The following is a 110,156-nucleotide window of genomic DNA, read 5'->3' as shown; positions in this document are numbered from 1 at the left end:
TTGACCGTGCAGGAAAACGTGCAGGTGCCGATGCGCGAATATCTCGATCTGCCGAAGAAACTGATGGACGAGCTGGCCTTGCTCAAGATCGAACTGGTCGGCCTGCCGCCGGACGCCGCGCAAAAATTTCCCTCGGAGCTTTCGGGCGGCATGATCAAGCGCGCCGCCCTGGCGCGGGCGCTGGCGCTCGACCCCGATATCGTCTTCCTCGACGAGCCGACTTCCGGCCTCGACCCGATCAGCGCGTCCGAATTCGACGAACTAGTGGTCAAGCTGCGCGATACGATGGATTTGACGGTCTATATGGTGACGCACGATCTCGACACGCTGTTTACCGCTTGCGACCGCGTGGCGGTGCTCGGCAACAAGAAAATCCTGGTCGAAGGCACGATCGGCGACATGCTGAAAAGCGAAGAACCGTGGGTCAAATCCTATTTCCGCGGAAAACGGGCTCGGCAACTTGATCTTGCCGCGCGCGCATAGACATAAGTGGGGCAATGGAAACCAGAGCCAACTACGTAATTGTCGGCATTTTCACCCTGGCTGCAATCCTGGCGGCGTTCGGGTTCGTCTATTGGACCGCCCAGATCGGTGATCGCGGCGAGACGGCGGAGCTGCGCGTGCGCATTCAGGGTTCGGCCTCCGGCCTCGGCCCCGGCAGTCTGGTGCTGTTCAACGGCGTCAAGGTCGGGGTGGTCAAGCGCGTCTATTTCGACCGCAATGACCCCAATGCCGCCATTGCTACGACCGAGATCGACCAGACAACGCCGCTCACCAAATCGACGCAGGCCGATATCGGCATCGCCAGCCTTGCCGGCCAGGTCAACATCGAATTGAAGGGCGCCGATCCAAAGGAACCAAATCTCCTGGAAGAGGCGGCAAAGGAAGGCAGGACCGCCGAGATCGTCGCCAATCCATCGGCGGTCACCAACCTGCTGCAGACTGCGCAGAATATCTTCACCCGTGCCGACAAGGTGCTTTCCGAACTCGAAGGTTTCACCAGGGATGTGCGCGGGCCGCTGACCCAGACCGTCAAGAACGCCCAGACATTTTCCGATGCGCTGGCCAGGAATGCCGACGGCATCGACAAGTTCCTGACCGCCGTCAGCGCGCTGTCGGATGAGCTGAAGGGTGTTTCCGGCAAGCTCGACGGCACGCTGAAGGCTGCCGAAGGCCTGCTCAATGCCGTCGACAAGGACAAGATCAAGAGCATCGTCGCCAATGTGGACGCCGTCACCGCCAATCTGAAGGAGACCAGCGGACAGCTCGACGGCGTGATCAAGAACGTCGATACCGCGGTCGGCTCGGTCAACGATTTCGCCACGCGCACGCAAGGCACGCTGGCCAAGGTCGACAATGTGCTCGACGGCATCGATCCGGCACAAGTGCGCGTGGCGCTCGCCAACATTCAGAAGGCCAGCGAAAATGCCAACAAGGCCGCCGCCGACATCGCCAAGGTGACCGACAAGTTCGCCGACCGGGCCGACGACATCGACGAGACGATCAAGGACGCCAAACAGCTTGCGTCGCGCCTCAACGATGCCTCGGTGCGCGTCGACGGCATCCTGAAAAGGGTCGATACGCTGCTCGGTTCGGGCCAAGCCGACGGCGTCATGGCCGATGCCAGGGACACGCTGAAGTCGTTCAAGCAGGTCGCCGACACGCTGAACGCCCGGCTTGGCACGATCACCGACAACATCGCGCGCTTCTCGGGCCAGGGCCTGTCGAATGTCGAGGCGCTGGTCCAGGACAGCCGGCGTTCGATCAGTCGCATCGAAGAGGCGGTGACCGATCTCAGCCGCAACCCGCAGCGCATCCTGTCGGGCGGCGACGGTGAGGTCCGGCAGTTCGATGGCAGGGCACGGCGTTGACTTCCGTGCACGCCCGCAGCAATTACATGGACCGCGGATGCGGATTCATCATACGATCCGGGGACAGTGGGGATCACGCGTGACGTTCGGGTTGGGTGGGTATAAATCGGCGGCCGTTTTGCTTGGCCTGACGCTGGCTGGTTGCGCGGCGTTGGGAGGCAAGCCGGCGCCACTCGATACGTTCGAGCTGTCCGCCCCGTCGATCGACGCCCATGGCCACAGCCGCCGCCAGATCCTGATCGCCCAGCCCTCCGCGCTCAAGGCGCTGGACAGCCAGAACATCGTCATCAAGCCGTCAGATCGCTCGATCCAGTATCTCAAGGGCGCGCAATGGGCCGACCGGCTGCCGCTGATCGTGCAGGCGAGGCTCGCCGAAACCTTCCAGCGCTCCGGAAGCTTTGCCGGCGTCGGCAAGCCGGGCGAGGGGCTGGCGATCGACTACCAGGTGATCGTCGAGATCCGCTCCTTCGAAGTCCGCGTCAATGGTGGCGAGCATGCCGAGGTCAATCTCTTCGTGCGCATCCTGAACGACCGCAACGGCGAGGTGCGCGCCTCGAAGAGCTTCACCGCATCCGCTCCCGTCTCGGGCAGCGGCAATCCGGCCTATGTCAGCGCGCTCGACAGCGCCTTCGGCGAGGCGGCGAAGGATATCGTGAGCTGGACGGACTCGGTGATCTGAGCGAACCCGGCGAGGCGCTTGAGACCCAGGAACCTTAGCCGCCTGCCAGACGGTTGGTGACCAGTTCTGCCTTCATCCAGTGGGTTTCACTCTGGACATGTCCTGCCCGTACATATTTGCCCATGCGAATGGGCATGTCTGCCTCAGCAAATGCTTCGGCAACCCTAGCCACAAAGCCTTCTTGCTTGGCCTTATCCAGGGACGCAGCCAGATTATCGAAGAGGTTGGGGCTGAAAGGCCCACGATAGAGCGTGGGAACAGGAGTGATGCCCAGTTCCTCAAACCGGGCCAGGGTCAAATCCCACGGTTGAATCTCGGTCCCGATGATCCATGCAAAGCCAAGAAAAAATGACGGCAGCGCATCATACGCAGCCGAATGTCGGGCATAGAGGTTCTCGCCGACAATCCGTTCATCGTCAGCAAGTTGCGGTGAAACATTTGCTGCAAATGCCTTCAGCCAGTCTCGGGATGGATGATGGACTGCGCGCGTGAGAGCCATCGCGATGAAGGGTTGTGTTCTCTCCATCCATCTTCTCGGTGACCACAAGATCAGCCACCCTTAGTCCTTCAAGCGACGCCATGACCTTGTCGTCGCTGGTGGCTCCGACCGATATCGGCAGATGAAAGGTGCGACCGTATTTCCTCATGCTGGAGGCATAGCTTGCAGCCCATCGCGCCAGCAAGGGCAGCCTGAGTTCTTTGCGCTCGTCATTGTTCGATCCATGACAAACGAAAAAGGCGGGAAATTTCCCGCCTTTTTCATTTTGATGCAGCAATCGTAGCTAGTGCAAACGGCCGCTCGCATGGGCCAGCATGGTGTAGACCTTGCCGGTGTCCGACGTCAGGTAGGTCTGCGCCATGATGTTGTCGCGGTCGTTGCGCGAGACGTCCTTGAGCAGCTTCTCGAAATCGTCGCAGTAGCGGTCGACAGCGGCGCGGAACTCCGCCTCTGCCTGATATTTGCGGCGGATTTCATCGAAGGTTTGCTGGCCCTTGAGCGTGTAGAGGCGGCGCGTGAACACGTCACGCTCGCCGCGCCGGTAGCGGTTCCACAGCTCGATAGAGGCGTCGTGGTCGATCGCCCGGGCGATATCGACCGAGAGCGAGTTGAGCGACTCCATGACATGCAGCGGCGAGCGCTGGGCGGGAGTTGCGCGCGGTGCTTCCGCGGGCGCTGCCGGCCTGGCGACTTCCTCCTCGCGCGATGCCCCGGTCAGGAGATCGCGCACCCACCCGCCTTGCGGCGTGCGGGCGTTGGCGTCGCGCTGGCGCGGTGCTTCGGCAGGGCGTTCGATATCGAGCGTGCCACGCAGGCCGCCGAGCGGCGCCTGCGGAGCAGGGCGCTCCGGCTGTGGCGCCGGCGGCGGGCGGCGTACCGGCTCGGCCGGGCGCTGCACTGGCGCCTGCGGCGCCGGGCGCAGGGCGCGCGGTTCGGCATTGTCGCCGCCGCGTCCCGATTTCGCAACGATGTCCGAAAGTTCCTTGAGCGCGTTGATCTGCTCGGCAACGGCACGGCGGATCGCCGAGGTCGATTCCTTGGCCTCTTCCGGCATCTCGATGACGCCCTTCTTGAGCTCGGCGCGGGTGAGGTCGAGCTCGCTCTTGATCGAGCTTGCGGTGCGCCGCATCTCCTCGGTCGCATCGGCGAACCGGCTGGTTGCCGAATCGACCACTTCCGTTATGGCGATGCGGATCTTGTCGGCTGATGCCAGCGTCTTGCCTTCGGCATTCTGCATCGTCTGGCCGACAAGGTTTTCGAACGAACGCATCACCTTCTCGAGGTCTTCCGACTTCTTGACCAGGCCGACGGCGAGATCTTCGAGCGACGATTGCCGCTCAAGCGTGTGCTCCAGATTGCTCTGCGCCGAGCTCAACAGATCCGAAGCCGAGGACAGCAAGCGGCTGTGCTCGTCGAACTTGGTGGCGATCGAGGCCACTTCGCGCAGGGTCGACGACGACAGTTCGGTAAGCCGCGTCGTGTTCGAATCGACCAGGCGTGCCGAGCTGGCGAAGGTCTGCGCGGCCTTTTCGGTGGTTGCCGCGAAGCTTTGCGTGCTGCCGCTCAGACGTTCGTCAACCTGGCCGAGGTTGATCGCCGCCTGTTCGATCAGCTCACCAAGCTGCGAGCTGGAGACGCTCATGCGGCCGATGAGGTCGGCGACGCTATCGGCGAGCGACGAGCGCGCGCCTTCGACGGCCGACAGCGTTTCGGCGGTGCGGCTGGCGAGCGCGTTGACGAGGGCGGCATTTTCGCTGCGCAGCTTCTCGGTCGCGCGTTCGGTGACCTCTTCCATGCTCTTTTGCAGTTCCGAGCCGCCCTGGGCGAAGCGCTCGACCAGCGGCCGCGCGGTTTCGTCCAGGATCTTCGCCATCTCGGCCGAACGCGCCGCCAGCATCGTGTTGAGCTCGCGGGTATTGGTGCCGATTGTCTTGGCAGCGTCGTTGGTGCTTTGGCCGATGTGCTGGCCGACCGCGGTAAAAGTCTCCGCAATCGTGTTGGCGCGCGAGATCAGCTGAGCTTCTGCGCTGGAAACCTGCTCGTTGAGCTTCTGGCCCATCGTCTCCGTCGTATAAAGAAGGCGGTTCTCGACGTTGGCGACCTGTTCCTCGACGCGCGAAGCTGCGGACGCAACGCTCGCGGCCAGCCGCTCATCGGCGCCGGCAAGAGCCTGCTCCATCTCGCGGGCGTGGACGGCAAGTTCCTGGCCGGTCTGGCGTGCACGTTCGGCAACACGCTGCTCGGTGCTGGCGAAGGCGCCGACGATGTTGTCGGCATGCTCGCCGATCGTCGAAGTGGAGTCGGCGATGCGCGACACCAGGCGGTGATCGGCCTCGTCGAAGATGCGGCTGATCTCGGTGGCGCGGGCTGACAGCGCGTCCGAACCCTCGGCGATGCGCGAGATCAGCTGTTGGTCGGCGGCGTCGAAGATGCGGCCAAGGTCCGAGGCGCGGGCGGCCAGCGCTTCGGCGGATTCGCCGATGCGCATGCTCAGCCGCTGGTCGGCACCCTCGAAGTTACGCAGGATGTCGCCGGCGCGGTCGGCCAGCGACTGCGCCGTCTCGACCGCGCGGGCGACCAGCTTCTGGTCGGCGGCGTCGAACGTGCCGGCGATCTCGCCGGCGCGGGCAGCCAGCCGTCCGGCCGTTTCTTCGGCGCGGGCGAGCAGCGAGTTCGACGTCTCGTCGTGCCGGGCAAGCAGCACGCTCGTTGTGTCTTCGGCGCGAGCAAGCAAGGCATTCGTCGTATCCTCGGCGCGAGCAATCAGGGCGCTCGACGTGTCCTCGGCACGGGCGTGCAGACGGCGATCCGCGTCCTCGAAGGTGCGGGCGATGTCCTCGGCCCGGGCCAAAAGGGCGGCCGAGGTCTGCTCGGCACGCTCGGCGATCTTGCGGTCCGCGTCACTGAAGGCAGCACCGGCCTGTTCGTGCAGCGCGCTGGTGACTTCCATCACCTTCTCGCGGAGCGCGCCGGCAACGAAGACGGCGCTCTTTTCGAGCACGCTGCGGACATTGTCGACACCCACCGACAACGCGCGCTCCATGGTTCCGGCGCGCTCTTCGATGATGCCGGTCTGCTTGCTGAAGGCCTGCTCGATCTTCTCGACATCGGCAGCGATTGCCGCCGAGATATCGGTGCTTCTGCCGGCAATCTGGTCGATATGGCCCGACAGCGAGCGGTCGACATCCTTACGAATGTCGGCGAGCTTTGCCAGATCGTCTTCCAGCGCCTGGGTCAACATGTTGCGGCCTTCGGCCAGCTTGCCGACATGGCCGGCGATGATGTCGTCAACCTCACCGCGGCTTGCCGACAGCTTCTGCAGGTCGGCTTCCAGCGCACGTTTCAGGATGTCTCGCCCCTCGGCCAGCTTCTCGACCTGGCCTGCGACCAGTCCGTCGATGCTCGACCGGCTCTCGGCCAGCTTGGCGAGGTCGTCCTCGAGAGCCTTCGACAGCGTCGCGCGATCCCGGACGAGCTTGTCGCTGTGACCCTCGATCAGGCTGTTGACATTTTCCAAATCCGCTTCCAGCACCCGTGCGAACTCGCCACGGTTTTCGCTCAGCTTCTGCGACTGGTCGGCAATGGCGCTCCTGATCGCATTGAGATCGGCTTCGAGCGCCCGTGTGAGGATGTCGCGGCCCTCGGCGAGCTTCTCGACCTGTCCGGCGACCAGCCCATCGATGCTGGAGCGGCTCTCCGCCAGTTTGGCGATGTCGTCTTCCAGTGCCTTTGAGAGCGCCGAACGGTCCTGGACGAGCCTGTTTTGATGATCGGCCATGATGCCGCTGACATTGTGCAGATCGTCCTGAAGCGCCTGGGATAGCGTCGAACGATCCTGGACAAGCCGGCTCGAGTGGTCGGTGATCAGGCTGTTAACATTCTGAAGGTCATCCTTAAGCGCCTGGGATAGCGTCGAACGATCCTGCACAAGCCGGTTCGAGTGGTCGGCGATCAGGCTGTTCACATTTTGCAGGTCGGCCTCCAATGCCCTGGAAAGCTGACCGCGCTCTTCCGCCACCTTGTCGGAATGACCCGCGATGGCACCCTTGATGGTGTTGAGGTCGGCTTCGAGCGCGCGCTTGAGGATATCGCGCCCCTCGGCCAGCTTCTCGACCTGGCCGGCGACCAGCCCGTCGATGCTCGACCGGCTCTCGGCGAGCTTGGCGAGGTCGGCCTCGAGCGTCTGTGACAACAGGCCACGATCGTCGGCAAGCCGGCTCGAATGGTCGGAGAGCAGGACTCTGATGCCGGACAGGTCGTTCTCCAGCGCCTTGCTGAGTTCGGTGCGATCCTCGGCCAGTTTCGCCGAGTGGTTCTCGATCACGCCCTTGATGCCGATAATGTCGTTTTCGAGCGCCTTGGTCAGGATGGCGCGGCCTTCGGCGATCTTTTCAACCTGGCCGGCGACCAGCCCGTCAATGGAGGCGCGGCTGTCGGCGAGCTTGCCGAGATCGGCTTCCAGGGCGCGCGACAGAATGTTGCGGCCTTCGGCCAGTTTACCGACATGCCCGGCGACCATTTCGTCAATGATCGTACGGGCTTGCACCAGTTTTCCGGAGTCTTCATGCAATGCCTGGTTGAGCCGGTTGCGGCCTTCTTCAAGCCGCTCGAGATGGCTGCCCAGCGACGCGTCGATGGCGGCGCGCGACTCGTTGACCTTGCGTAGATCCTCTTCCAGGGCGCGCGAGATTAGGTTGCGGCCTTCGGCCAGCTTCTGCACCTGGTTGGTTACGGCCGCATCGATGCCGGCGCGGCCCTCGGCGAACTTCGCCAGGTCCGCCTGCATGGCAGCCGCCATGCGTTCGCGGCTTTCGGACAGCTTGCGGCTGTGGTTTTCGACGGCGTCCTCGATGCCGACGCGGGCATCGGCAAGACGCTGGATATCGGTGTCGAATGAGCGCGACACGACATGGCGGGCCGCTTCCATGCGGCCGGCGAAATCGCTGGCGCGGGCTTCGAGCATCGACGAGGTCGACGAGACGATGTCGGCCATGTCGGCGCCGATCTGGGTCTTGCCCTGATCGATCATCGCCGACAAATGATCCTTGCTCTCGGCAAAGGTGTGGGCGATCTCGCGGGCGCGCTCGACCAGCGTTTCGTTGATCTGGCGGGCGCGCGCCTCGAGCGCGGCGTTGAGCTTCTGCGTGCCGGTATCGAGTGCTTCGGCACGGGTCTGGAATTCGCTGATCAGCGCCTGGCCGCGCTCGGCCAGCGTCCGCTCGATGCCGTTCAGGCTGGACTCGAATTCCGAGCTCAGGGTGCGGGCGGCGCCGCCGAGCAGCGACACCATGCCGGTGGTGCGGTCGTCGAGCAGGTCGGTCAGCGACCGGGTCAGGCCGTCTGTGGTGTCCGTCAGCTTGGCGATGCGGGTGTCGAGCAGCGAAGCAAAGGCTTCGCCCGATGTCGACAGCCGGTCGGTGATCGAATCCAGCCGGGTTTCGACCGAATCGAAGATCGACATCGAGCTTTCATTGATGCGGTCAATCAGCGTGTCGCCGGAATTGGTGATCGTCATCGACAGCTTGGTCGACGCGTTGAGGATAGAGTCGCGAATAATGTCGGAGGCGGCGCCGATCTCGTCCTTCAGCGTTTCATGCGCGCCGGTGATCGAGGCGCGCACGCGCTCGGCATGAGTGACGACGGCTTCGCGCTCGCTGCCCAGCCCGTCGACCAGCGACCGGATGCGCGATTCATTCTCCGAATAGGAGCGTTCGATCTGGTTGACCTCGCTGTGGACCAGCGTTTCGAGCTCGACGGCGCGCGCCAGCGTGCGCTCGATGCCTTCGCCCATCGCCGCCACTTCACGGCGAACGGCCTGGCCGATCATCATCACGCGATCCTGGGCGAGGTTTTCCGGCTCCGCCAAGCGGAAAGCCACCTCCGTCATCGACTGCGCGGCAATGCGCATTTCCTGCGCGCGGCGGATCATCGCCGCGAAGGCCCAAAACAGGACGACCGGTATGATTGCCGCGATCGCCAGGCCGATCAGTTCAGGGCGGGCCAGGATTTGATCGAACGTACGAATTTTCCAGATGCTGGGGCCAAACAGCAGATTGGCGAGGCCGCCGGCGCCGGCGATCCAGGCCAGCGACACGAACGCCACGACCCAATAGATCGTGCTCGACGCGCGCCGGTTGAGGCTGTGCAGCAGCGTCTTGTAATCTTTTTGGCGGTCATCGTTTGCCGGCTTGAAGCCGGCTGGCTGGGCGCTGTTGCGCGATTCGACCGGGCGCAGCTCGGCGGGCTTGGCTGCCGGCTTCGCACTCTGGTTTTGTTGGACGGGCGCGTTTTGAGCGGGGGCGGACTTCTGGGGGCGGCCTTCGCGCGCCAGTTCGTCCGCGGCCTGCGATATCTGCGCTTCCAGATCTTCCATCGACGCCGCGATATCGAGATCGCCGCTGCCGTCTCCGCTGAGATCGAGGTCTAGTGCCTTTTCGAGTTCCCTGGCTACGTCGCTGTCGAGAGTTCTGGTCGTCGTTGGTTTCTTCGCCATGCCTTCGCTACCCTGTACTAGCTGCCGAGGGACTTCTTATTTTTGCCTGATTCTGGCTCGTCTTATCCCACGCAGGAGGCTGAAAATGGACCTTCGTATCGTAATGACACACAGGGGTAAAGAAAACATGCATTCCGCGAGATACGTAAAACTTTAAATATAAGGTTAACGACAACGTGATCTAACGGCCTCAACGGCAACAATTTTCCAGCCCATTCATTAACGCGTTGGCGACGGAAATCGCCTAGTTTTTTCGGCGATCGGCACAAGGAGTTTCAAATTGGTACGCGGTGAAAGCGGCATTGCCTTCTCAATGCCGGGCGGCGATGCGTCGGGACCGGCCCGTTCGCGCCCAGTGGATCTGGCCCATCTGGCCCGTCAGACAATGGGCGATCGCGCCCTCGAACAGGAGGTATTGGCACTGTTCGTACAGCAGGCGCTTTCCGTCCGCGACAGAATAGTCGATGCCGATGTCAGGGAGCGACTGCTTCTGGCGCATGGGCTGAAAGGTTCGGCGCGCGGGGTCGGCGCCTTTGCCATCGCCGACTGCGCCACCTCGATCGAACAGCAGCCGGAAGATGCGCGCATCCTCAAGCGCCTCGGCACCCTGATCGAGGAAGTGCGCGATTTCATCGCCGCCATCAGCCGGTAATGGCTGCCGCTCGGCAGCGGCCACCGGGATGAATCGACGGGGCCAGGCGTGCTTTGGCCAGCTTTCCGAAAAAACGTCACAAAGCGGCGCTTTCGCGCCGCAGTTGACTTGTCCGGTGGAGTGATTATCTCGGCTGGGACTCCCTTCAGGTGATAAATGACCAAGCTGACCTTCATTGCCCATGACGGCACTCCTTTCGATGTCGAGGCCGAAAACGGCTCGACCGTCATGGAGAATGCGATCCGCAACGCGGTGCCGGGCATCGAGGCAGAATGCGGCGGCGCTTGCGCCTGCGCGACCTGCCATGTCTATGTCGACGAAGCCTGGACGGCCGAAGTCGGTGAGCCGGAGGCGATGGAAGAGGACATGCTGGACTTTGCCTATGACGTCCAGCCGAACTCGCGCCTGTCCTGCCAGATCAAGGTGCGCGACGCGCTTGACGGCCTCGTCGTGCGCGTGCCAGCTCGCCAGGGTTGATCTCCCGTACCATCTGATTTTTCCCGCCGCCGCTTGGCAGCGGGCCAATGCTCATGCAGTCTCGCGCCAGTTTCGCCCCAGTTTGACAATGAGGCTCGCCTGGCATGACCGATGTAATCAAGACGGACGCACTCATCGTCGGGGCGGGGCCGGTCGGCCTGTTCGCCGTGTTCGAACTCGGCCTCTTCGACATGAAGTGCCATCTGATCGATATCCTCGACCGGCCGGGCGGCCAATGCGCCGAACTCTATCCGGAAAAGCCGATATACGACATTCCAGGCTGGCCCTCGATCTCGGCGCAAGGGCTGGTCGACAAACTGCTCGAGCAAATTCACCCGTTCAAGCCGGATTTTACCTTCAACCGCATGGTCTCCAGCCTGGAAAAGCTGGACGACGGCTCATTTCGGGTCACCACCGACGAGAACGAGGTGTTCGAAGCCAAGGTGGTGGTGATCGCCGCCGGTGGCGGCTCGTTCCAGCCCAAACGGCCGCCCATTCCCGGCATCGAGGCCTATGAGGGCAGGAGCGTCTTCTATTCGGTGCGCCGTATGGAGGCATTCCGGGGCCACGACATCGTCATCGTCGGCGGCGGCGATTCCGCACTCGACTGGACGCTGAACCTGCAGCCGGTGGCAAAAAGCGTCACACTGGTCCACCGACGCGCGGAATTCAGGGCGGCGCCCGACAGCGTCAACAAGATGTATGCCATGCAGGAGATGAAGCAGCTGGAGTTCCGGGTCGGCCAGGTGAGCGGCCTGACCGGCGCCGACGGCGAGCTGGCCTCTGCTACCATCAAGGGCGGGCCTGACGGCGACATCGAGGTGCCGTGCACGCGCATGCTGCCGTTCTTCGGCCTGACCATGAAGCTCGGCCCGATCGCCGAATGGGGGCTCAACCTTCATGAGAACCTCATTCCGGTCGATACCGAGAAATTCCAGACCTCGGTGACAGGCATCTTTGCCGTCGGCGACATCAACTGGTACCCAGGCAAGCTGAAGCTGATCCTGTCGGGTTTTCACGAGGTGGCGCTGATGGCGCAGGCCGCCAAGCGCATCATCAGCCCCGGTGAGCGCATCGTCTTCCAGTACACGACGTCGTCGACCAGCCTGCAGAAGAAGCTCGGCGTCGTGGAGTAGGTCCTACAGGGCTTTCCGAATCACTCCACCAGAACGACTGGCGCCTCGGTGTCGTCGCGGCCGCGCAGTGACTTCTCCGGCATCAGCGCCAGCGTCATCAGCGCCAGCACGAGCGTGACGGCCGCGGCAAGGAAGATCATCATGAAGGGCGTCGCCGAGACGATCTGTCCGGCAGCCGGCGCGCCTTCGCCGGCAAGCGGCAGGCCATAGCCGAGCGCGACGGCGCCGAGCATGGCGACGCCGAGCGCGCTGCCCAGCGAACGCAGGAAGGTCAGCACGCCGGTGGCAACGCCGAGATGCGCGCGGTCGACGGCGTTCTGCACCGATACGGTGGCGACCGGGAAGGTGGTGCCGCTTCCAAGGCCGATGCAGATGGTCAAGAGCTCGACCACCAGCAGCGAGGCGCGGCCGGCGACCAGGCTGAGCACGCCAAGACAGATAATGGCGAAGAGAACGCCGACCATGGCGATACGCTTGTAGTGGAAGAAGCGCGGTATCGTGCGGCCGCTGAACGTCGCGCCGGCGACCGTTCCGAGCAGCAGGCCGAGCATGGCAAGGCCCGACTGGCTGACCGACAGGCCGATGATCGACTGCAGATAGACCGGCAGATACACCGACAGGCCGATATTGGCGGCCTGCAGCAGGAACATCGACGCCGTGCCGGCAAGCACGATCGGATTGCTCAGCACTTCAAGCGAGATCAGCGGCTCGGCCGCACGCATCAGCCGCAAAGCGAACGCAGCCCAGAAGACCGCCGAACAGGCGAGCAGGCCGACGATCTCGCGCGAAGCCCATGGATAGGCGCTGCCGCCCCAGTTGAGGGCCAAAAGCAGCAATGCCGTCGCCACCACCAGAAGCAGCGCGCCCGGCGCGTCGATGCGATGCCGCTTTGCGGCGACCGGCAGTTTGCGCAGCGGCTTGTTGATGATGGCCATGGCCAAGATGCCGAGCGGGATGTTGATCCAGAAGATCAGCGACCAATGGAGATGTTCGGCAAATCCGCCGCCGAGCAAAGGCCCGGCGATGCTGGCGACAGCCCAGGTGCCCGAAATCCAGGCGGCATAGCGCGCGCGTTCGCGCGGCGGCACCAGGTCGCCGATGACGATCTGCGCCAGGGCGAACAGGCCGCCGCCGCCCGCACCCTGGATCGCCCGGCCGATGACCAGCACGAACATGTTGGGGGCCATGGCGCTGACCAGCGATCCCAGAAGGAAGATCAGGATCGCCGCATAGACGGTCGGCCGGCGGCCATAGACGTCGGAAATCTTGCCGTAGAGCGGCGCCATGGCCGTCGCCGTCAGGAGATATCCGGTCACGATCCACGGCAGGTAGTCGGCGTGGCCGAGCGAACGGCCGATGGTCGGCATGGCCGGCGCGACGATGGTCTGGTCGAGCGCCGCCAGCAGCATCGACAAAAGGATGCCGGCGATGATGACGTTCTTCTCGCTTTCCGTAAGCGGCGCGGCGGGCGCCACCCTAGCCGGCTTGTCGACAGCCTGGTCCATATCAGTGCATCCACAGTGTCTGCGAGCGATTGCGCGGCGCCAATGGCCGCTCCGCTATACGCCGCCTCGATTGGTCTTGATCTGGTGTTTCGAAGCTCGAGCCTTGCCACCTGACATATCTTGCGAGCCTGACATATGTCGTCCCGTATAGGCCGATTTCGACCTTTGCCCGAAAATTTTCTGGGGCTGGCCTCATGTTTCGGCAGAATTGGCTTGGTATCAGCCCTGTGGTTCAGCCGGGCGGAAGCTGGCCGTTCTGGACGCGCTGCATGCGGTAGCGCAGCAGCCGCAGGATGCGGCTTTCGAAATTCACGCCTTCGACGCGGTCGAAGCGCAACTGGTCCTGGTCATGCCTGGCGAGTTCGGCCGCGGTGATCTGCGCCGCCTTCGCCTTTGCCCCGGCGCAGGTCTTTTGCGCAAAGCTCGCGTTCAGCGCGTCTTCGAGCAGACGGCCGTGGTTCTTGGCGATCTCGACATGACGCTCCTCATGGCGCTTGATGTCGGCCGACAGGGTGTCCCAGAACAGCCTGACATCGGGATCGGCCTTGCGCGGCCTGCGCCACTCCGGAAGGATGACCTTGACCTTGACGGTAACGGCGGCCTTGGCGATGCGGCAGGTGTCTGCGGTTTGCGCGTAGCTGATGCGGGTGGTGAACGCCATCTGGGTGGCGCCTGGATGCCGCATCCCGGTGCTTTTCACCTCGGGTCCATGCTTCGACAGTTGCGTCTCGATGTCATCGAGCGTGCTGCCGCCGATGGCAAAATAGCTGTAGGTTTTCACCAGATTGGCAGCATTCGCCGGCAGGACGGTCAAAGCCAGCATCATGGCGCAGAGCAGGGGTCGTTTCATCATGTTGCCTCTTCACTCACCTTGCTTTACGGCCGTTGCCGGCGCAACGGAATTGATCTTCCACCGATCACGCATCGTTGATGGATTGCAAGCGCTCGATGAGCCACATGCCAATGAGCCACATGCCAATGAGCCACATGCCAATGAGCCACATGCCAATGAGACACATGGTTGAAGGACAATGACGACAAGGCGATGGCAACTGGCGCATAAGTGCCATCTCGACCTTGGCGAGAAAGCCATTGTGGTCGGCATTCTCAATGTCACGCCGGACAGTTTTTCGGATGGCGGACTGTTCATCACGCCTGACCAGGCGGTGGCGCAGGCGCACCGCATGGTGGAAGAAGGCGCCGCCGTCGTCGATATCGGCGGGGAATCGACGCGCCCCGGCGCCTCGCCCGTGACGCCTGAAGAAGAGCAGACCCGCATCCTGCCGGTGATCGCCGCGCTCGCCGGTTCAGGCGAAGCCCTGATTTCGGTCGACACCTATCGCGAGGAAACCGCGCGCCTCGCCGTCGCCGCCGGCGCGCATATCGTCAACGATGTCTGGGGCTTGCAGCGTGAACCCGGCATCGCCCGCGTCGCCGCCGAGACCGGCGCCGGACTGGTCATCATGCATACCGGGCGCGGGCGGCAAAAACTGCCCGATGTCATCGCCGACCAGTTTTTGTTCCTCAAGGCTTCGCTGGAAATCGCCAGGCGCAGCGGCGTCGCGGACGATCATATCGTACTCGATGCCGGCTTCGGCTTCGCCAAGGAGACGGCTGAGGAAAACCTCGACCTGATGGCGCGGTTTTCCGAGCTTAAGGAGCTCGGTTTTCCCTTGATGGCCGGCACCTCCAGAAAACGCTTCATCGGCACCGTCACCGGCCGCGAAGCCGGCGCGCGCGCCGCCGGGACGGCAGCCACCAGTGTCATCCTGAGGCTGAAGGGCGCCGATCTGTTTCGCGTTCACGATGTCGCAATCAACATGGACGCACTGGCCGTCGCCGATGCTATGCTGGCGCGTGAAAAGCCCGGACGCTGAGCCCAGGACACCAAGAAATGCCAGGACACTAAGAAATGCCAGGACACTAAGAAATGCCAGGACACTAAGAAATGTACGTCATCCGCATGAAGAACTGCGCCTTCTTTGCCCGGCACGGCGTGCTGGATGAGGAAGAGGCGCTTGGCCAGCGTTTTTATGTCGATGCCGAGTTGACGGTCGAGCCCAGCCGCCCACTGGAGGATGATTCCATCGAGGACACCGTCAATTACGGCATCGCCTTCACGGTGATTGAAAAGATCGTCACTGGACATCGCCGTTTCCTGATCGAGGCGCTGGCGCTCGAAGTAGCGAAGGCGCTGACTTCACGGTTTCCGCAGATCAGGAAGGCCGAGATCACCGTGCGCAAGCCCAACGCACCGGTGCCCGGCGTGCTCGATTACGTCGAGGTGACCGTTGTCTGGCCAGAGTAGCAATAACACGGTCTATCTCAGCCTTGGCGGCAATCTCGGCGATCCCTCGGCCTCGATGGCCACGGCGCTGCGCCTGCTGGACGCCGACGAGAACACGCGTGTAATCGCCGTCTCCTCGCTCTATCGCACGCCGCCCTGGGGCAAGCTCGACCAGCCGGATTTCCTCAACGCCGCTGCCGAAATCTCGACCGCGCTGGCGCCAAGGGCGCTGCTCGACCTCTGCCTCGAGGCCGAGCGCAAGCTGAAGCGGGTGCGCGAGGAGCGCTGGGGGCCGCGCCTGATCGACATCGACATATTGGTGTTCGGCGACCGCATCATCCACGAAACCGGGCTGGAGGTGCCGCATCCCCGGATGCTGGAGCGCGCCTTCGTTCTGGCGCCCTTGGCAGAGATCGCGCCGGATTTGACGGTGGGCGGCAGGAGCGTCAACGAGCGGCTCAGCGCCGTCGATACGTCAGGCATAGAGCGGCTGGCTTCCGGCCGCGATTGGTGGCTGGGTTAACCGGAGAAGCCGCCGCCATCGAGAAATGCCTGTTCGTCCGCCGACGTCTCGCGGCCAAGCATCTTGTTCCTGTGCGGAAAGCGGCCGAAGCGCTGGATGATGTCGCGGTGCTCGACCGCGTATTTCACATAGTTCGGCGCCCTGGCGGTGGTGAGTTCGACCGATTTGTCCTGGTCGGCGGGCAGTTCCGAATGTTCGTAGGGCAGGTACAGGAAGACGCGAAGGTTTTCTTCCAGCGAAAGGTCATGGCCTGCCGCAATCGCCTTGGCGGCAAAGTGCCTTGCCAGCGGATCGGTGGCGTACATATGGCCTGAGCCGCGAAAGCAGTTGCGTGGAAACTGGTCGAGCAGGATCATCAGCGCCAGCGAACCCTCGGCATGCTCCGACCATGCGTCGCACTCGCGCCGCGCGGCGGCAAAGTGCAGGTCGAGAAACCTGCTGCGGAAATTCGCGTCGAAGGCGTCGTTCTTCTCGAACCACGCGTCTTCGCCGGCCTCGCGCCAGAATTTTGTGACGGCGAGCGCGCGCTCATCCAATGCGGTCATCAGCTTTCCCCCTGATCGGCGGGCTCCGGCTTGTGCAGCACGCCGGCCGTCTCTTCGTTCAGCGCCTGGCCGGGCCGGCGCGGTTGCGTCAGCGGCGTCGGGATCGGCGTGCCGGTATTGCCCCTGAGGAAACGTTGCCCGGCGCGGACGCCTTCGGCCAGCTGCGTCTCCAGTCGGGCATTGTCGCGCCGTCGCACATCCTCGATGACATCGGCGACATCTTCCGGCTCGACGCCCAAAACCTCGAGCGCGGAACCGCCGAAGACGAGGGCCGATTCGAAGGTCTCGCGCAGTTGGAAGTCGACGCCGGCGCGGATGAGCGAGAGCGCGGTGCCGCGATCGTACGCGCGTGCCAGGACGGTCAGCAGCGGGAACTCCGCCTTGATCAGTTCCGCCATGCGCACGGCGGCGTCCGGCTTGTCGACGCAGATCAGCACGGCGCGCGCGCGGCCTGCACCTGCGGCGCGCAGAATGTCGAGCCGCGTGCCGTCGCCATAATAGACCTTGAAGCCGAAATCGGCGGCCGCCTGGATCATTTCGACATCATTGTCGATGATCGACACATCGATGCCGCGCAACAAAAGCGGCTGGCTGGCGATCTGGCCGAAACGGCCGAAGCCGATGACCAGCACACTGCCAGTAAGGCCGTCGGCGATGTCGACGCCTTCAAGCGACTGCTCGTCGCGCGGCGTCACATTTTTGAGCGCAATGATGGCCAGCGGCGTCAGCACCATGGAGATGATGATGATCGCGGTCAGCGTTGCGTTGGCCCGGCTGTCGATGATGCCAACCGCCGCTGCGGCCGAATAGAGGACGAAGGCGAATTCGCCGCCTTGCGCCATGATCACGGCGCGTTCCAGCGCTTCACGATGACCGCTCTTCAGCAAGCGGGCGACGAGGTAGATGCCGAGCGCATTCATCGCCATGTAGGCGACGACATAGACGGCGATCAGCCGCCAGTTGTCGGCCACCACATGTAGGTCGAGCGACATGCCGACGGCGAGGAAGAAAAGGCCAAGCAGGATGCCGCGGAATGGCTCGACGTCGGCCTCCAGCTGGTGGCGGAAGGTCGATTCCGACAACAGCACGCCGGCGAGGAAGGCGCCCATCGCCATCGAGAGGCCGGAAAGCTGCATGACCAGCGCCGACCCCAGCACGACCAGAAGGGCTGCCGCCGTCATGACTTCGCGCGCCTTGGCGTCGGCCAGGATGCGGAAGAACGGGTTGAGCAGATAGCGGCCGGCCACCACCAGCCCGACGATGGCGCCAAGACCGATGCCGATTTCGGTCAGCCTTTGCTGCAGGGTCATCTCGCTGCCGCCCGGCGCCAGGAAGGCGACCAGCGCCAGAAGCGGCACGATTGCCAGATCCTCGAGCAGCAGGATGGACACGATGCGCTGGCCCTTGGGGCTGGCCATCTCGCCACGCTCTTCCAGAAGCTGCATGACGATCGCCGTCGAGGTCAGGACAAAGCCGGCGCCGGCAACGAAGGATTGCGCGATCGGAAAGCCGCCGGCGAGACCAACACCGGTGAGCAGCAAGGCGCAGACGCCGACCTGCAGCGCGCCGAGGCCGAAAATCTCGCGGCGCAGGCCCCATAGCCGCGACGGCTGCATCTCCAGCCCGATGATGAACAGGAACATGACCACGCCGAGTTCGGCGACATGCAGGATGGCTTCCGATTCGGAAAAAATGCCAATACCGAACGGGCCGATGACCACGCCCGCGGCGAGATAGCCGAGGATCGAGCCCAGCCCCATGCGTTTGAAGATCGGAACGGCGACGACGCCTGCGGCAAGCAGCGCCACCACCTGAATGAGATCGCTGCCCGATGCTTCCGCTGCCATGCCTCTTGTCCCTGTGTCCGACAGCACTCCTTGCATGCACTGGGAGCGGGAGGCAAGGGCGGGAAGCCTGCCAGGATGGGTAGGGTGCCGCGGCAGCGATTCCCCGGTGGAACAACAGTCTGCGCTTGCCTGTCGGACGGCCGGTATCTATATCTGACAAATGCCTGATTATTCGTCCCGGCCGTCGCCGCTGCCACATATCCCGATGGATGCGCTCAGCGAAGTTCTGCAAGACTTTCGCTTGAGTGGCGTCAACTATGGCCGCTGCGAACTCCGGCACCCATGGAGCATAGACTTTCCGCAACAACAACTGCTTCGTTTTCACTTTGTCGGCCAGGGTCCATGCTGGATTCACACCGAAGCGCAAGACTGGCAGGAGTTGCGCGATGGCGATCTGGTGCTGCTGCCGCAAGGCATCGCCCATCGGCTGGCGAGTGCGCCGGACGTGGTGGGCGATTCGCTCGAGGGCTGCCAGGTGATCAAGTTGGGCGGCAACGTTTGCGAAGTGATACGGCAGGGAACGGGCGCGACAAGCACCCTTTTCTGCGGCTCCATGTCTCTCGGCTCCTATGCGCTCAATCCGTTGATCACGTTGATGCCGCCTCTCATCAAGGGTTGCGACGTGGCCGGCAATGACCCGATGGTCGGCCCTTTGCTGGCGGCCATGACGGTGGAGGCCGCGCAACCGCAGATGGGCAGCGCCACCATCCTGTCGCGTATGGCGGATTTGCTGACAGCCAGGCTCATCCGGTGCTGGGTCAATTGCAACGGCGCCTCGACCACCGGTTGGCTCGCAGCCATCCGCGACCCCCATATAGGCCGCGCTCTGGCGGCCATGCACCGCGACCCCGGCCACAACTGGACGCTGGGAAGCCTCGCCGGTGTGGCAGGCCAATCGCGTTCGATTTTCGCCGAGCGCTTCAGCGCGGTATTGGGGGAGGGTGCCGCACATTATCTCGCCCGCCTGCGCATGCAGCTTGCCCGCGAATTGCTGGGCCAAAACGGCTTGTCTGTTGCCGAAGTCGCTACCCGTTTGGGCTATGATTCCGAGGCGTCCTTCGCCCGCGCGTTCAAGCGCATCACCAATGTCTCGCCAGGCGTTGTGCGTCGCACAACTCCCGGACGAATGGATATGAATTTCGGATTTTAAGGTACATAACATCCGGACGGACTCGCCTATCTAAGATCTCCAAACTTTGGAGATCTTCCCGTGACTGACACAACATTACAGCTTGAAGACGCCGCCATCGGCCTTGATGCCGATGCACCAGCCGCGTGGAGCGCGGCCACCTGGTTCGCGGTCCTATCATTGGCGGCAACCAGCTTTGCCCTGGTGTCAGCCGAGTTCTTGCCGGCAGGTCTGTTGACGCCGATGGCGCGCGATCTCGGCATCAGCGAGGGAACGGCCGGACAGGTCGTCACCGCCACCGCTTCCGTTGGCGCCGTGACGGCCATGTTGAGCAATGTTCTCATCGGCCGATTGAACCGCAAGGCGGTGCTGGTTGGCCTCATGGCCTTGGCGGTCGGTTCCAATATTCTTGCGGCGCTGGCGCTCAATTTCTGGCTGTTGTTGCTGGGCCGGGCCGGGTTGGGGATCGCTCTTAGCGCTTTCTGGGCACTTTCCGTTGCCGTCGTGGCGCGGCTGGTCGGCGCCAATGCGACAGGTCGCGGCATGGCGATCGTCACCCTCGGCGTCTCGCTCGCCACCATTGCCGCGCCGTCGATGGGTGCGTTGATCAGTGACTGGCTGGGATGGCGCAGCGCCATGGCCATGACGGCGGGGCTGGCCGCGCTTGCCATGCTGCTGCAGCTTCTCAGCCTGCCGACCTTGCCTGCAACGGCAAGCAACAGCCTTGCAGACGTCTTTCGGCTGACGCGGCGGCGTGGCATCCAACTCGGCATGCTTGCCATTGTTCTGCTGATGACCGGGCATTTTGCCGGCTCGGTCTATGTGCGCCCCTTCCTCGAACAGGTGACGCTCCTCACAACCGGGCCGATTGCCCTGGCGCTGCTCGGGTTCGGCATCGCCGCTGTGATCGGCAATATTGCCGGTGGCCGCCTGGCCGACACCAACATCCACATGGCCCTCGCAGTTACCGCCGCGTTGATGGCATTTGCGGCACTCGCTTTGGTGCTTTGGGGCGCGCAAACCGGCGTTGCCTTCGGCTTTGTTACGCTGTGGGGCTTCGCCTTCGGCATGGCGCCGGTGGTGCTGCCGACCAATATGTCCCGCGCGGCGCCTGATGCGCTGGAAGCAGCAGGCAGCCTGATGGTCACTTCCTTCCAGGTTGCCATCACCGTCGGCGCGGTTGTCGGCGGTTATGTCGTGGACACCTATGGCGCTACTGGGCCTTTGACCCTAACCGCCGTCCTTGCCGCGGCGACGGCCGCACTGGCGCTGCTGCAGCCTCGTGGCTGAAACCTTGCTTCGTCTGACACGGGCGGCCTCAATCAGGCCGTCCGCGCCGTTGCAGCAGCGCTGCACAAGTTTATGCGCCGCACACGTTGCGTTTTGCCGCAGTCGGCGGCTATGGGACGCCAGGCTTCGGCCGTTGGAAGGCAGCGACGATCAAGTTCTGCCTTCGTGAGGAGAATGACTGACATGAAGAAGTTTTTGCTCGTCGGCGTGGGTGTCGCCATGCTTGCCGCATCGGCCTGTTCGAAGGCGCCTGAATGCACGCAGGAAATCGCGGCCAAGAAGGCGCAGGAAATGACCGCCGCGCTGCAGGAAGCGATCACCAAGGATCCGACCAAGGCCGCCGACCTGACCGCCAAGGTGCAGGCTGTGACGACCAAATATCAGGGCGCCACCACGCCGGCCGACGCCTGCAAGGCCTATGACGAGCTGACGGCCGCCATCAAGGGCTGATTCTTCGTTCGGAAATTGAGGAAGGCGGTGGCTCGAGTAGCCGCCGCCTTTTTTGCTGGTGTTCTTAAAGCGCATCGCGCTGACACGGAGGACCGCCGGCACGCACAGGACCCTGACACGTTGGCCTTGCTGTGGCTTGGGCCGTCGGAGACGCTGACATCGTCGGTTGCGCGCCACATGTCCGATCGCGGCAGAAAGGTGCCGCACCGAGCGGCCCGTGCTTGAGGAGCGCCAACCCGGCCGCAAGGTGGCCTGTCATTTCCCGACATCGAGCTGAGCGGAATCGCTCAGCTATCGCGCAGTGCAACCCCGTTCCGCGCTTTTTGGGGGAACCGCTTGAGAGTCAGTTTTTGGCGATGGAGCCAACTTCGACGGCATCGACGCGCTTGAGGCTCATACCGATGACCGGCACCAGCTGCTGGTCGACGCGCACGGCGATGGTCACCGTCATCGAATTGTCGTCGGGAATGCGGGCCTGCATCACGCCGCGCAGCTGGTTGCGGTTGATGGTGAAGACGACTTTGCGGGCATCGACCACGTTGCCGCCGATGATGTCCAGGCCCGACCCCGCGGCGCCGCCCATGAAATTGCCCTTGTAGTCGCGGCCCTTGCGCTCGACGGTCGCCGACATTTTCTGGGTGAAGACACCGACGCGGCAGTCGCCATCGAGCGTCATGCCGGTCTTGTTGTCCGGCGTCGAGCCGTCGAAGCTGCAGGTGAACTTCGTGCCCTTGTATTTGCCGGCGATGATTTCGCCCGGGCCGACCCATTTGCCTTCAACGGTGCGGAAGAACTGCTTGTCGGGCTCCGCTGCAAAGGCTTTCCCGGTCGGGCCCAGAGGTGCTGCAAGCGCGACCAGGGGCAGGACGCAGGACAAGATTACGCTTTTCATAGACGACACCCGGCAACAAGGAGGCTGTTGTTGGACGACCATGAACAAGATTGGTTAATGCTTGGTGACCGCGAGAGGGCGTTTACTTGCTCAAGGCGGGTGCTTCATTCTCTTTTTTGGCCGCAAACGAGGTCAGCGCCGACAGGAAATCGCCCATACCCGGCCGCCTGCCGGCAATGAAGGGCAGGGGCCGCGCCGTCTCCATGGCAGCGATGCCGATACGCGCCGTCATCATGCCGTTTACCACGCCTTCGCCGAGTTTCGCCGACAGCCGGGCGGCAAGGCCATGGCCGACGATCTGCTGGACGAAGCTGTCGCCGACGGCGATCGAGCCGGTCACCGCCAGATGGGCAAGAACGCTGCGCGCCAGCCGGAAAAAGCCCAGCGTGCCCGGCCTGCCGCCGTAGAGTTCGGACAAGCGGCGGATCAGGCGCCCGGCCTCGAACACGACATAGGCAACGTCTACGAGTGCGCGGGGGCTGACGGCGGTGACCAGCGACACGCGTTTGGCTGCTTCGAGGATCATCACCTTGGCTCTCGCATCGAGCGGCCCGAGAATCTCGGCCTCGGCCAGTCGCACCAGATTGCCGCCGTCGATGATCTCGCCGCGCAATTCGGCCAGGGAGCGCCTGCCGGCCGCGGTTTCGGGTTTCGCAGCGACAAAGGCCGAAAGCTCTTCGACGACGGCCCTTGCAGCCTTCGGATCGTCGCGCGCCACGGCATCGAGCGCCCGCTTTTGCAGTTTTTCGACCTCGGCCAGCCGGGCAATAGCCAGGAATTCCCGCACCAGCACGACCGCGAGCGCCAACACGGCAATTGCGGCCATTCCCGCTGCCAGCCACCCCAGCCACTCTGCGCGCTCGAACAGGTCGCGGATGAGTTGGTCGGTCCACAGGCCGACGGCGAGCGAAACCAGCACGCCGACCGCGCCGAAAAACAGGCTGGCAAACAGCGAGCGCCTGCGCGGCGCGGTCGCCGGCGGCGGTTCGGCGGCGACAATGTCGGGTTCGTCGAAGACATCGATCTCGGCCGGCACGACGACGGCGCGCGACTTGCGTGCCGGCGGCTCGGCATGGGGGCGGCGCGTTTCCTGCTTCGGTTCGGCCTCCGGCTCGATGCGGAAAGCTGCCGGTCTGCGGGGCGCGGTCATGCCAGATGGTCTCCGATCAGGAACTGCAAGGCGCGGTCGAGCCTGATATGCGGCAGCGACAGCGTGACGCCTTCAGCGGTGCGTTCGAGCTTTGGCGGGCGAAAGCGCACGAAACGGATCGCCGGATCGTCGCTGCTCTGCCGGTGGTCGGCTTCGGAAACGTCGAAAACCGCGTCAATTTTCTCCGGCAAGTCCCCGGGAAATATGGCGGTTTCGGCTTTACCATCAAAGGTTTCGCCGTTGATCTTCTCGCCCTTCAGCGGCGTGCCGATGATCACCGGCAGGGTTTCGCGGCCTTGCTTGACCGTGCCTTCGCGCGTCGCGCGCACCGCCGCCATGGCGACCACGTCGACATCGGCGCCGGTGAAATTTGCCCGCGCCACGGCGCGGTCGGCAAGCCGCCGCACGATTGCCTGCAGCCGGTCATGGCTTTCGTGATGCAAATGGTCGGCCTTGGTCGCGGCAACCAGGATGCGGTCGATGCGGCGTGAAAACAGGTCGGTGAGGAAATTGCCTCGGCCAGGACGGAAACAGGAGAGGATTTCGGTCACCGCGCGTTCCAGGTCGGCCATCGCGCCGGGGCCGGCGTTCAGCGCCTGCATGGCGTCGATCACCACGATCTGGCGGTCGAGGCGGGTGATGTGTTCGCGGAAGAACGGTTTCACCACATGCGTCTTGTAGGCCTCGTAGCGGCGCTCCATCATCGCTTGCAGCGAGCCGGACCGCGGCCGTTTCTCACCCTTGAGCAGCAAGGGCGCGAAGGTTAGCGCCGGCGATCCCTCGAGGTCGCCAGGCATCAGGAAACGGCCGGGCGGCAAGGTCGAAAGCGCCCGCTCGTCGAGCTTGCAGGCCTTGAGGTAGGCGGCAAAACTCTCGGCGAGGCGCCGCGCCGTCATCTCGTCGGCGTCGGCATTGGGTTCGATCCTCGCCGACAGCGCCCGCCAGTCCTGCGACAGGTCGGCCCGCACCGGCAGCATCGCCATCTCGAACGCCTCGCGCGAAAAATCTGCGAAGGATTTGCCGAGCAGCGGCAGGTCGAGCAGCCATTCGCCGGGGTAGTCGACGATGTCGACCGACAATCGGCCGCTGGAAAACATCCGGTTCCAACCGGAGGCAGACTCATATTCGATGGTGAGCCTGAGTTCCGAAATGGCGCGCGTCGAGTCCGGCCAGATGCGGTCGTTGACCAGGGCGGAGATATGGTCCTCGTACTGAAAACGCGGCACGGCATCGTCCGGCTGTTCCTCGAGGAAGGCGCGCGCGATCCGTCCCGACTTCTGCGCCTCGAACAGCGGCAGTCGCCCGCCATGGATGAGATTGTGGACGAGAGCCGAGATGAACACCGTCTTGCCGGCCCGGGACAGGCCGGTGACGCCCAGCCGAAGCGACGGCGAAAAAAGCCCGCTCGCACGCCCCGACAGCGTATCCAGGGCAATTCTCGCTTCGTCGGTGAAAGTGGTCAGCGATGATGCCAAAATCTGTTCTCTCAGGCGTGCTCTTGCGCCCGATATAGGCTTTGCGGTTCAAGTTTGAAATGGCGCCCGGCCTCGGCCGGCTCGGCTCAGAGATCGACGGGCGTCAGGAAGGCTTCGAGGTAGCCCGCGCCTTGCGCAGCCTCGGTGAGGGTGCCGTCGAAGCGCACGACCGCAAGGCCGGAGGTCGGGAAACCATGGTTCATGATGGCCCGAGCAGCCTCGTCGCCGTCGCCCGAGACCGCCATGGCAAGGTCTTCCGTCATCGGATTGTGGCCGATGACCAGCAGCGAGCCGGGGCCGCCATTGCTGCGGATGATGGCGAGGTAGCCGGCGGCATCCTCGCTGTAGAGCGTGTCGAAGAACAGCACCCGGCCGGTATCGGTGTGGCCGGCGATGCCTTCCAGCGTCTGGCGCGCCCGCTTGGCGTTGGAGCAGAGCGTGATATCGGGGATGTAGTTGCGGGCACGCATCGCCGTCCCCATCATTTCGGCATCGGCAATGCCGGATGCGTCGAGCGGGCGATCGAAGTCGCGCACGCCGGGCAGGGCCCAGCCAGCCTTCGCATGCCTCAACAGATACAGTCTGCTCACCGGACCCCCAATGGTGTGCTGCCCACCAATGACACAACTGGATTAGCCACGAGAAAGGCCTGAGGCACAATGGGCGGCGACGCCCAAGCGCAGCGAATCATGTGCGAATTCGCCCGCGCCCTTCCTATGGAAGGCTTTGCTGAGGATCGCCCGCGCGGCATTAACAATTGCGTGAAACGCGCGCGGATTACGCTTGTGCAGCCTTCTCTGCGCGAATATATAGGCGCCAAATTTGGGGTTGTTGGGTGAGTCGAATGAACGATATCGTTACAGCCAATTACGTACCCTCCGAAGACGAGCCGTTCATGAACGAACGGCAGAAATCCTACTTTCGCTTGAAGCTCGTCACCTGGAAGACCGACATACTGCGCGAAGCGCGCGAAACCCTCGAAATCCTGCAGCAGGAAAACGCCAACCATCCCGATCTCGCCGATCGTGCTTCCTCGGAAACCGACCGCGCCATCGAGCTTCGCGCCCGCGACCGCCAGCGCAAGCTCATTTCAAAGATCGATTCGGCGCTGCAGCGCATCGATGAAGGCACCTACGGCTATTGCGAGGAAACCGGCGAGCCGATCGCGCTGAAGCGTCTCGACGCGCGTCCGATCGCGACCTTGTCGATCGAAGCGCAGGAGCGCCACGAACGCCGCGAGAAGGTCTATCGCGACGATTGAGCCGCTGCCGTCAGGCAGGACTGTTTCATCGAAATGGCCGGGTTTCCCGGCCATTTGTGTTTTTAGCGAAGGGTTTGATCGCACGAAGCGCCGTTCCGATCGGGAAGCGGCAAGATGTGACGGTTCGCCGGGCTTTATCGTTTCTGGCTGGCGAGTTCGCCGAGCAGCTTGGTCATCTCGTCGTCGAGAGACTGCGGTGCCTTCGCAGCCGGCTTGCTTGCCGGTTTGGGGTGCGAATCGTCGAGCGAGACCTCGAGCTCCCGCATCAGGGTATCGTCGATGGACTCATGCTTCGGTGGCGGGGCCTGCCGGGCAGTATTGGCGGCGGAGCCATAGGCCGGCAGCGGTGTCACATTGCTCGCCTGGTAGATTTGAGCCGGTTTCGGCGCCGGCGCGGCCTGGCGCGGCGGAACGGCGGCCGGAGCAGCCCTTACCGGTTGCGGCGGCGGCGCCTGCCTTGCGGGCGCGGCCGGAGCGGGTTGTGCTGCGCGCGGACGCGGCGCCTGTTGCTGCTGGCCAACACCGCCATCGCCGGTCAATGCCGGACGGCGTGGTGCTGCAAGCCTGATATCGCGCTCGACGACAACGTCGGTTGGGCCGCCGATCAAAAGCAGGTGTTCGATGTCGTCGCGACGGATGAGCACCAGCCGGCGGTGGCTGTCGACCGCCGTGGCGTCCATGACCGCCAGCCGTGTCTTGCGGTTCCTGCCGCCGGCAACGAAGGTGCCGAAGGTCAGGTTGCGGATCAGCCTGATGATAATGAGCACGATGACCAGCAGGACAAGGGCAGCAAACGTCCACAGCAGCGCTGCGGCATATCCGGGACCCGCCACATTATCCAGCCACTGCATCGGTGCCCCCAATCGGCTTTTGAAGTGGAGGGACACTAGACCGTTGCGGCCAGCCACCGCAAGTTGCCTTCACGCTTCGTGAACAGCTTGAAAACACCGACGCGTCATTTTTATCCGACATTTGCCGCCAAGGCCTTTTCCGGATTAGGAGAATGTGATTCAACCGGCCGGGGGCGGTGTCGGACAACTCACGAGCAGGGGGCATATGGCCAGGGAAACGCGCGGCGATTTCTATCCGGTACCGATCGTCGATCAGAACACGCGGCCAGGCGCGGTTACCCGGCTCATCGTGTTCATCATCGTCCTGACCGGGGCCGCGATCGTTTTCGGCATTTTCCGCGAGCGTCTTGGCGATCCGTTCCTGCTCGGCATGCTGGGCGTGCTTGCCATGATCGGCGTCGGCTTCCTGTTCGCCACGGCCATCGGCTTCGTGCAGATCGCGCCGCGTTCGACCGGGGATGAACTGTCGAAGGCCTTCGTCGATTCGATGTCGCAGGGCCTGATCGTCACCGACACCAAGGGCCGCGTCGTCTACGCCAACCGGGCCTACGCCGAGATGACCGGTGCTGCGTCGGCCGCCGATCTGAAGACGGTCGAAGGCCTGCTTTCCGATGTCCCCGAAGCTTCGGTGACCATATACCGGCTGGCCTCGGGCTTGCGCGATGGCCAGGCCGGCGACGGTGAGTTCCGGCTAGCACAGTCGATCCGGCCGGGCGCCGAACCCGGCGCGCGCTGGTACCGGGCGCGGGCCCGGACCTTCAGCGTTCCCGGTCAGCGCCTGCCGATGCTTGCCTGGCAGCTTGCCGATATCTCGCAGGAACGGGCCGAGCAGGAGCGTTTCTTCCTCGACTTGCAGAAGGCCATCGACCATCTCGACCATGCGCCGGCCGGTTTCTTCTCGGCCGACCAGGAAGGCCGTGTCACCTACATCAACGCCACGCTCGCCGAATGGCTGGGCATCGATCTGGCGAGCTTCACCCCTGGCGCCGTGACACTCCCGGAAATCGTCGCCGGCGACGGCATGGCGCTGGTGCGCTCGGTCAAGGCCGATCCCGGCACCACCCGCAACGCCGTCATCGATCTCGATCTTACGACGACGACCGGCGAGGCGCTGCCGGTGCGCTTCATGCATCGGGTCTCGGCCAGCCGCGAGGGGACCAACGGTCCCACCCGCACCATCGTGCTCAACCGCACCCAGGGCGAGGACGCATCGGCCGATCTTCGGGCTTCGGAGGTACGCTTCACTCGCTTCTTCAATTCGACGCCGATGGCCATTGCCGCCGTCGACAATGGCGGCCGCATCCTGCGCACCAACGCGCCGTTCCTGTCGCTGTTTTCCTCCGTCGTCGACGGCGACGCGGTCGACCGCCGCGTGCGGCTGGACACCGTGATCCACGAGCGCGACCGGCCGGCCTTTGCCGCCGCGTTCGAAAAGGCGCGGCTGAGGCAGGCCGACATCGAGCCGATCGACACGCTGCTGCCAGGCAATGAGGAGCGTCACATCCGCTTCTACGTCAACGCCGTCGCCGACGGCACCGGCGAGGGCGCCGAGGAATCGGCCATCGTCTATGCCGTCGAGACCACCGAGCAGAAGGCGCTCGAGGGCCAGATGGCGCAGAGCCAGAAGATGCAGGCAGTCGGACAGCTCGCCGGCGGCATCGCCCACGACTTCAACAATGTGCTGACCGCCATCATCATGGCGTCGGATCTTTTGCTGACCAATCACCGGCCGTCGGACCCGTCCTTCCCCGACATCATGAACATCAAGCAGAATGCCAACCGGGCGGCCTCGCTGGTGCGGCAGTTGCTCGCCTTCTCGCGCAAGCAGACATTGCGGCCGGAAGTGCTGAACCTGACCGACGTGCTTGCCGATCTCCGGATGCTGCTTGCCCGCCTGGTTGGCAACGAGATCAAGCTGAAGGTCGACCACGGCCGCGATTTGTGGCCGGTCAAGGTCGATATCGGCCAGTTCGAGCAGGTGGTGGTCAACCTGGCCGTCAACGCGCGCGACGCCATGCCGGCTGGCGGCGACCTCACCGTGCGCACCCGCAACGTCACCGCCGAACAATGCAAGAGCTTCTCCTACCGCGAGCTCACGCCTGCCGACTATGTCGTGGTCGACGTCGAGGATAGCGGCTCGGGCATTGCGCCGGACGTGCTGAAGAAGATCTTTGAGCCGTTCTTCACCACCAAGGAAGTCGGCAAAGGCACCGGCCTTGGCCTGTCGATGGTCTATGGCATCATCAAGCAGACCGGCGGTTTCATCTTCTGCGATTCCGAAGTCGGCAAGGGCTCGACCTTCCGCATCTTCTTGCCGCGCCATATCGTGGAGGCGAAGAAGCCCGGCGACGTCAGCGAGGCGCCGGTTGCGCCCGTCAAAGCCGCCGACAGCGCCAAGGACCTGTCGGGCTCGGCCACGGTGCTGCTGGTCGAGGACGAGGACGCCGTGCGCATGGGCGGCTCCCGGGCGCTTACATCGCGCGGCTACACTGTCCACGAGGCGTCCTCGGGCGTCGAGGCGCTGGAAGTCTTCGAAGCGCTCGGCGGCAAAGTCGATATCGTCGTGTCCGACGTGGTGATGCCGGAAATGGACGGACCGACGCTGCTCGGCGAACTGCGCAAGCGCCAGCCCGACATCAAGTTCGTCTTCGTGTCCGGCTATGCCGAAGACGCTTTCGCCAGAAACCTGCCGCCGGACGCGCAATTCGGCTTCCTGCCGAAGCCGTTCTCCCTCAAGCAACTGGCCACCGTGGTCAAGGATGTATTGGAGTCCTAGGGCGCCCTAATTCAAAGCTTGCGCAATGACGTGACACTGCCATGATTGCAGGCGAAACGGGCGGCGGGTTTTGGGGAGCATGTCGTGACGCCGCACAACGAGGCTGCCAGGGGCGACTATGCCGCAACGGTGCTGTTGCCGGGCGATCCGCAACGCGCCGAGTGGATGGCAAAGACATTTCTTGAGGCGCCGCGCTGCGTCAACCGCCGCCGGGGCGCACTCGGCTTCACTGGTCTCTATCGCGGCCGTCCCATCAGCATCCAGGCCACCGGCATCGGTGTCCCGTCTTTCCTGGTCTATGTGCATGAACTCCTGGATGTTCACGGCGTCAAAACGCTGATCCGCACAGGTACCTGCGGCGGCCTTACACCCCGCGTGCCGCTGCGCTCCTTGGTGATCTCGCAGTCGGTGCGCGCCGAAAGCGACCAAAGCGGCCAGGTCTTCGGCCTCTACGATGCTGCCGCCGGGCCAGATCCCGGCCTGTTCGCCCACGCTTTGGCCTGCGCCGCCCAGCTCGGCATCGACCACCAGGCCGGGCTGACCATCTGCAGCGATGTCTTCTACCACCCTGAAGGGCGCGACCGCTTTGCCGAAGCGCAGGCGCTTGGCGCTCTCGCTGTCGATATGGAAACCAGCGCACTCTACCGAATCGCGGCGCATTTCGGCGCCCGCGCGCTGTCGCTGCTGACCGTCGTCGACAACATCGTGACCGGCGAACAGACTGCCTATTCCGAACGTCAGGCGCTGTTCACCGATATGGCGCGGCTCGGGCTCGACGTTGCGGCGGAAGGCTAGCTTCCTCAGGCCGCTTCGCGCTTCGGCGTCAGCTCATCCATGTCTGGCCGGTGACCGCGCAGATAGAGCGCGCAGGTGGTACGCAGCATCGACGCGAAATTGGGAATGGCGCCGTTGATCTCGATCGCCTCGTCATAGAGTTTTGAGATGAACTTCGGCGTCGTCAGGCCCTGGCTGTCGGCAATTTCGTCAAGCAGCGCCCAGAACGTTCCTTCAAGCTGGATACTCGTAGAGTGACCGTCGATGCGGATCGACCGGTTGATCTGTCGATAGCCTTCCGGATCCTGCCCGGCAAAAACCCTGCACATCCTTACCTCCCGATATTGTTGGTTTTGGGCGCAGCGTGTCGCGCCTTCAAGTTGTGGTTGTCCCTGCATGTTCGGCCTTGTGGGCCGAATCGGCAATCGGACTTTCGTCTTTAGGCGCAGGCATAGCAGCGATTGCAAATTTAGCCGTGGTAACCGGCTGCCACCACCTTTCGCGCGTGCCGCCCATAATCGCCTCCAGCATGCAGCGGCGGAGACTGATTTGGCGAAGGCAATCCACTCCATGATCCGGGTTCTCCAAGAGGCCAGATCCGTCGATTTCTACAGAAACGCTTTCGGGCTCGATGTCGCCGACAGGCTGGATTTCGAGACATTCACGCTGATTTACCTTGCCAACGCCGAACGGGGTTCGAGCTCGAACTCACCGTGAACAAGGGCCGCACCGAGCCTTATGGGCTAGGCGACGGTTACGGCCATCTGGCGGTCTCGGTGTCCGATCTCGACAGTGAACACGACCGGATCGGCGCGCTCGGCCTCAACCCCAAGAAGATCGTTGAATTCAACCGCGACGGATCGCTGATCGCGCGCTTTTTCTTCATCGAGGACCCCGACGGCTACAAGATCGAGGTTCTGCAGCGTGGAGGGCGCTTCCAGTAGGGGATTATCGGCCGCATTCAGCCGCGCGGCGCCAGCAACGGCGCTGTTCAAGGGCGCAAACAGCAAGCAGGGAGGAACAAAATGGTCACGATCTATGACGCGAGGCTCTCACGTCGTGAACTTCTCAAACGCGGCGGCATCGGCGCGTTGCTCGTCATTTCCGGCAGCGCCGTCATCAGCCCTGAAAATGCCTGGGGGCTCGAGACGTCGGCGCTCAAGCCCGAAACCATGGCAACGCTGATCCAGATGGCGCGCGACATCTATCCGCACGATCAGGTGCCCGACAAATACTACGCCATCGCCGTAAAAGGCCATGACGAGCAGGCCGGCAAGGACGCTGCCTACAAGACGATGATCGAAGACGGCATCGCCGACCTCGACAAGAAGTCGGGCGAGGGCGGCTATCGCGGCCTCGGCTGGGAGGAGCAGCGCGTCGCCGTGCTGCAGCAGATCGAGGCGACGCCGTTCTTCCAGTCCATCCGCGGCGGCCTCGTTGTCAGCCTCTACAACCAGCAGGAGGTGTGGCCGATCTTCGGCTACGAGGGCGAATCCTACTCCAAGGGCGGCTACATCGCGCGCGGATTCGACGACATAGAGTGGCTCTGAGCCCTTCCGTCGTTCTGAAACCCGGCAAACAGGAATTCATGGGAGGAAACCATGGCAGCTTCATTTGATCTCAACAACGACGGCGTGGTCGTGATCATCGGCTCCGGCGCCGGCGGCGGCACGCTCGGCAACGAACTCGCCCAGAAAGGCGTCGATGTCGTCATCCTCGAGGCCGGCGCGCGCCACGAATACGAGGATTTCATCAATGATGAGTGGGGTTCCTTCAGCCAACTCGCCTGGACGGACAAGCGCACGACGTCCGGCGACTGGCGGGTGTCGAAGGATTTCCCCAATTTGCCGGCCTGGATAGTCAAATCGGTCGGCGGCTCGACCACGCACTGGGCCGGCGCCTCGCTGCGCTTCCAGGAGCATGAGTTCAAGACGCTCTCGACCTACGGCAAGCTGGAAGGCGCCAACCTGCTGGACTGGCCGGTCACATTGGCCGAGATGGAGCCGTACTACGCCAAGGCGGAAGCCAAGATGGGCGTCACCGGCACCAATGGCTGGCCGCGGCTGCCCGGCAACAACAATTTCAAGGTGCTCAAGGCCGGCGCCGACAAGCTCGGCTACAAGGAATGTCATACCGGCAACATGGCAATCAATTCGGTCGAGCGTGATGACCGGAACTCCTGCCAACAGACCGGCTTCTGCTTCCAGGGCTGCAAATGGGGCGCCAAATGGTCGACGCTCTATACCGAGATCCCCAAGGGCGAGGCCTCCGGCCATCTCGAGGTCCGGCCAAACGCCATGGCGATCAAGATCAACCATGACGCTAGCGGAAAAGTGACCGGCGTCGTCTATGCCGACAAGGACGGCAAGCTGCAGGAGCAGAAGGCCCGCATCGTCGCCGTCGCCGGCAACTCGATCGAAAGCCCGCGCCTGCTGCTGAACTCCGAGTCAGCGAAGTTTCCGCAAGGGCTTGCCAATTCGTCGGGGCAGGTCGGCAAGAACTACATGCGCCACACCACCGGTTCGGTCTACGCCATTTTCGACCAACCGGTGCATATGTATCGCGGCACCACCATGGCCGGCATTATCCGCGACGAGGCGCGGCACGATCCCTCACGCGGCTTTGTCGGCGGCTATGAATTCGAGACGCTGTCGCTCGGCTTGCCCTTCATGGCCGCCTTCCTCAATCCCGGCGGCTGGGGCCGTTCATTCACCACCGCGCTCGACCACTATGATCACATGGCTGGCCTGTGGATCGTCGGCGAGGACATGCCGCGCGCGGAAAACCGCGTCACGCTGCACAAGGACGAGAAGGACGCGCACGGCATGCCGATCGCCGACGTGCATTTCGATGATCATCCCAACGACACGGCGATGCGCAATCATGCCTACAAGCAGGCCACAGCGCTTTACGATGCGGTCGGCGCGACGCGCTCCTTCCCGACGCCGCCCTATCCCTCAACCCACAATCTCGGCACCAACCGGATGAGCGAAAAGGCGGAAGACGGCGTCGTCAACAAGCACGGCCAGGCGCACGACATCAAGAACCTGTTCGTGTCGGACGGCAGCCAGTTCACGACCGGTGCGGCTGAAAATCCGACGCTGACGATCGTGTCGCTGGCTATCCGCCAGGCCGAATACATCGCTTCGCAAATGTCGGCCAAGACGATCTGAGCCGTCCTCCCGGATCGCTACGCGGAACGCGCATGGCGCGTTCCGCCCTTTTCCCTAGGACTGACTATGCGCCGACCGGCTGTCCGTCCTTGCGGCGGATGGCGACGACGGACGGCCGCGGCAATTGGCCATCCCTGAAGTCGGGCCACAGCGTCTGCGCCTTGTCGAGCGTCTCTGCATCTTCCGCAGGGTGCTGCACCGACAGGAACAAAGTCGTGCCGTCCGGCGTGAAGCACGGGCCGGTCGCTTCGGCGCCGTGCGGGCAGGTGAACAGCAGCTTCGGCAGGCCGCGCGCCGCACCTTCGGTGTCGACGCCATAGACGCCGTCCGGCAGGTCGAAATCATTGGCGCCGTCCGTCGCCACCCACAGCCGCCCGGCCGGATCGAAGGTGATGTTGTCGGGGCAGACGAACCAGCCATTGTCCGACGTATCCGGATGAAAAGTGGCGCCAACCTTGGCATCTTTCGGGTTGCCGCAGAGCACGAACAGGTCCCAGGCATACTTTTCCGCCGTGTGGTCGGCATCCGCGCCGCGGCCGCCGGGCGGGATCAGTTCGACAATATGGCCCCAGAGATTTTCCGGCCGCGTGTTGGCCGGATTGACCTTTGACTGGTCGCGCTTCTTGTTCTTGGTCATCACCGCATAGACGCGGCCGGTCACCGGATTGGTCTCGATGTCCTCGGGCCGGTCCATCGGCGTGGCGCCGAGCGCATCTGCCGCAAACCGCGTCTTCAACAGCACCTCGGCCTGGTCGGCAAAACCGTTCTCAACGGTAAGCTTGCCCTGGCCGTGCACCAACGGCAGCCACGTCATCGAGCCATCGGCATCGAAGCGGGCGACCGACAGCACGCCATCGTCGAGCAGATCGGCGCCGGAGGCCGGGTTGGCCTTGTCATAGGCCTTGGCCGAGACGAAGCGGTACATATATTCGAAATAGTCGTCGTCACCCATATAGACGACAACGCGGCCGTCCTTGTTGAGGACCACGGTCGAGGCCTCATGCGACATGCGGCCAAGTGCCGTGCGCTTCACCGGCTTGGACTGAGGATCGTAAGGGTCGATCTCGACCACCCAGTCGAAGCGGTTGGCCTCGTTCGGTTCCTTGTCGAGGTTGAAGCGGTCATGGAAGCGGCCGCGGCCATACATGTCGGAGCCGTCGAAGCCGTAACGGTCGAGCAGGTCGGCAGTCGGCGCCTTTTTCGGGTCGCCGCCGAAAATGTCGGACACGCCTTCCTCGCAGGTCAGCACCGTGCCCCACGGGGTAACACCGCCGCTGCAATTATAGCTGGTGCCGAGCACTTTCGTGCCAGTCGCGTCGGCCGAGGTCTTCATCAGCGCATGGCCGGCAACCGGTCCGGAAACGGTCATTTCGGTGTTGGCGGTGATGCGGCGGTTGAGCGGGCTGTCCGCCACGGTTTCCCACTTGCCGTCCTTCACCTGCACCTCGAGGATCGAATGGCCCATCGCGGCCATGCCGAGATCGACCTGTTCCCTGGTCATCGTCTTGCCGGCATCGCCCTCGGTCATCCCCGGAAACATCACATTGGGCGAGATGTATTCGTTGTTGACGCAGAGCAGGCCATGATCGGAATTCACCGTACCCTTGGGCAGCGGCATGAAGGCGATGTAGTCGCAATTGTAGCCGAAGCGCTTTTCCTGTTCCTCCGCCGCGACCTTGTTGCCGTCGAATTCGGCGAGGCCGGCTGCAAGCGGGTCGCCCCAGCGCGCGACGATGGTCGTCTCATAGCCTTCGGCGGCGGCATGGGTCTTGCCGTAGACCCGTTTCAGCTCGGGAAAGCCGAGCGTCGACTGCGCTGTGGCGGCATGCGTTTCGCCGGCAAACAAGGAGCCGACAAAGCTGCCGCCGGCAATCAGCGCGCCGGAGGCGAGGCTGCCTTTCAAAAGAGACCGGCGCGAGACGCGCTCGGCAATGATTTCGCGGATGACGGGGGAGGATGAAGACGGTGCATTGGCCATGGTGTCTGCCTCTCAGGGTGGATGTTACGGCGCACCGTTGCCCTAGTCTGCTTAGGCAACATTCACATGACATAAGAGGAAGGTTTTGCCGCAACTGGGCGCGGCACTACGCATCGCTCAGCCCTTGGTGCAGGTCGAGGCGGTGAAGGCGCCGTCGGGCTGCTTCAGAATGATGTCGAATGACGGGGCAGTCTCGCCGTCCAGTGTTGCCTGTGTCATGGAGACGGAGTTGCCACCAGTGGTATAGCCGCCCAGCGGCCCGAGCCAGGTGATCTCGCCATTGGCGTTCATCTGATAATTGTAGCCTTGCAGCGCCGTTCCGAACGTCACCGGGCCGGTATAGACATTGCCCTTGATAGTGATGTCGCCGAGGTTGAGGAAGGCGCCGAGCAAATAGACCTCGCAATGATAGGTGCCGTCAGGAAGTTTGCCCTCGCTGAAATCGGCGCGCGCGGCGCCGCTCGTTGCCATCAGCAGCAGGATGCCGGAAATGCGTGAGATGCGAGATGTCATGACGTCTCTCTTTTGAAGGGCGAGCTTGCCCTATTTTTGCGCCGTGCCGCAACATTGTTCGCCCGGAATCCACGGCCGGAGATCAAAAACTAGGCATTTGTCCTATTTGGGCGAAAATTAGGCAAAAGTCGTGTGCGCTGCGCAAATTTGCCTCAATCAATTTTTACCGGCTGCCACTGTTTTCTCGAGGGCTAATATACCAACCGGCTGATAACGCTCGGCTATTCCATCTTCGTGAGCGGCGCCTTCGCGTTTGGCACGGCAGTTGCTTTGCATTGTCGCGGTGCAATCAAACAGCTTGGGAGTCTTCAGTATGAGGGGTAACTTCTCCACAATAACAAAAATGTTTTCGGCCGGCGTGTTCGCCGCCGGCCTGTCGATGTCGTCTCCGGCCAAGGCCGCCGAAGACACGATCAAGGTCGGCATTCTGCATTCGCTGTCGGGTACCATGGCGATTTCGGAGACGACGCTGAAAGACGCCATGCTGATGCTCATCGAAGAGCAGAACGCCAAGGGCGGCCTGCTCGGCAAGAAGCTTGAGGCGGTCGTTGTCGATCCGGCCTCCAATTGGCCGCTCTTCGCCGAGAAGGCGCGCGAGCTGATCTCCAAGGACAAGGTCGCCGCCGTGTTCGGCTGCTGGACCTCGGTGTCGCGCAAATCGGTGCTGCCGGTGTTCTCAGAACTCGACAACATCCTGTTCTACCCCGTCCAGTATGAGGGCGAGGAAAGCGAGCGCAACGTGTTCTACACCGGCGCCGCCCCGAACCAGCAGGCGATTCCCGCTGTCGATTATCTCATGAGCGAAGACGGTGGCTCGGTGAAGCGCTGGGTGCTGGAAGGCACCGACTACGTCTATCCCCGCACCACCAACAAAATCCTCGAGGCCTATCTGAAGGCCAAGGGCGTCGCCGCCGAAGACATCATGGTCAACTACACGCCGTTCGGCTTCTCCGACTGGCAGACCGAAGTCTCCGCAATCAAGAAATTCGGCTCTGCCGGCAAAAAGACCGCCGTCGTCTCGACCGTCAATGGCGACGCCAACGTTCCGTTCTACAAGGAACTCGGCAACCAGGGCGTCAAGGCCGAGGACATCCCGGTCATGGCCTTCTCGGTCGGCGAAGAAGAACTGGCCGGTCTCGATACCGCGCCGCTGGTCGGCCATCTCGCTGCCTGGAACTATTTCGAGAGCGTCGACACACCCGAAAACAAGAAGTTCATCGCCGACTGGCACAAGTTCATCAAGAATGACAAGCGCACCACCAACGACCCGATGGAAGCTCACTATATCGGCTTCAACATGTGGGTGAAGGCGGTCGAAAAGGCCGGCACCACCGATCCCGACAAGGTCATCGACGCCATGGTCGGCGTGTCCGTGCCGAACCTCACCGGCGGCTATTCGACCATGATGCCGAACCATCACATCACCAAGCCGGTGCTGATCGGCGAGATTCAAGCCGACGGCCAGTTCGAGACCGTGTCGCAGACGCCCGGCCTCGTGATGGGCGACGAATGGTCCGACTATCTGCCCGATTCCAAGGACCTGATTTCGGATTGGCGCGCGCCTCTGTCCTGCGGCAACTTCAACGTTGCCACCGGCAAATGCGGCGGCAAGGGCACGAACTGATCCCTCCCGGGACTGACCGATCGTGGACGCGTCCACGATCGGTACCGCCAAGCGTCCGGGCGCTTCAGCCCGCCCGGACGCCAAATTCCACCCTCCCGGAAAGTATCTGAACGGATGATCCTGTCGCGCACTCTCGGCCTCATGCTGGTGTTCCTGGTGGCAAGCCTATTGCCGTCGAACGCAGCCGAAGCCGATCTGCGCGCCATCGTCGCCAAATTCGCCGCGGGCACGGGCTTTGCCGCCACTGAGGCTGTTGTGCGCGAACTTGCCGCCACCGGCGATCCGCTGGTTGAACGGCCGCTTGCAGCCCTCGCCGAAGGCAATCTCTACATTCGTAAAGCCGATTCAGCCGTCTTCGTCGGCAGTGAGGCCGCCGACAGCGTCACGCTGCTCGACCCGCTGAGCGGCGAGAAAGCCGGCGACGCCGCCAAGGCCGACATCACCAAGATCAAGGTCAACAACACGCTGCGCCGTGTCATCCGAGATGCGCTGGGAACGCTGACGTTGCGCGCGAAAGATCCTTCTGCCCGCATCGCCGCCGCCGACACCATGTTCAAGACCCCCGATGCCGCCAATATCGAGCCGCTCGATGCAGCCATCGCCGCCGAGACCGACGCCAAGGTCAAGGCATTGTTCGAACAGGCGCGCGCGGCATCGGTGCTGGTCTCCGATAAGCCGGAGGCCGACAAGCTTGCCGCCATTGCCCTGATCGGCGCGCGCGGCGACCGCGACGCGGTCTCGCTGCTCACCGCGGTCGAGGCCAATGCGCAAGGCGCGGTCAAGGATGCCGCGACGGCCGCAATCGCCAGCATCAATTCGAGCCTGGCGCTGTGGGATGCCGGCCAGAACATATGGTACGGCATCTCGCTTGGCTCGGTGCTGCTGCTGGCCGCCATCGGCCTCGCCATCACCTTCGGCGTCATGGGCGTCATCAACATGGCGCATGGCGAGATGGTGATGCTCGGCGCCTACACCACCTTCGTCGTCCAGCAGGTGATCCGAACCTCATTCCCCGGCCTGTTCGACTGGTCGCTGGTGATCGCGCTGCCGCTCGCCTTCCTGGTTGCCGCTTCCGTCGGCCTGATCATCGAGCGCGGCGTCATCCGTTTCCTCTACGGCCGGCCGCTGGAAACGCTGCTCGCAACCTGGGGCGTCTCGCTTGTCCTGCAGCAGGCGGTGCGCTCGATCTTCGGACCGACCAACCAGGAGGTCGGCAACCCCTCCTGGATGTCGGGATCGTTCGATGTCGGCCAACTCGCCGTCACCTGGAACCGCCTCTGGATCCTGGTCTTCGCGCTCACCGTCTTCGGCGTGCTGCTCTTTGTTATGAAGCGCACGCCCTGGGGCCTGCAGATGCGCGCCGTCACCGCCAACCGCCGCATGGCCGCCTCGATGGGCATCAGGACGCCTTGGGTCGATGCGCTGACCTTTGCGCTCGGCTCCGGCATTGCCGGCATTGCCGGCGTCGCGCTCAGCCAGATCGACAATGTCTCGCCCAATCTCGGCCGCGGCTACATCATCGACAGCTTCATGGTCGTGGTCTTCGGCGGCGTCGGCAATCTCTGGGGCACGCTGGTCGGCGCCTTCTCGCTCGGCATCGTCAACAAGGTTCTCGAACCCTATGCTGGCGCGGTGCTCGGCAAGATCGTCGTGCTGGTGCTGATCATCCTGTTCATCCAGAAGCGCCCGCGCGGCCTGTTCGCGCTCAAGGGCAGGGCGGTGGAAACATGATCACGGGACGCTTCTTCGCCGCGGGTGCCGACCGTCGCATCGCCATCACTATTTTCATCCTGCTGACGGCCGCCATTATCGTGCCGCTGCTCAACCTCGCAGTGTCGCCGCAAAGCGCGTTCTATATTCCGTCCTACATCGTCGCGTTGACGGGCAAGTACCTCTGCTATGCGTTGCTTGCCTTGGCGCTCGATCTCGTCTGGGGTTATTGCGGCATCCTCTCGCTCGGCCATGGCGCTTTCTTCGCCCTCGGCGGCTATGCGATGGGCATGTACCTCATGCGCCAGATCGGCTCGCGCGGCGTTTACGGCAATCCGATCCTGCCCGATTTCATGGTGTTCCTGAACTACAAGGAATTGCCCTGGTTCTGGACCGGTTTCGACCATTTCTGGTTCGCCGCCATCATGGTGCTGGCGGTGCCCGGCCTGCTCGCCTTCGTCTTCGGCTGGTTCGCCTTCCGCAGCCGCGTCACCGGCGTCTATCTCTCCATCATCACCCAGGCGATGACCTACGCGCTGCTGCTTGCCTTCTTCCGCAACGACATGGGTTTCGGCGGCAACAACGGCTTGACCGATTTCAAGGATATTCTGGGCTTCAACGTGCAGGCCGACGCCACCCGCTCGGCCCTGTTTGCCGCCAGCGCCATCATACTCGCGCTCGCCGTCTTCATCACCTGGGCGATCGTCGGCTCCAAATACGGCAAGCTGCTGATGGCCGTGCGCGATGCCGAGAGCCGCACCCGCTTTCTCGGCTGGCGAGCGGAGAACGTGAAGCTGTTTGCCTTTACCGTCTCGGCTGTCATGGCCGGCATCGCCGGCGCGCTCTATGTGCCGCAGGTAGGCATCATCAATCCCGGCGAATTCGAGCCGTCCAATTCCATCGAAGTCGTGATCTGGGCAGCCGTCGGTGGGCGCGGCACCATTGTCGGCCCGATCGTCGGTGCGCTGCTCGTCAATGCCGGCAAATCCTGGTTCACCGGCCTGCTGCCGGAATTCTGGCTGTTTGCGCTCGGCGGCCTGTTCGTTGCCGTAACCCTGTTCCTGCCCAAGGGCATCGTCGGCATGTGGGATTCCTGGCGCGGTAACGCTCGGGCGATGCGGGCTGCAGCGATTGCAGAGGAAGCGAGCACAGACCCTGATGTCCCGCCGCCACCGAAGATCGTGCGCAGCGCGGCAACAACGCCCGGTGCCTGGTCCGCGTCCGGGCCTGAACCGCAGCCGGCGGAATAGAGCGATGTCGAAGTCCAACACCATCCTCTATCTCGACGGCGTCTCGGTCTCCTTCGACGGCTTTCGCGCCATCAACAATCTGTCGCTGGTCCTCGACAGAGGCGAGATGCGCGCCATCATCGGCCCCAACGGCGCCGGCAAGACGACGATGATGGACATCGTCACCGGCAAGACACGGCCCGACGAAGGCGAAGTGTTCTTCGACGGGCAGGTCGATCTGACCCGGCACGACGAGGCCGAGATCGCCATGATGGGCATTGGCCGGAAGTTCCAGAAGCCGACCGTTTTCGAAAGCCACAGCGTCGAAGACAATCTGATGCTGGCGCTGAAGGGCCCGCGCTCGATCTTCCCGGCGCTCTTCCATCGCCGCTCGGCCGCCGAAGCCAGACAGATCGACGACATCCTCGGCATCATCCGGCTGGGCGACAAGCGCAACGATCTGGCCGCCAATCTCAGCCACGGCCAGAAGCAGTGGCTGGAGATCGGCATGCTGCTGGCGCAGGACCCGAAGCTGCTTTTGGTTGACGAGCCGGTCGCCGGGATGACCGATGCCGAGACCGAGGAAACCGCGCGGCTGCTCAAGGATATAGCGCGCGACCATTCGGTCATCGTCGTCGAACACGACATGCGTTTCGTGCGCGAACTCGGCGTCAAGGTCACCTGCCTGCATGAGGGCTCGGTGCTGTCGGAAGGCTCGCTCGATTTCGTCTCGGCCGACGAGCGCGTCGTCGAAGTTTATCTCGGGAGATGAGCATGGTGTGGCGGGTGCAATTCCATCGCTTCGACTTCTCGTCCCTTCGCTTCTGGAGAAGGCGCTGACATGCTCGAAGTTTCCAACGCCACGCTCCATTACGGCGCCGCCCAGGCGCTGCGCGGCGTGTCGCTGACCGCAGGTGCCGGCAAGATCACCTGCGTGCTCGGCCGCAACGGCGTCGGCAAGACCAGTTTGATGAGATCGATCGTCGGCCACCACCGGCTGACGAGCGGAAGCGTTGCCTTCGAGGGGAAGGCGCTCGACCGGAGCGCGGCGTATGACCGCGCCCGGTCGGGCATCGCATTCGTACCGCAGGGCAGGGAGATCTTTCCGCTGCTGACGGTGCGCGAAAACCTGGAGTCCGGCTTTGCGCCGTTGAAGCGCGCCGACCGCAACGTGCCGGCGCATGTCTTCGAACTGTTTCCGGTGCTGAAGCAGATGCTGGGGCGGCGCGGCGGCGATCTCTCAGGCGGCCAGCAGCAGCAGCTCGCCATCGGCCGGGCGCTCGTCATGCGGCCGAAACTGCTGGTGCTCGACGAGCCGACCGAAGGCATCCAGCCCTCGATCATCAAGGACATCGGCCGCGCCATCCGCTATTTGCGCGATCAGGCCGGCATTGCGGTGCTTCTGGTCGAGCAATATCTCGATTTCTGCCGCGAGCTCGCCGACGAGGTCAACATCATGGACCGCGGCCAGATCGTCCACACCGGCCCGGCCGAAGATCTCGACCGGGCGGACGTCAGGAAGTTTCTGACGGTTTAACGCAGGTCGACGGCTGCACGGATCGTACACGTCGAAGATTGGCTGAAATGCCCACAATCACTTCGTCATTCTAGGGCGGAGCAAGGAGCGGAGCGACGCGCGCAGACCCTAGAATCCATGCCGCGACATCAGCCAAAGAGTGCCGCGATGCAGAACAAGATCGCTTCTGCGGCACATTGGCATTCCACAGTCTGCACCGTTAATGACGCTTCTTCGTCCCGGCATGGATCCCTGGGTCTTCGCTCCGCTTCGCGTCGCTACGCCCAAGGATGATGAAGTCGCGAAGGTCCGCACCCGTTGCGTCGGACTTTCGTCCGAGGCCGCCACACTCTGGCACGCCGAATACTGCATGCTAGTCTTTCCTAGGCCTCGGTGAGTCGGCCGCTTCCGTATCAGTCTGGTTCTGTAGCAGATCGAGGGAATATGCTGGCTCAGCCTGCAAGTTCCACGCAAGCAAGCCACCCTAGCTTCCCTCGCAGTTCTGATTGTCGGTCAATGCGTTCAGATAATCTTGCCAGGAGAATAGGGCTATGGAACGGTTCGTCGAGGACCACCAGAAACGACGGCTGACAGAGCGTGTCGACATCATTACCGCCATCAACATTCTGCGCTCGCAAGGCTACCAGCAGGATGAGCTGATCGGCGAAATCACCAAGGTTTTCTACGTCGACCTCGACACTTACAACGAGATCGTCATAGCGGCCTAAAAGCGCGTCGCGCCTGAACGGCCTCATGCGACGCGCTTTGGGGTGTTGTTTTACGTGCGGTGAGGTTCAGGCCGGCTGAATGTCAGCCCAACCTACCCGGCGCGCCGGAAGGCGAGCACACGGTTGCGGCCGCCGCGCTTGGCGCCGTAAAGCGCTTTGTCGGCGGCGCTGAGCACCTTGTCGAATTTGGTGCCGCCCTCGCTGCCGAAGGCGTAGCCGGCGCTGACCGTGCAGGAGAGCAGGCGGGTCTCGGTATCGATCCGGCGCATGGCAAAACTGGCCCGGATGCGCTCGGCTATGAATTCCACCTTTTCAGGCAAGGTGCGATCGAGCACCAATGCAAATTCCTCTCCGCCCATGCGCGCGGCGACATCGCCTGGCTGGAGATTGGCGGTCAAATCCTTGGCGAACAGTTTCAGGACCTCATCGCCGGTGGCATGGCCGAACTCGTCATTGATGGCCTTGAAGCCGTCGAGATCGAACACGATCACGGCGGTGAAGGACCGGACCGGTGTTTTGCCGTGAAGGTCGAACAAAGCGCGCCGGTTGAGCAGTCCGGTCAGCGGATCGGTCAGCGCTTCGCGGCGATGATGCTGCGCCAGGCGTCCCTGGTTGAGCGCCAGCGAGAGCGCGCCGATGCCGGTCATGCAGGCGATGACGACGATGAGGCTGAAATCCTCGGCCCAGTTGCTCGGAGCATGGCCAAGCACCAGCCTGCCATCCCAGACAAGTGCACCGGAGCACAGCACGAAGGAAATTCCGGTGGCGGTGTAGAGCCCGGCAATGCCGAGGATAGGGGCAGGGAATTCCGTACGACCCTTCCAGTATTCATAGGCCGTCGCAAACAGGAGCAGCGCGGCGAAGGCATTCTCCAGCATGAAGCCCAGCCCGTCATAGCCAAGCGCCATCGGCGGCAAGGCGACTGCCAGCGAGACGCCGGCGCCGACAGCAATGCGGGGCAGCGGTGACCTCCCTGTCGTGAACTGATGGGCAGCGCCCAGCATGGTCGCGAAGCCGAGCAGCAGGAACGTGAAGCTGGCGAGGCCGAGCAGGCGCCCGGGCGCGTCGATATAGGCCTGGTAGGCGAAGACGTCGGCAACGATCAGAAGCACGCTGACGGCCCAGGTCAGCAGGAATTTTTCCGAGCGCGCGGTAAGCCAGATGCCGAACAGCGTCAGGCCGAGGCAAGCGGCGGAAAACCCGACAGCCAACAGAAGGGAACTGTAGTCGAGCGACATGCCCTCGTCCTTGCGCGCGGCGGCCGGCCTCTAGAAAGGACCCGCACCGGATTTATGGAGGAAGGAGGTATCGATAAGGTTACGATGCGCATAAGCTATCACGCTTCGGTTGATCGTAGCAATTCTGGGTTGAAACCCTTTTCAAGGGAAAGCGCTGCCCGCTTTCCCGGGAAAACCTGTCCGCACTTTTCCTGGAATTGCTCCTAATGCATGTCGCCCAGAAGTGTGCCACGGTTCTGGGACAACGGCATGCATCAAGACAAAGACTTAAATCGCGTCGTATGAATCCGTTTCAGCGCGACGCGCTTTAACCGATCAGCTCACCCGCTTCATCAGCGCCATGGCGCCGAACGGCGCGCGCACCTTGCCCTCGGTGATGAAATAGACGAACACATCGCGCGGTTTCACCGGCGCGTCGAAAGTCGGATCGGCGCGCCGCAGATCGGCCGGCTGCTTGCCTTGCGCCCAGGTCTTCACCCGCGCTGCCCATTCGTCCAGGCCATTCGGCGTATAGCAATCCGGATTGTCGTCGCTGCCGGTCTGCAGCCGCGCATAGATAAAATCGCCGGTGATGTCGGCGATACCAGGATATTTGGCATGGTCGGCATAGACGATTGCCGCCTTGTATTTGCGCGCCAGGCCCACAAATTCCGGCACGCTGAAACTGTCGTTGCGCACTTCCAGCGCATGGCGCAGCGCCACGCCATCCTGCTTTTCCGGCAGCAGCTTCAGGAAGGCCTCGAAATCGTCGGCGTCGAACTTTTTCGTCGGCGCGAACTGCCAAAGGATCGGGCCCAGCTTGTCGCCCAGCGCGGCAATGCCGGAGCCGAGGAAGCGCGTCATGGACTCGCCGGCTTCGCCAAGCACGCGCCGGTTGGTGACGAAGCGATTGCCCTTCAGCGAATAGACGAAACCGTCCGGCGCCTCGCCCGCCCATTTGACGAAGGTCGGCTCCTTGAAGCTGGAATAGTAGGTGCCATTGACCTCGATGCTCGGTACCTGGCGGGTGGCGTAACTTAGCTGTTTGGCCTTGGAAAGCTTGTCCGGGTAGAAAGACGTATCCCAGGGTTCGAAAGTCCAGCCGCCCATCCCGGCGCGGATTGTTCCTTGGCTGATCATCGTCTTCCTCCCAGTTCTAAAAATGCGGTCAGGCTATTTTTCCAATCGGTTTGATCATGTCGACCGCGGTCCATCCGGGACGGTGGGGATTGGCTCGGCGGCCCGTTTCGTGGAAGCCATAGGCCGTATAGATCTCGATGTTCCGCTCCATGCGCGAATTGGTGTAGAGCCGCACCTCCGGCACACCCCATAGCCGCGCCTGTTCCTGGGCGAAGTCGAGCAGCGCGGTGCCGAGTTTCCTGCCCTGGAAAGCGGGGGAGACCGCGACGCTGAAGATCATCGCATGATCGGGATGGCGCTCAATAACGATCAGCCCGGCGAGTTCCGCGCCGCTCTCCAAGAGCCAGACCTCGCCACGCTCGATGCGTGGCGCATAGTCCTCGGTGACTGGGAGCGGCGGCGCGCCTAACAGGGGCGTGTAGTGCTCATAGGCGGTCTGCGTCAGCGAGACGACTGCGTCGAGATCACCGGCAAGCGCCTGTCGGACTGTCATTCAAAGCTCTCCAGGCGCCCGACCGGTCTGTCAGTTACTCCGCCGCTTCGCGCTTGCCTCCGGGCCGCCGCTCCAAAAGCTCCTTCAGGAACTGGCCGGTGTAGCTGCGCTTTTCGCGCACGATGGCTTCCGGTGTGCCCTGTGCCACCAGTTCGCCACCGCCATCGCCGCCTTCGGGGCCGAGGTCGAGCACCCAGTCGGCGGTCTTGATGACTTCGAGATTGTGCTCGATGACCACCACCGTGTTGCCCTGGTCGACCAGTTCGTGAAGCACTTCCAGCAACTTGGCGACGTCGTGGAAGTGCAGGCCGGTGGTCGGCTCGTCGAGGATGTAGAGCGTCTTGCCGGTCGCCTTGCGCGACAATTCCTTGGCGAGCTTGATGCGCTGCGCCTCGCCGCCCGACAGCGTCGTCGCCTGCTGGCCGATATGGATGTAGCCGAGGCCGACCTGCTTCAGCGTCTCCAGCTTGTCGCGCACCCCGGGCACGGCGGCAAAGAAATCGACGCCTTCCTCGACCGTCATGTCCAGGACGTCCGCGATCGACTTGCCCTTGAACACGACATCCAGCGTCTCGCGGTTGTAGCGCTTGCCGTGGCAGACGTCGCACGTGACGTAGACGTCGGGCAGGAAGTGCATCTCGATCTTGATGACGCCGTCGCCCTGGCAGGCCTCGCAGCGGCCGCCCTTCACGTTGAAGGAGAAGCGGCCCGGCTGATAGCCGCGGGCCTTGGCCTCGGGCAACCCGGCAAACCAGTCGCGGATCGGTGTGAAGGCGCCGGTGTAGGTGGCCGGGTTCGAACGCGGTGTGCGGCCGATCGGCGACTGGTCGATGTCGATGACCTTGTCGAGGAATTCGAGGCCCTCGATGCGGTCGTGATCGGCCGGATGCTCGCGCGAGCCCATGATGCGGCGCGACGCCGCCTTGAACAGCGTCTCGATCAGGAAGGTCGATTTGCCGCCGCCAGACACGCCGGTGACGGCGGTAAAAGTGCCGAGCGGGATTTCGGCCGTGACGTTCTTGAGATTGTTGCCGCGCGCGCCGACGATCTTCAGCCGGCGGTTTTTCTTGGCCTCGCGCCTGACACCGGGCGTGGCGACTTCGAGCGCGCCCGACAGATATTTACCGGTGATCGAGTTGGGATTGGCCATCACCTGCTGCGGCGTGCCCTGGGCGATGATCTCGCCGCCATGAATGCCGGCGGCCGGACCCATGTCTACGACATAATCGGCATGCAGGATGGCGTCCTCGTCATGCTCGACGACGATCACCGTGTTGCCGATGTCGCGCAGATGCTTGAGCGTGTCGAGCAGGCGGGCATTGTCGCGCTGGTGCAGGCCGATCGACGGCTCGTCCAGCACATAGAGCACGCCGGTGAGGCCGGAGCCGATCTGCGACGCCAGCCTTATGCGCTGGCTCTCGCCGCCCGACAGCGTGCCGGAATTGCGCGACAGCGTCAGATAGTCGAGGCCGACATCGTTGAGGAAGCGCAGGCGGTCACGGATTTCCTTGAGAACGCGCACCGCGATCTCGTTCTGCTGGTCGTTGAGATGTGGCGGCAGTTCGGTGAACCACTGGTCGGCCTTGCGGATCGACAGCTCTGTGACTTCGCCGATATGCTTGCCGGCGATCTTCACCGCCAGCGCTTCCGGCTTCAGCCGGTATCCCTTGCAGACCGGGCAGGGCGTCGCCGACATGAAGCGCTCGATCTCCTCGCGCATCCAGGCGGATTCGGTTTCCTTCCACCGCCGTTCGAGATTGGGAATGACGCCCTCGAACGTCTTGGTGGTCTTGTAGGAGCGCAGGCCGTCATCATATTGGAAGGTGACCTCGCGCTCGCCGGTGCCGCGCAGGACGGCTTCCTTGGCCTCTTCGGTCAGGTCTTTGAACTTGTCGCCGAGCTTGAAGCCGTATGCCTTGCCCAGCGCTTCCAGCGTCTGCGCATAATAGGGCGAGGTCGATTTCGCCCACGGGCTGACGGCGCCGTCGCGCAGCGAGACGTTTTCGTCCGGCACGATCAGGCTGGCGTCGATGGCGCGCTGATTGCCGAGGCCGTCGCAGGTCGGGCAGGCGCCGAACGGGTTGTTGAACGAGAACAGCCTGGGCTCGATCTCCGGAATGGTGAAGCCGGAAACCGGGCAGGCGAATTTTTCCGAGAACAGGATGCGCTCATGCGTCTCGTTCTTCGATTTGTTGACCGAGTCCTCGCCGGTCTGGCTGGCGTCGAGCGGCCGGTCGGCGAACTCGGCCACCGCCAGCCCTTCGGCGAGCTTCAGCGCCGTTTCGATGGAATCGGCAAGCCGTGTCGCCAGGTCGCCGCGCACGACGATGCGGTCGACGACGACGTCGATGTCGTGCTTGTACTTCTTGTCCAACGCCGGCACATCGGCGATCTCATAGAAGACGCCGTCGACCTTGACGCGCTGAAAGCCCTTCTTCTGCAGCTCCAGCAGTTCCTTGCGATACTCGCCCTTGCGGCCGCGCACGATCGGCGCCAGCAGGAAAAGGCGCGTGCCTTCCTCGACCGCCAGCACCCGGTCGACCATCTGTGAAACCGTCTGGCTCTCGATCGGCAGGCCGGTCGCCGGCGAATAGGGGATGCCGACGCGCGCGAACAGCAAGCGCATGTAGTCGTAGATCTCGGTGACGGTGCCGACCGTCGAACGCGGGTTCTTCGACGTGGTCTTCTGCTCGATCGAGATGGCCGGCGACAGGCCGTCGATCTGGTCGACATCCGGCTTCTGCATCATTTCGAGGAACTGGCGCGCATAAGCCGACAGGCTCTCGACGTAACGGCGCTGGCCCTCGGCATAGATGGTGTCGAAAGCAAGCGACGATTTGCCGGAGCCCGACAGGCCGGTCATGACGATCAGGCTGTCACGCGGCAGGTCGAGATCGACATTCTTTAGGTTGTGTTCGCGTGCCCCGCGAATGGAAAGGTATTTATGGTCGGCCATCGCCGGTCGCCGCCTCAGGTCTGGTGTCAGTGGGATCGGCGGGTTTTCCCGGCCATTCCCTATGTAGGTATTTTTGCCGCCACGTCGAGAGACGCCACACTTCTCGACCAAAGCCGTTTAACCGTCTTTCGCGCGAACGGGCAAGCGGAAAGAACAAAGACCGAACACGCTCCTGACAAAGCTGTGCAGAAACTGACAAGGGTGTTTCAGAAACTGACCCTGAGTAAGCTCCCGGCGATCACATTTTCCGTAACCGGCTATTCAAGGTTGACGCCGTCGAATCAGGGGCGCACTCTGCCGGAGTCAACGGAGCCGGCCGTCTTTGATGGCCTCGCCGCCCATAGCGGCCTGCGAGACGCCGCAGGTTTTTGCGATTTGTGCTTCGGATTGACACCAGTCGCAACGGACATAGGAGCGGAGCATGACGCCACCGGATAGTCCCTTGAGGCTCCACCTGCTAGTGGAGCCGCGGCGGGCATAAGTGCCAGGTAGTTTCAAGGCATTGGAGTGTATGCGTCCAAACGAACGCATCGCGTCAGTCCAACAAACCACCAGACAAACCGTGACCTGCCGAATCCCACAAAAATCAGAGACGGCTAGTCGGATCGTCGGCTGAATGCCGCGAAGCATCCGAAATCAAAGTCGGTATAACACTACCGGCAGTTTGGATTTGGAATCCAAAAAAAGCCCCGACCGTTAGCGGAAGCAACGGCGGGGCTGTTCTTTTGCGAGGAAGTCGTCGGCGCAGGCTTTCTCTCCCGTATAGTAGCTGGGAGAAGGGGCTACCGGCGCGGCGGCTTGATCCGACCCGTGCCGACATCGACAGTGATGCTGCCGGAAATCCTGACATCGGTGTCGCCGATCTTGAACGTGCCGTTCTCGACGGCAGGCAGCGCGTCGTCCGGCTCCGGCTGCGGCGCGGGCTTGGCGATGCGGTAGTCGCCGGCCACGCCGGGCAGGGCGCCTTTCCGCGACGTGCTGGTGCTGCCCCCGGCAAAGGCCATGCTCGATGTCGCCGCCGTGATGGCAATGGCTATGGTCAGTCTGTTCAGGTGGTAGCGCATGGCAAGACTATAGTGCCGCGCTCAAGGCGAGGCCAGACCAGCGGCGTTGAAATTGAGGGAACACCGGCCTGCATTCAATCCGCCGATCAGGCCGCTGCCTGCTTGCGGGTGTCGAAGACGTGGTCGACGAGGCCCCAGTCCTTGGCCTCCTTCGCGGTCATGAAGAAATCGCGGTCGAGCGTGCGTTCGACCTCTTCGTGGGTGCGGCCGCAATGGTGAGCGTAGAGGTCGGCCATGTGCCGCTTGGTGCGCAAAATGCCTTCGGCATGGCGCTGGATGTCGGAGGCCTGGCCCTGGAAGCCGCCCAGAGGCTGGTGCAGCACGATGCTGGCATTGGGCAGCGCGATGCGCCGCCCCGGCGTTCCCGCCATCAGCAGGAAGGAGGCCATCGACGCGGCAAAGCCCATGCACACGGTCGACACCGGGCAGCTGACATATTGCATCGTGTCGTAGATGGCGAAGCCGCTGGTCACCACGCCGCCCGGCGAGTTGATGTAGAGCGAGATCTCCTTGTCGGGATTGTCCGATTCCAGCGACAGGAGCTGGGCGCAGACCAGCGCCGACATGCCGTCATTGATCTCGCCATTGACGAAGATGATGCGCTCGCGCAGCAGCCGCGAGAAAATGTCGAAGGCACGTTCGCCGCGGCTCGATCGCTCGATCACCATCGGCACCAGATTGGCAAAGCCGCTCATCTCATTGTCTCCGTTTTGATTTTTCCGGGTCAGGCAGCGCGCAGCAACAGGCGTGGCGCGTTGGCGGCGACAGGCGGTTTGGGCTTGTATGCGCGCAGCCAGAGCCGGCAGCCGGCGCCGGCCATCGCGACCGCAGGCGTCAGGACAAACCCGTCATGGACGATGCGCAGATGCGTGCCGCCGGAAACGGTGCGGGCGAGTGTGAAGGTGACGATGCTCTCCAGCTCCTCGCGGTTGGCGTCGCCGGAACGCTCGCGCCAGGAATAGCGCAGCAGGCGCCCCGGTTCGGCATCGAGCACTTCGCACTCGATCGGCTTCTCAGGCCCGGCAAAGGCAAAGCGGCTGCCGGTTTCCGGATTGATGTCGTTCGGCATCATCCATTCCGCCAAGAGGTCCGGCACGGTCAGTGCCCGCCACACTTTTTCCGGTGCGTCCGGCAGATCGCATTCGAAGGCGAGGGCATCCTTGGCGGTCTGGGTCTGCTTTTCGTCGGTCATTGGTCCATGTCCTTCAAAACGGCCTTCAGTCTTTCGATGCGCTCCGGCCAGAATGCGCGGTAGCGTTCGATCCAGCCGAGCAGCGGCTCGAGCCCTTGCGGATCGGCGCGATAGTAGGCGTTGCGGCCGGCGCGTCTTTCGCTGACCAGGCCTGCGCCGCGCAGCACGGCAAGGTGCTGCGACACCGCCGGCTGCGACACGCTCATGCCGGTGCGCAACTCCGACACGCTCATCTCGCCGGAAGTCAGCCGCTCGTAGACGGCGCGTCGCGTCGGGTCGGCCAGGGCGCGAAAAATCTCTGCTTCGATCATGGCAAAAGCATAAGTCGATACTTATCGATTTGGCAAGGGGTGTTTTGAATGCCGCGTATTGATTGGATCCTGCCGGGCCTCTAAGCCGCGGGGAACAAGATGGGCCGATCATCGCGAGGCAGGAGTAGTATTTATGAATTCCAACGTCGATCTTTCGTCCGCCGAGAACCTCAACGAGGCTCTGAGGCTCTATCGCCGCCTCGTACTCGGTATAGGAGCGATCGCCGTCATCGGTTTCGTGGCCGTGATCTTGTTGGCCAAGCTGGGTACGGCGCTATCGCCGCCATACGGGATTTACATCTTCGGCGAAGGATTGGGGACCTGGGGCCTGATCGCGGTGGTAGCGGCGCTCGTCGCTCAGGTGTGGTGGCACGGGCGCGCGATCGGGAAATTGCTGAATGACCCGGCTCTGAAATCTGAACCTGCAGTCGGGCTGATGTCGGCGCCAACCGTGATCGCACAGCGCGCCCATGGCATGGGCATGGAGTGGAGCGGCTTTTTCGGTCCGTTGCCACCAGCTAAAAAACGGCGCTGACGACACCGCTTCTCGCCCCTGCGTGTCAGCTAAATCCACGCGCCCGCGTCGGCGATTGCTGCCATTCCTTGACAATCCGTGGTTAACAGTATAGGAACGAAAAGGGAACAAAAACCTTGTGGGAAAAGCCAGCCGCGGCAAGCCAGGATTGTGCGCGGCCTGTAAGGTGAACGACTTGAAATTTGTTTCGGATGAGCACGGAGAAGTGTCATGGCGGGTAGCGTCAACAAGGTCATTCTGGTCGGTAACCTCGGCGCGGACCCTGAAATCCGCCGCCTGAATTCCGGTGATCCGGTCGTCAACATCCGCATCGCCACGTCGGAAAGCTGGCGCGACAAGAACTCCGGCGAGCGCAAGGAAAAGACCGAATGGCACAACGTGGTCATTTTCAATGACCAGATCGCCAAGGTCGCCGAGCAGTACCTGAAGAAGGGCATGAAGGTTTACGTCGAAGGCCAGCTGCAGACACGCAAATGGCAAGACCAGACCGGCGCCGACAAGTACACGACCGAAGTCGTGCTGCAGAAATTCCGCGGCGAGCTGCAGATGCTCGATTCTCGCGGCGAGGGCGGCGGTCAGGTCGGCAACTATGCCGGCGGCGGCGCGAGCCGTGGCTCGGATTTCGGCCAGTCTGGCCCCAATGAGAGCTTCAACCGCGGCGGCAATAGCGGTGGCGGCGGTTCCAAGGGCGGCGGTGGCGGCGGCTCGTCGCGCGAACTGGACGACGAAATCCCGTTCTGAGCTGACGATAGTCAGCGATATCTGAGGAGAGGGTGCGATGTCGCTCGGACCGCTTCTATCGGCGCGCCCTCCCATTCCATGGCACGCCTTCGCGGCCCTTGCCGCGCTGGCCGTTGGCGCTACGCAACTGGCGCTGCCGAAAGGCACGACGCGTCATCGTGTCGTCGGCTATGCCTGGGCGGCGCTGATGATGGTCGTCGCCATCTCCAGTTTCTGGATCCAGCAGATACGCCTCGTCGGTCCGTTCAGCCCGATCCATCTCTTGTCGATTTTAGTGTTGATCGCCGTGCCGCTTGCGGTCTGGCACGCGCATATGCATCGGGTCGCCAAACATCGCAGGGTGATGATATCGCTGTATGTTTTCGCCCTGATCGGCGCCGGCGTGTTCACGCTGCTGCCGGGGCGGATCATGCACACGGTCGTCTTCGGCCAGTGACGCTTTCTGAAAGGAAGATTGCCGTGAAAGCACGGATTAAATGGGTCGAGGAGCGCACCTTCGTCGGCGAGTCCGGCAGCGGCCACAAACTGGTGCTGGGGACCGCCCCCGGGCCGGAAGGCAAGACGCCAGGTCCGAGCCCGATGGAGCTGGTGCTGATCGGCACCGGCGGCTGCTCGGCCTATGATGTCGTCCACATCCTCGAAAAAGGCCGCGAGGCGATCGAGGACTGTGTTGTAGAACTCGACGCCGACCGGGCCGAAACCGACCCCAAAGTCTTCACCCGCATCCACATGCATTTCATCGTCACGGGCCACGCGCTGTCGCGCGACAAGGTCCAGCGCGCCATCAACCTGTCGATCGAGAAATACTGCTCGGCCTCGGCCATGCTGGCCAAGACGGCTGTCATCACTCACGATTTCGAGGTCGTCGATACGGCGGTGGAGTAGGGGCTGCCGCTTACCCCGCCATCAGCGCCTTGATGCCATCCGCGACGAACTGAACCGCAAGCGCGGCCAGGATGACGCCGAGCAGGCGGGTGAGGATCGAGCGGCCGGTCTGGCCGAGGATGCGGTCGATGCGCTCCGACAGCACGAACACCAGATAGGTGATGGCAAGGCAGACGAAGATGATGCCGACCAGCGCCGCTTGTGCTGCAAAACCCTGAAACGAGCCCGACAGTAGCACAGTCGCCGAAATCGCACCGGGGCCGGCGATCAGCGGGATCGCCAGCGGGAAGGCCGCGATGTTGTGGATCATGTCCTTGGTGATGGCGACGTCGCCGATCTTCTCCTTGCGATCTTGGCGGCGCTCGAACACCATTTCGAAAGCGATGAAGAACAGCAAAAACCCGCCGGCGACACGGAAAGCCGGCAGCGTGATGCCGAACACCGACAGGATGGACGCCCCGGCCACCGCAAACAGCGCCATCACGAGGAAGCCGATGATCGCGGCGCGCACCGAAACCTGCTGACGTTCCTCGCGGTTCATGCCGCGTGTCACCGCGAGGAAGAGCGGCGCGAGACCTGGCGGGTCGATGGTCACCAGAATGGTGACGAAGGCGTTGAACAGGCTGTCGAAACTCGGCATCGCTGACCCCTCCCGCCGGGCCGGACCCCTGCGCCACCATAGTGGTAGAGCAAAGCCCGACCGGTGGGAACCGTCTGACATGGCGATACCGGAGACGGCGTCAGTGTTAGGCGGCAGCGTTGCAATAGGCCTCCCGGCGATAGCCGTCGGGATCGACGACGAAGGCAGCGTAATAGTTCTCGCCATATTCGGCGCGCAGGCCCGGCGCGCCATTGTCGCTGCCGCCTGCACGCAAGGCGGCGGCATGGAAGGCAACGACACTCTGCCTCGTCGGCGCGGTAAAGCAGAAATGCAGACCGGACTTCTCGTCCGATGACACTGGCCGCTCCGCGTCGTTCACCCACAGCGCCACGGTTTGCGCACCATAACCCAGTGAGCCTGGCGACTGGCTGAGGCAGGAATAACCGAGCGGCTTTAGCGCGGCATCGTAGAAGGGCTTCGAAAAATTGGTGTCGCGGACGCCGATCGAGACATGGTCAAGCATGTTTTTTCACCTTTTTTGCAATATGTTGCGTCATCAGTTCCTGGGCGACGCGGCGCGCCAGGAACTCGACTTCGAGACGCCATGTCTTGCCATCGTCGTGCGAACGCTCGCCGAGCCAGCGGAAGCTGTCTTTGGTGATGCGCGAAAAGCTCCAGCGGACCGAGGAACCAGTGCCGTCGGCGCCGACCTGCACAATTGTGTCGCCTTCGGCGCGACCAAGCTGGCGGCTGTAGTATTGGTTTCGCGGGTCGCTCCAGAAGATGTGCCAGGCATCCGAGCCGGGATCATAGGCCCGCAGCGTTGTGCCATGGAAAGTCCATTTGCCGAGCGAGGGCGAGGGGCCGGCATCCCGCGCGGGCAGGATCCATACGTCCTGGATCGCCCTGCCTTCCAGGACCCAGCCGAAATGCACCTCGCCGCGTCCGGTGAGAACCGTGCCGTCCTCGAGATGGCGCGTGGCATCGAATGTCCAGGCGCCGACGAAGCGGCCGTAGAGATCCAGCTTTTCAGCCAGGCCGGGATTGGGGCCGTCGCTGTGGAGCGCTTCGGCAAAGGAGGATGTACCGCTCATACTTGCTGCCTTCGTTATGTCAGGAGGCTGCAAGCGATAGGCCCCGACCGGCTGTCGCGCTTGGGAAAAATTGCTATCTTTCAAGCCATGACGACGAGCGAACAAAACCTGGCATCGGGGCAGGGTTGGTATGTCTGTGACGTGCTGTGCACGGCCGGCGCCGGCGACCGCCCGTTCGAGGAGGCGCACGACACCTTCTGCGTTGCCGCTGTCACCAGCGGCACCTTCCGCTACCGCACCAGGCAAGGCGCCGCCATGCTGGCGCCGGGCGCGATCCTGCTCGGCAATGTCGGCGCCTGCTATGAATGCGGGCATGAGCATGGCGCCGGCGACCGTTGCCTGTCCTTCCACTTCGCTCCGGCCTATCTCGACCGCATCGCCAGCGACGTGCCCGGCGCGAGCAAGCTCGCCTTCGGCGTGCCGCATATGCCGCCTTTGCCGGCGCTCGCATCGCTGCTGGCCGAGGCGGAAGCGGCGCGCGAGATGGTCGACATCGACGCCTTTGAGGAGCTTGGCCTGCGAATTGCCGGCGCAGCACTGGCAGTTGCCGGCGCAGCACTGCCCGTCGCCAGCGATGCGGTGCCTGGCGTTCGACCGCCGAGCCGCCGCGACCAGAAACGGGTTGCCGAGGCGGTGCGGCAGATCGAGCTCAATGCCGACAGGCCGGTCTCGCTTTCCGAGCTTGCCTGCGCGACGGCGACCAGCCCGTATCATTTCCTGCGCACCTTCCGGCAGGTCGCAGGCATGACGCCCTATCAGTTTCTGCTGAGAACCCGGCTGCACCGCGCGGCGGTGCGGCTGCGCATGTCAGGCGATGCCATCTCGGCAATCGCCTTCGAGGCCGGTTTCAACGATTTGTCGACGTTCAACCGCCGTTTCCGGCGCGTCATGGGCGAAACGCCTGGCCACTATCGCGCCCGGCGGGTGGCTACCCGCTGATGCGTCCGCCTGCCTCCTGATACGCTCTTTGCTTTGAAAACGGTCCATCGCAGGCTTTTGCCCTTGCGGCGGCGAAATGCGTTATGGCCAAATCGTCGCAATCAACGGTATCCATTTGAAATTGCCGCCAAAATTGTCGTTGGAAAACCACCACGAATATTGGAGTTTCGGCCGTGCTTCCTATATAAGCGGTCAGTGATTCCTGATTAGATTGTGATCCGATTTGACCGACCAAAAACCCCCGCGCGGCGCCGACGGCGGCCCTACCGGCATCGAGCCCATCTCCATCATCGAGGAGATGCAGAGCTCCTACCTCTCTTATGCCATGAGCGTCATCGTCAGCCGTGCGCTGCCCGATGTACGCGACGGCCTGAAGCCGGTTCACCGCCGCATTCTCTATGCGGCGCATGAGAGCGGTTACCACTGGAACCGCAAATATGTGAAGTCGGCCCGCCCGGTCGCCGACGTGATGGGTAAATACCATCCGCATGGCGACGCCTCGATCTACGACGCCTTGGTGCGCATGGCGCAGGACTGGTCGCTGCGCGTTCCGCTGATCGACGGGCAGGGTAATTTCGGCTCCATCGACGGCGATCCGCCGGCGGCGATGCGCTACACCGAATCGCGGCTGACCAAGGTCGCGCATGAACTCTTGGAGGACATCGACAAGGAAACCGTCGATTTCCAGGAGACTTATGACGCATCCGACACCGAACCGAAGGTGCTGCCGGCCCGCTTCCCCAATCTTCTGGTCAACGGTTCCGGCGGCATCGCCGTCGGCATGGCCACCAACATCCCGCCGCACAATCTGGCCGAGATCTGCAACGGCGCCATCGCCATCATCGACAATCCGGCGATCGATTTGCCGGCGCTGATGGAGATCATTCCGGGTCCCGATTTCCCGACCGGCGGCATCGTACTCGGCCGTTCCGGCATCTACAGCGCCTATGCGACTGGCCGTGGCTCCATCGTCATGCGCGGCAAGGTCAATGTCGAACAGCGCGGAAACGACCGTGAATCGATCATCATCACGGAAGTCCCGTACCAGGTGAACAAGGCCTCGATGATCGAGAAAATGGCCGAGCTGGTGCGCGACAAGCGCATCGAAGGCATTTCCGACATTCGCGACGAAAGCGACCGCCAGGGCTACCGCGTCGTCATCGAGCTGAAGCGCGACGCTGTCGCCGACGTCATTCTCAACCAGCTTTACCGGTTCACGCCGCTGCAGACCTCCTTCGGCGCCAATATGGTGGCGCTGAACGGCGGCAAGCCGGAAGTGATGAACCTGACCGACATGCTGAAGGCGTTTGTCAGCTTCCGCGAAGAGGTGATTAGCCGGCGCACGAAATTCCTGCTGCGCAAGGCGCGCGACCGCGCCCACGTGCTGGTCGGCCTCGCCATCGCCGTCGCCAACATCGACGAAGTGATCAAGCTGATCCGCACCGCGCCCGATCCGCAGACGGCGCGCGAGCAGTTGATGGAGCGGCGCTGGCCCTCCGGGGACGTGGAGTCATTGATTCTGCTTATCGACGATCCGCGCCATCGCATCAATGAGGATGGCACCTACAACCTCTCCGAGGAACAGGCGCGCGCAATCCTCGAACTGCGCCTGCAGCGCCTGACCGCGCTCGGCCGTGACGAAATCGCCGACGAGCTGAACACCATCGGCGACGAGATCAAGGATTACCTCGATATTCTGTCGTCCCGCGCCCGCATCCAACAGATCGTCAAGGACGAGCTTGCCGCCGTGCGCGACGAGTTCGGCACGCCGCGCCGCACCGAGCTCACCGACGGCGGCGCCGACATGGAAGACGAGGACCTGATCCAGCGCGAGGACATGGTCGTCACCGTCAGCCATTCCGGCTACATCAAGCGCGTGCCGCTGTCGCTCTACCGGGCGCAACGCCGCGGCGGCAAGGGCCGCTCCGGTATGTCGACCAAGGAAGAGGATTTCGTCACCCGGCTGTTTGTGGCCAACACGCATACGCCGGTGCTGTTCTTCTCCTCGCGCGGCATCGTCTACAAGGAAAAGGTCTGGCGGCTGCCAATCGGCAATCCGCAGTCGCGCGGCAAGGCGCTGATCAACATGCTGCCGCTGGAGCAGGGCGAGCGCATCACCACCATCATGCCGCTGCCCGAGGACGAGACCAGCTGGGGCGAACTCGACGTCATGTTCGCCACCACGCGCGGCACCGTGCGCCGCAACAAGCTGTCCGAATTCGTCCAGGTCAACCGCAATGGCAAGATCGCCATGAAGCTGGAGGAGGAGGGCGACGAGATTCTCGGCGTCGAGACCTGCACAGACAATGACGATGTGCTTTTGACCGCCAGCTCCGGCCAGTGCATCCGCTTCCGCGTTGGCGATGTGCGCGTCTTCCAGAGCCGCAATTCGGTCGGCGTGCGCGGCATAAGCATGGCCGAGACCGACCGCATCATCTCCATGTCGGTGATCGAGCATGTCGATGCTTCACCGGCGGAACGCTCCGCCTACCTCAAGCGGGCAGCACTGGAGCGGCGGCTTGCCGCCGAGGTGACCGGCGAGGAAGAAGAGATTGCACTCACCAATGAGGAGATTGGCGAGGAGACCGAGCTTTCCGACAGCCGTTACGAAGAGCTCAAGGCGCATGAGCAGTATGTGCTGACGGTGACCGAATATGGCTACGGCAAGCGCTCGTCATCCTACGATTTCCGCCTGACCGGACGCGGCGGCAAAGGCATCCGCGCCACCGACGTGTCGAAGGTGGCCGAGATCGGCCAGCTGGTGGCGACTTTCCCGGTCGGCAATGACGACCAGATCATGCTGGTTTCGGATGGCGGCACGGTCATCCGGGTGCCGGTCAACGGTATCCGTTTCGCCAGCCGCGCCACCAAGGGCGTGACCATCTTCAACACCGCCGAAGGCGAGAAGGTGGTTTCGGTCGAACGGATTTCGGAGCCGCAGGCCGACGAGGATGTCGAAGAGGGTGTCATTGAGGCCGGCGCCGGAGATGCCGTACCGGACAGCACCGAATAGGTTTGAGCAACAACGCCGGCCCGATGGGCCGGCGCAAACAAGAAACTAGCAATAAATCAGGGGCGACGGTGGGGCCAGCGAGCGCCGAAACCTTCGAACCGCTTTGTGCGGACACGGACGCGCTCTGCCTCGCTATGCAATCCGAATGCGGTGGCGATCAGCATGGCGACGGTCATTGCGGTGGCGAGCATGTAGATCAGCATATGCGTGTTCTCCTGCGCCTATCCAACGGTTAGATCGGGTTTTGGTTTCATCTTCCGAAGTGCAAACTAGCGAACGCGGCGTGAAGTCTTCGTGATCAAGGCATTCATCTGTCGTTCATGTCTGCGAAAAGGTTCACGCAGATGTTCCCAATCGCATTTGCCTTCCGCCCAATGCCCCGCTAGAAGCACCTCCCATGACCGATCGCATCGCCCTTTATGCCGGCTCCTTCGACCCGCTGACCAACGGCCATCTCGATGTCCTGAAGGCATCGCTGGCTGTCGCCGACACGGTATATGCGGCGATCGGCACCCATCCCGGCAAGACGCCGCTGTTTTCCTTCGACGAACGGGTGAAGCTGATCGAGGCCGCGACCAAGGCCGAATTCGGCCGCGACGGCGACCGCATCAAGGTCGTCGCCTTTGACGGGCTGGTCATCGACGCGGCCCGCAAGCATGGCGCCTCGATCATGATCCGCGGCCTGCGTGACGGCACCGATCTCGACTATGAGATGCAGATGGCTGGAATGAACGAGACGATGGCGCCGGAACTGCAAACGGTTTTTCTGCCCGCCAGCCCGTCGGTACGCACCATTACCGCCACACTTGTGCGCCAGATAGCCTCGATGGGCGGCGACATCCGTCCGTTCGTGCCGGCCGCCGTTGCCGGCGCGCTCACCGCCAAATTCGCGAAATAGTGCATGTCGCCCAAAAGTGGATGCCGGTTTTGGGGCAACGACATGCACCCTAACAAAGACCTTCGGAGATCCCTTATGCAGCTGAAAAAGCTCGCCTCGTTCCTCGTCGTGCTTGCCGGTCTCGTGACCGCATCCGTTTCGGCCTTCGCCGCCGAACCGGAAAACACCATGGTCATCACCTTGAAGAACGGCGACGTTACCATCGCGCTACGCCCCGACCTGGCGCCCAAGCATGTCGCGCAGATCAAGAAGCTGGTGCGCGAAGGGGCTTATAACGATGTCGCATTCCACCGCGTCATCAACGGCTTTATGGCGCAGACCGGCGACGTCAAGTTCGGCAACATGAAGAAGGGGTTCAGCCCCGAGGCCGTCGGCACCGGCGGTTCAGACCTGCCCGACCTGCCGGCCGAATTCTCGCAGAGCGAACATTTCAAGCGCGGCACGCTCGGCATGGCCCGCTCGGAGGACCCGAACTCCGCCAATTCGCAGTTCTTCATCATGTTCGCGCCGGCGCCGAACCTCGATGGCCAGTACACCATCGTCGGCAATGTCGTCAGTGGCATCGAACTGGTGGACAAGATCAAGAAGGGTGATGAGGCCGACAACGGAACCGTCACAGACCCCGATCGCATGATCAAAGTGCGCATGGCGGCCGACAAGTGACCTATCAAATCAATCTGTTTTTCTGAGATAAAAGGATATCCGACATGGCTGAGATCAAGGACCGCGAGAACGCGCTCATCCTGGAAACGACCAAGGGCAAGGTCGTCATCGAACTGTTTCCCGACCTGGCTCCCGGCCACGTCGCCCGCATCAAGGAACTGGCGCGTGAAGGCGCCTATGATGGCGTGGTCTTCCACCGCGTCATAGAAGGCTTCATGGCGCAGACCGGCGACGTGAAGTTCGGCAATTCGACCAAGCCCACCTTCGCGCCGTCGCGTGCGGGCATGGGCGGCTCGGAAAAGCCGGACCTGAAGGCTGAATTCTCCAACGCCAACCATGGCCGCGGCACCTGCTCGATGGCCCGTTCGCAGAACCCGCACTCGGCCAATTCGCAGTTCTTCATCTGCTTCGACGATGCCGCTTTCCTCAACCGCCAGTACACGGTCTGGGGCCAGGTCATCGAAGGCATGGACAATGTCGACAAGATCAAGCGCGGCGAGCCGGTGGTCGATCCCGACAAGATCGTGTCGCTGAAGGTCGCGGCCGACGTCAGGTAAGGACAAACGAAGATGATGGGCGTGGTCTGGTCGCTGCTCGGCATCCTGTCAGGCGCCTTCATCGCCGTCCAGGCGCCGATCAACTCGCAGCTGGCGCGCGGCCTGGGGCTCCCGGTCGCGGCTGCTGCGTTTTCGTTCCTGTCGGGCGCGATCGTGCTTGGTATCATCTCCATTGCCGTTGTGCGGCTGCAGGACATCTCGCTCGACTGGAAGGCGCCGGCGCCTTGGCTGTTCATCGCCGGCGGCATGCTCGGCGGTTTCTATGTTACCCTGTCAACCATTCTTACGCCGCGCATTGGTGCAGCCGCGTTGATGGCGTTCCTGGTTGCCGGCCAGTTGCTGGCCGGCATGCTGATCGATCGCGTCGGCTTTCTCGGCGTGGCGGTGCGCGAGATTTCGCTCGGCCGCATCGCCGGCGCGGTGCTGCTGTTTGCCGGAGCGCTGCTCGTCCGGCTCTACTGATGCGCGTCGATCTCTTCGACTTCGACCTGCCGGAGGAGCGCATCGCGCTGCGCCCGGCCGAGCCGCGCGACAGCGCCAGAATGCTGGTGGTCAGGCCAGGCGAAGACTTTGCGGACCGCGCGGTGCGCGACCTTCCGTCCTTGCTCAGAACGGGCGACGTGCTGGTCTTCAACGACACCAAGGTCATTCCTGCCCAGTTGAGAGGCATCAGGCGGCGCGGCGAAGCGCAGGCGCAGGTCGACGCCACGCTGCATATGCGCATGGCGCCGGACCGCTGGCTGGCCTTCATGCGGCCGGGCAAGCGCATCGCCGCCGGCGACCGCATCCATTTCGGCCATGACGGCAATTCCTGTTTTCTCGGGCAACTCGACGCCACGGTGATCGAGAAGGGCGAGGCCGGCGAGGTGCTGCTCGGTTTCGACCTGTCGGGGCCGTTTCTCGACGAGGCGCTGCATGCCGTCGGCCACATCCCGCTGCCGCCCTATATCGCGTCGAAGCGCGACGACGACGCGCGCGACCTGACCGACTACCAGACCATCTATGCCAAAGAGGAAGGTGCTGTGGCAGCGCCCACCGCCGGCCTGCATTTCACGCCGGAGCTGTTTGCCGCGCTCGACGCCAAAGGCATCGAACGCCGCTTCGTCACCTTGCATGTCGGCGCCGGCACCTTCCTGCCGGTCAAGGCGGACGACACCGCTGACCACAAGATGCATGCCGAGACCGGCTCGGTCAGCGAAGCAACAGCCGACGCTCTGAATGGCGCCAAGGCGCGGGGCGGGCGCATCATCGCTGTCGGCACGACCTCGCTGCGCCTGCTGGAGAGCGCGGCACGGCCTGATGGCTCGCTGACCGCCTGGTCCGGCCCGACCGACATCTTCATCACGCCGGGCTATCGGTTCAAGACCGCCGACCTGCTGATGACCAATTTCCATCTGCCGCGTTCGACGCTGTTCATGCTGGTTACGGCCTTCAGCGGCCTCGATACAATGCGCGCGGCCTATGCGCATGCCATCGGGAACGATTACAGATTCTACTCCTACGGAGACGCAAGCCTGCTTTATCGAGCGGAGATGAGCGATGGACGATGACCTGCAAGCTTTTGATCGCGAGAGCCTGATCGCCGAAGTGAAGAAATTGCGTGCCGGCATTCGCCAGCATCGCGATGCCACCGGCCAGGATTTGTGCTGGCATCACCCCAACCTGTGGGATCTGCTGCCGGAAAGGACCGATCCATCGATTGCCGTGCCGCCCTGGCCGAGATTTATGCGCGGCTGCATCCACTACCGGCAGTCGCTCGACAGGCAGGCGCCAGGCGCGCCTGTCCATGACAAGGAATTCAATGGCTGAGACATTCACCTTCAAGATCCTCGCCACTGACGGCAAGGCGCGGCGCGGTTCCATCACCATGCCGCGCGGCGAAATCCGCACGCCGGCCTTCATGCCGGTCGGCACCGGCGGCACGGTCAAGGCCATGTATATGGACCAGGTGCGCGGCGTCGGCGCCGACGTCATTCTGGGCAATACCTATCATCTTATGCTGCGGCCAGGCGCCGAGCGCGTGGCGCGGCTTGGCGGCCTGCATGAGTTCGCCCGCTGGCCACAGCCGATCCTGACCGACAGTGGGGGTTTTCAGGTCATGTCGCTGTCGAAGCTCAGAAAATTGACCGAGAAGGGCGTCACCTTTCGCTCGCACATTGACGGCGCTGCCTACGAGATGTCGCCGGAGCGCTCGATCGAGATCCAGGGCCTGCTCGATTCCGACATCCAGATGCAGCTCGACGAATGCACAGCGCTGCCGGCCGACCTCAAGCAGATCGAGCGCGCGATGGAGCTGTCGCTGCGCTGGGCCGAGCGCTGCAAGACAGCGTTCGGCGACCAGCCCGGCAAGGCCATGTTCGGCATCGTCCAGGGTGGCGACAACGCAGCACTCAGGGTGCGCTCGGCGCAGGCGCTGAGCGCGATGGAGCTGAAGGGCTATGCCGTCGGCGGCCTGGCCGTCGGCGAGCCGCAAGCGGTGATGCTGGATATGCTGGAGATCACCTGTCCGGAATTGCCTGACAACAAGCCTCGATATCTCATGGGCGTCGGCACGCCGGACGACATCGTGAAATCGGTGGCGCGCGGCATCGACATGTTCGACTGCGTGATGCCGACCCGCGCCGGCCGCCATGGCCTGGCCTATACCAGGCGCGGCAAGGTCAATCTCAGGAATGCCCGCCATGCGGACGATCCGCGGCCGCTGGACGAGGAGAGTGACTGCCCGGCGGCACGCGACTATTCACGCGCCTATCTGCATCATCTCGTGCGCTCGCAGGAGGCGCTGGGCGCGATGCTTCTGACCTGGAACAACCTGTCTTACTATCAGAAGCTGATGCAGGACGTTCGCGCCGCGATCGAGGCAAAGGCCTTCGAGGCGCGCACATCAGACATTTCAGAGGGATGGGCGAGGGGCGATATTCCGGTGCTATAAGCACATCTAGGTGCTGAGCGAATTCGCTGCGCGCAAGCTGCAGCCGGTGATTTGAAAGCTGCCGTCGGGCTGCTGTTCCAGCGTGTAGACCGCCTCATAGTCCTTGCCGTCGGGCCCAACGATCAGCACTTGCTGGATTAGCGAAGTTGGCCCCATCTGCTCGACCTTGCCGAAGGAATAGCTCTGCGGCTGGCGCACCGGCGGATAGCCGTTGGTCACCATGTTCATGAAGGTGTCGACGGTCGGAAAGATGCGCTTCACATTTGGAGCGGCGAAACTGTACGCCTTGGCGCCATCATTGGCGATGAGCGCCTTCAACTGACCATCGATGACGGCCTGGCCGGCCTTGACTTCGGCGTCGCCGGCAAGGGCTGCCGACACGAACAACGCGAACAGCAATGAAACAACTGCGAATGCGGTGCGGCGCATGGCCTGTCTCCATTGTCCCCCAACAAAACCTGTCCCGGGACGCATCATACCATACGCTTTGCGGAGCCTCACGGTTTCAGCAACCGCAATATTCGCCACGCAAGTGCCACATGATCATGCTTAAGCCTCCTTTAACGCGGGGCGCGCATCGTAGGGACGGGTGGGGACCCGTTCGCGCAACCAGGGGACGACCATGTTCAAGCAGCCGATCGACCGGCGCCTTTTGCTGAAGGGCGCGGCAAGCCTCGCAGTTTTGGCCCCCTTGCCCGCCTGGGCAAGCACTGGGCCGACCGTCACGGAAGTCGCCTTCGATCCCGCCATTCCAGCGCTCGGCAACCCCGATGGCGACGTCACCATCGCCGAATTCGTCGACTATCAGTGCCCGATCTGCAAGCTCGTCTTCGTCGAACTGAAGAAGTTGATGGAAGAGGACAGCGGCGTTCGGCTTGTGATGAAGGACTGGCCGATCTTCGGCGACGTGTCGCGCGACGCGGCGCGGGTGACGCTGCTGAGCGGCGAACACTATGGCGCGGCGGTCGATGCGCTGATGACCAACCAGCGCGGCCTTTCGGAACGCCGCACCAACGACATCCTTTCTTCCGTCGGTGTCGATGTGGCGATGGTGCGTGCCGACCTCGCCATCCGTGAACCCGATATCGACGCTGCCCTTGTCCGCACCGAAGTCCAGGCGGCGGCGTTCAAGCTGCGCGGCACGCCAGCCCTGGTCATCGGCGGCAACTTGTATCGGCGCGGCATGCCGGTGTCCGAACTGAGACAAGCCGTCGCCAAGGCGCGCTCGGCCTGATGCTTGAAAGCCGGGCGGCAGTCTGCCACAAGGGCCGCTTGTGTGCTGAAGCTTGATCGGGACCGGCAATGAAGACGTTTTTCATGCAGATAAAGTGCGATCTGGGCAAGTCCTATGAGGTCGCCAGCGCGCTCGCCGATGCCGAAATCGCCTCGGAGATCTACTCGACCGCCGGCAATTACGACTTGCTTGCCAAATTCTACGTCGACGACGAGGAAGATGTCGGCCACTTCGTCAACGAGAAAGTGCAGATTATTCCCGGAATCAAGGACACCTTCACGGTCGTCACTTTCCGCGCATTCTAAAGCAATTCCAGGAAAAGTGTGAAGCGGTTTTCCGTCCGGAATTGCGGCAAAGCAAAAAGCTATGGCAGGTCGCCGTTTCCATGAAACGGTGAACTGCTAGAGCCGCATCAGGCACTTGCCCGGCGACAAGGCAGAGCCTGATTAAGGTCCTGTTCCGACTGCCCGAATTTTGGGCAGTCGGAACATACTGATCGCCGATATCCTCCAAATCACCGATTGCGCTTGATTTTCTCCCGCGACGCCAGTGAAATGGCGTCACAGGGGAGTATGCGATTGGCAGCGTTCGATGAAATGCTTCCGGAAATTTCCGGGCTTAGACAACCGTATACGGCTTACGACCGCTGGCTGAAGGAGCAGGACCCGGCCAGGCTTACCGAAAAGATGCAGGACGCCGAGCGCGTCTTCCGCAAGACCGGCATTACCTTCGCCGTCTATGGCGAGCAGGAAGCCTCCGAGCGGCTGATCCCCTTCGACATCGTGCCGCGCATCATCTCCGGCAATGAATGGCGAAGGCTGACGCAAGGCATCGAGCAGCGCGTGCAGGCGCTGAACGCTTTCCTCGACGACATTTACCACCGCCAGGAAATCCTGCGCGCCGGCCGCGTGCCGAGGGAGCTGATCGCCAGGAACGAGGCGTTCCTGCCGGAAATGATCGGAGTGCGGCCACCGGCCGGCGTCTACACCCACATTATCGGCGTCGATATCGTCCGCATCTCGGAGAACGAGTTCTACGTGCTGGAGGACAATGCGCGCACGCCGTCGGGGGTCTCCTACATGCTGGAGAACCGCGAGACGATGATGCAGCTCTTTCCCGAACTGTTCCAGCAGATCAAGGTGCGGCCGGTGGAGAATTATCCGCAATTGCTGCGCCAGTCGCTGGCGGCAGTGCGGCCGCAAAGCACCAAGGGCGCACCGACCATTGCCGTGCTGACGCCGGGCAGCTTCAACTCCGCCTATTTCGAACATGCCTTCCTCGCCGACCAGATGGGCGTGCAACTGGTCGAAGGCCAGGATCTGCGCGTTGTAGACGGCCACGTCGCTATGCGCACGACCGAAGGCTACAAGCAGATCGACGTGCTTTACCGGCGCGTCGACGATTCCTTCCTCGATCCGCTGACCTTCCGGCCGGACTCGGCCCTTGGCGTGCCCGGCATCATGGACGTCTACCGCGCCGGCAACATCACCATCGCCAACGCGCCGGGAACCGGCATCGCCGACGACAAGGCGATTTATTCCTACATGCCCGACATCGTCGAGTTCTACACCGGCCGCAAAGCCATCCTCGGCAACATCCCGACCTGGCGCTGCTCGGAGCCCGACAGCCTGAAATACGTGCTCGAACACATCCATGAGCTGGTCATCAAGGAAGTGCACGGCTCCGGCGGCTACGGCATGCTGGTGGGGCCGGCTGCGACCAAGAAGGAATGCCAGGATTTCGCCAAGAAGCTGCAGGCGAAGCCTTCCAACTACATCGCCCAGCCGACGCTGGCGCTGTCGACCTGCCCGATCCTGACAGAAAAAGGCCTGTCGCCGCGCCATGTCGACTTGCGACCCTATGTTCTGGTCTCCGACCGAATCCAGATTGTGCCCGGCGGCTTGACGCGGGTGGCGCTGAAGGAGGGGTCGTTGGTCGTGAATTCCTCGCAAGGCGGCGGCACGAAGGATACGTGGGTGTTGGACGATTAGGTAGGGAATAGGGCAGTAGGCAGTAGGCAGTAGAGGGACAAGAAATGCCATATTCCACAGAGATTCAAATGCTTACTAATCCCTACTCACTATTCCCTACTCACTAGCCCCGAAGGGCCACTTCACATGCTTCTCGGCCGCACCGCCAACGGGCTCTACTGGATGAACCGCTATATCGAGCGGGCGGAAAACATGGCGCGTCTGGTCGATGCCGGCCTTCGCATGGCGCTGACCCGCACCCAGAGCGCGTCGGAAGAGTGGAATTCGGTGCTGCTCAGCGCCGGCTCCGACGTCACCTTCACGCAGAAATACAAGGACTATACCGCCGCCAACGTCGCCGACTTCCTGCTGCGCGACACCTCGAACCCGTCGAGCACGATGTCGGCGATCGAGACCGCTCGCAACAATGCCCGCATGGTGCGCACCGCGCTGACGCGCGAGACCTGGGAGAGCATCAACGAAGCCTGGATGGCCCTGAAGCGCATGCTGGCAAAGCCGATCGACGAGCGCGACCTGCCGAGTGTGCTCGACGCCATCAAACGCGAGACGGCGCTGATCCGCGGCTCGTTCTACGGCACGATGCTGCGCAACGAGATCTTCGACTTCTCGCAGCTCGGCACCTATGTCGAGCGGGCCGACAACACGGCACGCATCCTCGACGTGAAATACTACGTGCTGCTGCCGTCGATCTCCTGGGTCGGCTCGAGCCTCGACAACTACCAATGGGAATCGATCCTGCGCTCGGTGTCGGCGCACCGTTCCTATCGCTGGGTCTATGAGGCCGACTACAAACCGACCAATATTGCCGACTATCTGATCCTCAATGTGCGCATGCCGCGTTCGCTGACCTTCTGTTATCGTTTTCTCGCCGAGCATCTGAAGTTCCTGGGCGACGACTATGGCGACCGTCATGCCTGCCACGCCACCGTCGACAGGACACAGGCGATGCTGCAGGCAGGGTCGATCAAGGACATATTCGACGCCGGCCTGCACGAATTCCTGGCCAGGTTCATTCAAGACAACACCAAGCTTGGCGAAGAGATCGCACAAGATTACCGGTTCAATTGAGCATGATCGCGAACCGGAGGGCCGCGCTAGCGACAAGTGGGACCCGGTTTTCGGATAAGATCATGCTTACAAACGGAAAATAGGCATGCGGCTCAAGATCACCCACCGTACCGAATACCGCTACGACGCGCCGGTGCACTATCTGTTGCAGCGGCTACGCCTGTTACCGGTCAGCGGACCGACGCAGACCGTCTTGTCCTGGGCGCTGAAGATCGAGGGCGCGCGAGAGGAAGTCCGCTTTAACGACCATTTTGGCAACGATAACAGGCTGTTGAGCGTCGAGGGCGAGCGCGACTTCATCACCGTCGAGGCCTCCGGCGAGGTTGTCACGCGCGACACAGCAGGCGTCTCGGGTCCGCATCACGGCTTTGCGCCACTGTGGCTGTTCAGCCAGGAGACAGCTTTGACCATCCCCGGCGAGGGCATAAGCGAGCTTGCCGCGGCGGTCGGCAAAGGTACCGACATCGAAAGGCTGCATCGGCTGATGGCGCTGATCGTCGAGCGCGTCGCCTACACGCCGGGCACCACCAGCGTGACGACCCCGGCGGAAGAGGCATTGGCGCTGAAGACCGGCGTTTGCCAGGATCACAGCCACATCTTTGTCACCGCAGCCCGCGTCATGGGTTTTCCGGCCCGCTATGTCAGTGGCTATCTGATGATGGATGCGGCCATCGAGCAGGCGGCAAGCCATGCCTGGGCCGAAGCCCATGTTCAGGGTCTCGGCTGGGTCGCCTTCGACGCCGCCAACGGCATTTCCCCCGATGAACGCTATGTCAGGGTAGCCACCGGCCGTGATTATCGCGACGCCTCGCCGGTGTCGGGAATTCGACTGGGACAGGCGGAGGAACAGCTTGCAGTCACCGTCACGGTAGAGCAGTAGTCTCCGGCAAGATTGCTGCCTGAAGAGATTCCATGACTTATTGCGTCGGCCTCAAGATCGATCGTGGGCTCGTGTTCATGTCGGACACGCGCACCAATGCAGGGATGGATTCGATCTCCACTTTCAAGAAGATGCATGTCTGGGAAGAGCCAGGCGAGCGCGTCATCGTACTGATGTCGGCCGGCAATCTGGCTACGACGCAGGCCGTGGTCAGCCTGCTCGACGAGCGCACAAAGGCGGTGGCGGAACGCCACGCGACGCTGCTCGAGACCCCATCCATGTACCAGACGGTGCGGCTGGTCGGCGACACCGTCAAGGAAGTCATCGCCAGCTCGTCGCCTGCCGGCGAAAAGGCGGATTCCTATTTCAACGCCTCCTTCATCCTCGGCGGCCAGATCAAGGGCAGCCCGCCACGGCTGTTCATGATCTATCCCGAGGGCAATTTCATCGAATCGACCGACGACACGCCGTTCTTCCAGATCGGCGAGACCAAATACGGCAAGCCGATCATCATCCGTGCCTATGAAAGGACGATGAGCCTGGCTGAAACCGTCAAGCTCTTGCTGGTATCGTTCGATTCGACGCTGAAATCGAACCTGTCCGTCGGCCTGCCTCTCGACCTGCTGTTCCTGGAGGAGGACACGTTCACGGTGGGTTTGAAAAAGCGCATCGGCCAGGACGATCGATATTATCGTGCTATTTCCGAAGGCTGGTCGAACGCGTTGAAGACGGCCTTTGCCAGCCTGCCGGATTTTCCGGGGTAGCGCGGGAACCTTCGTCGCGGTTGCCTGTCTCTATTTAACATGTTAATCAAAATTCAAACGGCTGGCTGATGGGCGCGTCGGGAGGATCCATGGACAACGAGCAATTCCGCGACTGGTCGAGGCGCGCCGCCGACTGGGGCGCTGATTACCGCGCCGGCCTTCGCGATCGGCCCGTGCGACCTGCCATAGCGCCGGGCGAGATCTTCAGGAGCATCGAAGCTTCTCCGCCGGAGGCCGCGGAATCGATGGAGACGATCTTCGCCGATTTCGAAGCCAAGATCGTGCCCGGCATGACGCATTGGCAGCATCCGCGTTTCTTTGCTTATTTCCCGGCCAATGCAGCACCCGTCTCGGTGGTGGCCGAATATCTGGTCTCTGCGATGGCCGCGCAGTGCATGCTGTGGCAGACCTCGCCGGCGGCGACAGAGCTTGAGACGCGCATCGTCGACTGGATGCGCCAGGCGCTCGGCCTGCCCGAAGGCTTTTCCGGCGTGATCCAGGACTCCGCATCATCGGCGACGCTGGCCGCCGTGTTGACCATGCGCGAGCGCACGCTCGACTGGCAGGGCAACAAGAAGGGTCTTTCCGGGCAGGGCAGGCTGCGCGTCTATTCCTCCGACCAGGTGCACACCTCGATCGACCGCGCCATCTGGGTCGCCGGCATTGGCGAGGAAAACCTCGTCCGCATTCCCGTCGCTGGCACCTACCGCGCCATGGATACCGCGGCTTTGGAAGCGGCGATTGTTGCCGACCGCGCCGCCGGCCTATTGCCGGCCGGCATCATCGCGTGCGTCGGCGGCACCAGCACCGGCGGCACCGACGACATCGCTGAAGTGGCCGCGGTGGCCAAACGCCAGGGGCTCTATCTGCATATCGACGCCGCCTGGGCCGGATCGGCGATGATCTGTCCGGAATACCGGCATTTCTGGACCGGTGTCGAGGGCGCGGACTCGATCGTCTTCAACCCGCACAAATGGCTGGGCGCGCAATTCGACTGCTCGATCCAGTTCGTCCGCCAGCCGGAGGATCTCGTGCGCACGCTGGCGATCAAGCCGGACTATCTGAAAACTCGCGGCCATGACGGCATCATCAACTACTCCGAATGGTCGGTGCCTCTCGGCCGTCGCTTCCGGGCGCTGAAGCTGTGGTTCCTGCTGCGCGCCCATGGCCTCGAGGCGCTGCGCACCATGATCCGCAATCACGTCGCCTGGAGCGAAGGCATAGCAGCGCGCCTGGCCGAGGAGGAGGATTTCGAGCTCGCCAGCCAGCCGATGCTGTCGCTGTTCTCGTTCCGGCATCGCGCCGCATCCGGCGCTGACTGCGACGAGCACAATCTGCGTCTGGTCGACGCCATCAACAATGACGGCCGTATCTACCTGACGCAGACGCGTGTCGATGGGCGGGTCGCCATCCGCTTCCAGGCAGGCCAGTTCGAGACAACCGCGGCCGATGTCGATACCGCCTTCACTGTCATCTGCGAGTGTGCAAGATCCCCGAAGGACTGACAGGGATTGCCCGGGTGGTTGCCGCCGCCGGGGCAAGCCAGCAAGGATTTGCGAGCAAGCATATGGCCGGAAGGGCTGAAGGGGTCAGCCAGAATCTGACGGGCGTCTGGAGCGGGCGCTATTTCTATCCGCGCGAACTGCCGCCGGTTTCCTTCGTTGCAACGCTAATCGAGACGGCAACCAGCTTGACGGGGATGACCCACGAACCGGCGGCGACCAGCACGGCAAGATACGCAAGCCTGCAGGGGCAGCGAGAGGGCAACGCCGTCTCCTTTACCAAGACATACGACAAGGCCCAATTGAAGGCGCACCCGATTCACTACAGCGGCATCATCAACGGTGATGCAACCGAGATCAAAGGCACTTGGCGAATCCCGGGATACTGGTCCGGCAATTTCCTGATGATCCGCTCGCCAGGTAAAGTCGCGGCTGTCACCCGCAAGGTGGCGGAGCGGGTCTGAGCCGTATCTGCCCGGTTCGCCTTTGCAATCATCGATATTTCATTAGCCGGCGTCTCCCTTTTCATTGCTTTCGTTTTCAGCTACAAACAAGAAAAACGAAAACGGGAGGTTCTCAGTGTATTTGTCGCCGCGCCATGCCGAAATCATCCAGATGGCGAAGGACCATGGCCGTGTGCTGGTCGATGGCCTCGCCACGCACTTCAACGTGACGCCGCAGACCATCCGCAAGGACCTCAACGATCTCTGCGATCAGCGGCTGCTGACGCGCATTCATGGCGGGGCCTTGTTCCCGTCCGGCATCGAGAACATGGAGTATGAGGCGCGCCGCAAGATTGCCGCCGACGAGAAGGAGGCGATCGGCCGCGCGGCGGCCAGGCTGATACCCGACAACGCATCTTTGTTCATCAATATCGGCACCACGACCGAGTCGGTCAGCAAGGCGCTGCTCGACCATACCGGGCTCATGGTCATCACCAATAATATCAATGTTGCCAACAGGATGCGCATCTATCCTTCGATCGAGGTGGTAATCGCCGGCGGCGTCGTGCGCGGCTCCGACGGCGGCGTTGTCGGCGAGGCCGCGGTCGATTTCATCAGGCAGTTCAAGGTCGACTATGCGGTGATCGGCGCCTCGGCCATCGACCATGACGGCGCGTTGCTCGATTTCGACTTTCGCGAAGTGAAAGTGGCGCAAGCCATCATCGCCAATGCCAGGCATGTCATCCTGGTGTCCGACCAGACCAAGTTCGAACGCACCGCGCCGGTTCGCATCGGCCATCTCTCGCAAGTCAACACCTTCATCACCGACCGTTGCGACATCCCGTCGGTGCGCAAGATCTGCGAGGAAGCGGAGGTTCAATTGATCGAAACGTCGCTCGGCTAAGCTATCGATCACGGTCCCGTTACATTTCGTTTGACATTCGTTCTTATTTCGAAATAATCCCGCTACGGTTTCGTAAAAACCTAAAAATGCTGCAATGCGAAATCGCGGGAGGGCTTTGTGGACGCAGTCCGTGACATCTTCGTCATCGGTGGCGGCATCAATGGCTGCGGCATCGCCCGCGACGCCGTTGGGCGGGGCTTTTCGGTATTTCTGGCCGAGATGAACGATCTTGCCAGCGGAACCTCCTCCGGCTCGACCAAGCTGATCCACGGCGGTCTGCGCTACCTCGAATTCTACGAGTTCCGGCTGGTGCGCGAGGCGCTGATGGAGCGCGAGGTTCTGTGGAAGAACGCGCCGCACATCATCTGGCCGATGCGCTTCGTGCTGCCCTACGCCAAGGGCCTGCGCCCGGCCTGGCTGATCCGGCTCGGCCTGTTCCTCTACGATCATATTGGTGGCCGCAAATTGCTGCCGGCGACCCGGACACTGGACATGTCCAAGGATCCGGCTGGCAAGCCGCTGAAGCCGCTGTTTCACAAGGCTTTCGAGTACTCGGACGGCTGGGTCAACGATGCCCGGCTGGTGGCATTGAACGCGCGTGACGCCGCCGACCGCGGCGCCACCATCCGCACCCGCACGAAAGTCGTCGGGGCGCGGCGCGAAGGCGATCTGTGGGCGATCCGCGTGGAAGACGTGCAGACGGGAGAGGCAGAGGAGGTCAAGGCCCGGCTGCTGGTCAATGCCGCCGGTCCGTGGGTCGACCACGTCCTGTCGACCACTGTGGGCCAGAACGACGTGCACAATGTGCGCCTGGTGCAGGGCAGTCATATCGTCATCAAAAAGAAGTTCGATGATCCGCGCGCCTACTTCTTCCAGAACAAGGACGGGCGCATCATCTTCGCCATCCCTTACGAGGAAGAATTTACGCTGATCGGCACCACCGATCGCGACTATCCCGGCGATCCGCATGACGTGAAGATCAGCGACACCGAGATCGACTATCTCTGCGCGGCGGCGAGCGAATATTTTGCTGAAGCCGTGACGCGTCCCGATATCGTCTGGACCTATTCTGCCGTGCGCCCGCTCTATGACGACGGCGCTTCGAAGGCGCAGGAAGCGACCCGCGACTATGTGCTGAAAGCCGATGGCGGCGGGGGCAAGGCGCCGATGGTCAACGCTTTCGGCGGCAAGATCACCACCTACCGCCGGTTGTCGGAATCGATGCTGGAAAAGGTCGAAGGTTTTCTCGGCAAGCGCGGCAAGCCGTGGACGGCGAACGCGCCCTTGCCGGGCGGCGATTTCCCGGCCACCGGTTTCGACGTCCAGGTGGCGAAGCTGAAGAGCGCCTATCCTTTCCTCGACCAGCGCCTGGCGCGTCGGTTGACCAGGCTTTACGGCACGCGCGCGCAAGTGCTGCTCGGCCTTGCCAAGTCGAACGCCGATCTCGGCCGCAATTTCGGCGCCGATCTCTATGAGGCCGAGGTACGCTACCTCAGCGAAAACGAATGGGCGCTGACCGCCGAAGATGTATTGTGGCGTCGCACCAAGCGGGGTCTGCATCTCAGCCGCGAACAGGCCTCGGCGCTTGACGAATTCATGCGCGGCATCAGCCGGCGCCATGTCGCGGCAGCGGAATAGGGAAGGCGATTGATGCACAAAGCCTGGGAGGAGGCATCATGCTGGAACTGAGAAACGTGACGAAGATGGTCGGCGCGGTGGAGCATATCCGCGACGTGTCGCTGACGCTTCAGCACGGCTCGCTCAACGTTTTGCTCGGGCCGACACTGTCGGGCAAGACCAGTCTGATGCGGCTGATGGCCGGACTCGACGTGCCGACCACCGGTTCAGTCTGGTTCGACGGCCAGAATGTCACCGGCATGCCGGTGCAGCAGCGCAAGATCGCCATGGTCTATCAGCAGTTCATCAACTACCCCGCGATGACCGTCTACGAGAACATCGCCTCGCCGTTGCGCGTCGCCGGCAACGACCAGGCCAAGATCGACAAGGAAGTCCGCAACGCGGCAGGGCTTTTGAAGCTCACACCCTATCTCGACCGCACGCCGCTCAGCCTGTCCGGCGGCCAGCAGCAGCGTACGGCGCTGGCCCGCGCCATCGTCAAGAATGCCAGCCTGGTGCTGCTCGACGAGCCGCTCGCCAACCTCGACTACAAATTGCGCGAGGAGCTGCGCGCCGAACTGCCCAAGATATTTGCCGCCGCCGGCACTATTTTCGTCTACGCCACGACCGAGCCGCATGAAGCCTTGCTGCTCGGCGGCAATACGGCGACGCTGTCCGAGGGGCGGATCACCCAATTCGGGCCGACCATCGACGTCTTCCGCAAGCCGATCGACCTGGTGACGGCGAAAACCTTTGCCGATCCGCCGCTCAACACCATCGTGCTGGCCAAGAAAGGTCCCGATTTCCTTCTCGAGGGCGGCGTCAAGCTGCCGGTACCGGCCGAACTCGCCGGCATTTCCGACGCCAACTACACGATCGGCTTCCAGCCGCATCATCTGTCGCTCGAGCGGCCCAACGCTGCCGCGGTGCCTGTGCGCGCCAAGGTGACGATCACCGAGATCACCGGCTCGGAAAGCTTCATCCATCTCGATTTTGCCGATGCGCGCTGGGTCATGCTGACCCACGGCATCCGCGATTTCGAGCCCGACGCCGAGATCGAGGTGTTTATCGATCCGCGCCACATCATGGTCTTCGACAGCAACGGCAGCGCCGTCGCCGCGCCGAAGCTTGCGGCCTGAGGGGGAAGAGATGGCGCGCATCGACGTCAACCATGTCAGGCACTCCTACCTGCCCAATCCGCAGAAGGATGCCGATTTTGCGCTGCGGGAAGTGCACCACACATTCGAGGATGGCGGCGCCTATGCGCTGCTTGGGCCTTCGGGTTGCGGCAAGACCACGCTGCTCAACATCATTTCGGGACTTCTGCACCCCTCGCACGGTGAGTTGCTGTTCAACGGCAAGGACGTCACCAATCTGTCGACGCAGGAGCGCAACATCGCGCAGGTGTTCCAGTTCCCGGTCATCTACGACACCATGACCGTCTACGACAATCTGGCCTTCCCGCTGCGCAACCGCGGCGTGCCGGAGGCCGATGTCGACCGCAAGGTGCGGGAGACGCTGGAGATGATCGACCTGGAGTCGTGGGCGAAGAAGAAGGCGAGGGGCCTGACCGCCGACCAGAAGCAGAAGATCTCGCTCGGCCGCGGCCTGGTGCGCTCGGATGTCAATGCCATCCTGTTCGACGAACCGCTGACGGTTATCGATCCGCACATGAAGTGGGTGCTGCGCTCGCAGTTGAAGCAACTGCACCGCCGCTTCGGCTACACCATGGTCTATGTCACCCATGACCAGACCGAGGCGCTGACCTTCGCCGACCAGGTCGTCGTCATGTATGATGGCGGCATCGTCCAGATCGGCACGCCGGCCGAATTGTTCGAGCGCCCGCGCCACACATTCGTCGGTTACTTCATCGGCTCGCCCGGCATGAACGTCATGCCGGTGGCGATCGACGGCAAGACCGCGACCATTGGCAGCCAGCGGATCGAGCTGCCCGGCGCGCCAAAGACCGCCGCTGGGAGCTCCGGCGCCATCGAACTCGGCATCCGCCCCGAATATGTCAGGCTCGGCCGTGACGGCATGGCGGTTAAAATCAGCAAGGTCGAGGATCTCGGCCGCCACAAGGTGGTGCGCGCCAGCCTCGAAGGCCGCGAGATCGCTGCCGTCATCGGCGAGGACGAGAGCGTGCCGGCCGACCCAAAGGTTCGTTTCGATCCGGCCGGCATCAACATCTATGCCGATTCCTGGCTGGTTGAGATGGGGCGTGTCGAGATGGGGGCATAGATGGAAAAGACCTGGAACAACAAGGCCTGGTTCCTGGTGCTTCCGGTGCTGGTGCTGGTGGCGTTCTCGGCCGTCATTCCGCTGATGACGGTCGTCAACTATTCGGTGCAGGACACCTTCGGCAACAACGTCTTCTTCTGGGCAGGCACCCAGTGGTTCGAGGAACTGCTGTCGTCCAGCCGCTTCTGGGAAGCGATGGTGCGCAACCTGATCTTCTCCTTCATCATCCTGGCCATCGAAGTGCCGCTCGGCATCTTCATCGCGCTCAACATGCCGAAGAAGGGCTGGGGCGTGCCGGTCTGCCTAGTGCTTATGTCGTTGCCGCTGCTCATTCCGTGGAACGTCGTCGGCACCATCTGGCAGGTCTTCGGCCGCAACGACATCGGCCTGCTCGGCTACTACGTCAACGCGCTCGGCATCGACTACAATTACGTGCAGGATTCGTTCGACGCTTGGGTCACCATCATCATCATGGACGTCTGGCACTGGACCAGCCTTGTCGTGCTGCTCTGCTATGCCGGCCTGGTTTCGATCCCGGATGCCTTCTACCAGGCGGCCAAGATCGACGGCGCCTCGCGCTGGGCGGTGTTCCGTTATATCCAGCTGCCGAAGATGCAGCGTGTGCTTTTGATCGCCGTGCTGTTGCGCTTCATGGATAGCTTCATGATCTACACCGAGCCCTTCGTCGTCACCGGCGGCGGCCCCGGCAACTCGACCACGTTCCTGTCGATCGACCTCGTCAAGACCGCGCTCGGCCAGTTCGACCTCGGTCCGGCGGCCGCCATGTCGCTGGTCTACTTCCTGATCATCCTGTTGTTGTCGTGGGTGTTCTACACCGTGATGACCAACTACGACGCGGAGCGCTGAGATGAGCGGCGCCAACGAAAGAGCCGACAGAGTGAGCGAAACCACCGCTTCGGGAAAATTGGCGAGCACGCTTTCGCAGGATCAGGTCGCCCGGCTGATGCGCAAGCGCGGCGAGGAATCGCGCTGGTGGTGGATCGTGCCGACGATCTACATCATCGTGCTTCTGCTGCCGATCTACTGGCTCATCAACATGAGCTTCAAGACCAATGCCGAGATCGTCTCCTCGCTGACGCTCTATCCGCATCAGCCTACGATCGCCAACTACGTCACTATCTTCACCGATGCGTCCTGGTATTCGGGCTACATCAACTCGATCACCTATGTTGTCATGAACATGGTGATTTCCGTGGCTGCGGCGCTGCCGGCGGCCTACGCCTTTTCGCGCTACCGCTTCCTCGGCGACAAGCATCTGTTCTTCTGGCTGCTGACCAACCGCATGGCGCCGCCGGCGGTGTTCGCGCTGCCGTTCTTCCAGCTCTATTCGGCCTTCGGCCTGATCGACACCCACATCGCGGTGGCGCTGGCGCACTGCCTGTTCAACGTGCCGCTGGCGGTGTGGATCCTCGAAGGCTTCATGTCGGGCGTGCCCAAAGAGATCGACGAAACAGCCTATATCGACGGCTACTCCTTCCCGCGCTTCTTCGTCAGGATCTTCATGCCACTGATCGCCAGCGGCATCGGTGTCGCCTGCTTCTTCTGCTTCATGTTCTCATGGGTCGAACTTTTGATCGCTCGCACGCTGACGACCACCGATGCCAAGCCCATCGCCGCCACCATGACCCGCACCGTTTCGGCCGCCGGCATGGATTGGGGCCTGCTCGCCGCAGCCGGTGTGCTGACGCTGATCCCCGGCGCGCTCGTCATCTGGTTTGTCCGCAACTACATCGCCAAGGGCTTCGCCCTGGGGAGGGTGTGATGAAACAAACGCACGGGTTCATCCTCACCACCACCGCCAAGGGCTTTGCCCTGGGGAGGGTGTCACCATGAATCTCGACCTCACCTGGATGGCGTGGACGTGGCCGACGGCGGCGTTCTTCGGCACCATTCTTCTGCTGCTGTGCGGCATGGCGTTTTGGGAATTTGCCTCGCCGGGCGGCAATCCGCGCGTCGGCATCCTGCGCTTCGAGACGACGCGCGGCGACCGTCTTTTTCTGTCGCTGCTTGGCAGCGCCTTTATCCATCTCGCTTGGCTGGGTCTTGTCGGATCCAACCTGTGGTGGGCTCTCGCTCTCTCCGTGGTCTACGCCGTTGGCGTGTTCCGCTACGTATAGAGGGGGAAACTGTTGGAGCGACCGCGTGCCGGCGGCCGTTCCAGATCACACTTGAAACCTAAATGTGGAGGAAACCTATGCGACGGCAATTTTTAACATCAACAACTGCCCTTGTCCTGTTGCTCGGGGTAGGCAACGCCTACGCCGGAATGGATGAGGCCAAGGCGTTTCTGGACAAGGAAATCGGCCCGCTGTCGACGCTCGACCGCGCCGGCCAGGAAGCAGAAATGCAGTGGTTCATCGATGCCGCGAAGCCTTTCGCCGGCATGGACATCAAGGTCGTGTCCGAAACCATCGCCACCCACCAGTATGAATCGCAGGTGCTGGCGCCGGCCTTTACCGCCATCACCGGCATCAAGATCACGCATGACGTCATCCAGGAAGGCGACGTCGTCGAGAAGATCCAGACCCAGATGCAGACCGGCCAGAACCTTTATGACGGCTGGGTCAACGATTCCGACCTGATCGGCACCCACTGGCGCTACCAGCAGGTCCGCAACCTGACCGACTGGATGGCGGGCGAGGGCAAGGACGTTACCAATCCGAACCTCGACCTGAAGGATTTTATCGGCACCTCCTTCACCACCGCGCCGGACAAGAAGCTCTATCAGCTGCCCGACCAGCAGTTCGCCAACCTCTACTGGTTCCGTTACGACTGGTTCAACGACGAGAAGAACAAGGCCGACTTCAAGGCGAAATACGGCTACGACCTCGGCGTTCCCGTCAACTGGTCGGCCTATGAGGACATCGCCGAGTTCTTCACCGGCCGCGAGATCGACGGCAAGAAGGTCTATGGCCACATGGACTACGGCAAGAAGGACCCGTCGCTCGGCTGGCGGTTCACTGATGCCTGGCTGTCGATGGCCGGCAACGGCGACAAGGGCCTGCCGAACGGCCTGCCGGTCGACGAATGGGGCATCAAGGTCAACGAGAAATCACAGCCGGTCGGCTCCTGCACGGCGCGCGGCGGCGACACCAACGGCCCGGCTGCCGTCTACTCGATCCAAAAATACCTCGACTGGCTGAAGGCCTACGCTCCGGCCGAAGCCCAAGGCATGACCTTCTCCGAATCCGGCCCGGTGCCGGCACAGGGTGCGGTCGCGCAGCAGATATTCTGGTACACCGCCTTCACCGCTTCGATGGTCGACGCCAGCGCCAAGGCGGTGCTGAACGACGACGGTACGCCGAAGTGGCGCATGGCCCCGTCGCCGCATGGCGTCTACTGGAAGGACGGCATGAAGCTCGGCTATCAGGACGTGGGTTCCTGGACGCTGATGAAGTCGACGCCGACCGACCGCGCCAAGGCCGCCTGGCTCTACGCGCAGTTCGTGACCTCGAAGACGGTCGACGTGAAGAAGAGCCATGTCGGCTTGACCTTCATCCGCGAAAGCACGATCCACGACAAGAGCTTCACCGAACGTGCGCCGAAGCTCGGTGGTCTGATCGAGTTCTACCGCTCGCCGGCCCGCGTTCAGTGGTCGCCGACTGGCACCAACGTGCCCGATTATCCGAAGCTGGCACAGCTCTGGTGGCAGGCGATCGGCGATGCCTCGTCCGGCGCCAAGACGGCGCAGGAAGCCATGGACTCGCTCTGCGCCGAGCAGGAAAAAGTCATGACCCGCATCGAGAAGTCGGGCGTCCAGGGCGATATCGGCCCGAAGATGGCCGAAGAGCATGACCTCGCCTACTGGAACGCCGACGCGGTCAAGAACGGCAATCTCGCGCCTCAGCTGAAGATCGAGAACGAGAAGGAAAAGCCGATCACCATCAACTACGACGAACTGGTGAAGAGCTGGCAGAAGTAATCTTGGCGTACGCGCCAGGATCATAGTGAACGGGGAGGCGGCATCTTGCCGTCTCCCCTGTTTGTATAGGCGAGCTACCGGGAGGACTAATGACCGGATACATCCTTGCAATCGACCAGGGTACGACATCGACCAGGGCGATCCTGTTCGACGGCGCGATGAAGGTCGCCGGCAGCAAGCAGCAGGAATTCACCCAGCATTATCCTGCCTCCGGCTGGGTCGAGCATGATCCGGAAGAGATCTGGGCAAGCGTCGTCGCGACGGTCAAAGGCGCGCTGAAGGCCGCCGGCCGCGAGGCCTCGGATGTGGCGGCGATCGGCATCACCAACCAGCGCGAAACCGTCGTCATCTGGGACAAGGCGACCGGCAAGCCGATCCACAATGCCATCGTCTGGCAGGACCGCCGCACCGCGCCGCTCTGCCAGAAGCTGAAGAAACACGGCCTGGAGAAAAAGTTCACCAAAAAGACCGGCCTACTGCTCGATCCCTATTTCTCCGGCACCAAGATCGCCTGGATGCTGGACAAGGTGAACGGTGCGAGAAAGCGCGCCGAAAAGGGCGAACTGCTCGCCGGCACCATCGACAGTTTTTTGATCTGGCGGCTGACCGGCGGCAAGGTACATGCGACGGATGCCACCAACGCCTCGCGCACGCTGGTCTACAACATCGAGAAAAATGTCTGGGACGACGAGCTGCTCTCCATCCTGCGCATCCCGGTGGCGATGCTGCCTGAGGTCAAGGATTGCGCCGACGACTACGGCGTGACGGAAAAAAGCCTGTTTGGCGCCGAAACCAAAATCCTTGGCGTGGCCGGCGATCAGCACGCAGCGACCATCGGCCAGGCCTGTTTCGAGCCAGGCATGATGAAATCGACCTATGGCACCGGCTGCTTTGCGCTGCTCAACACCGGCGCCGATCTGGTGCGCTCGAAGAACCGGCTGTTGACCACCATCGCCTATCGGCTGAACGGCAAGACTACCTATGCCTTGGAAGGCTCGATCTTCATCGCGGGTGCCGCCGTGCAATGGCTGCGCGATGGCATCAAGGTGATCGGCAAGGCCGAGCATAGCGGCGTATTGGCGGCAACCGCCGACCCTACGCAGAACGTCTATCTCGTGCCGGCTTTCGTCGGTCTCGGCGCGCCGCATTGGGACGCCGAGGCGCGTGGCGCGATCTTCGGGCTGACCCGCAACTCTGGCCCGGCGGAGTTCGCCCGCGCGGCGCTTGAATCCGTCGCCTACCAGACGCGCGATCTCCTCGACGCCATGCGCAAGGACTGGAAGGGGGCATCGGCCAAAACCGTGCTTCGCGTCGACGGCGGCATGGTGGCCTCCGACTGGACCATGCAGCGGCTGGCCGATATCCTCGATGCGCCGGTCGATCGCCCGACCATTCTGGAGACCACGGCGCTGGGCGCAGCGTGGCTTGCCGGCTCGAAGGCGGGTGTGTTGCCGAAGGCGAAGGATTTTGCCAGGAGTTGGGCGCTCGAGCGCCGCTTCAAGCCGGACATGGATGCCGACACCCGCTCGGCAAAACTGGCGGGTTGGCGCGACGCGGTGCGCCGGACATTGAGCGCGTCCTGATTTCGCACTTAAGACCAAGTCCGCGAAAAGACGAAGCCCGCGCCCGTTGCCGGCGCAGGCTCCGTCCTACCCTAACTTCGCCCTAAACACATCAATAAGGCGAATTACACTGCCGCCGAGGGCCGTAGTTGGGCTGGAATGTGTTGTCCGAGGCGCGGTAGGAGCGATAGCGGTCGTAGCACCACTGCACATGCGCATCGCCGCCGTAGACGCGGTTGTTCTCGCTGTTGACGATCGCACCGGTGATCAAGGCGCCGGTGGCGAAGGCAGCCAGCGGGAACCAGTAGTCGCCGTGACGGCGATAGCCGCGGTGATATTCGCGATAGCCGCGATGGCCATTCCAATAGCTGCCGCCATCATTGTTGCGCGAGAACTGGCGGCCTACGCGGAAATCGCGATTGCCGGAATTGCGGTTGCCGTGGCGCATCCACCGCCAGTTGTCATGACGAGAATCGCCCACATTCACGATGTCGGACGAAGTTGCTGATGACTGGGGCACGAACATCTGGGCGGCATTGGCCGGCATAGCGGCGGCCGCGGCAAACGAAATTGACAGGGTGGTCGCCAGTAGACCCGTTGCGATCTTGTTCATGATCTTCTCCTTGAAGGGTGGTTGACGTCCCTTGTGAGACGAAAACGGCCCGCTCGTGCGATGGTTCCCACCAAAACAGTAAGTTGCTGATTTGTAATGTTTCTCGAATTCGGCGCGTGAGAAAAGGCGCGTCTCGCGCGCCAACAGATCGAAGCGGCGACCACGTTGCGGGAGCGGCTCACCGGGCTGGTGACGACGCAATTTGCGGCGCGTCTGGCGATGGCTGAAACCCCGGTCGAAGGGCCATCTTTTTCCGGTTGACCGGTCGCGGCACTCTCCCTATGTTCCGCGCAATTTCGAGGGCGGCCTTTAGAGCCCGCGGGAGCGCGTAGCTCAGCCGGTAGAGCAACTGACTTTTAATCAGTAGGTCTCGGGTTCGAACCCCGACGCGCTCACCAGAAACTGAGGAAAATCAAGGAGTTGCGGGAGGTGAGGGCGGCCTTTTGTGTCCGCTGAAATCCATGTCCGCACTATGTCCGGAAAACTGGCCATTGTTTCGTCTGTGACAGTGCCACACTCGCCTTGGTTGATGCGACATCACGAGGCGATCATGGGTGTGATTGAGGACGTTCGAATAGTCGACTGGCCGGCGATCCCCTCAATTCACGTCGACGGACTCAACGGCGGCAACTTAGCCGACAGGTGTGGCTTACTAGCTACATACAAGATTGCAGGTTTATGGCACTAAGTTCCTGACATTGTGCTGGGGATTCCGATGAAAGCCTTTCTTTTCGCTTCACTTATCGCGCTTTCGGTGACCACGCCGGCGATCGCCGCCGACACCATTACTGCTCCTGTGGACACCCCTGAATGGACCTGGCAAGGACCTTACGCTGGTATCTTCGGCGCGGGGACGCTGGAACACTACAAGATACATGAGCCGAACATTGGTGCCGGTGCTACCCACAGCCCAGGCTCGGCAACAATCGGCGGCTTTGCGGGCTATAACTTCCAGTCCGGCACGATTGTCTACGGCCTCGAAGGCGAGCTTGGGTATCGCTTCAAAAAGAACACCTTCAACGACATTCCAGGACCAGGCGTCCTCGACGCATCCACCGGGTTGTTCGGCTCTGTAAAGGGTCGAGTCGGCATGGACATGGGCGCGTACATGCCGTTCGTCACTGCGGGTGTAACCGCAGCGAAGTTGAAGACGTTCTATCCAGGTGGCGACGCGGAGCGCGATGCCACCTTGGTAGGCGGCATCGTTGGAGCAGGTTTAGACGTCGCACTCACCCACAACGTGTTTTTGCGCGGAGAGTATGATTTCTCCTTCTTTGGCAAGAAATCGCTAGAATATTGCGGTGGCGGGTGCACACTCGAACACACGGTTCAGACGCACGACTTCCGCGTCGGCGTCGCGATGAAATTCTAGCAGTAGAGAGATCGCCCGCCAGCGAAGCGTGAGCCGGCGGGGCTTTTCGGGAGGCACTCTCTGGCCACAAGAAACCCGCCGCTGTGAGGGGGGCCCAGGGCGGCGGGTTCTGCACCTTGAATAGAGCGGCCATATTCCTGAGAAAGCCGCTGCACGACATAAACCCGCAGAGGCGGCTTTTGTTCCGGACAATTTTAAGAACCGGCCAGCACTTCCTGCGATTTCAGATCATCGCCCCACATCACCGTTTCGCCGTAGGTGTCTGGACAAGGCTCGGCGTCCGCGCCTTCCTCGTCGTCGGCGTTGTCTAGCTCCAGATCGCATGTGTCGCCGGCCGGCAGGTTGGGAGCGGTGCCGGACAGGAATGACTGTCCGCCATTATGCGCCCAGCCCAGAGACGGCTCGTCGTCGGCCGTTTCCTCCAGATCGCAATCGGCCTCCATGCAGTCCAGGGCACTGATAAGCGACATGGCACGGTCTAGGAGGTCATTGAGTCGCTTCTCGACGGACTGCCGCCATATGCGCGCGTCCGTTCCCTGCGGGCATCCCACGGGCTTTAGCGTCCTAACCAGGGCGGTCATGACACCCGCTCCAGATCGAGGAAGGCCAGGGCCGATATCAGGATGGCTTCTGCCACCCGATCGATCAGCGAATGCTCATCCAGAGCGTAGCGGATCGCTTCTGCAACGCCCCGATTGCTCGTTGCCGGCGGCGTTGCGTGCCACAGCTTGTCATCCAGCGGCCCATAGGTTGCCGCGACGAGGGCATCCTCGTTTTCCCTCGTGATCGCGCCGTTCGGAATTGCCATGAACTCTGCCATCTTGGCATAGTATTCGGCGATGGTGTCGGCGAGCGGGTCAGGAGCCCTTGCGGGCGGTCCCCAGGTAAGGGCTTACTAAGGCCCGCACCGCGCATCGGGCGCGGCAGCCGGGGGTTAGTAACTTGCCTGGAAGACAAGCCGGATCGCTTCACATGGCGTCCGCCCCCGGCCATAAAAGCCGAGTTGGGACGCCCGCCAAGGCGCACCACATACGCACAGAAGCCGTGCAGGCTTCCTACGCTATTCGGTGAAGCCGCCCCGCCAAGGGTTGCGCCGCCGTATCCAGGTCCGGGTTACTAAGCCCACGGACAAGATGCGCTTATTTGTATAACAGTTCAAGCACGCCCTTACGGGGCGAAGCTATGGGGGGATCGAATGCTCTTGTTTTCTGCCGGCTTTGTGCTGGGAATAATCGCGTGCGTCGGCGGCATTCAAGCGTTCGCTTGGTGGGTAGACCGCACAGCAGACCGTGCAGTGGATTAAAATCGGCCTCTTGGTGAGTGGGCTCGCACCTACCGGCGAGGCCGATGCGAGCCCGGCCGAGTCTTGCGGGACCTCGACCGGCAGCGAACACCCACTCGCTGCCGTTCTATCAACAAGCCCCCAAATTTCAGGTTCCGCTAATGTACAAAAAAGCCCACCACCGTTCAGGTAGCGTGCGACGATGGGGGATTCACATTCCCGGAGTTCCGATCTAGAGTCTGGGCATGGACACGGTTTTCGATGATATCGCGAACGCCCTCAGAGAGCCCCGCCAGGACGTTTGGCGCCCCGTCCGCGCCTTCGCCCTCGACATGGCAGGCAAGCTGTTCCTGGGCCTCGCTGTCGGCCTTGGCGTCGGCATCGGGATGGCAATCGCCGGTTAGCGTAGATCTGCCCCGGCGATGCGCCGCGTGAATGCCCGCTCGACCCCAGCAACAGCCTCATCCTTCGTTTCGACTGATCCGCGCGCGCCGCCGTCATGGCAGGTCCAGAACCAAGTGCCTGCGGCTGGGCCGTGCATCGTCTTCATGATGCGGCCGACCTTTTCCTGCTGGAACGCTGCAGCGAAATCGAAGGGCGCCGTCTGCCCTCCTATGACGGTTCGCGACCACGCCAGCCAAACGCGAGCACCCCGCCCGAGCACGAACTTGAACGCCTCATCCCGTTTCTCGAACGTCTGGAGGATCGCGCTTCCGTCGAGGACCTGAAAGCCGATTTGATAGGCGAAGCGGACGGTAAGGCGATCTGCTGGCATGGCTCCCGATATAAGCGTTCAATCTTCCTAAGGCGCTACCCAGCCATAGAAATGGCCGGTGCGTCTTTGGGTCTGTGGGGGGCCGCACCGGCCACTGCGGGAAGATAGAGCCCCCGCATTGCCTAAGATACGAGCATATTAGCAATCACGCAATTAACCATGTGGCGCTGCCCGGTCGAAACTCAGGCAACGCCCCCTTGAAGGCTCAAACGAGAGGACAAGCTAACAACCGTCTGGGAGTTGCGGGCATGGACGACGGTATGGGCGAGCATCTTGAGGTTTTCGACCTTGACGCTTTGCGCAAGGCTTTTCTTGAATTCGTAGAAGAGCATAAAACCACGGATCATCCTGAGTGGGGCGAGCTCGCCAAGATCTTCCTCGAAAAACAACGAGAGGGGCACCAAAGAACCGGACCCTTCCCATGCTCCCGTGAGGGGGTGAACCTGGCAGTACGCCGTTCACCGTGATCTTTTCGTTTATCAGCGATTGAAAGGTCCAGCCTTTTGCCATTGGTCCCCATATCGCGGTCGCGCTCACTCGTCGCTGGCCGGAGTCAATTCCAGCTCGGCCGGGGATAGGCCTTGTCGCAACTGGCTCAGCCGCAATTCGTCGACCCAATAGGCCTCGCCATCGACCAGCACACGAGCGCTATAGCTACCGCCCGAAAAGCTCTGCCCGGTTATGTAGACCTTGTGGCGATCAAGGGCCTTGCGCACCGCAGCGCGCTTGGAATTCTGGCTAGAAGTGGGATTGGCCACTGACTCATTACTCATACAAAACATGGCCCGCGCCCATTGGCAGTGCGGGCGCGGGTCGACCAAGCGTTGGAGCCTTGGCCAGCAGCCGGGAAGCGAGGCCGACCTAGCTGCCGTACATGAAACAGGCCGGGGGTCAGCGAAGTTCCGAGTGGAAACAAAAAAGCCCGCCGGCCGGAGCCAGCGGGAGTTCTGAAGTAAGCCAGAGTGGGTTTTCTGGCCGATGGATAACGCTCAGAGATCCGGCCTTTGTTTCAGCAGTTTGGGCCGGCTCCATAGGCGTTAGGTCGCGCAGTCTGGCGCATTGTCCTGAAATATTAGCAACCTATTGACTGACATGCTGACCGCCCCAGAATCTTGGGCATGGCGCGGGGAATAGGCATCGGTGACGAGGTGGCGATAACCGCCACGGTGCGCAGGCGGGTCGACGAGGACCACGTCAGCGTCAGCATACCCAGCTACAACTTCCCGCATTCGGTCGTCGATCGTACGACGAAAGTGAAGCGCGGGCAGCACATAGAGCTCGTCGGTAACGTCACCTATGTCGACGAGGAGGACGGGAAGGTGGCGATTCACCTGGGATCGCCCGTCACGGTCGACGTGGATAAGGTCAGGCTGGTGCAAGCCTATGTGCCGCCGAAGCGCAAGAGGCCGCTGCGCGACGTGGTCCACTAAAAGCTGCCTTGGCGTCGGCGGGATGGCGAATCGCCGTTAGCAGCATCACGCTTGGGCAGGGCTGGGCAATCTTATGAGGCTCGGGGACGCCAACGCGCTGAAGGTAGAATGCCGCTCGTGTCTGAAATTGTTCACGGTAAGGCATCTCCAAGCGACACCTTCGCGCAGCAGTGCCTGCCTGAATTTGCTTGGCCAGGTCCATCGGTGAAATAGTAAAGAACCGGCGGAAATCGACGATTAGATCAGGCAAGCCGACATTGGAAAGGTCAAATTTCGCGTGGGCAGCCTCCAACGCATGATAGCGCTCATCATTATTCTGAACAATCCGCTTCCAAATATCGCTCCCGGCGACTTGGCCACGGAGTACGGAAGTTTCGTGGGCCTCATAGAGCAAGATGCTGTTTAGCTGGCTCTCGCCAGTTGCTTCCTTGCTGTTATGATCCTGCAGCAAGTCGCAATCCTGCGAGGCTATTATGGCATACGCGTGCGAAATCTCTTCGACGCTGCCGTCCTCGGGATAGTAGCGGTACTGAACGATGCCCGAAATTAGCTCGCCTTGGCGAAACTCCAAATTGGGGTCGACCGTCGCGTATATCGACGGCCCCCACGATGTTTGGACTGCGACCTCCCCCCCGGTCATGAGCCCAATCAGTCTGTGAAAGTGAGCGGTTGACGTTCGACCCGCCTGATATTCTTTGCAATGACGCGTTTCGGCGGCTGATCGACCACGGGTCTCCTATCGACGGCAAGCTTTGCCTGCTCAAACTCATAGATCCCACTTAGAGCCTCGCAGGCCTCGCCAAGGGCCGTGCCCTGCAGCTGCCCCAAAACATACAGACAGACTGCCCTGTACGCTGCAGAGATAGGCAAATTGCTGGCGCGCCCGGTGACTTCGATATTCGTCACGAAGTTTGCCTGAGATTCAATCCCACGTTCAGTGACGGACCACTTCAGCGACGGGCTTTGGTCCAAGTGTCTCATGAAGAAAGTCGGAAATGCACCACCGGAAGGCGTATCTCGCCCGAGCGTTGAATCTTCGTAGATAGGAATGCGTACTAGCGACGTCATTCTGCTTCTCCGTGTAGCAATCAATATCGAATACGTAGGCCTTGTCGGGTCCGTTTTCACGTTGTCCGAGGCCGTGCTGTAGAAGAATGCCTTCGAGCTGATCAGGCAACATGGCTCTTAGGACGCTGAAAGCTTCCGCAATTCGGTCGTTTGAGAACCCAGGATGCGCCAACTCGCCCAGAATGTTTTTGCTCAACAGCGCCGCCCAAGGCGACCCTTCGATGCCAAAATCGGCGGGAACCACTGCATTTTGATACCGAAGCCCGATTCTCGTAAGAAAACTTGGCTTATATATGTTGGTTAGAGCATCGATCGCCAGTTTGACAGGGGCTTCAAAATCTTCCCACCTGTTGTAGTTGGAGCAGGTAATGGACAGCGCGTCTGGGGCCAATGCAATGGTTGTCGCCCTGTCCTGCGACAAGAACTGGTATTGCGACTTTTGCGGGGCGGCGGCACCCAGCATTTTCGCCACCTCGGGCGGCAGATTTTGCATGCCTGGCGGCAATTGCTGCTCGACAATTGGATAAAGGTCTCGAACCTGATCTTGAAAATCAGCCGGGGGGGTAGCCTCGATGCGGAGTATTTTCGGGAACCGAATTTGGCAAATTACCTGAACCAATGGCGATCTTGCGTAAATCACGCGCTCGGAATTCGGGAAGAATTCGTCGCGTTCAACCATACCAGCCCGAGTCCCCCGACATTTTTCGCTTTGGCAGCATACGCCGTGAGATCCTTTAAATTGCAATACCATCGCTTTCAAATTTGACACAAAAATTGCTTCAGGAGGAATTTTCTCGGATTTCTCGCGTTAGGGCCATGCGTCTGGCGAACGTTCGCAGAGAATCCACAGCCGTTGAGTGCTGATCAGCTTGGTGGCGGCCGCCTCATAGGTCTTGCCGTGATAGGTGATGGCGATGGCGGAAGCGGGATAGGTCATCTCGACCTCGGACGAACTGTCGGTGGTTCGCAGCGCGTACAGCGTGAACACGCCAGGATTTAGAAAGAGTTCGGTGCAGACCTGGCCACCCGTAAACGTGTCGACTTTTGACACCATGGCAACGTCGAGGCCTTCGTCGAATCGCAACGAAGGTTCCCCCGGCACTGGGATATCGATCGGCGTGCCGAGCCCCGAGCCGGCGCGCAAATACGGGAGAGAACCATCGGCCGGACTGGCGAAGCTCCAGTTGGCGAATCCGGTCTGGCCGCCGTCGTTTGGCCAGTCGGGCAGGCTGGAAACACCGTAATCGCCCCAGTTGAGATTGCGCCAAGCACCGCCACCGTAGGCGAGCGCGCCTTGGATCTTATCCTCGTCGCTGACTGGCTCAAAGGCATCCGGGTAATAGCCGCCGTAGTAGGTCTTGAGGCCGTTGCCGTTCCATGGGCCGTCGGTGTTAAGATCGATGGTCTGCACGTGTGGCGAACACGGGACTGGATCATAGCCGAGGAAGTTGCCGACCAGTCGCACCTGGATTGCGAAATAGCGGTTGCCCCAATGCACCGAAATGATGCGCTTCCATGGCCCGATCTTGACCGGATCTTCAGCGGTGCCGGCCATCTCAGTAGACCTTCACGCCGGCGGCGATCCGCAGCCGTCGCAGCGCCTCAAGGAAGCGCTCGGAGCGCAGGCGATGATATTCCGCCGACGCGTAGAGACCGTGCAGTAAGCGCTTCACGAGGGCCGGCTCTGTGTCCGCCGTCCGGCTTGCGACGCCGTCGTCGGTCCCGGCAAGGAGCTCTTCGGCGAGGCTCATGTAATCGTCCAAGACGGCCTCGCCATCGGCCTCGCCAGGCGCCATCAGCTCGGCGTTCAATTCGGCCAGGTCGTCGGAACTCATTGGCATGTGCGAAACCATTACGCCGCGTTCCTGCGATTGATCGCAGAGATTGTTTTCGCCCATGGGGATGGAGGCGCGATCTTTTCGCACTCCGCCAGGATCTCGGCGATTTCTGCATGGAGGTCGTCGACGGTCGGAATGGCCGTGCCGGCGTTCCACATTGCGCCAATATAGCGGGGCTTGGGTGCTGTACTGCTCATGGTGTACCTTTCATGGTTTAAGGCTTGGCTCCCCAGCACACCGACATTGAGCGATCCGCCCAGTCCGCGCCGCCGGGCAATCCTTCGACGTCATCGGATGTCCACTGACCGCCAGATCCGTCATTGCCGGTTTTCTCGACGAATTCCTTGACCTCGGCGGACCAGTCCAGAACGGGCCGATCCGGCAACGGCAAGCGAAAGTCGTGGATGCGCCCCCTGTTGATATCTTGATGCACCGCGCAGGCGAGCGTCGCGGTAAGATCTTCCACCGCTACCACGGCCCGAGCCTGGTCGAGTTCTGAGGCCCCCAGGATTTCCATCGCCTCCCGGATCAAAGACGGCCATTCGGCTGTCATGACCGCTAGGCACGCTTTCACGGCAGGGTCGTATCCATCGGTGGATTTTGCCGTCCAAGTTGAGCGCCGACGCTCAGCCCGATCTGGTCGGCCGCCATGTCCGTTCTTTATGTTGGAATTCTGGCGCCGCGCCGCGTCGGCAGCCTGCCGGTCGATCATACGCCGGCCATCAGCCAGAACGACCACAGGCAATGAACCGCGCACCACAGCCCGGCTGATGGTTGACGGGTTGACGCCGATGGTGGCGGCATATGCGGACATTGTGAGGAGAGCTGCTGACATCAGATCATTTTCAACAGGTCAGAATTGCGCGGGAGGAGGGTTCCAGACCTTGCGCCATAAGGGGTCAGCCAATTTGCATGGTGACCATGCCCATGTTTTGGAAGGCTGTGGCTAGGGACAGTTTGGGCTACCGCCGGCCCCGTCTTGGTAGAGCAGTGGGGAGAACCTACCCTAGGTTGCGTAGCGGTGCCGCCGGGTTGCAAAGCCGGTGCGGACGGACAAGTCGGGGAAACCCTATCCGACCGTCCGTCCGCGACGCACGCCGGGATGGAAGTCCGCGACCGCGCCATCTCTAGTGATGATGCCGTGAGCCGGCGGACAACCGCTCTGAAGTCCGCCGGCTCTATGCCCACGCTGTCAGGACTGACAGGAACCGACGCAGGGCAATGGGTGAGACCGGGCAAGCTGTGTGCCCGTCCGGTCTCGTTGGTATGGGGGTGAAGGATTCCCGCCATGCTCTTGAACTCAGTCCCGCAGTTCCGGCAGGTCGTCGGCCAGGCCAAGCAACGCGCGGGGATCTACATCGGCACGGCGTTCGACTGGCAGGTGTTCGGCCAGCGCTGCATCGACAAGGGCTTCCTCTGTGCGTTCGTTGGCGAGCAACTGCCCATCGATCTCGTTGATCTTGTAGGCGCGCGTGGCCTTGTCGAGTGCGCGGTCGTCGTTGGCGATCAGGCTGATGTCCCTGTTGAGCGCGGCAACCATCGCGTCAGGATTCAGCCAGCATTGGAGTGCCACCGCATCAACCGCGCCAACGTGGCCGCGCGCTATGCCGTGTGCGTCAGCCATGACCACGGTGGCCTCGACCGAAAGCAATTTGTTGGGGAACTGGATCTCGCTGCGGCCACCGTCAAGGATGCCGAAGAGGCGCGGCTTGGCTGTCGCTGCTTGTGCGGCCACCCAGGCCTTGGCAAATGCCTTGGCATCGCTGGATGGCAGCGGAGCGGTCTCGACATCGCGACGGTCAGCCTTCAGTTTCGAGATGGTCGACCGACTCGCCTTGATCTCGGCAAGCAGCTTGTCGCCCTTTGCGGTCGACGGCTTCACCGGTTCGGCCAATTCGATCCGGCCAGGAATGTCCTTGAGGTAGCGCTCAACCCTCTCAACGAGGGCAGCGTGGGAGCGCCAGACGGTGGCCCGCGCCTCGTACTGGCCGCGCACCCGTTCGAGTTCTTCGACGGCCATGTCCAACTTTGCCTTGGCTTCTGCCAAGCGGGGATCGTCTGGGCCTCGCCGGACAACGCCGTTGGGCAGATCCTCCTCGCGTTGCAGTTCACCGCGATCCAGGGCGCGTTCCAGGCGCCGGAACTCCGTCTCGGCTTCGTCGCGCTTGTCGAACAGCTTCCGCTGCTTGTCCGAAACTCCCACCAGCAATGCGCGTGCATCGTCGCGGGCCTCGACCAGGGCGACGAACTTGGCCTTCGCCGGTGCAGGCAACTTTCCACCCGGATTGGCGCTGTTGAGGAAGACGATCAGATCGGCGGGAGTGGCGGCGTCCATAGGTTTCTCCGTTGATTTGCACGCATTTTACCAGACCCTGAAAAGTGCCCCGACGCGCAAATATGATTTCCGCGTTAGGTGCTGAAGAAGTCGGCGAGCCATCGCCGTGTCGGAGCTTTGCCGCCATTGCCGCGAAGGATGGTCCAGGCCAGGGCCTTGCCGCCTTCCGGGTGCGGGCAGACAGCCGCCGTTCGATGCTCTTGCCACTTGTGACCGGCATAGGCTTCGAGGTGTTCGAATAGCTCCCAGATGCCTTCGGAGTCGGCGCCGCCGAGATCGGCAGGGACATGCCCGGCCAGTTCCCGCAGCGCTTCGTCACGCTCGCTGATCAGCCAGGCGCGTCGAGCATCCGCCTGGCCAGGGCCAGCGGCCTTCAGCCCGAGCGCTGCGTCGAGCGTAGGCGCGTGACCAGCGAAGAATGCGTCGATCGCCTCGCCGAACGGCACCGCGTCATCAGGATCGATTGGCAGACCTTCACGGATGCAGGCCGAGATCCGGCGCAGACGTGCAGCGGAGTCGATGGCGCCACTCATGCCGCGTTACCGACTTCAAGGACGCTGCCGATCTCTTCGAACAGACGACGAGCCCTTCCATAGTTCGGGTCGTTGTTGTCCAGGCTGGCATGATCGCCGACAAGACCGTCCAGCCAGTCGAACCAATAGGACAGCCTGGGCTTCTCAGCGCCGTTCTTCATCGAACGCTCAGCCATCGCCAGCATGGCGCCGACACTGACCGTGCTCACTGCGTTCCTTGCCCCTTTTTCGAAGGGCGCTTGCGTCGATGACGCCGTTTCAACGGGATCTATTATAACCGTTTCAACGGGATCTATTAAGGCTTCGCCTAATATATTATACAGCCCATCTCCTTGAAGTTGTTCAGCGTTTTCTGAAAGTTGGTTACCTATCGGGTCATTTTTAGGAACGGAACGGTTACCCATGCGCGCCGTTGAGGTAACAGGCTGGTTACCTGTGTAGGTAACAGGCTGGTTACCCTTGACGGTCTTCAGGATGGCCTCGTCCATCTCGCTGTAGATTACGAAGTAGCATCGCGATTTCGGGTTGAGTGGGTTAGCGCGGCCACCGATATAGCCGCACTCAGCCAGGGTTCTGATAGACCTGGAAAGGCTCTTGAGGTGGCATCCGACAAGGCCTGCCAATCGGCCATGCCCCGCCGTGCAGCCTATGCCGTTGGTGCTCATGCGGTCATGGATCGAGATTGCCATCATAACCCGGAGATCCAAGGACGTGAGGCGCTGATCCGCCATGGCGCGCGGCGGATCAGGACAGAAGAGGCGACCATCATTCTTAGCCATTGGCGCCTCCTTGCCTGCGCAAGAGCGCATGGAGCCGGCGATGATGCTTGCGGCAGAGACAGATTATCAGCATCGCGTCCGCCGCCGGCTCCGGATGGTGACAGTCCACCGTCGGGTCGCCGCAAACCTCACACGGCCAAATGATCAGCTTTCCCTTTTTGCGCGCCTGTGCGACGGCGTAATGAGCGCGACGCGCGTCCGGGTTGGCAAGGTTCCAGTTGCGTTGCGCGCGCCATTTCGGGTCTGGCGATTGCCTGCGGCGAGTGCTATTGTCCGAACTCTCAGATGCTGCCAAGCTTGAGACTTCGAAGCCGGTGAGCGTGGTTGCACACGCCGCCGGTTTTTCTTTTTGCTGATCCATTTTAGGTAGCCCTCGCCAATGCCAGATGGTGTTGGCGGACAGCCTCACAGGCTTCGCGGGCGGTCAGCCCGAGACCTCTCAAGGCGGGGATAGCCGGGCCGCGAGCGTGGCGCGGCGTATCCTGGATGAAGCGCAATCCGATCTCGACTTTCGAGGAATCGCAGGCGGCGTGATCGTCGGTGTGGATGCCGGTCATCATGCGGCCCTCCGGCGAGGGTTGGGCTTGCGCTCAAGCGCCTCGATCCACGCCTTCACTGACGGCACGCGATACAAAATGCGGCCGCCAAGCTCGACATAGGGAAGGCCGTCCGGCAAGCGTTGCCACCGGATCAATGTGCGCTCGCTGACATGCAGTTGTGCAGCCAGGGCAGGGCGGTCCAGATAGTCATCAAGTAGGCTCATTCGCTGACACTCCTTGCGTTGAGTTGACAGCGACAACCTACGGACGGACACGCATTTGGTCGTCCGAACAACCCGTCCTAATTCTTGACGGTTGGTCGGATTTTCTTCCTCCGCTCAAATCGCGGGATTGCCAGGCGGTTCTGCAACCGCTCGGCACGTTTAGCCATGAAGTCGGCCTGGGCGAGATTGCCGGCGGCGCGGAGTTCCAGGGATTTGCTAAAATGCTCGGAAGCTCTGTCCGCAATTCGTTCCCTGAGCTTCACGGCGTTGACGGCCAATCCGATGTCATCCTTTAGGGCCGCCTTCTCAGCGTCCTCTCCGGTGGCGAGCGTATAGGCAAGCCGTACAAATGCGGAGAACGGACCTGTGTCCGTGCTCGTGATCGCCTTGCCCGCCTCGACGTGCCAGAGGAAGGCAAGATGCCGGATGAATTTCTGCTTTGGGGAGCCGTAGAGCATCGCATGAAGCCCGCGCCCGCCTCCGGAGCCCTTGTCGGGTAGGTCTGGATCGCCGGTGCCGTATGTCTTGACCACTGCGCCTCTCGCAGCACCGGCCGAAAGAGAAATCCGGTGCAGCAACTCCTCGATATCGCTCTGGAGGGCCAGCACGACAAATTCATCAAGCGGCTCGCCTGATTTTTTTCCAATTGCGTCAAGCTGCTCAACGACGGTTCGGATTAAGGGTGCGAGCAGACTTGATCCTTCTGAGATATTGTGGAGGGCGGTCGCCATCTGCGCCACTCGGAAATCCGGACGAGCAGAGCCCTCGATGAAATGGTCTACGATCTCAAGAAATTTCGCCATGAATATGAGCGACGATCCATCGTTCGCGCTCCCAACAAGCATACCCAAAATTTGATTGAGGCGTTTGTCGTCTTCTGTCGGTTCGGATGGCAAACTGCGACCGTGGATCTCCGCTATGGATGGATCGCGGATGAACAGTGCTCGTTGCTGATCGATCGGAGCGTCGGGCTCCACGGTGATATTTAGGACATGCTCGCGCCACCTCGCGTAAACATCGGCCGCCGAAAAGCTTCCGCTCGGGAAGGGCGGCTTCATTGTGCACCGCCCTTCATGTTCACGACTTCTGCGCCGGTTCCAGTGGCCATGACAATCGCGCCAGCGCGTTCGGTCGCCGCCCGGAGGGGATCGTCCATCAAATGGCTGTAGCGCGCCGTGGTGGCCGGCTGTGAGTGTCCGAGCAAGGCGCCGATGATTGGCAGGGACAGGCCAGCGCTGGCCAGCACTGAGGCATAGGTGTGGCGTAGGTCGTGAATGCGGGCCGATGGCGTGACCACGATCTTGTTGCCTATCGTCTCGGCCGTGACGATGCCGGCGGCAAGACACAGTTCCCGCCACTCGGCCTTGATCTCGACGCGGTGATCAGCGCCACGGCCGGGGAACACATAGACGGCATCATCCTTTGCCTTCTCGCGAAGCTGATTGAGCAAGAGCCGGGCAGGGGCGGACAGGGGAACGCGGTGCATGGTCTTCTGCTTCGTGGTCGAGCCCGGCTTCGTCCAGACACCAGCGGTGAGATCGAACTGCTCCCACTTCGCGGCCTGTACCTCGCCGCGCCGCGCACCAGTGAGCAGCAGAAGCCGAAAGATGTTCGCTGCCTGCTGATCCTCTAGCGCCGTCAACGCCTCGGTCAGCTTGCCAAGTTCGGCCGGGGACAGATAGCGGTGCCGCTTCTGCTCATCGTTGCGTTCGATCCCCTTGGCCGGGTTGTCGGTGCGCCACCGCCATTTGATGGCGAGCCCGAACATCTTCGAGAGAACGGCCACTGCCCGGTTCGCCAGATAGGGCGCCGTCTTCGAAATCTTGCGGTGCAGGCTGTCGATGTCGGTAAACTCGACCTCGGCCACCTTCTTGTTTTTCAGCGCCGGCAGGATGTGGTTCTTGATCAGCGCCTTATAGTCACGGGCGGTCGAGTCACGCTTCTTGGTGAGGTGTTCCTTTTCGAAGCGGTCGCAGAGATCGGCGACGGTCTTTGCATCCCGGGCGGCGGCGACAGCGCCCATGGGGTCAGCGCCCATATCAATTTGCTTTTTGAGGTGTTTCGCTTCCTCGCGGGCAGGGCCGCTTTTCCAGTCAGGAAAAGAGCCGATCGTATATCGACGCTCCAGGCCGGAGCGAGTGCGGTAATTCAGGATGAACGCCCGGGCGCCAGCCTTGGTGACGCGGATACCGAAGCCCTTCACGTCGTCGTCATAGGTGATCTTGTTTCCGCTTGCCGGAGCCGGCAGGGCTTTGATGATGGCGTCCGAGAGTTGCATCCTGTGTGTCCGCACTGTGTCCGTCATATCGACGGCGCTTCATGTGCGTTCACTGTCTCACAATGTCCTGATTTGTCAAAGAGTGTCCGTTCAGAATCAACAGCTTATGTGCGGACACGGCATAATTTCGAATGAAACCAACGGGTTGGCGAAACGGCTCGAAACGAACTTTTAATCAGTAGGTCTCGGGTTCGAACCCCGACGCGCTCACCAGAAATATTTCGTGCGGAAGTTGCCCTGTCAGCAGCCCCCATCGCCCCTACAATCGTTGCCCGGTCTTGACGTCGAACAGATGAGCGCAGGCGCGGTCGATCTCGATGCGCATCTGCTCGCCCTGTTTCAGTGCCAGCCGCTCGCGGAAAAGGCAGGAGATTTCTTCTCCGGCGCAGTCGACCCTGGCAAAGATTTCCGAACCCGTTGCTTCCAGAAGCACGATCGTGCCGGGGATTCCTTTGGCGGTCGTCGCTCGGATGTGTTCGGGGCGGATGCCGTAGATGAGGTCGCCGCCGGGTATGTTTGCCAGGTCGATGCCTTCCGGCAGCGGCAAGATCAGTCCACCGGCGCTGCGGAAAACACCTTCCTCGACATGGCCCCGAATGAAATTCATCGCCGGCGAGCCGATGAACCCGGCAACGAAGAGGTTGGCCGGGCGATCGTAGAGATCGAGCGGCGCGCCGATCTGCTCGACAAGGCCGTCATGCAGCACGACGATCTTGTCGGCCATGGTCATGGCCTCGATCTGGTCGTGGGTAACGTAGATGGTGGTGGTTCCCAGCCGCTGGTGCAGCGCCTTGATCTCGCCGCGCATCTGCACGCGCAATTTGGCGTCGAGATTGGACAGCGGCTCGTCGAACAGGAACACCTGCGGGTCGCGCACGATGGCGCGGCCCATGGCGACGCGCTGGCGCTGGCCGCCGGAAAGCTGACGCGGATAGCGGTCGAGCAGCTTGTCCAGGCCGAGAATGCTGGCGGCCCTGCCGACGCGGCCGGCGGTGTCGGCCGGATCGGCTTTCTTGATCTTCAGGGCAAAGCCCATATTTTCGGCCACCGTCATATGCGGATAGAGCGCGTAGTTCTGGAACACCATGGCGATGTTTCGGTCGCGCGCCCTGAGATTGTTGACGAGGCGATCGCCAATGGCGATCCTGCCGCCCGAGATCGTTTCCAGTCCGGCAATCATGCGCAGCAGCGTAGACTTTCCGCAGCCCGACGGCCCGACCAGGATGACGAATTCGCCATCGGCGATGTCGACGCTGACATCGTGGATGATCTTGGCGGCTCCGAAAGCCTTCTGAACGTTGTTGATTGTTACCGATGCCATTGGATTTCTCCCGGAAATGAGTGATGTCGGGGCCGTGCCTCAGCCGCCCTTGACGGCGCCTGCGGTCAGCCCGGCGACGATCTGCCTTTGCGCGAACAGGGTCAGCACCAGCACCGGCAGCGTGACCACAAGTGCTGCGGCGGCGAGCGGACCCCAGCTCACCTGCTCGTAGGAAAGCATGTTGTAGACGGCGACCGGAAGCGTGCGGGTCTCGCGGCTGGCGAGCACAATGCCGAAGACGAAATTGTTCCATGAGAAGATGATCGACAGGATGAAGGCGACGACAATGCCCGGCTTGGCGATGGGCAAGGCGACCAGCCGGAACACCTGCCAGGAACTGGCGCCATCGATGTTGGCCGCTTCTTCCAGCTCCATCGGCGTGGTCTCGAAATAGCCGATCATCACCCAGACCACGATCGGCACCGTCACCACCAGATGGATGATGATCTGCGGCCACAGTGTGCCGAGAATGCCGACCCACTGGAACAGCAGGAACAGCGGAATGAGATAGGAAAGCCCCGGCGTCATGCGGGCGATCATGATGACCACCGCCGAGCGTTCGGCCTTGAGCCGCGCGATGCCATAGCCGGCCGGCACGCCGATCAGCAGCGCCAGCAACGTTGCCGTGCCCGTCACCAGAACCGAATTCCAGAAATAGAGCAGGAAATTGTTCTCCTCGAATACCTTCACATAGTTCGACCAGGCGAGATGTTCCGGGATCAGGATCGGCGGGTATGCACCGTTGTCGATCTCGAACTTCAGCGACAGCGAGACCATCCAGAGGAAGAACAGGATCGCCGGCGAGACGAAGACCAGAGCCGCGAAAAACAGCCCGATCCGGTTGAGCAGCCGTGAACTCATCTATTTGCCCTCCACCCCGATCCATTGGGAGCGCTGGCGCAGCATCAGCAGGATGAAGGACAGCGCGACGATGACGATGAAGAACACCACGGCCATGGCCGAGCCATAGCCGATGTCGTAGTAGGAGAAGGCGGTGTTGTAGAGATAGATGTTGATGGTTTCCGAGGCCGTGCCCGGTCCGCCCTGGGTCATGGCATAGATGATGTCAAAACTTTTCAGCGCATCGATGGTGCGGATGATCATCGCGATCATCAGGAACGGCGCGATCATCGGCAAGGTGAGATAGCGGAATTGCTGCCAGGCGTTGGCGCCATCGATCTCGGCGCTCTCGAAGGGCTCGCGCGGCACGGAGGCCAAGCCGCCCAGCACGATCAGCATCACCAGCGGCGTCCACTGCCAGGTCTCGACCGCAACCAGCGAGGGGATGACCGTTTTGGCGTTGAAAATCCATTCCTGCGCCGGGATTCCGACCAGCGACAGAAGGTAGTTGAGCACGCCGAGCTGGGGATGGAACATCATCGTCCAGACCAGCGCCACGGCGACTGGCGTCGCCATCATCGGCATCACGAAGACGCCGCGCAAAATGCCGCGCAGCGGAAATTTGGCGTCGAAGATCAGCGCGGCGACAGTGCCGAGGAACATCGGCGCCGCGACCGAAAGCGCCGTGTAGGTCAGCGTATGGAAAAGCGATTCCCAGAAGCGTTGGTCGACTGCCAGCCGCAGGTAGTTGTCCATCCCGGCAAAGCTTCGCGCCTGGCCGAGGGTCCAGCGGTTGACGCTCATCCACAGTGTGAAGGCCCAAGGAAAGACGATCACGGCGCCGACGACGACGAGCGCCGGGACGACGAAAGGCCAGTAGTTGGGAGCCAGCCGGATGGTCTGGCTCCCTTCGATGGCTTGCGTCGTCACCCCGGTGCGTTCTGGGGTGATGGCGGACATCAGCCTTGCTCGCTCCGGTCGAGCACCGGCTGGAACTGCTCGGTGGCCTTCTTCAGTTCCTCCGCCGGATCGGCGCCGGCGATCAGATTGGTCAGCGCCACGCCATAGATGTCGCGGAACTCGGTGACCGGAATGATGACCGGCAGCGACAGCCGGCTGACATTGCCCGAGCCGACCACGGCATCGAGCCAACTCGCCGGCATGGTGACGCCTTCGCGCACCTTGGGATCTTCCAGCACCGACTTGCGGAACGGCACGCCGGCACCCGCCTGCAGCAGGCGCGCGCCCATGGCGGGCGAAATCGCCCACTGGCAGAAGAGGTAGGCGGCCTCCTTCTTCTCGCTGGTGGCCGTCACGCCGAGGCCGTCGCCAAAGGTGCCGGCGGCATGCGCCTTGGGCCCTTTGGGCATGACGCCGTAGCCAACCTTGCCGACCACTCGTGACTTTTCCGGATTTTCCATTGGCGGGGCAAAGCCGACGCCATCGAACCACATCCCGATCTTGCCTTGCAGGAAGGCGGACTGGGCTTCGGCCCAGTTGAATCCGGTGACGCCTGGAGGCGCCGACTTGGTCATCAGCCGCTGGTAGAGGCTGGCCGCCTCGACCGCCTCGGGCGAGGTCGTGCGCAGCTTGCCCTTGTCGTCGAGCGGCGTCATGTCGTAGCCGAGCATAAGCGACGTCCACACCGGCGTGTTGGCGTTCTTGAGGCCGCGGGCGACAAATCCATAGGTGTTGGTCGACGGGTCGGTCAGCGCTTCGGCGGCCGCCACCAATTGCTCGAAGGTTTCAGGGTATTTGAGGCCCTTGGCCTCGAACAATTCCTTGTTCCAGTAGACGATCCAGTAGTCGACTGAGAACGGTAGCGAGCGCAGCACGCCCTGGCCGTCCTTGGCAAACAGCATGCCGGCATCGGCGAAATCGGTTTCCACCAGCGCAGGATCGGTCAGGGTCGAGTCAGCGAGATAGCCTGATATGTCGGCCAGCCAGCCGCCCTTTTCGAACTGCCGCTTCTGCACGTGGTAGCTCAGATGCACGACATCGAAGCTCGGCTTGCCGGAGCTGAGTTCGATCACCGTCTTCTGGCGCTGCTGCTGTTCCGGCGTCGCTTCGGCATTGACCTTGATCCCGGTCAGTTCCTCGAACTCGGCGATGTATTTTATCAGCGTGTCGCTGCGCGGGCTTTTCACCAGATTGACGTCAAGCGTCGTTCCCGCAAAGCGCTTCCAGTCGACACCGGCGGCAAAGCTTGGGCGAACACCGGCAAAGCCGGCGGCGGCAAGGGCGGCGGTTCCCTGGAGGAGTTGCCTCCTGGTTGGGTTGAACAGATTGGACGACATTTTCTTCCTCCCGGTTGTTGTCGTTGTCGATTGCGCCGCAGCGACCGCGGCGCGGCTCATGCTTCCTCAGATTTGCAGCGCCAGCCGGCGCGCCTTATCGATATGCTGGCTAATGGCCTCGACCGCCTTGCCAGGGTCGCGGCTCTGCATCGCATCGATCACCGCCAGGTGCTCGCGCATGACCGGCACGACGCGCCCGTCGATACGGAACCGTTCCTGGTGGATCAGGCGGATCTTCACCGAATTGACCAGATAGGCCTTGGCGATGATCTCGTTGCCCAGCGCATCGATGAACGTGTCGTGCATGGCCCAGTCGATGGTCTGCGCCTTGGCCTCCATCTCCGGCGTCGGGGTCTGCTCCAGCGCCCGGGCAAGCATGTCCTCATGCTCGCGCCGCAAGCGGGCAAGCTCGGCGTCGGAGGCGCTGACCGTAAACAGCGCCACCGCTTCACGCTCCATGAACAGGCGGAACTGAAAGGCCTCGCGGATCAGGCTGATGTCTATATGGGCGATCTGCATGCCGCGCTGCGGAATGGTCGTCAGCAGTCCTTCCGCCTCGAGACGCGGCACGATCTCGCGAATGGCGCCGAGCGGCAGTCCGGTGAAGGCAACCAGCTCACGCTGCGACACGAACTGGCCTGGCTTGAAGTCGCGCGCCAGCAAATGCCGCGTGAAGCTGGCATAGGCCTTCTCCCTGAGGGTGGTCGGTTCGTTGCCGTCTTCCATATCGGCGCGCTTCTCTTTGCCGGTCAGGCCGGTTCCCTGGCAAACAAGCTGTCATAGGCTGCGGCAAGCTGCTGCTGCCCTTGCAACGCGATCGGCTCCAGCGGCGGACGGACCGCCAGCCAGCGCTCGTCGCCGGTCTTGCGCGCCACCATCACCTTTACCGCCGGGGTGACCGGATGTTTGAGCAATTCGAGCACAAAACTCTCGACGCGAGGATCGTCGCGCCCGTCCTCGGCCATGGCGCGGATTTCGCCCGGGACGAAATTGGCCATGCCCGAGATTGCGCCTTGAGCACCCATTCGCACCGCACGCGCCAGATGCCTTTCATCGCCGATCAGGATCACCAGATCGCCATGGGCGGCAAGCAGCGCCTCGCTGTAGCTCCAATTTCCACCGGAATCCTTCACTCCGGCGACCACGTCGGGAAAAGCAGTGCGCAACCGGCCGATCAGGCCAAGCGAAAGCTGCACCATGGTAACCGAAGGGATGTTGTAGAGCAGCACGTCACGGGCGAGGGGGCCGAGCGCGGCAAAGACGGCGGAAAACCAGCCGAAAAGGCCGTCGTCGCCGACATTCTTGAAGTAGCTTGGCGGGGCCAGCAGAATGTTTCGGGCGCCGCGCTGCAAGGCATGCTGTGCCTGTTCGGCGGCGTCTTCGGCGGCGTCGACCAGCACGCCGGCAACGAGTTGATGCGGCAGGATTCCAGCAGCCAGCATGGCTTCGGTCACCGACCGCCGCTCCGTCGTGCCCACCGATGCGCCTTCCCCTGTGGTGCCGAAAAGCGTCACGCTGCCGCAACCCTGCGCCAGGCAACTTTCGGCCTGAGCGATCATGGGGGCCGTGGCGATCTGCCCGCGGGCATCGAAAGGCGTGGCGAGAGCGGCCGAAAGGCCAAAGCGTGATGTCACCGGAAGGTCTCCGAAGCAGGTATGTATGCTGTGCTAGCACACTAACATGTTAGTCGTAAATTGGGGTGGTGCGCTTTTTTAACAGCGGAGGGCCCCCACCTTTTTTATCGAGAGGTTCACGGGTTCAAGCCATGGCGGATCGAGACCATTGGCGAAACAACAAGATGGCCTAGTGTTCGGGCGCCGAGCGGCAGCTCCAACCTTGTCCCCATCCCAGTCGATGGCTAAACTCAGCCTTTCCCAGGGGAGGTTCTGACATGACACTTCAGCTTTCGGCGGATGCTGTGGCCCCTCAGACGGCGACCGCTCAAAAATACCTCTTCGGCCCGCTCGCCGATTTCCTCATGCTGGGCGGCAGCGCCTTTCTCATCCTGCCGGTGCTGTTTCTCGTTCCGCTCGAATATGAAGGTCCGGTGGCCGCAACGATGGTCTTCGTAGCCTATCTCGTGAACTATCCCCACTTCGCCCACTCCTACCAACTCTTCTACCGCAATTTCGGGCGCAAGGTGACGGGCGACGGCTACGACAGGAGCCTGCAGCTCCGCTACATCTTCGCGGGCATTGTCGTGCCCCTGGTCATGGCCGGGTTCTTTGCCTATGGCGCCGCGGCGGCGAACACGCGCCTGCTCGGCTATGCCACCAACGCCATGTTCTTTTTTGTCGGTTGGCACTACGTCAAGCAGGGCTACGGCATGCTGATGGTGGATGCGGTGCTGAAGCGCAAATTCTTCGACGACCGCGACAAGAAGGTGCTGCTGGTCAACTCCTATGCCGTGTGGATCCTGGCGTGGCTGCAGACGAATACGGCGGTCACCCAGGGCAAATATTATGGCCTGGACTATTACACATTCGCGGCCCCTTCCTGGATCACCGACATTGCCCTGTTGGCGGCCGTTGCGTCGACGGCGGCCACGCTTTTGATGTTGGCCAATCGCTGGCGAAAGAACGGCGGCGGTCTGCCCTATAACGGCTTGGTGGCCTATGTCGCGTCGCTCTATCTCTGGATCCTGATTGCGCGCGTAAACCCGCTTTGGCTGTTGATCGTGCCCGCGCTCCACTCGCTGCAATACCTAGCCGTGGTCTGGCGCTACCAGACGAACGTCGAGCGCGACAGTTCCGATGCCGAAGGCGATCCGCAGCCGAAAATCCTGTCCTTTCTCGGCCCCCTCTACAGGTTTCGGCTCCTCGGCTTCATCGTCGGCGGCACGGCCCTTGGCTATCTCGGCTTCTGGCTGATCCCATCCGCGCTGACGGCCTTGATCCCGTATGACAGGGAAGTGCTGGGGTCATCGCTGTTCTTCTTCATCGTGCTCATCTTCATCAATGTGCACCATTATTTTCTGGACAATGTGATGTGGCGCCGTGGCAATCCGGAGGTATCGAAGTATCTGTTCCGCTGACTGATGCGCAGACTGTCGAGCCCGGTTTTCGTCAGCTGTCGAATATGCCATTGCGAGCGTGATCGTCAGTGCAACGGAGAGCCCTGGAATGGCGGAGTGCTTTTCCGAGAGCCGCCTGGAAAATACCCTACGGTGGCATCTGTACCGGCGTTGGCGACTATGCCGAGGTTGGCGCCGCCGGCGTAACCCTCGACGCGTGAGTTGCGGCCGACGTGCGGCGGGATCGGCTGGAACGTCACGAAACCAGTGAGACATTGCCGCCGGCATGGCGCTCGATGCGGCCGGCAAGGTCGAGTTCCAGCAGCACCATGGAGACTTGCGCGGCGTTGAGGCCGGTGTGGCGGATGATCTCGTCCACGCCCACCGGCGTTGGGCCCAGCGCCTCGAGCACGCCGCTGCGTTCGTCCTCACCGGGCGGGGGTGTTGCCGAAAAATCGGGTGCCTTTTCTGGCGGCGCAATGCTTCGCGTTCGCGTGCCCGCCAAGGGTGCGATCGCACCGGAAACGTCGGCCGCCTCGGTGACCAGGGTGGCGCCATCCTTGAGTAGCCCGTTGGAGCCGGCGCAGCGCGGATCGAGCGGCGAACCCGGTACGGCAAAGACCAGCCGGCCCATCTCGCCGGCCAGGCGCGCGCTGATCAGCGAGCCGGAGCGTTGCGCAGCTTCGATCACCACCAGTCCGAGGGCGGCGCCCGCGACAAGCCGGTTGCGGCGCGGAAAATCCTGCGCCCGCGGCTGCCAGCCGAACGGCATTTCCGAAATGACGGCGCCGCCACGCTCGGCAATGTCGTCGCACAAGCCAATATTTTCGGGCGGGTAGGGGACATCGAGCCCACCGGCCAGCACGCCGACTGTGCCAGTGGAAAGACTGCCTTGGTGTGCGGCCGTGTCGATGCCGCGCGCCAGGCCGGAAACGATGACGTAGCCGTCGCGGCCAAGATCCGCCGCCAGCATGCGCGCCATCTTGATGCCGGCGAGCGACGCGTTGCGGGCGCCGACGATGGCCACCGCCGGCAGGCGAAAGACGGCTGCCTCGCCCTTCACGGCAATCAGTGGCGGCGGATTGTCCATGTTTTTCAGCATCGGCGGGTAGTCGGCCTCGCCGATGCCGACGAAGCGGGCGCCGTTTTCACTGGCTGCGTCGAGTTCCGCTTCGGCTTCCTCCACGGAAGGAATGCGCATGATCCTTTTGGCTCCGCCCGAAATCATCAGCTCGGGCAGCATCTCCAACGCCGCCTCCGCCGAACCAAAGCGGTTGATCAATTCGCGAAACGAGGCCGGGCCGACATTTTGTGTGCGGATCAGCCGCAGCCAGCTCAGCCGCTGCCGGTCGCTGAGGCGCGGCCCGGCGGCGGGCTTGCTCAACCCTTGGCTCCGATCTTGCCTTCGGTGCCGGCAAGAAGGCGCGAAATGTTGGCGCGATGTTTGAAGATGACGATCAGGCTCATCACCAGGAACAGCCCGGCGGTCTCAGGTGTGCTCCAGAAATAAAGCGCGATCGGCACGATGACCGCCGCCGTCAGCGCTGCCAGCGAGGAATAGCGAAACAGAAAAGCCATCGCCAGCCAGACGACGATAAAAATCAGCGCCATATGCCAGCCGAGCGCGATCAGCACGCCGAGATAGGTCGCCACGCCCTTGCCGCCCTTGAAACCGAGCCAGACCGGAAACAGATGGCCAAGGAAGGCGCCAAGGCCCGCCCAGAGTCCAAGGCCGGCCCACAGTCCGTAGTCGTGTCCAAAATGGCGCGCGATCATCACCGCCGCCGTACCCTTCAACGCGTCGAGCACCAGCGTCGCGGCGGCGAGGCCCTTGTTGCCGGTGCGCAGAACGTTGGTGGCGCCGATATTGCCGGAGCCGATTTTGCGCACATCGCCGAGGCCGGCCGCGCGGGTGATCAAGAGGCCGAAGGGAATCGAGCCGAGGAGATAGCCGAACAGCAATGCCAGGATAACGTTATAACTCATTGTTTGCCCCCGCATTTCCCCAGCAACATATCGGTCTGCGACGTGGCGCGATCGCTCTAGCTCGAAAACACTGTGCGGCCCGCCACCAGCGTTTGCAAGACCATGCCTTGCAGCCGCGCACCTTCGAAGCAGGTGTTTTTCGAGCGCGAGCGGATGCCGCTTTCACTCACGATCCAGGGTTCTTCAAGGTCGATCAGCGCAAGATCGGCCGGCGCTCCCGGCTTCAGCGTGCCGCCCGGCAGGCCGAACAGCCTTGCTGGTGCGGTGGACAGTGTTTCGACCAGCCGAAGTAGCGGCACGTCGCCATTGTGGTAGAGCCGAAGCGCTGCTCCAAGCAGCGTCTCCAACCCGATCGCGCCGGCAGCTGCATCGGCGAAGGGAAGGCGCTTGGTGTCGACATCCTGCGGGTCGTGCGAGGAGACGATGATGTCGATCGTGCCGTCCTTGACCGCCTCGATCATGGCCAGCCGGTCTTCCTCGGCGCGCAAAGGCGGCGTCAGCCGGAAGAAGGTGCGGTATTCCCCGACATCGTTCTCGTTCAGCGACAGATTGTGGATCGCCACGCCCGCCGTGACATTGGCCTTGTCGGCTTTCGCGCGCCTCATCGCTTGCGCTGCCATCGCCGTCGAGATCTTGGCCGCGTGGTAGGCGCCGCGCGTCAGCCGTGCCAGCGCCAGGTCGCGCTCCAGCGGGATGGACTCGGCCTCGCGCGGAATGCCGGCAAGGCCGAGCCAGCTGGCATACAGGCCTTCATTCATCACGCCCGCCGAAGCGAGGTCGCCATCCTGTGTCTCATGTGCGATGACGCCGCCGAAATCGCGGGCATAGGTCAGCGCCCGGCGCATCACCAGTGCGCTGGATATTGTGTGCCGCCCATCGGTGAAGGCGACCGCACCGGCCTCGCGCAACAGGCCGAATTCGGTCATCTCGCGACCGGCGAGGCCTTTGGTGATCGCCGCCGCCGGAAAGATGTTGACGCTTGCCGTGTCCCGGGCGGTGCGCAGCACGAATTCGACCAGCGCGACATTGTCGATCACCGGGTCGGTGTCGGGCATCATAACGACGGAGGTGACGCCGCCGGCCGCCGCCGCAACGCTTGCCGAAGCGATGGTCTCGCGATGTTCGCCGCCCGGTTCGCCGATGAAGACGCGCGCGTCGATCAGGCCGGGAATGATCGCCTTGCCGGCGCAGTCGACCACGGTGGCTCCCGCCGGCAGGCCCTGGTTCAGGGCAGCCTTGCCGGCGGCAACGATCTTTTTCCCTTCGACGATGACGGTGCCGACCTCGTCGATGCCGCGTGACGGGTCGACGATGCGGGCGCGCTCAAAGACCGTCGTGCTCATGCCACCCGGCCCTCGTTGCGGCGCGGGTCGAGCAGCGCTTCCATCACCGCCATGCGCACGGCGACACCCATCTCGACCTGTTCCTGGATGACGCTTTGGGGACCGTCGGCGATTTCGGACGCAATCTCGACGCCGCGGTTCATCGGACCGGGATGCATCACCAGCGCGCCGTCCTTGGCGGCCTTCAGCTTTTCGGCATCGAGGCCGAAATAGCGAAAATATTCGCGCACCGAAGGCACGAAGGCGCCTTCCATCCGCTCACGCTGCAAGCGCAGCATCATCACCACGTCGGCGCCCTTGAGGCCCTCGGCCATCGAGCGCGAGACGATGACGCCCATTTTCTCGATGCCGGACGGCAGCAGGGTCGACGGCGCCACCACACGCACCTGCGCACCAAGCGCGTTCAACAGCATGATGTTGGAACGCGCCACGCGAGAATGCAGGATGTCGCCGCAGATCGCTACGATCAGTTTCGACAGCGGCCCCTTGGCGCGGCGGATAGTCAGCGCGTCGAGCAGCGCCTGCGATGGGTGTTCATGCGCGCCGTCGCCGGCATTGACCACCGAGCAGCCGACCTTCTGCGCCAAAAGGGCGGCGGCACCCGCAGACTGGTGGCGGATGATCAGGATGTCGGGGCGCATGGCGTTCAGCGTCATCGCCGTGTCGATCAGCGTCTCGCCCTTCTTCACCGAAGAGCTCGCCACCGACATGTTCATGACGTCGGCGCCGAGCCGTTTCCCGGCCAGTTCGAACGACGACTGCGTGCGCGTCGAGGCTTCGTAGAAGAGGTTGATCTGGGTGCGGCCGCGCAGCGTCGAGGTCTTCTTTTCGGACTGCCGCGAAATGGCGACGGCACGATCGGCCCGGTCGAGCAGAAGCTCGATATCACCGGGGGAAAGATCGCGGATGCCCAGAAGATGGCGGTGAGGATAAAGCGGCAGGGACGAAGCGTCGGTCATCTCAAGGCGCTGCTATAGGGGGGAGAATTCCTTGCCGCAAGCGTCAGCTTGGCATTGCGGCCTTTCTCCCCGGTATTTTCGTCGCGCGCGACGCCTGCCTTGGGCTATATCTAGCCGATTGCTTCGGATTCGAAGCCTTGTGATGATAAGTGCCTTTCTAGCGTTAGAAGGCCCTTCTACTTTCAGAAGGATTGGGCGTGACCGACGACGTGACCAACCAGCCGCCGCCGCTGACGGGCGGCAACGCCTGGCGGGGCGATCCGTTGCTGATCCAGCTTGCCGAGCGTTTTTCCGATCCGGTGCGCAAGGACCTCGACGGGCTTGGCCGGTTCGTCCTGACGCAGGAGGCGCAGGAGCTGGCGCGCCTCGCCAATGTCGAGACGCCGAAGCTCCGCACGCATGACCGTCAGGGCCGGCGCATCGACCTCGTCGAATTCCATCCGGCCTATCATGCGCTGATGCGCCGCTCGGTTGCCGGCGGCCTGCATTCCTCGATCTGGGAAAACGGCGATAGCGAGATCGGCCGTCGCCATCAGGTGCGCGCCGCGCGTTTCTACCTGACCGCCGAACTCGAGACCGGGCATCTCTGCCCCATCACCATGACCAGCGCTTCGCTGGCCGCCCTGATGGCCAGCCCAAAGCTGTTTCGCGAATGGGCGCCGCGCGTGACGACGCGCAAATACGACCAGAGTCAGAAGCCGCCGGTCGACAAGACCGGGCTGACGCTCGGCATGGGCATGACCGAAAAGCAGGGCGGCACCGACGTGCGCGCCAACACCACACGGGCCGAACGCGCCGGCAGCGGCTTTTATCGCCTCACCGGCCACAAATGGTTCATGTCGGCGCCGATGTCGGACGCTTTTCTCGTGCTTGGACAGGCGCCGGAAGGGCTTTCCTGTTTTCTCGTCCCGCGCATCC

The 110,156-nt window shown here is 62.4% G+C and carries 117 protein-coding genes, 1 tRNA gene and 1 pseudogene (2 of these 119 running past the window's edge); 63 read left to right on the top strand and 56 right to left on the bottom strand.

Translation table 11 applies throughout. The annotated features are described in order from the left end of the window. The 3 genes in view from NKJ76_RS04280 to NKJ76_RS04270 are tightly spaced (at most 37 nt apart) and all read left to right on the top strand, a layout consistent with a single transcriptional unit that may run on beyond the window. Positions 1–483, top strand: the 3' portion of a protein-coding gene (locus NKJ76_RS04280) for an ABC transporter ATP-binding protein (protein WP_488494662.1). 336 nt of this gene lie to the left of the window's left edge; 483 of the gene's 819 nt are visible here — the last part of the coding sequence; its start codon lies off the left edge, out of view; its stop codon occupies positions 481–483. 14 nt (positions 484–497) lie between these two features. Next, the gene (locus tag NKJ76_RS04275; RefSeq protein WP_023708614.1) at positions 498–1,871 is read left to right on the top strand and encodes an MlaD family protein; all 1,374 of its coding nucleotides are present in this window, start codon (positions 498–500) and stop codon (positions 1,869–1,871) included. Positions 1,872–1,908: 37 nt separating this feature from the next. After that, the gene (locus NKJ76_RS04270) at positions 1,909–2,550 is read left to right on the top strand and encodes an ABC-type transport auxiliary lipoprotein family protein (protein WP_488494663.1); all 642 of its coding nucleotides are present in this window, start codon (positions 1,909–1,911) and stop codon (positions 2,548–2,550) included. 34 nt (positions 2,551–2,584) lie between these two features. Here NKJ76_RS04270 and NKJ76_RS04265 read toward each other — a convergent pair whose 3' ends face one another. Together NKJ76_RS04265 and NKJ76_RS04260 are read right to left on the bottom strand one after the other, a co-directional pair. Then, positions 2,585–3,076 (bottom strand): RNA ligase family protein, encoded by a 492-nt coding sequence (locus NKJ76_RS04265; protein WP_352536838.1) that lies wholly within the window; start codon positions 3,074–3,076, stop codon positions 2,585–2,587. Between the two features lie 256 nt (positions 3,077–3,332). Then, positions 3,333–9,542, bottom strand: coding sequence for a kinesin (locus tag NKJ76_RS04260; RefSeq protein ID WP_352536837.1), 6,210 nt, complete (start codon positions 9,540–9,542; stop codon positions 3,333–3,335). Positions 9,543–9,855: 313 nt separating this feature from the next. On the opposite strand from NKJ76_RS04260, the gene NKJ76_RS04255 reads away from it, so the two are divergent. The 3 genes from NKJ76_RS04255 (at position 9,856) to NKJ76_RS04245 (ending at position 11,807) form a co-directional block, all read left to right on the top strand. Further along, entirely contained in the window at positions 9,856–10,194 is a 339-nt protein-coding gene (locus NKJ76_RS04255; protein ID WP_023688665.1) for an Hpt domain-containing protein, read from the top strand. Between the two features lie 156 nt (positions 10,195–10,350). Then, entirely contained in the window at positions 10,351–10,671 is a 321-nt protein-coding gene (locus tag NKJ76_RS04250) for a 2Fe-2S iron-sulfur cluster-binding protein (RefSeq protein WP_023707481.1), read from the top strand. A gap of 104 nt (positions 10,672–10,775) precedes the next feature. Next, positions 10,776–11,807: an NAD(P)/FAD-dependent oxidoreductase gene (locus NKJ76_RS04245; protein ID WP_352536836.1), complete on the top strand. Its 1,032-nt coding sequence runs from the start codon at positions 10,776–10,778 to the stop codon at positions 11,805–11,807. Positions 11,808–11,827: 20 nt separating this feature from the next. Here the strand turns inward: NKJ76_RS04245 and NKJ76_RS04240 are convergent, their stop codons facing one another. Both NKJ76_RS04240 and NKJ76_RS04235 read right to left on the bottom strand, forming a co-directional pair. Beyond that, positions 11,828–13,312, bottom strand: a complete 1,485-nt coding sequence (locus NKJ76_RS04240) for an MDR family MFS transporter (RefSeq protein WP_352536835.1) — start codon at positions 13,310–13,312, stop codon at positions 11,828–11,830. A gap of 232 nt (positions 13,313–13,544) precedes the next feature. Further along, the gene (locus NKJ76_RS04235) at positions 13,545–14,165 is read right to left on the bottom strand and encodes a DUF922 domain-containing Zn-dependent protease (protein WP_352536834.1); all 621 of its coding nucleotides are present in this window, start codon (positions 14,163–14,165) and stop codon (positions 13,545–13,547) included. A 178-nt stretch (positions 14,166–14,343) separates the two neighbouring features. Here NKJ76_RS04235 and folP point away from each other — a divergent pair, with 178 nt between their 5' ends. From folP to folK, 3 genes are all read left to right on the top strand, one after another. Continuing rightward, complete coding sequence (gene folP, locus NKJ76_RS04230; RefSeq protein WP_352536833.1) at positions 14,344–15,189, top strand: dihydropteroate synthase; 846 nt, start codon at positions 14,344–14,346, stop codon at positions 15,187–15,189. 71 nt (positions 15,190–15,260) lie between these two features. Then, positions 15,261–15,620 carry a dihydroneopterin aldolase gene (folB, locus tag NKJ76_RS04225; RefSeq protein ID WP_023673502.1) on the top strand — a complete coding sequence of 120 codons (360 nt, stop codon included), beginning with the start codon at positions 15,261–15,263 and terminating at the stop codon, positions 15,618–15,620. Continuing rightward, positions 15,604–16,122 (top strand): 2-amino-4-hydroxy-6-hydroxymethyldihydropteridine diphosphokinase, encoded by a 519-nt coding sequence (gene folK / locus NKJ76_RS04220; protein WP_352536832.1) that lies wholly within the window; start codon positions 15,604–15,606, stop codon positions 16,120–16,122. Before folB ends, folK begins: the two co-directional genes overlap by 17 nt. Here the strand turns inward: folK and NKJ76_RS04215 are convergent. Then, positions 16,119–16,667, bottom strand: a complete 549-nt coding sequence (locus NKJ76_RS04215) for a DUF924 family protein (RefSeq protein ID WP_352536831.1) — start codon at positions 16,665–16,667, stop codon at positions 16,119–16,121. The two genes, folK and NKJ76_RS04215, sit on opposite strands and share 4 nt — an antisense overlap. Continuing rightward, positions 16,667–18,514 carry a monovalent cation:proton antiporter-2 (CPA2) family protein gene (locus NKJ76_RS04210; RefSeq protein WP_023748742.1) on the bottom strand — a complete coding sequence of 616 codons (1,848 nt, stop codon included), beginning with the start codon at positions 18,512–18,514 and terminating at the stop codon, positions 16,667–16,669. The genes NKJ76_RS04215 and NKJ76_RS04210 overlap by 1 nt, the downstream gene beginning before the upstream one ends. A 160-nt stretch (positions 18,515–18,674) precedes the next feature. On the opposite strand from NKJ76_RS04210, the gene NKJ76_RS04205 reads away from it, so the two are divergent. The 3 genes from NKJ76_RS04205 (at position 18,675) to NKJ76_RS04195 (ending at position 21,383) form a co-directional block, all read left to right on the top strand. Next, complete coding sequence (locus NKJ76_RS04205) at positions 18,675–19,664, top strand: AraC family transcriptional regulator (RefSeq protein ID WP_352536830.1); 990 nt, start codon at positions 18,675–18,677, stop codon at positions 19,662–19,664. A gap of 60 nt (positions 19,665–19,724) precedes the next feature. Continuing rightward, positions 19,725–20,933 (top strand): MFS transporter, encoded by a 1,209-nt coding sequence (locus NKJ76_RS04200; protein WP_352536829.1) that lies wholly within the window; start codon positions 19,725–19,727, stop codon positions 20,931–20,933. A gap of 183 nt (positions 20,934–21,116) precedes the next feature. Continuing rightward, complete coding sequence (locus tag NKJ76_RS04195; RefSeq protein ID WP_023673496.1) at positions 21,117–21,383, top strand: hypothetical protein; 267 nt, start codon at positions 21,117–21,119, stop codon at positions 21,381–21,383. A 343-nt stretch (positions 21,384–21,726) separates the two neighbouring features. Here the strand turns inward: NKJ76_RS04195 and NKJ76_RS04190 are convergent, their stop codons facing one another. From NKJ76_RS04190 to NKJ76_RS04175, 4 genes are all read right to left on the bottom strand, one after another. Next, positions 21,727–22,275: a hypothetical protein gene (locus tag NKJ76_RS04190; protein WP_023673495.1), complete on the bottom strand. Its 549-nt coding sequence runs from the start codon at positions 22,273–22,275 to the stop codon at positions 21,727–21,729. 82 nt (positions 22,276–22,357) lie between these two features. Continuing rightward, a complete protein-coding gene (locus tag NKJ76_RS04185) occupies positions 22,358–23,425 on the bottom strand; it encodes a YcjF family protein (RefSeq protein WP_352536828.1) in 1,068 nt (355 codons plus the stop codon). Then, complete coding sequence (locus tag NKJ76_RS04180; RefSeq protein ID WP_352536827.1) at positions 23,422–24,900, bottom strand: YcjX family GTP-binding protein; 1,479 nt, start codon at positions 24,898–24,900, stop codon at positions 23,422–23,424. The genes NKJ76_RS04185 and NKJ76_RS04180 overlap by 4 nt, the downstream gene beginning before the upstream one ends. A gap of 86 nt (positions 24,901–24,986) precedes the next feature. Beyond that, a complete protein-coding gene (locus tag NKJ76_RS04175) occupies positions 24,987–25,490 on the bottom strand; it encodes a SixA phosphatase family protein (protein WP_023693370.1) in 504 nt (167 codons plus the stop codon). 69 nt (positions 25,491–25,559) lie between these two features. On the opposite strand from NKJ76_RS04175, the gene NKJ76_RS04170 reads away from it, so the two are divergent. Together NKJ76_RS04170 and dksA are read left to right on the top strand one after the other, a co-directional pair. After that, positions 25,560–25,739, top strand: a complete 180-nt coding sequence (locus NKJ76_RS04170; RefSeq protein WP_023706174.1) for a hypothetical protein — start codon at positions 25,560–25,562, stop codon at positions 25,737–25,739. A 5-nt stretch (positions 25,740–25,744) separates the two neighbouring features. Continuing rightward, a complete protein-coding gene (dksA, locus tag NKJ76_RS04165; RefSeq protein ID WP_023673491.1) occupies positions 25,745–26,161 on the top strand; it encodes an RNA polymerase-binding protein DksA in 417 nt (138 codons plus the stop codon). A gap of 134 nt (positions 26,162–26,295) precedes the next feature. Here the strand turns inward: dksA and NKJ76_RS04160 are convergent, their stop codons facing one another. Beyond that, entirely contained in the window at positions 26,296–27,012 is a 717-nt protein-coding gene (locus NKJ76_RS04160; RefSeq protein WP_023724344.1) for a flagellar biosynthetic protein FliO, read from the bottom strand. A gap of 205 nt (positions 27,013–27,217) precedes the next feature. Here NKJ76_RS04160 and cckA point away from each other — a divergent pair, with 205 nt between their 5' ends. Together cckA and NKJ76_RS04150 are read left to right on the top strand one after the other, a co-directional pair. After that, on the top strand, positions 27,218–29,788 hold the full coding sequence (gene cckA / locus NKJ76_RS04155; RefSeq protein WP_352536826.1) for a cell cycle histidine kinase CckA: 2,571 nt from the start codon (positions 27,218–27,220) through the stop codon (positions 29,786–29,788). An 84-nt stretch (positions 29,789–29,872) separates the two neighbouring features. Then, positions 29,873–30,583 (top strand): purine-nucleoside phosphorylase, encoded by a 711-nt coding sequence (locus NKJ76_RS04150; RefSeq protein ID WP_023736554.1) that lies wholly within the window; start codon positions 29,873–29,875, stop codon positions 30,581–30,583. A 5-nt stretch (positions 30,584–30,588) separates the two neighbouring features. On the opposite strand, the gene NKJ76_RS04145 is transcribed toward NKJ76_RS04150, so the two are convergent. After that, entirely contained in the window at positions 30,589–30,891 is a 303-nt protein-coding gene (locus NKJ76_RS04145) for a ribbon-helix-helix domain-containing protein (RefSeq protein ID WP_023670924.1), read from the bottom strand. Positions 30,892–31,111: 220 nt separating this feature from the next. Here NKJ76_RS04145 and NKJ76_RS04140 point away from each other — a divergent pair. From NKJ76_RS04140 to NKJ76_RS04130, 3 genes and pseudogenes are all read left to right on the top strand, one after another. Then, positions 31,112–31,506: pseudogene (locus NKJ76_RS04140) on the top strand (VOC family protein). A gap of 81 nt (positions 31,507–31,587) precedes the next feature. Continuing rightward, the gene (locus NKJ76_RS04135) at positions 31,588–32,112 is read left to right on the top strand and encodes a twin-arginine translocation pathway signal (protein WP_023670927.1); all 525 of its coding nucleotides are present in this window, start codon (positions 31,588–31,590) and stop codon (positions 32,110–32,112) included. A gap of 51 nt (positions 32,113–32,163) precedes the next feature. Continuing rightward, on the top strand, positions 32,164–33,735 hold the full coding sequence (locus NKJ76_RS04130; protein ID WP_023688646.1) for a GMC family oxidoreductase: 1,572 nt from the start codon (positions 32,164–32,166) through the stop codon (positions 33,733–33,735). Positions 33,736–33,799: 64 nt separating this feature from the next. Here the strand turns inward: NKJ76_RS04130 and NKJ76_RS04125 are convergent, their stop codons facing one another. Then, the gene (locus NKJ76_RS04125) at positions 33,800–35,713 is read right to left on the bottom strand and encodes a PhoX family protein (RefSeq protein ID WP_352536825.1); all 1,914 of its coding nucleotides are present in this window, start codon (positions 35,711–35,713) and stop codon (positions 33,800–33,802) included. A 117-nt stretch (positions 35,714–35,830) separates the two neighbouring features. Continuing rightward, on the bottom strand, positions 35,831–36,226 hold the full coding sequence (locus NKJ76_RS04120; protein WP_352512622.1) for a hypothetical protein: 396 nt from the start codon (positions 36,224–36,226) through the stop codon (positions 35,831–35,833). Positions 36,227–36,539: 313 nt separating this feature from the next. Here NKJ76_RS04120 and urtA point away from each other — a divergent pair, with 313 nt between their 5' ends. The 6 genes from urtA to NKJ76_RS04090 all read left to right on the top strand — a co-directional run bounded on the left by urtA (position 36,540) and on the right by NKJ76_RS04090 (position 43,033). Then, entirely contained in the window at positions 36,540–37,850 is a 1,311-nt protein-coding gene (gene urtA / locus NKJ76_RS04115) for an urea ABC transporter substrate-binding protein (protein WP_352536824.1), read from the top strand. Between the two features lie 114 nt (positions 37,851–37,964). Continuing rightward, positions 37,965–39,581, top strand: coding sequence for an urea ABC transporter permease subunit UrtB (gene urtB / locus NKJ76_RS04110; protein ID WP_352536823.1), 1,617 nt, complete (start codon positions 37,965–37,967; stop codon positions 39,579–39,581). Then, positions 39,578–40,810, top strand: coding sequence for an urea ABC transporter permease subunit UrtC (urtC, locus tag NKJ76_RS04105; protein WP_352536822.1), 1,233 nt, complete (start codon positions 39,578–39,580; stop codon positions 40,808–40,810). Before urtB ends, urtC begins: the two co-directional genes overlap by 4 nt. A 4-nt stretch (positions 40,811–40,814) precedes the next feature. Beyond that, positions 40,815–41,561: an urea ABC transporter ATP-binding protein UrtD gene (gene urtD / locus NKJ76_RS04100; protein ID WP_352536821.1), complete on the top strand. Its 747-nt coding sequence runs from the start codon at positions 40,815–40,817 to the stop codon at positions 41,559–41,561. Between the two features lie 69 nt (positions 41,562–41,630). Beyond that, complete coding sequence (gene urtE, locus NKJ76_RS04095; protein WP_023688639.1) at positions 41,631–42,326, top strand: urea ABC transporter ATP-binding subunit UrtE; 696 nt, start codon at positions 41,631–41,633, stop codon at positions 42,324–42,326. A gap of 530 nt (positions 42,327–42,856) precedes the next feature. Beyond that, a complete protein-coding gene (locus NKJ76_RS04090) occupies positions 42,857–43,033 on the top strand; it encodes a hypothetical protein (RefSeq protein WP_023670936.1) in 177 nt (58 codons plus the stop codon). 92 nt (positions 43,034–43,125) lie between these two features. Here NKJ76_RS04090 and NKJ76_RS04085 read toward each other — a convergent pair whose 3' ends face one another. The 4 genes from NKJ76_RS04085 to uvrA all read right to left on the bottom strand — a co-directional run bounded on the left by NKJ76_RS04085 (position 43,126) and on the right by uvrA (position 48,839). Continuing rightward, the gene (locus tag NKJ76_RS04085; protein WP_023742497.1) at positions 43,126–44,271 is read right to left on the bottom strand and encodes a GGDEF domain-containing protein; all 1,146 of its coding nucleotides are present in this window, start codon (positions 44,269–44,271) and stop codon (positions 43,126–43,128) included. Positions 44,272–44,586: 315 nt separating this feature from the next. Continuing rightward, positions 44,587–45,390, bottom strand: coding sequence for a DUF72 domain-containing protein (locus NKJ76_RS04080; RefSeq protein ID WP_023693383.1), 804 nt, complete (start codon positions 45,388–45,390; stop codon positions 44,587–44,589). Positions 45,391–45,418: 28 nt separating this feature from the next. Then, positions 45,419–45,883 (bottom strand): GNAT family N-acetyltransferase, encoded by a 465-nt coding sequence (locus NKJ76_RS04075; protein WP_352536820.1) that lies wholly within the window; start codon positions 45,881–45,883, stop codon positions 45,419–45,421. Positions 45,884–45,917: 34 nt separating this feature from the next. Further along, on the bottom strand, positions 45,918–48,839 hold the full coding sequence (gene uvrA, locus NKJ76_RS04070; protein WP_023736557.1) for an excinuclease ABC subunit UvrA: 2,922 nt from the start codon (positions 48,837–48,839) through the stop codon (positions 45,918–45,920). Here uvrA and NKJ76_RS04065 point away from each other — a divergent pair. Continuing rightward, positions 48,828–49,277, top strand: a complete 450-nt coding sequence (locus NKJ76_RS04065) for a hypothetical protein (RefSeq protein ID WP_352536819.1) — start codon at positions 48,828–48,830, stop codon at positions 49,275–49,277. The two genes, uvrA and NKJ76_RS04065, sit on opposite strands and share 12 nt — an antisense overlap. 344 nt (positions 49,278–49,621) lie before the next feature. Here NKJ76_RS04065 and NKJ76_RS04060 read toward each other — a convergent pair whose 3' ends face one another. The 4 genes from NKJ76_RS04060 to NKJ76_RS04045 form a co-directional block, all read right to left on the bottom strand. Beyond that, complete coding sequence (locus NKJ76_RS04060; protein ID WP_352536990.1) at positions 49,622–49,843, bottom strand: hypothetical protein; 222 nt, start codon at positions 49,841–49,843, stop codon at positions 49,622–49,624. A 146-nt stretch (positions 49,844–49,989) separates the two neighbouring features. Continuing rightward, complete coding sequence (locus NKJ76_RS04055) at positions 49,990–50,598, bottom strand: ATP-dependent Clp protease proteolytic subunit (RefSeq protein WP_352536818.1); 609 nt, start codon at positions 50,596–50,598, stop codon at positions 49,990–49,992. Positions 50,599–50,627: 29 nt separating this feature from the next. Further along, complete coding sequence (locus tag NKJ76_RS04050) at positions 50,628–51,095, bottom strand: SRPBCC family protein (RefSeq protein ID WP_023696505.1); 468 nt, start codon at positions 51,093–51,095, stop codon at positions 50,628–50,630. Next, positions 51,092–51,406 carry an ArsR/SmtB family transcription factor gene (locus tag NKJ76_RS04045; protein WP_023670944.1) on the bottom strand — a complete coding sequence of 105 codons (315 nt, stop codon included), beginning with the start codon at positions 51,404–51,406 and terminating at the stop codon, positions 51,092–51,094. Before NKJ76_RS04045 ends, NKJ76_RS04050 begins: the two co-directional genes overlap by 4 nt. Before the next feature lie 133 nt (positions 51,407–51,539). Here NKJ76_RS04045 and NKJ76_RS04040 point away from each other — a divergent pair, with 133 nt between their 5' ends. The 4 genes from NKJ76_RS04040 (at position 51,540) to NKJ76_RS04025 (ending at position 53,567) form a co-directional block, all read left to right on the top strand. Beyond that, a complete protein-coding gene (locus NKJ76_RS04040; RefSeq protein WP_023815803.1) occupies positions 51,540–51,941 on the top strand; it encodes a hypothetical protein in 402 nt (133 codons plus the stop codon). Between the two features lie 210 nt (positions 51,942–52,151). Then, positions 52,152–52,682, top strand: a complete 531-nt coding sequence (ssb, locus tag NKJ76_RS04035) for a single-stranded DNA-binding protein (RefSeq protein WP_023715842.1) — start codon at positions 52,152–52,154, stop codon at positions 52,680–52,682. A gap of 37 nt (positions 52,683–52,719) precedes the next feature. Then, entirely contained in the window at positions 52,720–53,118 is a 399-nt protein-coding gene (locus tag NKJ76_RS04030) for a DUF2306 domain-containing protein (RefSeq protein ID WP_023726685.1), read from the top strand. A 23-nt stretch (positions 53,119–53,141) separates the two neighbouring features. Next, positions 53,142–53,567: an OsmC family protein gene (locus NKJ76_RS04025; protein ID WP_023706191.1), complete on the top strand. Its 426-nt coding sequence runs from the start codon at positions 53,142–53,144 to the stop codon at positions 53,565–53,567. Between the two features lie 10 nt (positions 53,568–53,577). Here the strand turns inward: NKJ76_RS04025 and NKJ76_RS04020 are convergent, their stop codons facing one another. From NKJ76_RS04020 to NKJ76_RS04010, 3 genes are all read right to left on the bottom strand, one after another. After that, positions 53,578–54,207: a MarC family protein gene (locus NKJ76_RS04020; protein WP_352536817.1), complete on the bottom strand. Its 630-nt coding sequence runs from the start codon at positions 54,205–54,207 to the stop codon at positions 53,578–53,580. Positions 54,208–54,313: 106 nt separating this feature from the next. Beyond that, positions 54,314–54,691 (bottom strand): VOC family protein, encoded by a 378-nt coding sequence (locus tag NKJ76_RS04015; RefSeq protein WP_023815801.1) that lies wholly within the window; start codon positions 54,689–54,691, stop codon positions 54,314–54,316. Then, positions 54,684–55,262 carry a hypothetical protein gene (locus NKJ76_RS04010; protein WP_352536816.1) on the bottom strand — a complete coding sequence of 193 codons (579 nt, stop codon included), beginning with the start codon at positions 55,260–55,262 and terminating at the stop codon, positions 54,684–54,686. Before NKJ76_RS04010 ends, NKJ76_RS04015 begins: the two co-directional genes overlap by 8 nt. An 87-nt stretch (positions 55,263–55,349) precedes the next feature. On the opposite strand from NKJ76_RS04010, the gene NKJ76_RS04005 reads away from it, so the two are divergent. Both NKJ76_RS04005 and gyrA read left to right on the top strand, forming a co-directional pair. Continuing rightward, positions 55,350–56,201, top strand: a complete 852-nt coding sequence (locus NKJ76_RS04005) for a helix-turn-helix transcriptional regulator (protein WP_023750732.1) — start codon at positions 55,350–55,352, stop codon at positions 56,199–56,201. 223 nt (positions 56,202–56,424) lie between these two features. Continuing rightward, a complete protein-coding gene (gene gyrA, locus NKJ76_RS04000; RefSeq protein WP_023696506.1) occupies positions 56,425–59,214 on the top strand; it encodes a DNA gyrase subunit A in 2,790 nt (929 codons plus the stop codon). 56 nt (positions 59,215–59,270) lie between these two features. On the opposite strand, the gene NKJ76_RS03995 is transcribed toward gyrA, so the two are convergent. Beyond that, complete coding sequence (locus NKJ76_RS03995; protein ID WP_023670953.1) at positions 59,271–59,417, bottom strand: hypothetical protein; 147 nt, start codon at positions 59,415–59,417, stop codon at positions 59,271–59,273. Between the two features lie 194 nt (positions 59,418–59,611). Between NKJ76_RS03995 and coaD the strand changes: the two genes are divergently transcribed. From coaD to tgt, 7 genes are all read left to right on the top strand, one after another. Beyond that, the gene (gene coaD / locus NKJ76_RS03990; RefSeq protein WP_023670954.1) at positions 59,612–60,112 is read left to right on the top strand and encodes a pantetheine-phosphate adenylyltransferase; all 501 of its coding nucleotides are present in this window, start codon (positions 59,612–59,614) and stop codon (positions 60,110–60,112) included. A 168-nt stretch (positions 60,113–60,280) separates the two neighbouring features. Further along, on the top strand, positions 60,281–60,775 hold the full coding sequence (locus NKJ76_RS03985; protein WP_245271915.1) for a peptidylprolyl isomerase: 495 nt from the start codon (positions 60,281–60,283) through the stop codon (positions 60,773–60,775). A 44-nt stretch (positions 60,776–60,819) separates the two neighbouring features. Then, a complete protein-coding gene (locus NKJ76_RS03980) occupies positions 60,820–61,332 on the top strand; it encodes a peptidylprolyl isomerase (protein WP_023748732.1) in 513 nt (170 codons plus the stop codon). A 12-nt stretch (positions 61,333–61,344) separates the two neighbouring features. Continuing rightward, complete coding sequence (locus NKJ76_RS03975) at positions 61,345–61,794, top strand: DMT family transporter (RefSeq protein WP_352536815.1); 450 nt, start codon at positions 61,345–61,347, stop codon at positions 61,792–61,794. Beyond that, the gene (gene queA / locus NKJ76_RS03970; protein WP_352536814.1) at positions 61,794–62,882 is read left to right on the top strand and encodes a tRNA preQ1(34) S-adenosylmethionine ribosyltransferase-isomerase QueA; all 1,089 of its coding nucleotides are present in this window, start codon (positions 61,794–61,796) and stop codon (positions 62,880–62,882) included. Before NKJ76_RS03975 ends, queA begins: the two co-directional genes overlap by 1 nt. Further along, positions 62,872–63,141 (top strand): hypothetical protein, encoded by a 270-nt coding sequence (locus NKJ76_RS03965; protein ID WP_352536813.1) that lies wholly within the window; start codon positions 62,872–62,874, stop codon positions 63,139–63,141. The genes queA and NKJ76_RS03965 overlap by 11 nt, the downstream gene beginning before the upstream one ends. Further along, positions 63,134–64,264: a tRNA guanosine(34) transglycosylase Tgt gene (gene tgt, locus NKJ76_RS03960; protein WP_023834128.1), complete on the top strand. Its 1,131-nt coding sequence runs from the start codon at positions 63,134–63,136 to the stop codon at positions 64,262–64,264. The genes NKJ76_RS03965 and tgt overlap by 8 nt, the downstream gene beginning before the upstream one ends. Positions 64,265–64,270: 6 nt before the next feature. On the opposite strand, the gene NKJ76_RS03955 is transcribed toward tgt, so the two are convergent. Then, a complete protein-coding gene (locus tag NKJ76_RS03955; protein WP_023684643.1) occupies positions 64,271–64,693 on the bottom strand; it encodes a DUF4864 domain-containing protein in 423 nt (140 codons plus the stop codon). A gap of 193 nt (positions 64,694–64,886) precedes the next feature. Here NKJ76_RS03955 and NKJ76_RS03950 point away from each other — a divergent pair, with 193 nt between their 5' ends. The 17 genes from NKJ76_RS03950 (at position 64,887) to glpK (ending at position 82,434) form a co-directional block, all read left to right on the top strand. Beyond that, positions 64,887–65,498, top strand: coding sequence for a DsbA family protein (locus tag NKJ76_RS03950; protein ID WP_023688619.1), 612 nt, complete (start codon positions 64,887–64,889; stop codon positions 65,496–65,498). Positions 65,499–65,566: 68 nt separating this feature from the next. Next, the gene (locus NKJ76_RS03945; RefSeq protein WP_023670963.1) at positions 65,567–65,803 is read left to right on the top strand and encodes an Lrp/AsnC family transcriptional regulator; all 237 of its coding nucleotides are present in this window, start codon (positions 65,567–65,569) and stop codon (positions 65,801–65,803) included. Positions 65,804–66,076: 273 nt separating this feature from the next. After that, the gene (locus NKJ76_RS03940) at positions 66,077–67,489 is read left to right on the top strand and encodes a circularly permuted type 2 ATP-grasp protein (protein WP_352536812.1); all 1,413 of its coding nucleotides are present in this window, start codon (positions 66,077–66,079) and stop codon (positions 67,487–67,489) included. A gap of 126 nt (positions 67,490–67,615) precedes the next feature. Next, positions 67,616–68,557: an alpha-E domain-containing protein gene (locus NKJ76_RS03935; protein WP_023693403.1), complete on the top strand. Its 942-nt coding sequence runs from the start codon at positions 67,616–67,618 to the stop codon at positions 68,555–68,557. Positions 68,558–68,642: 85 nt separating this feature from the next. Further along, positions 68,643–69,437, top strand: coding sequence for a transglutaminase family protein (locus tag NKJ76_RS03930; protein ID WP_023670966.1), 795 nt, complete (start codon positions 68,643–68,645; stop codon positions 69,435–69,437). A gap of 32 nt (positions 69,438–69,469) precedes the next feature. After that, entirely contained in the window at positions 69,470–70,201 is a 732-nt protein-coding gene (locus NKJ76_RS03925; protein WP_023684646.1) for a proteasome-type protease, read from the top strand. Between the two features lie 89 nt (positions 70,202–70,290). Further along, positions 70,291–71,706, top strand: a complete 1,416-nt coding sequence (locus NKJ76_RS03920) for a pyridoxal phosphate-dependent decarboxylase family protein (RefSeq protein WP_023688617.1) — start codon at positions 70,291–70,293, stop codon at positions 71,704–71,706. Positions 71,707–71,720: 14 nt separating this feature from the next. Next, positions 71,721–72,167 (top strand): hypothetical protein, encoded by a 447-nt coding sequence (locus tag NKJ76_RS03915; protein WP_155923318.1) that lies wholly within the window; start codon positions 71,721–71,723, stop codon positions 72,165–72,167. A gap of 115 nt (positions 72,168–72,282) precedes the next feature. Further along, positions 72,283–73,050 (top strand): DeoR/GlpR family DNA-binding transcription regulator, encoded by a 768-nt coding sequence (locus NKJ76_RS03910; protein WP_023734329.1) that lies wholly within the window; start codon positions 72,283–72,285, stop codon positions 73,048–73,050. A gap of 117 nt (positions 73,051–73,167) precedes the next feature. Further along, the gene (gene glpD / locus NKJ76_RS03905; protein WP_023724350.1) at positions 73,168–74,688 is read left to right on the top strand and encodes a glycerol-3-phosphate dehydrogenase; all 1,521 of its coding nucleotides are present in this window, start codon (positions 73,168–73,170) and stop codon (positions 74,686–74,688) included. Between the two features lie 38 nt (positions 74,689–74,726). Further along, entirely contained in the window at positions 74,727–75,806 is a 1,080-nt protein-coding gene (locus NKJ76_RS03900) for an ABC transporter ATP-binding protein (protein WP_023670973.1), read from the top strand. Between the two features lie 10 nt (positions 75,807–75,816). Further along, entirely contained in the window at positions 75,817–76,908 is a 1,092-nt protein-coding gene (locus tag NKJ76_RS03895) for an ABC transporter ATP-binding protein (RefSeq protein WP_023684651.1), read from the top strand. Then, the gene (locus NKJ76_RS03890; RefSeq protein ID WP_023712374.1) at positions 76,909–77,775 is read left to right on the top strand and encodes a carbohydrate ABC transporter permease; all 867 of its coding nucleotides are present in this window, start codon (positions 76,909–76,911) and stop codon (positions 77,773–77,775) included. A gap of 1 nt (position 77,776) precedes the next feature. Continuing rightward, positions 77,777–78,691, top strand: a complete 915-nt coding sequence (locus NKJ76_RS03885; RefSeq protein ID WP_023670976.1) for a carbohydrate ABC transporter permease — start codon at positions 77,777–77,779, stop codon at positions 78,689–78,691. 67 nt (positions 78,692–78,758) lie between these two features. Further along, on the top strand, positions 78,759–79,046 hold the full coding sequence (locus tag NKJ76_RS03880) for a DUF2160 domain-containing protein (RefSeq protein ID WP_023670977.1): 288 nt from the start codon (positions 78,759–78,761) through the stop codon (positions 79,044–79,046). 77 nt (positions 79,047–79,123) lie between these two features. Then, positions 79,124–80,851: an ABC transporter substrate-binding protein gene (locus tag NKJ76_RS03875; protein ID WP_352536811.1), complete on the top strand. Its 1,728-nt coding sequence runs from the start codon at positions 79,124–79,126 to the stop codon at positions 80,849–80,851. A gap of 89 nt (positions 80,852–80,940) precedes the next feature. After that, positions 80,941–82,434, top strand: a complete 1,494-nt coding sequence (gene glpK, locus NKJ76_RS03870; RefSeq protein ID WP_352536810.1) for a glycerol kinase GlpK — start codon at positions 80,941–80,943, stop codon at positions 82,432–82,434. Between the two features lie 91 nt (positions 82,435–82,525). Here the strand turns inward: glpK and NKJ76_RS03865 are convergent, their stop codons facing one another. After that, positions 82,526–83,026, bottom strand: a complete 501-nt coding sequence (locus tag NKJ76_RS03865; RefSeq protein WP_023724353.1) for a BA14K family protein — start codon at positions 83,024–83,026, stop codon at positions 82,526–82,528. 322 nt (positions 83,027–83,348) lie between these two features. Here NKJ76_RS03865 and NKJ76_RS03860 point away from each other — a divergent pair. Both NKJ76_RS03860 and NKJ76_RS03855 read left to right on the top strand, forming a co-directional pair. Next, positions 83,349–83,424: transfer RNA gene (locus NKJ76_RS03860), tRNA-Lys, on the top strand. 317 nt (positions 83,425–83,741) lie between these two features. After that, positions 83,742–84,398 carry an outer membrane protein gene (locus tag NKJ76_RS03855; RefSeq protein WP_352536809.1) on the top strand — a complete coding sequence of 219 codons (657 nt, stop codon included), beginning with the start codon at positions 83,742–83,744 and terminating at the stop codon, positions 84,396–84,398. A 194-nt stretch (positions 84,399–84,592) separates the two neighbouring features. On the opposite strand, the gene NKJ76_RS03850 is transcribed toward NKJ76_RS03855, so the two are convergent. Further along, positions 84,593–84,979, bottom strand: a complete 387-nt coding sequence (locus NKJ76_RS03850) for a hypothetical protein (protein WP_352536808.1) — start codon at positions 84,977–84,979, stop codon at positions 84,593–84,595. Then, positions 84,976–85,218: a hypothetical protein gene (locus NKJ76_RS03845; protein WP_352536807.1), complete on the bottom strand. Its 243-nt coding sequence runs from the start codon at positions 85,216–85,218 to the stop codon at positions 84,976–84,978. The genes NKJ76_RS03850 and NKJ76_RS03845 overlap by 4 nt, the downstream gene beginning before the upstream one ends. A gap of 707 nt (positions 85,219–85,925) precedes the next feature. On the opposite strand from NKJ76_RS03845, the gene NKJ76_RS03840 reads away from it, so the two are divergent. After that, positions 85,926–86,084, top strand: coding sequence for a hypothetical protein (locus NKJ76_RS03840; protein ID WP_352536806.1), 159 nt, complete (start codon positions 85,926–85,928; stop codon positions 86,082–86,084). Here the strand turns inward: NKJ76_RS03840 and NKJ76_RS03835 are convergent. Continuing rightward, on the bottom strand, positions 86,081–86,455 hold the full coding sequence (locus NKJ76_RS03835; protein ID WP_352536805.1) for a hypothetical protein: 375 nt from the start codon (positions 86,453–86,455) through the stop codon (positions 86,081–86,083). The two genes, NKJ76_RS03840 and NKJ76_RS03835, sit on opposite strands and share 4 nt — an antisense overlap. Before the next feature lie 248 nt (positions 86,456–86,703). Here NKJ76_RS03835 and NKJ76_RS03830 point away from each other — a divergent pair, with 248 nt between their 5' ends. Continuing rightward, positions 86,704–86,922, top strand: a complete 219-nt coding sequence (locus tag NKJ76_RS03830) for a hypothetical protein (protein ID WP_352536804.1) — start codon at positions 86,704–86,706, stop codon at positions 86,920–86,922. A 66-nt stretch (positions 86,923–86,988) separates the two neighbouring features. Here the strand turns inward: NKJ76_RS03830 and NKJ76_RS03825 are convergent, their stop codons facing one another. After that, the gene (locus NKJ76_RS03825) at positions 86,989–87,228 is read right to left on the bottom strand and encodes a hypothetical protein (protein WP_502902269.1); all 240 of its coding nucleotides are present in this window, start codon (positions 87,226–87,228) and stop codon (positions 86,989–86,991) included. 345 nt (positions 87,229–87,573) lie between these two features. On the opposite strand from NKJ76_RS03825, the gene NKJ76_RS03820 reads away from it, so the two are divergent. Continuing rightward, positions 87,574–87,885, top strand: coding sequence for a hypothetical protein (locus NKJ76_RS03820; protein WP_352536803.1), 312 nt, complete (start codon positions 87,574–87,576; stop codon positions 87,883–87,885). On the opposite strand, the gene NKJ76_RS03815 is transcribed toward NKJ76_RS03820, so the two are convergent. From NKJ76_RS03815 to NKJ76_RS03720, 20 genes are all read right to left on the bottom strand, one after another. After that, on the bottom strand, positions 87,821–88,525 hold the full coding sequence (locus tag NKJ76_RS03815; protein ID WP_352536802.1) for a hypothetical protein: 705 nt from the start codon (positions 88,523–88,525) through the stop codon (positions 87,821–87,823). The genes NKJ76_RS03820 and NKJ76_RS03815 overlap by 65 nt on opposite strands. 8 nt (positions 88,526–88,533) lie before the next feature. Then, the gene (locus NKJ76_RS03810) at positions 88,534–88,791 is read right to left on the bottom strand and encodes a hypothetical protein (RefSeq protein ID WP_352536801.1); all 258 of its coding nucleotides are present in this window, start codon (positions 88,789–88,791) and stop codon (positions 88,534–88,536) included. Between the two features lie 28 nt (positions 88,792–88,819). Continuing rightward, positions 88,820–89,632 (bottom strand): TIGR04255 family protein, encoded by an 813-nt coding sequence (locus NKJ76_RS03805; protein ID WP_352536800.1) that lies wholly within the window; start codon positions 89,630–89,632, stop codon positions 88,820–88,822. Between the two features lie 129 nt (positions 89,633–89,761). Next, entirely contained in the window at positions 89,762–90,508 is a 747-nt protein-coding gene (locus tag NKJ76_RS03800) for a hypothetical protein (protein ID WP_352536799.1), read from the bottom strand. Position 90,509: 1 nt separating this feature from the next. Then, positions 90,510–90,851, bottom strand: a complete 342-nt coding sequence (locus tag NKJ76_RS03795) for a hypothetical protein (protein ID WP_352536798.1) — start codon at positions 90,849–90,851, stop codon at positions 90,510–90,512. A 154-nt stretch (positions 90,852–91,005) separates the two neighbouring features. Beyond that, a complete protein-coding gene (locus NKJ76_RS03790) occupies positions 91,006–91,626 on the bottom strand; it encodes a hypothetical protein (RefSeq protein WP_352536797.1) in 621 nt (206 codons plus the stop codon). Between the two features lie 465 nt (positions 91,627–92,091). Beyond that, positions 92,092–93,126 (bottom strand): hypothetical protein, encoded by a 1,035-nt coding sequence (locus NKJ76_RS03785; protein ID WP_352536796.1) that lies wholly within the window; start codon positions 93,124–93,126, stop codon positions 92,092–92,094. Positions 93,127–93,200: 74 nt separating this feature from the next. Then, on the bottom strand, positions 93,201–93,659 hold the full coding sequence (locus NKJ76_RS03780) for a hypothetical protein (protein WP_352536795.1): 459 nt from the start codon (positions 93,657–93,659) through the stop codon (positions 93,201–93,203). Next, positions 93,656–94,438 carry a hypothetical protein gene (locus tag NKJ76_RS03775; RefSeq protein ID WP_352536794.1) on the bottom strand — a complete coding sequence of 261 codons (783 nt, stop codon included), beginning with the start codon at positions 94,436–94,438 and terminating at the stop codon, positions 93,656–93,658. Before NKJ76_RS03775 ends, NKJ76_RS03780 begins: the two co-directional genes overlap by 4 nt. After that, positions 94,431–94,799: a hypothetical protein gene (locus tag NKJ76_RS03770; RefSeq protein ID WP_352536793.1), complete on the bottom strand. Its 369-nt coding sequence runs from the start codon at positions 94,797–94,799 to the stop codon at positions 94,431–94,433. Before NKJ76_RS03770 ends, NKJ76_RS03775 begins: the two co-directional genes overlap by 8 nt. 1 nt (position 94,800) lies before the next feature. Next, the gene (locus NKJ76_RS03765) at positions 94,801–94,998 is read right to left on the bottom strand and encodes a hypothetical protein (protein ID WP_352536792.1); all 198 of its coding nucleotides are present in this window, start codon (positions 94,996–94,998) and stop codon (positions 94,801–94,803) included. Beyond that, positions 94,995–95,201, bottom strand: coding sequence for a DNA-binding protein (locus NKJ76_RS03760; protein WP_156933961.1), 207 nt, complete (start codon positions 95,199–95,201; stop codon positions 94,995–94,997). Before NKJ76_RS03760 ends, NKJ76_RS03765 begins: the two co-directional genes overlap by 4 nt. Positions 95,202–95,278: 77 nt before the next feature. Continuing rightward, on the bottom strand, positions 95,279–96,259 hold the full coding sequence (locus NKJ76_RS03755; RefSeq protein ID WP_352536791.1) for a hypothetical protein: 981 nt from the start codon (positions 96,257–96,259) through the stop codon (positions 95,279–95,281). After that, positions 96,256–97,479, bottom strand: coding sequence for a tyrosine-type recombinase/integrase (locus tag NKJ76_RS03750; protein WP_352536790.1), 1,224 nt, complete (start codon positions 97,477–97,479; stop codon positions 96,256–96,258). The genes NKJ76_RS03755 and NKJ76_RS03750 overlap by 4 nt, the downstream gene beginning before the upstream one ends. 259 nt (positions 97,480–97,738) lie before the next feature. Further along, positions 97,739–98,800 (bottom strand): ABC transporter ATP-binding protein, encoded by a 1,062-nt coding sequence (locus tag NKJ76_RS03745; RefSeq protein WP_352514068.1) that lies wholly within the window; start codon positions 98,798–98,800, stop codon positions 97,739–97,741. Between the two features lie 39 nt (positions 98,801–98,839). After that, complete coding sequence (locus NKJ76_RS03740) at positions 98,840–99,661, bottom strand: carbohydrate ABC transporter permease (protein WP_023684659.1); 822 nt, start codon at positions 99,659–99,661, stop codon at positions 98,840–98,842. Continuing rightward, a complete protein-coding gene (locus NKJ76_RS03735; protein ID WP_352536789.1) occupies positions 99,662–100,600 on the bottom strand; it encodes a carbohydrate ABC transporter permease in 939 nt (312 codons plus the stop codon). Beyond that, a complete protein-coding gene (locus NKJ76_RS03730; RefSeq protein WP_023819934.1) occupies positions 100,600–101,937 on the bottom strand; it encodes an ABC transporter substrate-binding protein in 1,338 nt (445 codons plus the stop codon). Before NKJ76_RS03730 ends, NKJ76_RS03735 begins: the two co-directional genes overlap by 1 nt. Positions 101,938–102,003: 66 nt before the next feature. Beyond that, positions 102,004–102,663: a GntR family transcriptional regulator gene (locus NKJ76_RS03725; protein ID WP_023693416.1), complete on the bottom strand. Its 660-nt coding sequence runs from the start codon at positions 102,661–102,663 to the stop codon at positions 102,004–102,006. Positions 102,664–102,686: 23 nt separating this feature from the next. Then, the gene (locus tag NKJ76_RS03720; RefSeq protein WP_023819935.1) at positions 102,687–103,571 is read right to left on the bottom strand and encodes a dihydrodipicolinate synthase family protein; all 885 of its coding nucleotides are present in this window, start codon (positions 103,569–103,571) and stop codon (positions 102,687–102,689) included. Between the two features lie 257 nt (positions 103,572–103,828). Here NKJ76_RS03720 and NKJ76_RS03715 point away from each other — a divergent pair, with 257 nt between their 5' ends. Beyond that, positions 103,829–104,971 carry a hypothetical protein gene (locus tag NKJ76_RS03715; RefSeq protein ID WP_023724360.1) on the top strand — a complete coding sequence of 381 codons (1,143 nt, stop codon included), beginning with the start codon at positions 103,829–103,831 and terminating at the stop codon, positions 104,969–104,971. A gap of 235 nt (positions 104,972–105,206) precedes the next feature. Here NKJ76_RS03715 and dprA read toward each other — a convergent pair whose 3' ends face one another. Genes dprA through NKJ76_RS03695 form a run of 4 tightly spaced genes read right to left on the bottom strand, consistent with a single transcriptional unit; the run spans position 105,207 to position 109,238 of the window. Beyond that, positions 105,207–106,334, bottom strand: coding sequence for a DNA-processing protein DprA (gene dprA / locus NKJ76_RS03710; protein ID WP_023670989.1), 1,128 nt, complete (start codon positions 106,332–106,334; stop codon positions 105,207–105,209). Continuing rightward, positions 106,331–106,936: a glycerol-3-phosphate 1-O-acyltransferase PlsY gene (gene plsY, locus NKJ76_RS03705; RefSeq protein ID WP_352536788.1), complete on the bottom strand. Its 606-nt coding sequence runs from the start codon at positions 106,934–106,936 to the stop codon at positions 106,331–106,333. Before plsY ends, dprA begins: the two co-directional genes overlap by 4 nt. 56 nt (positions 106,937–106,992) lie before the next feature. Further along, positions 106,993–108,279: a dihydroorotase gene (locus tag NKJ76_RS03700; RefSeq protein ID WP_352536787.1), complete on the bottom strand. Its 1,287-nt coding sequence runs from the start codon at positions 108,277–108,279 to the stop codon at positions 106,993–106,995. Then, the gene (locus NKJ76_RS03695; protein ID WP_352536786.1) at positions 108,276–109,238 is read right to left on the bottom strand and encodes an aspartate carbamoyltransferase catalytic subunit; all 963 of its coding nucleotides are present in this window, start codon (positions 109,236–109,238) and stop codon (positions 108,276–108,278) included. The genes NKJ76_RS03700 and NKJ76_RS03695 overlap by 4 nt, the downstream gene beginning before the upstream one ends. Before the next feature lie 197 nt (positions 109,239–109,435). Here NKJ76_RS03695 and NKJ76_RS03690 point away from each other — a divergent pair, with 197 nt between their 5' ends. Then, a protein-coding gene (locus tag NKJ76_RS03690) for a DNA alkylation response protein (protein WP_023700749.1) crosses the window boundary here: on the top strand, positions 109,436–110,156 show its 5' end (the start). Its footprint extends 908 nt past the window's final position; 721 of the gene's 1,629 nt are visible here — the first part of the coding sequence; it begins with the start codon at positions 109,436–109,438; its stop codon lies off the right edge, out of view.

Source organism: Mesorhizobium sp. M0029 (genome assembly GCF_040323735.1).
In the GTDB taxonomy this organism is placed as follows: Bacteria; Pseudomonadota; Alphaproteobacteria; order Rhizobiales; family Rhizobiaceae; genus Mesorhizobium.
Note: the sequence above shows the minus strand (reverse complement) of the source record. Positions and strands in the feature narration are given on the sequence as shown.

Bases quoted from the DNA above. Each gene is read 5' to 3' on its own strand.
- NKJ76_RS03890 (WP_023712374.1), top strand. From the start codon at position 76,909: ATGGAAAAGACCTGGAACAACAAGGCCTGGTTCCTGGTGCTTCCGGTG.
- NKJ76_RS03930 (WP_023670966.1), top strand. From the start codon at position 68,643: ATGCGGCTCAAGATCACCCACCGTACCGAATACCGCTACGACGCGCCG.
- NKJ76_RS04055 (WP_352536818.1), bottom strand. From the start codon at position 50,598: ATGAGCGGCTTTGCCAATCTGGTGCCGATGGTGATCGAGCGATCGAGC.
- NKJ76_RS04125 (WP_352536825.1), bottom strand. From the start codon at position 35,713: ATGGCCAATGCACCGTCTTCATCCTCCCCCGTCATCCGCGAAATCATT.
- NKJ76_RS03900 (WP_023670973.1), top strand. From the start codon at position 74,727: ATGCTGGAACTGAGAAACGTGACGAAGATGGTCGGCGCGGTGGAGCAT.
- NKJ76_RS04170 (WP_023706174.1), top strand. From the start codon at position 25,560: ATGGGCGGCGACGCCCAAGCGCAGCGAATCATGTGCGAATTCGCCCGC.
- NKJ76_RS03845 (WP_352536807.1), bottom strand. From the start codon at position 85,218: ATGGCAGAGTTCATGGCAATTCCGAACGGCGCGATCACGAGGGAAAAC.
- NKJ76_RS04245 (WP_352536836.1), top strand. From the start codon at position 10,776: ATGACCGATGTAATCAAGACGGACGCACTCATCGTCGGGGCGGGGCCG.
- NKJ76_RS04080 (WP_023693383.1), bottom strand. From the start codon at position 45,390: ATGATCAGCCAAGGAACAATCCGCGCCGGGATGGGCGGCTGGACTTTC.
- cckA (WP_352536826.1), top strand. From the start codon at position 27,218: ATGGCCAGGGAAACGCGCGGCGATTTCTATCCGGTACCGATCGTCGAT.
- NKJ76_RS03695 (WP_352536786.1), bottom strand. From the start codon at position 109,238: ATGACCGACGCTTCGTCCCTGCCGCTTTATCCTCACCGCCATCTTCTG.
- NKJ76_RS04270 (WP_488494663.1), top strand. From the start codon at position 1,909: ATGCGGATTCATCATACGATCCGGGGACAGTGGGGATCACGCGTGACG.
- NKJ76_RS03985 (WP_245271915.1), top strand. From the start codon at position 60,281: ATGGTCATCACCTTGAAGAACGGCGACGTTACCATCGCGCTACGCCCC.
- NKJ76_RS04260 (WP_352536837.1), bottom strand. From the start codon at position 9,542: ATGGCGAAGAAACCAACGACGACCAGAACTCTCGACAGCGACGTAGCC.
- NKJ76_RS04075 (WP_352536820.1), bottom strand. From the start codon at position 45,883: ATGACAGTCCGACAGGCGCTTGCCGGTGATCTCGACGCAGTCGTCTCG.
- NKJ76_RS04250 (WP_023707481.1), top strand. From the start codon at position 10,351: ATGACCAAGCTGACCTTCATTGCCCATGACGGCACTCCTTTCGATGTC.
- NKJ76_RS03735 (WP_352536789.1), bottom strand. From the start codon at position 100,600: ATGTCCGCCATCACCCCAGAACGCACCGGGGTGACGACGCAAGCCATC.
- NKJ76_RS04120 (WP_352512622.1), bottom strand. From the start codon at position 36,226: ATGACATCTCGCATCTCACGCATTTCCGGCATCCTGCTGCTGATGGCA.
- NKJ76_RS03865 (WP_023724353.1), bottom strand. From the start codon at position 83,026: ATGAACAAGATCGCAACGGGTCTACTGGCGACCACCCTGTCAATTTCG.
- NKJ76_RS03775 (WP_352536794.1), bottom strand. From the start codon at position 94,438: ATGGCTAAGAATGATGGTCGCCTCTTCTGTCCTGATCCGCCGCGCGCC.
- NKJ76_RS03880 (WP_023670977.1), top strand. From the start codon at position 78,759: ATGAATCTCGACCTCACCTGGATGGCGTGGACGTGGCCGACGGCGGCG.
- ssb (WP_023715842.1), top strand. From the start codon at position 52,152: ATGGCGGGTAGCGTCAACAAGGTCATTCTGGTCGGTAACCTCGGCGCG.
- NKJ76_RS03820 (WP_352536803.1), top strand. From the start codon at position 87,574: ATGGCGCGGGGAATAGGCATCGGTGACGAGGTGGCGATAACCGCCACG.
- NKJ76_RS03730 (WP_023819934.1), bottom strand. From the start codon at position 101,937: ATGTCGTCCAATCTGTTCAACCCAACCAGGAGGCAACTCCTCCAGGGA.
- NKJ76_RS03995 (WP_023670953.1), bottom strand. From the start codon at position 59,417: ATGCTGATCTACATGCTCGCCACCGCAATGACCGTCGCCATGCTGATC.
- NKJ76_RS04160 (WP_023724344.1), bottom strand. From the start codon at position 27,012: ATGCAGTGGCTGGATAATGTGGCGGGTCCCGGATATGCCGCAGCGCTG.
- NKJ76_RS04015 (WP_023815801.1), bottom strand. From the start codon at position 54,691: ATGCTTGACCATGTCTCGATCGGCGTCCGCGACACCAATTTTTCGAAG.
- NKJ76_RS03855 (WP_352536809.1), top strand. From the start codon at position 83,742: ATGAAAGCCTTTCTTTTCGCTTCACTTATCGCGCTTTCGGTGACCACG.
- NKJ76_RS04010 (WP_352536816.1), bottom strand. From the start codon at position 55,262: ATGAGCGGTACATCCTCCTTTGCCGAAGCGCTCCACAGCGACGGCCCC.
- NKJ76_RS03875 (WP_352536811.1), top strand. From the start codon at position 79,124: ATGCGACGGCAATTTTTAACATCAACAACTGCCCTTGTCCTGTTGCTC.
- urtD (WP_352536821.1), top strand. From the start codon at position 40,815: ATGTCGAAGTCCAACACCATCCTCTATCTCGACGGCGTCTCGGTCTCC.
- NKJ76_RS04235 (WP_352536834.1), bottom strand. From the start codon at position 14,165: ATGATGAAACGACCCCTGCTCTGCGCCATGATGCTGGCTTTGACCGTC.
- NKJ76_RS03840 (WP_352536806.1), top strand. From the start codon at position 85,926: ATGGACACGGTTTTCGATGATATCGCGAACGCCCTCAGAGAGCCCCGC.
- NKJ76_RS04205 (WP_352536830.1), top strand. From the start codon at position 18,675: ATGCCTGATTATTCGTCCCGGCCGTCGCCGCTGCCACATATCCCGATG.
- NKJ76_RS04240 (WP_352536835.1), bottom strand. From the start codon at position 13,312: ATGGACCAGGCTGTCGACAAGCCGGCTAGGGTGGCGCCCGCCGCGCCG.
- NKJ76_RS04085 (WP_023742497.1), bottom strand. From the start codon at position 44,271: ATGTCGCTCGACTACAGTTCCCTTCTGTTGGCTGTCGGGTTTTCCGCC.
- NKJ76_RS04135 (WP_023670927.1), top strand. From the start codon at position 31,588: ATGGTCACGATCTATGACGCGAGGCTCTCACGTCGTGAACTTCTCAAA.
- NKJ76_RS04185 (WP_352536828.1), bottom strand. From the start codon at position 23,425: ATGACCGCGCCCCGCAGACCGGCAGCTTTCCGCATCGAGCCGGAGGCC.
- NKJ76_RS03935 (WP_023693403.1), top strand. From the start codon at position 67,616: ATGCTTCTCGGCCGCACCGCCAACGGGCTCTACTGGATGAACCGCTAT.
- NKJ76_RS03770 (WP_352536793.1), bottom strand. From the start codon at position 94,799: ATGGATCAGCAAAAAGAAAAACCGGCGGCGTGTGCAACCACGCTCACC.
- NKJ76_RS03760 (WP_156933961.1), bottom strand. From the start codon at position 95,201: ATGAGCCTACTTGATGACTATCTGGACCGCCCTGCCCTGGCTGCACAA.
- coaD (WP_023670954.1), top strand. From the start codon at position 59,612: ATGACCGATCGCATCGCCCTTTATGCCGGCTCCTTCGACCCGCTGACC.
- NKJ76_RS03755 (WP_352536791.1), bottom strand. From the start codon at position 96,259: ATGAAGCCGCCCTTCCCGAGCGGAAGCTTTTCGGCGGCCGATGTTTAC.
- NKJ76_RS03805 (WP_352536800.1), bottom strand. From the start codon at position 89,632: ATGGTTGAACGCGACGAATTCTTCCCGAATTCCGAGCGCGTGATTTAC.
- NKJ76_RS04020 (WP_352536817.1), bottom strand. From the start codon at position 54,207: ATGCCGAGTTTCGACAGCCTGTTCAACGCCTTCGTCACCATTCTGGTG.
- NKJ76_RS03745 (WP_352514068.1), bottom strand. From the start codon at position 98,800: ATGGCATCGGTAACAATCAACAACGTTCAGAAGGCTTTCGGAGCCGCC.
- NKJ76_RS04050 (WP_023696505.1), bottom strand. From the start codon at position 51,095: ATGACCGACGAAAAGCAGACCCAGACCGCCAAGGATGCCCTCGCCTTC.
- NKJ76_RS03715 (WP_023724360.1), top strand. From the start codon at position 103,829: ATGACACTTCAGCTTTCGGCGGATGCTGTGGCCCCTCAGACGGCGACC.
- NKJ76_RS03785 (WP_352536796.1), bottom strand. From the start codon at position 93,126: ATGGACGCCGCCACTCCCGCCGATCTGATCGTCTTCCTCAACAGCGCC.
- NKJ76_RS03955 (WP_023684643.1), bottom strand. From the start codon at position 64,693: ATGCGCCGCACCGCATTCGCAGTTGTTTCATTGCTGTTCGCGTTGTTC.
- NKJ76_RS03980 (WP_023748732.1), top strand. From the start codon at position 60,820: ATGGCTGAGATCAAGGACCGCGAGAACGCGCTCATCCTGGAAACGACC.
- urtE (WP_023688639.1), top strand. From the start codon at position 41,631: ATGCTCGAAGTTTCCAACGCCACGCTCCATTACGGCGCCGCCCAGGCG.
- uvrA (WP_023736557.1), bottom strand. From the start codon at position 48,839: ATGGCCGACCATAAATACCTTTCCATTCGCGGGGCACGCGAACACAAC.
- NKJ76_RS03740 (WP_023684659.1), bottom strand. From the start codon at position 99,661: ATGAGTTCACGGCTGCTCAACCGGATCGGGCTGTTTTTCGCGGCTCTG.
- NKJ76_RS03750 (WP_352536790.1), bottom strand. From the start codon at position 97,479: ATGCAACTCTCGGACGCCATCATCAAAGCCCTGCCGGCTCCGGCAAGC.
- NKJ76_RS04040 (WP_023815803.1), top strand. From the start codon at position 51,540: ATGAATTCCAACGTCGATCTTTCGTCCGCCGAGAACCTCAACGAGGCT.
- NKJ76_RS04065 (WP_352536819.1), top strand. From the start codon at position 48,828: ATGGTCGGCCATCGCCGGTCGCCGCCTCAGGTCTGGTGTCAGTGGGAT.
- NKJ76_RS04060 (WP_352536990.1), bottom strand. From the start codon at position 49,843: ATGGCCTTTGCCGGGGGCAGCACCAGCACGTCGCGGAAAGGCGCCCTG.
- NKJ76_RS04215 (WP_352536831.1), bottom strand. From the start codon at position 16,667: ATGACCGCATTGGATGAGCGCGCGCTCGCCGTCACAAAATTCTGGCGC.
- NKJ76_RS04090 (WP_023670936.1), top strand. From the start codon at position 42,857: ATGGAACGGTTCGTCGAGGACCACCAGAAACGACGGCTGACAGAGCGT.
- NKJ76_RS03975 (WP_352536815.1), top strand. From the start codon at position 61,345: ATGATGGGCGTGGTCTGGTCGCTGCTCGGCATCCTGTCAGGCGCCTTC.
- queA (WP_352536814.1), top strand. From the start codon at position 61,794: ATGCGCGTCGATCTCTTCGACTTCGACCTGCCGGAGGAGCGCATCGCG.
- NKJ76_RS03835 (WP_352536805.1), bottom strand. From the start codon at position 86,455: ATGCCAGCAGATCGCCTTACCGTCCGCTTCGCCTATCAAATCGGCTTT.
- NKJ76_RS03830 (WP_352536804.1), top strand. From the start codon at position 86,704: ATGGACGACGGTATGGGCGAGCATCTTGAGGTTTTCGACCTTGACGCT.
- NKJ76_RS03825 (WP_502902269.1), bottom strand. From the start codon at position 87,228: ATGAGTAATGAGTCAGTGGCCAATCCCACTTCTAGCCAGAATTCCAAG.
- NKJ76_RS03700 (WP_352536787.1), bottom strand. From the start codon at position 108,279: ATGAGCACGACGGTCTTTGAGCGCGCCCGCATCGTCGACCCGTCACGC.
- NKJ76_RS04005 (WP_023750732.1), top strand. From the start codon at position 55,350: ATGACGACGAGCGAACAAAACCTGGCATCGGGGCAGGGTTGGTATGTC.
- urtB (WP_352536823.1), top strand. From the start codon at position 37,965: ATGATCCTGTCGCGCACTCTCGGCCTCATGCTGGTGTTCCTGGTGGCA.
- NKJ76_RS03925 (WP_023684646.1), top strand. From the start codon at position 69,470: ATGACTTATTGCGTCGGCCTCAAGATCGATCGTGGGCTCGTGTTCATG.
- NKJ76_RS04045 (WP_023670944.1), bottom strand. From the start codon at position 51,406: ATGATCGAAGCAGAGATTTTTCGCGCCCTGGCCGACCCGACGCGACGC.
- NKJ76_RS04145 (WP_023670924.1), bottom strand. From the start codon at position 30,891: ATGTGCAGGGTTTTTGCCGGGCAGGATCCGGAAGGCTATCGACAGATC.
- NKJ76_RS03920 (WP_023688617.1), top strand. From the start codon at position 70,291: ATGGACAACGAGCAATTCCGCGACTGGTCGAGGCGCGCCGCCGACTGG.
- NKJ76_RS04190 (WP_023673495.1), bottom strand. From the start codon at position 22,275: ATGAAAAGCGTAATCTTGTCCTGCGTCCTGCCCCTGGTCGCGCTTGCA.
- NKJ76_RS03885 (WP_023670976.1), top strand. From the start codon at position 77,777: ATGAGCGGCGCCAACGAAAGAGCCGACAGAGTGAGCGAAACCACCGCT.
- folP (WP_352536833.1), top strand. From the start codon at position 14,344: ATGACGACAAGGCGATGGCAACTGGCGCATAAGTGCCATCTCGACCTT.
- NKJ76_RS03780 (WP_352536795.1), bottom strand. From the start codon at position 93,659: ATGAGTGGCGCCATCGACTCCGCTGCACGTCTGCGCCGGATCTCGGCC.
- dksA (WP_023673491.1), top strand. From the start codon at position 25,745: ATGAACGATATCGTTACAGCCAATTACGTACCCTCCGAAGACGAGCCG.
- NKJ76_RS03850 (WP_352536808.1), bottom strand. From the start codon at position 84,979: ATGACCGCCCTGGTTAGGACGCTAAAGCCCGTGGGATGCCCGCAGGGA.
- NKJ76_RS03945 (WP_023670963.1), top strand. From the start codon at position 65,567: ATGAAGACGTTTTTCATGCAGATAAAGTGCGATCTGGGCAAGTCCTAT.
- NKJ76_RS04030 (WP_023726685.1), top strand. From the start codon at position 52,720: ATGTCGCTCGGACCGCTTCTATCGGCGCGCCCTCCCATTCCATGGCAC.
- urtA (WP_352536824.1), top strand. From the start codon at position 36,540: ATGAGGGGTAACTTCTCCACAATAACAAAAATGTTTTCGGCCGGCGTG.
- NKJ76_RS03800 (WP_352536799.1), bottom strand. From the start codon at position 90,508: ATGGCCGGCACCGCTGAAGATCCGGTCAAGATCGGGCCATGGAAGCGC.
- NKJ76_RS03815 (WP_352536802.1), bottom strand. From the start codon at position 88,525: ATGACCGGGGGGGAGGTCGCAGTCCAAACATCGTGGGGGCCGTCGATA.
- NKJ76_RS03895 (WP_023684651.1), top strand. From the start codon at position 75,817: ATGGCGCGCATCGACGTCAACCATGTCAGGCACTCCTACCTGCCCAAT.
- NKJ76_RS04195 (WP_023673496.1), top strand. From the start codon at position 21,117: ATGAAGAAGTTTTTGCTCGTCGGCGTGGGTGTCGCCATGCTTGCCGCA.
- tgt (WP_023834128.1), top strand. From the start codon at position 63,134: ATGGCTGAGACATTCACCTTCAAGATCCTCGCCACTGACGGCAAGGCG.
- NKJ76_RS03950 (WP_023688619.1), top strand. From the start codon at position 64,887: ATGTTCAAGCAGCCGATCGACCGGCGCCTTTTGCTGAAGGGCGCGGCA.
- NKJ76_RS04255 (WP_023688665.1), top strand. From the start codon at position 9,856: ATGCCGGGCGGCGATGCGTCGGGACCGGCCCGTTCGCGCCCAGTGGAT.
- NKJ76_RS03725 (WP_023693416.1), bottom strand. From the start codon at position 102,663: ATGGAAGACGGCAACGAACCGACCACCCTCAGGGAGAAGGCCTATGCC.
- NKJ76_RS04275 (WP_023708614.1), top strand. From the start codon at position 498: ATGGAAACCAGAGCCAACTACGTAATTGTCGGCATTTTCACCCTGGCT.
- NKJ76_RS03790 (WP_352536797.1), bottom strand. From the start codon at position 91,626: ATGTCAGCAGCTCTCCTCACAATGTCCGCATATGCCGCCACCATCGGC.
- folB (WP_023673502.1), top strand. From the start codon at position 15,261: ATGTACGTCATCCGCATGAAGAACTGCGCCTTCTTTGCCCGGCACGGC.
- plsY (WP_352536788.1), bottom strand. From the start codon at position 106,936: ATGAGTTATAACGTTATCCTGGCATTGCTGTTCGGCTATCTCCTCGGC.
- NKJ76_RS03765 (WP_352536792.1), bottom strand. From the start codon at position 94,998: ATGATGACCGGCATCCACACCGACGATCACGCCGCCTGCGATTCCTCG.
- NKJ76_RS04210 (WP_023748742.1), bottom strand. From the start codon at position 18,514: ATGGCAGCGGAAGCATCGGGCAGCGATCTCATTCAGGTGGTGGCGCTG.
- NKJ76_RS03965 (WP_352536813.1), top strand. From the start codon at position 62,872: ATGGACGATGACCTGCAAGCTTTTGATCGCGAGAGCCTGATCGCCGAA.
- NKJ76_RS04130 (WP_023688646.1), top strand. From the start codon at position 32,164: ATGGCAGCTTCATTTGATCTCAACAACGACGGCGTGGTCGTGATCATC.
- NKJ76_RS03795 (WP_352536798.1), bottom strand. From the start codon at position 90,851: ATGGGCGAAAACAATCTCTGCGATCAATCGCAGGAACGCGGCGTAATG.
- urtC (WP_352536822.1), top strand. From the start codon at position 39,578: ATGATCACGGGACGCTTCTTCGCCGCGGGTGCCGACCGTCGCATCGCC.
- NKJ76_RS04265 (WP_352536838.1), bottom strand. From the start codon at position 3,076: ATGGAGAGAACACAACCCTTCATCGCGATGGCTCTCACGCGCGCAGTC.
- glpK (WP_352536810.1), top strand. From the start codon at position 80,941: ATGACCGGATACATCCTTGCAATCGACCAGGGTACGACATCGACCAGG.